Raw genomic sequence first — 115,343 nt, 5'->3', positions numbered from 1 at the left:
GTGGGCAGCAGCACGATCCCGGCGGCGGAGTCGGCGAGCCGGCGGGCCTGTTCGGCGACGACGGAGAGCGCGTCGTCCGCGTCGCCGCCGGAGAGCAGGGCGGTTGTCACAGCCACCGATCCGTCGATCCACCGCTCACGCTGACGTGCCGCCTCGTACAGCCGGGCGTTACCGATGGCGATCCCGGCCTCCGTGGCGAGCACGCGCACCATGTGCAGGTCGTAGTCGTTGAACTCGCCGCCGTCGTTCTTCTCGGCCAGATAGAGGTTTCCGAAGATCTCGCCCTGTACGCGGATCGGGACGCCGAGGAAGGTCCGCATCGGGGGGTGGCCGGGCGGGAATCCGGCGAACCTCGGATCGGCCGTCAGATCGGCGAGCCTCACCGGTGCCGGATCGCGGATCAGCGCGCCCAGCAGCCCCCGGTGCCCATCGGGGCGGTGGCCGATCTCGTCCGCCACCTCGTCCGGCACCCCGTGCGTGACGAAGTCGGAGAGCCCCTCGCCCTCCTCGTCGACGACGCCGATGGCGGCGTAGCGGGCGTGGGCGAGTTCGGCGGCCGTCTCGCAGATCCGGTCGAGGGTGGAGTGCAGTTCCAGGCCCGCGCCGACGGAGCGCATGGCTTCCAGCAGCTGTGGGATGCGGGCGGTGATTTCGGTGGACAGGCCCTGCAGGCTGCGGGTCGCCTGGGTAGCCGCTTCGAGTGAGTCCTTCGGGTCCTGCTCCGGCATACCCCGAGAGTAGTTAGTCCCGATTGGGGAGGAAAGTCGGCTGTCGTGCCGCCCGGCTCACGCACGTACACCGACGGCTTCCTCGGCCGCCCGCGCTTCCTCCCGCCCGGGCACCCGTACGGTCTCCCGCTCGCGCTCCAGCATCCGGCGCAGGGGGCCTTCCTCTGCGGCGAGACCGGCGTACGGGCCGCGCTGCACGACCCGGCCCTCGTCGAGCACCAGCACCTCGTCGACGGCTTCGAGTCCCTGCAGACGATGGGTGATCAGGACGGTCGTGCGCCCCTCGGTGACGGCCAGCAGGTCCGCGGTCAGGGCGTCCGCGGTCGCCAGGTCGAGATGCTCGGCCGGCTCGTCCAGGACGAGGACGGGGAAGTCGGCGAGGACCGCCCTGGCCAGGGCGAGGCGCTGGCGCTGGCCGCCGGAGAGGCGTGCGCCGTGTTCGCCGACGAGGGTGTCGAGCCCGTCGGGCAGCGCCTCGGCCCAGTCGAGCAGCCGTGCCCGGCCGAGGGCGGCCCGCAGTTCCTCGTCCGTCGCACCGGTTCGGGCCAGCCGCAGATTCTCCCGGATGGTGCTGTCGAAGACATGGGCGTCCTGGGCGCACAGCCCGACGAACCGCCGGACCGTGGCCCCCTCCAGCGCACCGGCCTCGACGCCGCCGATCCGGTACGTCCCCGCCCGTGCGTCCAGGAAGCGGACCAGGACCTGCGCGAGGGTCGTCTTCCCGGAGCCGGAGGACCCGACGACGGCGATCCGCCTGCCGGGCGTCAACGTCAGGTCGACGGCGTCGAGGGCGTCCCGTGCCGCCCCGGCGTACCGCGCCGACAGCCCCCGTACCTCCAGCGGGAAGGGCGATGCGGGCGCCTCGGCCGGGCTCTCGGGTTCGTGTACGGGCAGCGGGGCGTCCAGCACCTCGTACACCCGCTCCGCGCTCTTCTCGACCCTCCGGCGGTACTGCACGGCGAGCGGCAGGCCGGTCACGGCCTCGAAGGCGGCGAGCGGGGTGAGTACCACCACCGCGAGTTCCACGCCCGCGAGCCGGCCGTCGTGCACGGCGGGAAGGGCGACGAGTGCGGTGGCGACGACAGTGAGGCCGGCGACCAGGGCGATGAGGCCGGTGCCGAGCGCGGTGGCGGTCGCCGCGCGGGCGGCGATGCGGGTCAGCACGCCGTCGGCGTCCCGGGTCCGCTCCGCGCGGGCGGGCAGGGCACCCGCGACGGTCAGTTCGGCGGTCCCGCCGAGCAGGTCCGTGATCCGGGTGGCCAGATCGGCGCGTGCCGGGGCGAGCCGGCGTTCCGCGTGACGGGAGCAGGCGCTGCTGACCAGCGGCACTCCCACTCCGGCCAGCAGCAGTCCGGCGGCCAGCACGGCGCCTGCCTCCGGCAGCAGCCAGCCGGTGAATCCGACGGCCGCCGTTCCGACGACCACGGCGGTCCCGGCGGGCAGCAACCAGCGCAGCCAGTAGTCCTGCAGGGCGTCGACGTCGGCGACGAGCCGGGAGAGCAGGTCCCCGCGCCTGGTCCGGCGGAGTCCGGCGGGCGCGACGCGCTCCAGCCCTCGGTAGACGGCGACGCGCAGTTCGGCGAGCATCTTGAGCACCGCGTCGTGCGACACCAGACGCTCGGCGTAGCGGAAGACGGCCCGGCCGATTCCGAAGGCGCGGGTCGCGGTCACGGCGACCATCAGATAGAGCACCGGCGGCTGTTCGGAGGCGCGGGAGATCAGCCAGCCGGAGACGGCCATGAGCCCGACGGCCGAGCCCAGGGCGAGGCTTCCCAGCAGCAGCGCGAGTGCCAGCCGGCCGCGCTGTGCCCCTGCGGCCTCCCTGACCCGGGCCAGGACCCGCCCGGAGCGGGCCGCGGTGTCCCGCAGCACCTCGTGCTCCGGCGCCACTGCGTCGTGGGCGGAGGGCGCGCTCGTCGGCCGCGGCACGACCGCGGCCGTCCCGGTCCTCACCGGCCGCGCGGTCGCACCCGGGGCCAGGGTCACCACCCGGTCGGCGACCGCGAGCAGCGCCGGGCGGTGCACGACCAGCAGCACGGTCCGGCCCACCGCCAGCCGCCGTACCGCCTCGACGATCCCCGCTTCCGTCTCGCCGTCCAGGCTCGCGGTCGGCTCGTCGAGCAGCAGCAGCGGGCGGTCGGCGAGGAAGGCCCGCGCGAGCGCGAGCCGCTGCCGCTGTCCGGCGGAGAGGCCCGCGCCGTCCTCGCCGATGAGCGTCCGCACCCCGTCCGGCAGTTCCGCCACGAAGTCGTGCGCCCCGGCGTCCCGCAGTGCGGCCGTCACCGCGCTGTCGTCGGCGTCCGGCCGGGCCAGTCGTACGTTCTCCGCGATGGTGCCCGCGAAGAGATACGGGCGCTGCGGCACCCAGGCGATCCGTTCCCGCCATTGCTCGGGCGCGAGCGTCGCCAGATCGACGCCGCCGATCCGTACCCGCCCCCCGTCGGGTGCCGTGAAGCCGAGGACCACATCGAGCAGGGTGGACTTCCCGACGCCGCTGGGGCCGACCAGGGCCACGGTCTCCCCCTCGTCCACCACCAGCGAGGCCTCGTCGAGCGAGGGTTCGGTACGGCCCTCGTGCCGTACGGTCACCCCTTCCAGCTCCAGCCGCAGCGAACCGGGTACGTCCGCCGTGCCGCCCTGCCGGAGCTCGGTCTCCAGGACCGCGAAGATCTCCTCCGCGGCCGAGAGCCCCTCGGCGGCCGCGTGGTACTGCGCTCCGACCTGGCGGATCGGCAGATAGGCCTCGGGCGCCAGGATCAGCACCACCAGGCCGGTGTAGAGGTCGAGTTCGCCGTGCACCAGCCGCATGCCGATAGTGACGGCCACGAGGGCCACCGACAGCGTCGCCAACAGCTCCAGGGCGAAGGACGACAGGAACGCGATCCGCAGGGTCCGCAGCGTGGCCCGGCGGTACTGCGAGGTGATCGTGCGGATGGACTCGGCCTGCGCCTTGGCGCGGCCGAAGACCTTCAGGGTTGGCAGTCCGGCGACCACGTCGAGGAAGTGTCCGGAGAGCCGGGACAGCAGCCGCCACTGGCGGTCCATCTGTGACTGGGTGGCCCAGCCGATCAGGATCATGAAGAGCGGAATGAGCGGCAGCGTGACCACGATGATCGCTGCCGAGACCCAGTCCTCGGTGACGATCCGGGCAAGGACCGCCACCGGCACGACCACTGCGAGTCCGAGCTGCGGCAGATAGCGCGCGAAGTAGTCGTCGAGCGCGTCGACCCCACGGGTCGCGAGCGCCACCAGGGAGCCGGTGCGCTGTCCGTTCAGCCAGCCGGGGCCGAGCGCCGCGGCCCGCGCGAGCAGTCGGCCGCGGAGTTCGGACTTGACCGCCGCGCTGGCCCGGTACGCGGCCAGTTCGGTCAGCCAGGAGACCAGGCCCCGGCCGAGAGCGACCGCGGCGAGCAGGATCAGCGGGGTCCGCAGCCCGGAGACCGTGAGTCCGTCCTCGAACCCGCCCACCACCACTTCGGCGATGAGCATGGCCTGGGCGATGACCAGCGCCGCCCCGACAACTCCGAGCGCCACCACGGCTGCCAGGAAGAGGCGGGTGGCACGGGCATAGCGGAGCAGACGCGGGTCGATCGGTTTCACGTGAAACAGCCCCTAGCGAGCTCGGTCGATGGACCAGGGTCTGCCCGGCGGATCAGGGTGGGCGTCGCGCCCCCGGCCATGATCCGCCGGCCAGGCCCCGGCTGCGTTCAGTGCGCTTCGGCGATGTGCTGCGTACCGATGCGCTTGCGGAACACCCAGTACGTCCAGCCCTGGTACAGCAGGACGATGGGGGTGGCGATCCCCGCACACCAGGTCATGATTTTCAGCGTGTACGGGGTGGACGAGGCGTTGGTGACCGTGAGGCTCCAGGCGTCGTCCAGCGAGGACGGCATGACGTTCGGGAAGAGCGTCAGGAAGAGCATGGCGACCACGGCAGCGACGGTCACGCCGGAGAACGCGAACGACCAGCCCTCGCGTCCCGCGGCGATCATGGCGACCGCACCGACCAGCGCCACCACGGCGATGATCATCGCCAGCAGGCTCCAGCCGTCCCCGTTGTCGAGCTGGGTCCAGATCAGGAAGCCCAGCGCGAGCACCGCGGTGACGATCCCCAGCTTCAGCGCCAGCCTGCCCGCTCGCTCCCGGATGTCCCCCGCCGTCTTGAGCCCCGCGAACACGGCGCCGTGGAAGGTGAAGAGGGAGAGCGTGACCAGTCCGCCGAGAATGGCGTACGGGTTGAGCAGGTCCCAGAAGTTGCCCACGTACTCCATGTCGGCGTCGATCTTCACGCCGCGCACGATGTTCCCGAAGGCCACGCCCCAGAGCAGGGCCGGGAGCAGCGAGGTCCAGAAGATCGCGTGTTCCCAATTGGTCTGCCACTTCTCGCCGGACCGCTTCGCCCGGTACTCGAAGGCGACCCCGCGCACGATCAGGCAGACGAGGATGAGCAGCAGCGGCAGATAGAAGCCGGAGAACAGGGTGGCGTACCACTCGGGGAAGGCGGCGAAGGTCGCACCGCCCGCGGAGAGCAGCCACACCTCGTTGCCGTCCCAGACGGGCCCGATCGTATTGATCAGGACCCGTCGTTCCTTGCGGTTGCGGGCCAGCAGCTTGGTGAGGACGCCGATCCCGAAGTCGAATCCCTCCAGGAAGAAGTAGCCGGTCCAGAGGACGGCGATGAGTACGAACCAGACGTCGTGGAGTTCCATCTCTCAGCTCCTCTGCTCTCAGTAGGAGAAGGCCATCGGCCGGTCGGCGTCTTCGTGATCGCCGCCGATCTTGGTGGGCGGGTTGAGGTCGGCCTCCGTGAGTTCCGGCGGACCTGCCTTGATGTACTTCACAAGCAGTTTCACCTCGACGACCGCGAGCACGGCGTAGAGCAGGGTGAAGCCGATCATCGAGGTGAGCACCTCGCCCTGCGAGACGCCGGGGGAGACCGCGTCGCGGGTCTGGAGCACGCCGTAGACGACCCAGGGCTGGCGGCCCATCTCGGTGAAGATCCAGCCCCAGGAGTTGGCGATCAGCGGGAAGAGCAGCGTCCAGAGCGCGACGATCCAGTAGCACTTGGCGAGCTTCGGGCTGAGGGCCTTGTTCTTGAAGAGGACCAGGTGGGGCACTTCGTCCTCACCGGTCCGCAGTCCCGGTGGCAGCATGAACTTCTTCCGGGTCAGCCACAGTCCGAGGATGCCGAGGCCGAAGGACGCCATCCCGAAGCCGATCATCCAGCGGAAGCTCCAGAACGCGACCGGGATGTTGGGGCGGTAGTCGCCGGGGCCGAACTTCTCCTGCTCGGCCTTGTTGATGTCGTTGATGCCGGGGACGTACGAAGTGAAGTTGTCGTCCGCGAGGAAGGACAGTATCCCCGGGATGGAGATCTCCACGGTGTTGTGGCCCTTGGCCACGTCGCCGACCGCGAAGATCGAGAAGGGCGCCGAGTTCTGCCCCTCCCAGAGCGCCTCGGCGGCGGCCATCTTCATCGGCTGCTGCTTGAACATGACCTTGCCGAGCTGGTCACCGCTGACGGCGGTGAGCAGTCCGGAGATGACCACGGTGACCAGGCCGAGCCGCAACGAGGTCCGCATCACCGGGATGTGCTTCTTGCGCGCCAGGTGGAAGGCGGCGATGCCGACCATGAACGCGCCGCCGACCAGGAAGGCCGCGGTGATGGTGTGGAAGAACTGGGCGAGCGCGGTGTTCTGGGTGAGCACGTGCCAGAAGTCGGTGAGCTCGGCCCGGCCGCGTTCCTTGTTGATCCGGTAGCCGACCGGGTGCTGCATCCAGGAGTTGGCCGCCAGGATGAAGTACGCGGACAGGATCGTCCCGATGGAGACCATCCAGATGCAGGCGAGATGGATCTTCTTCGGCAGCTTGTCCCAGCCGAAGATCCACAGACCGATGAAGGTGGACTCGAAGAAGAACGCGATCAGCGCCTCGAACGCGAGCGGAGCACCAAAGATGTCGCCGACGAACCGCGAGTAGTCGGACCAGTTCATACCGAACTGGAACTCCTGGACGATGCCGGTGACGACGCCCATGGCGATGTTGATCAGGAAGAGTTTGCCCCAGAACTTCGTCGCCCTGAGGTACTTCTCGTTGTTCGTCCGGACCCAGGCGGTCTGCAGGCCGGCGGTGAGCGCGGCGAGAGAGATCGTCAGGGGGACGAACAGGAAGTGATAGACGGTGGTGATACCGAACTGCCATCGCGCCAAAGTTTCCGGCGCCAGAGCTAGCTCCACGTCGTCTTCTCCTTACGTCGCCGTAGTCACACCGGCAGTTTGCCCTTTAAATCCGACTAATCATGGGAGGAAATAGACACGCTTGTGAACGCGTTCACATTCACAAGCATTATGGCGCACGGACTTTCGGGACGTTCGGGCGGGGTACCCCTCTTGGGGCGTTCCGATCAATCCACCCGAACCAGACGCCCGGGGGCGCCGCGGACCCCGACAGCGAGAAGGGCCCCGCACCTCGTCGAACGAGGTACGGGGCCCGGGCCCTGAGCCGCGCAGGCAGCCTGCGCGACCGCCCTACAGCTCCTTGCGGTACGACTCCGCCACCTTCAGGAAGAGGTCGTTCGCCTCGTCCTCCCCGATCGAGACCCGCACGCCCTCGCCCGCGAACGGCCTGACCACCACTCCGGCCCGCTCGCATGCCGCGGCGAAGTCGGCGGTACGGTCCCCGAGCCGCATCCAGACGAAATTCGCCTGGGAATCCGGCACGGTCCACCCCTGGCCGGCCAGTGCCCGCTGCACCCGCTGGCGCTCGCACACCAGCGAGCCCACCCGCCCCAGGAGTTCGTCCTCGGCCCGCAGCGAGGCGACCGCCGCGTCCTGCGCGAGCTGGCTGACCCCGAAGGGCACCGCGGTCTTGCGCAGCGCGGCCGCCACCGGCTCGTGGGCCACGGCGAAACCGACCCGCAGACCCGCCAGGCCGTACGCCTTGGAGAAGGTCCGCAGCACTGCCACATTGGGCCGGTCCCGGTAGATCTCGATACCGTCCGGCACCTCGACGTCACGGATGAACTCCCGGTACGCCTCGTCGAGCACCACGAGGACATCGCCCGGCACCCGGTCCAGGAACCGCTCCAGCGCGGCCCGGCGCACCACGGTGCCGGTCGGGTTGTTCGGGTTGCAGACGAAGATCATCCGGGTGCGGTCCGTGATCGCGTCCGCCATCGCGTCGAGGTCGTGCACGTCACCCTCGGTCAGCGGAACCTTCACCGAGGTCGCACCGCTGACCTGCGTGATGATCGGGTACGCCTCGAAGGAGCGCCAGGCGTAGATGACCTCGTCGCCCGGGCCCGACGTGGCCTGGAGCAGCTGCTGCGCCACACCGACCGAGCCGGTTCCCGTGGCGAGGTGCGAGAGGGGCACACCGAAACGGTCGGCCAGCTCGTTCATCAGGCCGGTGCAGGCCATGTCCGGGTAGCGGTTGAAGTTCACGGCCGCCGCCAGGGCGGACTCCATCACCCCGGGCAGCGGCGGATACGGGTTCTCGTTGGAGGACAGCTTGAACGCGACCGGTCCGCCGGCCGCGGCCGGCTTTCCCGGTACATAGGCGGGGACGCCGTCCAGCTCGGCGCGCAGCTTGGGGCTCGTCTCGCTCACCGCAGGTCCTCCTCGACCGTCTGTACACATCAATACTGCTCACCTTATGAGGATTGGGCGCCGCTGCGAATGGCCGGAGCACCCAATCGTCCGGTGCGACCGGGAATGGGGGGAGCGCCCTTGGCCCTGACGCGCGCCGGTGGCTCACTCCGTGGCGCGCGTCCCTCGAAGAGGTGAGATGAGACCGCTTCGAGACATCGACCATTTAGTAGGCCCATCGGGTTCGACGCATGACACACTACGGCCAACCCCTTCAACGCCCTTGGTTTGCAAGGTATTTGCCCTTGAATGATCATGCAAAAACGTGCCTGTCAACGAGTGAATATGCGACCAGGCCAACCGTCCTTCCGAGCCCTACTATCGGCTCGCCATGACAGCAGCAGGGAAGCACCAGGTGAGCCGGACGGACACACCCCGGCGCGGCGGCCGGCAGGGACGAGCGGGAATCCGGGACGTGGCCGCCGCCGCCGGGGTCTCCATCACGACCGTCTCCGACGCGCTCAACGGCAAGGGCAGGCTCCCGGACGCCACCCGCCGCCATGTCCGCGAGGTCGCAGAGCGCCTGGGCTACCGCCCTTCCGCCGCGGCCCGAACCCTCCGTACCGGCAAGTCCGGCCTCATCGGCCTGACCGTGACGACCTACGGGGACGAACCTTTCACCTTCACCGAATTCGCGTACTTCGCGGAGATGGCCAGAGCCGCCACCTCCGCCGCGCTCGCCCGCGGTTACGCCCTCGTCATCCTGCCCGCCACTTCACGCCACGACGTCTGGTCGAACGTCGCCCTCGACGGCACCGTCGTGATCGACCCCTCCGACCAGGACCCGGTCGTCACGGAACTCGTACGCCAGGGGCTGCCCGTCGTCTCGGACGGACGCCCGGCCGGAACGCTCCCGGTCACCGCCTGGGTCGACAACGACCACCGGGCCGCCGTGCTCGATCTGCTCGACCATCTCGCCGCCGCCGGAGCCCGCCGCATCGGCCTGCTCACCGGCACCACCACCGACACGTACACCCGCCTCTCCACCACCGCGTACCTCCACTGGTGCGAGCGCGTGGGGCAGGATCCGGTGTACGAGTCGTACCCCGCCCACGACCCGTGCGCGGGTGCGGTCGCCGCCGATCGCCTGCTCGCCCGCCCCGACCGGCCCGACGCGGTCTACGGACTCTTCGACCCCAATGGCACCGATCTGCTGGCGGCGGCCCGCCGGTACGGACTGCGCGTCCCCGAGGACCTGCTACTGGTCTGCTGCAGCGAGTCCACCGTGTACGCGACGACCGAGCCCCCCATCACCACCCTCTCGCTCAAGCCGCGCAGGATCGGCACGGCGGTCATCCAGCTCCTCATCGACGCCATCGAGGGCGTGGATCAGGACGGACCGGTGGAGCAGGTGATACCGACCGAACTCATCGTGCGGGCCTCCTCGCAACGCCGTCCACCCCGCACCACGGTCAGCGCACCCCGCTCTCCGGCAGGGGACTGATCAGGCAATTTCGGACCAATCGGCCGGTGAACCCGACGTGCGTCCGGATTCACCACCCCTGGTGCGTCACACAGCACGATCCGCATTCCTATGATGGGCGCACGACACCGCGGACCGCCCCGACCAGCAGGGCCCGTCAGGTGTACGGCGGCGCGACGGTGGTGGAGGGGTCGATGACACAGGGGGCCGGTCAGGAACCCGTGGTGCGGACTGCGACGTTGCGCGACTTCCGCGTACCGCCCTATGCCCAGAACCCGGTGCCGCCATCATCACCGCACCCGGGCAACGCCGTCCCCGGTGGCGAGCCGCCGGAGGGGTACACCCCCACCGCGCGCGATCTTCCCGTGATCAACCGCGGTGACACCCTGCAGGTGGCGGCCGTCCCCGACCCGCGGCCCGCCCCGGATCAGGCCCTCGGACCGCTGTACGTCGTCGGCGACGTCCACGGCTATCTGGACGAGCTCCACGCCGCCCTCGCCGAGCAGGGCCTCATCGACGCCGACGGCAAATGGTCGGCGGGCAATGCCCGGCTCTGGTTCCTCGGCGACTTCACCGACCGGGGCCCCGACGGCATCGGGGTCATCGACCTCGTCATGCGCCTGTCCGCCGAGGCCGCGGCCGCCGGCGGCTACTGCAAGGCCCTGATGGGCAATCACGAACTGCTGCTCCTCGGCGCCAAGCGGTTCAACGACACCCCGGTCAACTCCGGCGCGGGCACCGCCACCTTCCAAGCGGCCTGGCTGCTCAACGGCGGTCAGAAGAACGACATGGAGCGGCTTCAGGACGTCCACCTCCAGTGGATGTCCCGGCTCGACGCGATCGTCGAGGAGGACGGGCATCTGCTGATGCACTCCGACACGACGGCCTACCTCGAATACGGCACCACCATCGAGGACGTCAACGACACCGTGCACGCCATCCTCACGCGTAACGACGCCGATGAGTGCTGGGACCTCTTCCGGAAGCTCACCAAGCGGTTCGCCTTCCGCGACGAGTCGGGCCCGCAGGCGGTCCGGGAGCTGATGTCGGCCTACGGCGGACAGCGCATCGTCCATGGTCACAGCCCCATTCCGTACCTCCTCGGAGAGGTCGGTTCGGAGGACGGCGAGGACGGCTCCGGCCCCGTGGTCGAAGGTCCGCACGTGTACGCGGACGGGCTCGCCATCGCCATGGACGGCGGAGTGACCATGGCCGGAAAGCTACTGGTCGTCCAACTGCCTCTGCATGACTGACGTTCTTCTGGGAAGACGCTCCCAGGAACTGACCACGCCGAACACCGGGCCTATTTACGGAAACCCCCTGTCACCCCGTGCCGTGGGCGCTCTACCATCGGCGTATCAGTAGCAGGCTCTCCTCCGTTTCCGCCCAACTGCCCGTCTCCAACGGGCACTCAGGCCCGACGGAGCATCGGGGGATGCACATGAACAGCGCTCCGCACCTGCTGGCCGAGGACCGACCCGAGTACGAGCGGATCCTCGACGACGCACTGCGTCATGCCCATGAACGACCGGATCTGGCCGCGGTCGGCGAGCGGCTCAATGCCGTGCAGCTGCGCACCATGGCGCTGGACGCCACGGAGCTGATCACCGCGACGGCCGCCACCGAGTACAAGCACTATGTGCAGGCCCGCGAGGAACTGCGCGGCCCTGCCGACGGAACGGACGAGGATGCGGGCCCCGGTTCCGGCACGGGCCGTCCGCACCAATCGGGCGCCGGCCTGGGAGCCGTCGTCACGGTCCTGGCGCCCGTGCTCGCCGGTACCGCCGCGTTCATATTCCTGTTGGCCGGCTATCTGCTGAGGCTGCTCGACCCGCCACCGTCCTTCGCCTCCACCATGGTCTCCGCGGGCTGGTTCTTCGCGGCGGTCACGGCCGCCGCCATCCTGGCCGCCGCGGTCGGGCTGCTCATCACCGCACTGCGCAACGGATCGACGTCGCAGCCCGTCGAGGACGAAGAGGACGAGTTGCCGGAGGACGTGGCCCGGGCCAGGGAGGCGTGGCGCCACGCCCTGCTGGAACGCGGCATCCTGCCGTTCCTGCGGGACGCGCTCGCCGATCCCGAGGCCGGTCGCGCGTCACGCACACCGCTCCGCTCGGCGAACCGCATCCCGAAGATCGGCTACAGCAGGCCGGACTTCTCCAGCCCGGACGACGGCCCGGCGGGCCCCCGCCCGACGTTCACCTCGCCGGACTTCACCAGCCCCGACTTCGGCGGCCCCGAGCACGAACTGGACTGACCGGCCCCGGCCGAACGGCAGGAACGGTCGCCCCGGAAGCAAGCGCCTCCGGGGCGATGTCTTGTCCCGGGTCAGTCGGCGATCGGCAGATAGACCCGGTTGCCGGCCGCCGCGAACTCCTTGGACTTCTCCGCCATGCCCGCCTCGATCTCCGTCTGCGAACCGCCGTGCTCACGCCGGATGTCCTGGGAGATCTTCATCGAACAGAATTTCGGACCGCACATCGAGCAAAAGTGCGCCGTCTTCGCAGGCTCGGCCGGCAGCGTCTCGTCGTGGAACTCCCGTGCGGTGTCCGGGTCGAGAGCCAGATTGAACTGGTCCTCCCAGCGGAACTCGAAACGGGCGTCGGAGAGCGCGTCGTCCCAGTCCTGCGCCCCCGGGTGCCCCTTGGCGAGGTCCGCCGCGTGCGCCGCGATCTTGTAGGTGATGACGCCGGTCTTCACATCGTCCCGGTTGGGCAGGCCGAGGTGCTCCTTCGGCGTGACGTAACAGAGCATCGCCGTCCCCCACCACGCGATCATCGCCGCGCCGATGCCCGAGGTGATGTGGTCGTACGCCGGCGCGACATCGGTGGTCAGCGGGCCGAGCGTGTAGAACGGCGCCTCCTCGCAGATCTCCTGCTGGAGGTCGATGTTCTCCTTGATCTTGTGCATCGGGACATGGCCCGGACCCTCGATCATGGTCTGGACGCCGAACCGCTTGGCGACCGTGTTCAGCTCACCGAGCGTGCGCAGTTCGGCGAACTGGGCCTCGTCATTGGCGTCGGCGATCGAGCCGGGACGCAGCCCGTCGCCCAGCGAGTACGTCACGTCGTAGCTCGCGAGGATCTCGCAGAGCTCCTCGAAGTGCTCGTACAGGAACGACTCCTTGTGGTGCGCGAGGCACCACGCCGCCATGATCGAGCCGCCGCGGGAGACGATGCCGGTCTTGCGGCGGGCGGTCAGCGGCACGTACGGCAGGCGTACGCCGGCGTGGACCGTCATGTAGTCGACGCCCTGCTCGGCCTGCTCGATGACGGTGTCCTTGTAGATCTCCCAGGTCAGCTCCTCCGCCCGGCCGTCGACCTTCTCAAGGGCCTGGTAGAGCGGAACGGTGCCGATCGGCACGGGGGAGTTGCGCAGAACCCACTCACGGGTGGTGTGAATGTTGCGGCCGGTGGACAGATCCATGACGGTGTCGGCGCCCCAACGCGTCGCCCAAGTCATCTTCTCCACCTCCTCCTCGATGGAGGACGTCACCGCGGAGTTGCCGATGTTGGCATTGACCTTCACCAGGAACCGCTTGCCGATGATCATCGGCTCGATCTCGGGGTGGTTGACGTTGGCCGGCAGCACGGCCCGGCCCGCCGCGATCTCCTCGCGCACCACCTCGGGCTCGACGTTCTCCCGGATCGCCACGTACTCCATCTCCGGGGTGATCTCGCCCCGGCGGGCGTACGCGAGCTGGGTCACCGGCTGCCCGTCCCGGCTGCGGCGCGGCAGCCGCGGGCGGCCGGGGAAGACCGCGTCGAGGTTGCGCAGTCCGCCACGCGGCGAGGTGTGCTTGAGCCCGTCGTCCTCGGGGCGGGCGGGGCGGCCCGGGTACTCCTCGGTGTCGCCGCGGGCCACGATCCAGTTCTCCCGCAGCGGTGCGAGTCCGCGGCGGACATCGGTCTCGACGGTGGGATCGGTGTACGGCCCCGACGTGTCGTACAGCGTCACGTCCTTGCCGTTGGTGAGGTGCACCTGACGGACCGGCACCCGGAGGTCCGGGCGCGAGCCCTGGACGTACCCCTTGTGCCAGCCGATGGACTTCCCGGCCTCGTCGCTCTGGTTCGAGGCAGGCGTGCGTGCGTCCGCTGTGGTCATGAGACCTACTCCCTACGCCGGCATTACCCGGTAACAGGTTCGGCGGTCGGCGCAGCCTGTCCCGTACGGATGTACGGATATCAGCGCCCTCTCAGCCCGGTGCTCCGAGCTCCCGCGTGTGCAAAGGTCCCTCCACGCTAGCGCCCCGTCCGGCGTAATGAACAGTGGGCCCGTCTCTTCTTGCGATGATCGGCCGGTGACGTCCCTCCATATCGACCCCGAACCGCAGAGCCATCAGCACGGCCACTCGCACAGCCATGGCCCTGCCGCGCCCGTCTCCAAACATCTGCGCAAGGTCATCGCGGCCGTACTGATCCCGTTCGCCACCGCCGTCCTCGTCGGTCTGGTGGCGCTCTGGCCGGGTGGTGCGCCGGCGCACGAGCGGACCGGTGTCGGATTCGACCGGCAGACCCAGCAGGGAAAGGTGGTGAATGTCGACAAGGTGGACTGCAAGGACGTGAACGCGGTACAGACACCCATGAGCGGGGACACCACATCGCCGTCGGGGAGCGAACGGGGCCTGTGCAAGAAGGCCACGATCGAGGTGACGACCGGCCACGACAAGGGCCGGACCTTCGTCGAGGTCGTCCAGCCCGACGCACCGCGTCAGTTGCGCAACGGTCAGGGCGTGGTCGTGGCGTACGCCCCCGACGCGCCCCGTGATCTGCAGTACTCGGTGACGGATGTGAACCGGAAGTTCCCGATGATCCTGCTGGCCGGGATCTTCGCCCTGGCCGTGGTCGCGGTGGGCCGCATGCGCGGGGTGATGGCGCTGGTCGCGCTCGCCGTGTCGTTCGCCGTGCTGACCCTCTTCATCCTCCCGGCCATTCTCCAAGGCTCGAATCCGCTGCTCGTCGCGGTGGTCGGGGCCGGTGCGATCATGCTGATCGCGCTCTACATGTGCCACGGCCTGACCGCCCGCACCTCGGTCGCGGTGATCGGCACGCTGATCTCGCTGCTGCTGATCGGGCTGCTCGGATCGCTCTTCATCGGCTGGGCGAGCCTGACCGGCAACACCGATGACAACACCGGCCTCATCCACGGCCTGTACCCGCAGATCGACATGAGCGGTCTGCTGCTGGCCGGTGTCATCATCGGTTCGCTCGGGGTCCTCGACGATGTGACCGTGACCCAGACCTCGGCGGTCTGGGAACTGCACCAGGCGAACCCGACGATGGGTGCGCGGGGTCTCTACCGGGCAGGTATCAGGATCGGGCGCGACCACATCGCCTCGGTCGTCAATACGCTGGTGCTCGCCTATGCGGGCGCCGCACTGCCGTTGCTGCTGCTGTTCTCCATCGCGCAGAGCAGCATGGGGACGGTGGCCAACAGCGAGCTGGTGGCGGAGGAGATCGTACGAACGCTGGTCGGCTCGATCGGACTGGTCGCCTCGGTGCCGGTGACGACGGTGCTCGCTGCGCTGGTCGTCTCCGCGGACCGCACAGGGCTCGGCGCGGAAGCCGGAGCTTCGGCACCCGTACGGGCCGGGAAAGGCCGTCGTCGTAGGACGAAGCCTTGAACGTCTCAGCCAGGTGAGCAATTCACCCATTTGGCAGGTGCCGTGTTCGACCGGTGAGCCGGTCGGCGGCGCCGTTCTTCTCAGCCGGCGTTCTGTTCCTCGGCGAGGATCCGGCCCAGGGCATCCTCCAGGTTGCCCTCGAAGTCACCCAGCGTGCACTCCTGCCCGAGCGGCACAAGCTTGTCGGTCCGGTCGAGAAATGCCACAAGTGGTGCCGTACCGGCCCTGAAGAGGGCCCGGTCCTCGCCGACCTGGAGCCGGATATGTACGTCGGACAGCCCCTCGGGCTCAGTGGGACCGATGTGCACATCGCCGTCACCACTGGGACTGTTGAGGCCGTCGAGCAACAGCTCACGGCCGAATGCCCAGGTAACGGGGGCGTCACCGGGCAAATGGAAGGTCATCCGGATCGCATACGGATCGCAGACCTCGTACCGGAGCTCCACCGGGATCCGGAAAGAGAGCTCCTCGGATACGAGAAAGCTCATCATGACCTCAGCTTGAACCGACTCGCGCATCGTTCAACCCCGCAGTAGATGAATCTGGCCAGGAATGATCCCCCATGGCCCTATTGACGCCATCGTGGTGCACGCGATAGCAGATCACAAGGAGTGATTTTTCAGATACTGATAGAGAACATGAACGAACGCAAGAGGTTGGCCACTTCGCCACGTAGTTGTTCGACTGCGGGGAGCAACCGGCTTTCCTGCTCCAGGGGTACGGAAATGGCCATCGCGGCAGCGGTGAGACCGGCCGTGATCGGGATGGCCGCGCAGATCGTGCCGAGGGCGTACTCCTGTCGCTCGATGACAGGTTCCATCCGCTTCAGCGACCGCAGTCGCTCGAGCAGCGCCGCACGGTCCTTCACCGAGTAGCGAGTCAACGGACGCACAGGGTGACGGTCCAGGTGGTCCTCGCGGGCCTTCTCGTCGAGCTGGCTCAGCAGGCACTGGCCGATCGCGTGGGCATGCCCGGTCTCCCGGAAGGATGCCCACTCGTCGACGGCGGGGTTGGCGGGGGTGTCGGCGACCGCGATGAGTTCGATCTCGCCCTCGCGGTAGACGGCGCAGTACACCGGTGCGCCGATGATGTCGCGCCAGCGGCCCAGCGACTCGGCCATTCTGCCGCGACGATTCTGCATCGCCCCTTCGCCGACCAGGCGTTCGGCCGCGGTGCCGATCAGGAAAACGCCGTTCTCCCGGCGCAGATAGCCCTCGTGCGTCAGGGTGCGCAGCAGGTGGTAGGTCGTGGGAAGGGGCAGGCCCGCTTCCCTGGCGAGTTGTTTCGCGGGCGCCCCGTCGCAATGGGCCACCACGGCTTCCAGCAGCCTCAGCGCTCGCTGCACCGAACCGATCAGCGTCGGGGCAGCAGTGCTCGATGCCGTGGTCAACAGTCACCCCCAGGCATGGTGACGGGTGGTCAGCCCGCCTGTGGGGGCCGCCCCCACGGACTGCCGCATGGCTGGGGTCCGAATGCCGAACGCCGCACGAACCACTGGTCAGTGTGGTGACGGACTGTTAATTCCCAGGTGGCGGCAGCGAACTGCCACTCTAACGGCCGGGTCCGCGAGGGGCGCCGTTTCTTCTTTCGCTTAGCTCAGCTGGGCTAACGCCCCGGCCGGCTTCCGATCGTCCTACCAGTCGCTGCGCGAGGAGGACGACGACATGAACTTGCGTACGACGAAGACGAGCCCGCCGACCAGAATCACGAAGATCAGAACCTTGAAGAGCAGTCCGATCACGAACCCGATCACGCTGGCGATCAGACCGCCGAACACGACGATCGCGATGACCGGCACCGCGATCCACTTCACCCACCAGGGCATCCCAGCGAATATCTCCCGCACGGCCATCGTCCCTACCTCGTCTCCATGAGTTCCTGCTTCGATGCTAGAGGCGCGGAAGGGGCCGACGGGGGTTCCGCAGCCCTTGGAGTCCCCTGATCGACCCCTGAGGGATCCCTGAGACCGGACCCCCGCCCTCCGGCGGATCGGCGCTCAGCTCTCCGGCGGGGAGAAGACCACCATCACCCGCAGGTCCTCGGTGATGTGGTGGAACTTGTGGGCGACACCGGCCGGTACATACACCACGCTTCCTCTGCCCACCTGCGTGGTTTCCATGCCGACCGTGATGGCGGCACGGCCGCTGACGACGAGATAGACCTCGTCCTGGTTGTGCGGCTGCTGCGGGTCGAGTTCACCGGCGTCCAGTGCGTACAGGCCGACGGACATGTTCCGTTCCTTCACGAACTGCAGGTACGCGCCGTCGTTGGCGGCCCGCTCCGCCTCCAGCTCGTCCAGTCTGAATGCCTTCATGGCCTGTCCGCCCCTTGCCTCTGCACTGCCGGTGTCCGCCACCGATCAGGTCTGCCACGATCAGACACATGAAGAATTTCGTAGTCAAGACGATCGCCAACGCAGGTGCGCTGGCCGTGGCCATCTGGCTGATCCAGGACATCACGCTGACCGGTGGCAGCACCGGACGCAAGGCGCTCACGCTGATCGTGGTGGCCCTGCTCTTCGGCCTGGTGAACTTCGTGGTCAAGCCGATCGTGAAGCTGCTGACCCTGCCGCTCTTCATCCTCACGCTCGGGCTGATCACGCTGGTGGTCAACGCGCTCATGCTGCTGCTGACCTCGTGGCTGGCTGGTCTGTTCGATCTGAGCTTCCATGTCGAGGGCTTCTGGACCGCCGTGCTCGGCGGCCTCATCATCTCGATCGTGTCGTGGGCACTGAACGTGATCCTGCCCGACGAGGACTGACCCGACACCTACAGAGACAGCGCAGGTCAGGACCGGTGGCACACCGGAGAGATGAAGTGAGGAAGCGGTATGAGCACCATGGGTGACGGAACCCGGGCGGTACGGGCCGGGCTGCCCGAACCGGAGCAGTTCGAGCCCACCCTGCCCGGGCCGGTCTTCGCCGCACACTTCCATCTCTCCGGTGAACCGACCGGTCCGTACACCTACGGCCGGGACACCAATCCGACCTGGACGCATCTGGAACGCGCCATCAGTGAGCTGGAGGCACCGGGGGAGCCCGTCGAGACCACGGTCTTCGCCTCCGGGATGGCGGCGGTCTCGGCCGTGCTGCTCTCCCAGACACGCACCGGCGATGTGGTCGTGCTGCCCGACGACGGCTATCAGGCCCTGCCGCTGGTGCGCGAGCAGTTGGAGGCGTACGGCGTCGAGGTGCGGACCGCGCCGACCGGTGGCGATGCCCAGCTGGCGGTCCTCGAAGGCGCCAAGCTGCTGTGGATCGAGACCCCGTCCAATCCCGGGCTCGATGTCTGCGACGTGCGCCGGCTCGTCGAGGCGGCGCACTCGGCCGGCGCTCTGGTGGCCGTCGACAACACCCTCGCCACACCGCTCGGCCAGCGCCCGCTGGAGCTGGGGGCCGACTTCTCGGTCGCCAGTGACACCAAGGGCATGACCGGGCACGGGGACATCCTGCTCGGCCATGTGACCTGCCGCGATCCGGAGACGGCAGCGGGAGTACGGCGCTGGCGCAAGGTGGTCGGCGCCATCCCGGGCCCCATGGAGGCCTGGCTCGCGCACCGGTCGCTGGCCACGCTGGAGCTGCGGATCGACCGGCAGTGCGCCACCGCCCTGGCGCTGGCGCAGGCGCTGGGCAAGCGGCCGGAGGTGACCGGGCTGCGGTATCCCGGGCTGCCCTCCGACCCTTCGTATCCCAACGCCGTACGGCAGATGCGGCGCTTCGGCGCCGTGGTGTCGTTCGTACTGCCCGACCGCGAGCGGGCCGAGCGCTTTCTGACCGAGCTGCGGCTGGTCGACGACGCGACGAGCTTCGGTGGTGTGCGCTCCACCGCCGAGCGCCGGGCGCGCTGGGGCGGTGACGCCGTGCCCGAGGGCTTCATCCGCTTCTCGGTCGGCGCGGAGAACCCCGCGGACCTGGTGGCGGACGTGGAACGGGCGCTCGACGCGGCGATGGGCGAGCACTGACCGACCGGTGGTACGGGCGGTCCGAGCCTCCCCCCTCGTGGCTCGGACCGCCCCGGTTCCTCCTGTGAAGAACCGCCTGAACAAGGCTAGTTGACTCTCCGTCAGTGTCCAATCACCGTAGCGACAGCGACCTATCGACATATTTATAGTTGTACGGGTCCGAAGCGTCGCGAGGGTGGAAGGGGCAGGACATGGACCTGACCCTGCTGCGCACGTTCGTCACGGTGCACCGGGCCGGTTCCTTCACCAGGGCCGCCGCCCTGCTCGGCCTCTCCCAGCCCGCGGTCACCTCGCAGATCCGGACCCTGGAGCGACAGCTGGGCCGTCCGCTCTTCCTGCGCAGGGCCCGCGGCGTGACCCCGACGACCATCGGCGACGAACTCGCGCACCGGGCGGCGCCCCATCTGGACGCGCTGATCGAGATCGCCGAGACGGAGCTCGACGAGGAGTCGGGCGTACGGACACTGCATCTGGCCGGACCGCCCGAGTTCACATCGATGCGCGCCCTGCCCGCGCTCACCACTCTCGTCGCCCAGGGCCTGGCCCTGCGCAGTTCCTTCTTCGCCGGTGCCGAGGAGGCACTGGAGGGGCTGGCCGCCGGACACCATGATCTGGCCATCGCGACGACCCGTCCGCGCGGCGGTCTGCTCACCGCGACCGCGCTCTGCGACGAAGAACATGTCCTGGTCGCCGCGCCGCGCTGGGCCGGGCGCCTCGGCCCCGGGACCCTGCGGCACAAGGGGCCCGTGGTGCTGGACCAGCTGCCGGTCGTGGAGGTCCACGAGAGCCTGCCGCTCGTCTCCCGCTACTGGGCCGCCGTCTTCGAGAGTCGGCCCGCCCTCGCGGGAACCGTCATCGTGCCGGATCTCCGGGCGGTCCTGGAGTGCACCGCGGCGGGCGCCGGACTCGCCGTGCTGCCGCGCTATCTGTGCGAGAGGGCGCTGGAGCGGGGCGAGGTCGTGGCCCTCCTGGACCCTCCCGTGCCTCCCCTGCGCACCTACTTCCTGGCCGTGCGGACCGGCACACTCGCGCTGCCCCACATCGCGCGGGCGCACGAGTGGCTGCTGCGTGCTGCCGCCGACTGGTGAGCGCAGGACCGCCCGGCACCGGTCCGGTGTTTCAGAACCGGTTCTGCGGGCCACTCTCTTGCCATGACCGAACGTCCTGTGGTCAAGCGCACCGCACGCGCCATCCTGCTCGACGGCAACGACCTCATCCTCATCAAGCGCACCAAGCCCGGGGTGGATCCCTACTGGCTCACGCCCGGTGGCGGGGTCGAGCCCGAGGACGCGACCGTCGTCGACGCCCTGCACCGTGAGGTGGACGAGGAGCTCGGCGCCAAGATCACCGATGTGGTCCCCTGCTTCGTCGACACCGTGGAGCACATCGAGGGCGGCGGGGTGAAGGGCGTAAAAGTCCAGCACTTCTTCGTCTGCCGACTGGAGTCGATGGACCTGTCCCGGCGGCACGGCCCCGAGATCGACGATCCCTGCGGGGAGTACGACGTCGTACGGGTGCCGTTCAGCCGGATGGGGATCGCCGCCGTCCACCTCGTGCCGCTGTCGCTGCGGCACTACCTGGACGGCAACATCGAGGGCGTACGCGCGATGCACGCGCCCGATCTGGGCTGACCGCCGCCGCGCCGGGGGCGATGGCAGCCGCCGTTCCGGGGGCGATGGCAGCCGTCCTGGTCAGGCGGGGCCGGTCGGGGCCAGTTCCTCGAAGGCGTCGTGCCGGATGCGCTCGGCCGGCATGCCGATGCCCCTGAGCGCGTCCACACCACTGCGGATCATGCCGGGCGGGCCCGAGAGATAGGCGTCGTACTCGTGCCACGGGCCGCACTCCCGCACCGCCTCGGGCAGCAGCCCCCGCATCAGACCGCTTCCCGTTCCCGCGCCGGTGGAGACCACCGGCCGCACCGCCAGCCAGGGGTAGGTCCTCTGGAGCCGCATCATCGTGTCGATGTCGTACAGGTCGTGATCGCTGCGTGCCCCGTAGAAGACCTCCACGGGACGCCGGTCGCCGTGCTCCGCGACCTCCTCGACGAGCGCCTTGATGGGTGCGATGCCCGTGCCTCCGCCGAGGCAGAGCAGGCCGTTGTGGGTGGAGTGGTCGACCGTCATCGAGCCCGTGGGCGGGCCGAGGCGCACGATGTCCCCGGGCCGGGCCCGGTGCACCAGGGCGTTGGAGACCCAGCCGGCCGGGACCGCCTTGATGTGGAAGGTGAGCAGACCGTCGGGGCGGGGTGCCGAGGCGAAGGAATAGTGCCGCCAGATCCGGGGCCACCACGGGGTCTCCATGGCCGCGTACTGGCCTGCGAGGAAGGGGTAGGCCTGGTCCGGGCGGAGCGTGAGCACCGCTATGTCACGGGTCCTGAGGTCGTGGGAGACGACCTCCGCGTGCCACCGGGCGGGGGCCCACTGCTCGTCCTCGGCGGCCGCGTCGATCATGATCTGCGATATCGCGGTGTAGGCGCGCACCCATGCCGCTTCGGTCTCCCCGTCCCACGTGGTGGTCGCGTAGCGGCTCAGGGCGCCCATGAGCGCCTCCCCCACCGCGGGATAGTGGACGGGCAGCGTGCCGTACTTGCGGTGTCCCCGCCCCAGTCCGCCGAGGTACTCGGTCAGCGCACCCGGATCGTCCAGCCGATCGGCTGCGGTGAGGATCGCGCGGAGGAGACGGTCGCGCTGGACATCCATCGCGACCGGGAACAGGTCCCGCAGCTCGGGGTGGCGTACGAAGAGCAGGGCGTAGAAGTACGAGGTCGTCTGATCCGCGACGGGCGAGATCTCGGTCAGGGTGCGGTGGATCAGGGTCGCGTCGGCGGATCTGTCCGTTCCGTCTTCGGTCCACCCGGTGGCCGGAGCATCCATACTGTGCCTCGCCTCGTACGTCTCGTGGTCGCCTTACGCACCAGCACGGCCCGCAGCACCTTGCCTGCGGACGTAATCGGCACCCGCTGACGGTCGCCATTCGGCCACTGTCCGGGGTCCTTCGGCCCAGCATGCCTTGCGACTGACACGGGCGGGTCATGAACCCGTGACAGCCGCCCATGAACGCATCAGCACCCGACGGGGCGGTAACTCTCCTGGCAGAGAAGCCCGCAGAGGAACGCGTGCTGTACGCCGAGGCTAGTACGCGCGGTTACTCCCGTTGTCAGACGCCCGATCGCCCCGCTCCCGGCACCGTGTTTCACGTGAAACCACTCAAACGCTCCGCCCGCCGCAGCCTCCTGGTGGCACACGTCGCGGTATCCGTGAGCTGGCTGGGACTGACCGTCGGGCTGCTGACGCTCGGAATCGCGGCCTTCTCCACCGCAGATCCCGCCACCGCACAGGCCGCCACCCGCGCCATGAAGATCTTCGGGGACTGGCTGGTCCTGCCGGTCGCCCTGTTCTCGCTGTTCAGCGGCCTTGTCCTGGCACTCGGCACTCCATGGGGGCTGGCCAGGCACCGGTGGGTCTGGACGAAATTCTGGCTCACCCTGATCACCGTGGCACTGTCCGTCTTCTCCCTGCGGCCCGGCATCGACGAGGCTGCGACACGTGGCGCCGTCGATATCGACCTGGTGGTCGCGCCGTCAGTGGCAACGGCGACCTACCTCTTCATCACCGCGATATCGGTGCTGAAGCCCTGGGGACCGACGCGGCGCGGCCGCCGGCTACGCCGCTCGGACGGATCCGGTAAAGGGGTGGACGGGCGAACGCCGCGTCGGACAGCCTGACCTCCATGCCCAGCTCACTGCCCCGTCCGATCGCCGAATTGCCCCTGCGGCACCTCACCCAGGATGACCTGGTCGCCTGCGCCGATCTCTGCGAAGACCGTGGCTGGCCACGCGATGAGCACAGATGGGGTCTGCTCCTCGCCGCCGGAACCGGCTACGGCGTGGACGACCCCGAGGGCAAGGGCCTGATGGCCAGTTGCGTGGTGACCTCCTACGGCCCCCGACTGGCCGCCATAGGCATGCTGCTCGTCGCGGAGCGATATGAGCGGCAGGGGGTCGCGCGGCATCTGATGCACCGTGTGATCGCCGAGTCCGGAGACGCACCGCTCAGCCTCTACGCGACAGCCGCAGGGCAACCGCTCTACGAGCGGCTCGGCTTCGCGGTCGTGGGCCGCGCCCAGCGGGTCACCGGCTTCTTCCGGCCGACCGGCGGCAGGTCCTCCGCCGTGACCGTCCGCCCGGCCACGGCGGAGGACCTGCGCGCCATGGTCAGGCTGGACTCGGACGTCTTCGGTGCCGACCGGACCCATGTCCTCGTCCGGCTGCCCGCGTACGCCGACCACATCCGGGTCGCACAGGACGGGGGACATCTCATCGGTTACGCGGCGACCTGGCCGAGCGACGGGACGCATGTGGTCGGCCCGCTGGTCGCGCGCGACACCGCCACGGCTCAGGCGCTCGTCGCCTCTCTCGCGAAGGCTACAAATCTGCCGCTGCGCGCGGACATCGACGCTCGCCATACCGAGCTGCTCGACTGGTTCGAGGAGTGCGGTCTGCGGCCCGGCTCCGCAACCACGGTGATGACCCATGGAGTCTCGGACCTGCCGGGCGACTGGACCCGTCGCTACGCGCCGCTGACCGTGGCGACGGGCTGACCGCCGCCGCCCGCACGGCCCGGAGCCGTCACCGGCCGCGGGCCCGGCGCATGTGTCAGGCGAGAGCCTTCACGGCGGCCGTCGCGAAGCCGTGGTCCTGGTCGGGAGCACCTCCGCCGACGCCGATGGCGCCGATGAGCCGGCCGTCGCGGTGCACCGGAACGCCACCGGCGATGAAGAGCAACGGCCGGTCGAGGGCGGTGGGCAGGGTGTGGAAGAGTCCGCCGGGCTGGACCGCGTCGACGAGGTCGGCCGTGGGGGCATTGAGCTGGAGGGCCGTGTAGGCCTTGCGGGTGCTGGTCTCGCCGGCGATGAGGACGGCCCGGTCGTCCCGCCGGAAGGCCAGCAGGTGGCCGCCCGCGTCGAGGACGGTGACGGCAACCGCGACGCCGGCGGCTTCGGCGGCGGTACGGGCCGCGTCGATCAGTGCTTCGGCATCCGGGGTCGTCAGCGGGGCGACGGCGACAGCGGTGGTGCTCATGGGGGGTGACTCCTTGGTGCGATGTGGTGCGGTGAGGTTCGGTTCGGTGAGGTGCGGTGCGGTGCTGGGCTCTGTGGGAGCAGATGGGTGCGTGGCGGGGACGGCGTGAGCGGGGTCAGCTCCGGGACGCGGGGGCCAGGGCCGGCTCAGGGCTGTGCCGGGCGACACGCCGGCTGGGCGTGACCGTGCGGCGTTCCAGCACGCCGGAGACGACCGCGAGGGCCAGGGCGGAGGCCGCCAGAGCCGCGCCGACCCAGTTGGGAGCGGTGTAGCCGAGGCCCGCCGCGATGGCGAGGCCACCGAGCCACGCCGAGAGCGCGTTGCCGAGGTTGAAGGCACCGATGTTGGCCGCGGAGGCGAGGGTCGGAGCATCGGCCGCCTGGTCGAGTACCCGCTTCTGCAGCGGCGGCACGGTCGCGAAGCCCAGGCCGCCGATCAGGACGATGGTGACCGCTGCGGCGATCTTGTTGTGAGCGGTCAGGGTGAACAGGGCAAGAACCACGGAGAGGGCGCCCAGCGACACGTACAGCAGGGGCATCAGCCGGCGGTCGGCGAACTTGCCGCCGATCAGATTGCCGCCCACCATGCCCAGTCCGAGAAGAACCAGCAGCCAGGTGACGGACGACGTGGAGTATCCGGCGATCTCGGTCATCATCGGAGTGATGTAGGTGATCGCGGCGAAGACTCCGCCGAAGCCCAGCACGGTCATCGCCATGGCGAGCAGGACCTGCACATTGCGGAACGCGGCCAGTTCGTTGCGGAGCCGTACACCCTCGCGCCGCGGCTGTTCGGGGACGAGCCTGGCGACGCCGAGAAGACCGATGACGCCGATCGCGGCGACGACGAAGAACGTGGTACGCCAGCCGAAGCTCTGCCCGATGTAGGTGCCCAGCGGTACACCGACGACATTGGCCACGGTGAGGCCGGTGAACATCATGGCGATCGCGCCGGCCTTCTTCTGGGGAGCGACCAGGTCGGCCGCGACGACCGTTCCGATGCCGAAGAAGGCACCGTGGGCGAGTGAGGCGATCACCCGGCCGACGGCCATCACACCGAAGACCGGGGCGACCGCGGAGACGACGTTGCCCACGACGAACAGTCCCATGAGCAGCACCAGCATGCGTTTGCGGGTGACCCGGGTACCGAGGGCCGTCATCAGCGGGGCGCCGAGGACGACACCGAGGGCGTACGCCGTGACGAGGAATCCCGCAGTCGGGATCGAGACCTGGAAGTCCGCAGCAACCTCGGGGAGCAACCCCATGATCACGAACTCGGTGGTCCCGATACCGAAAGCCCCGATGGCGAGGGCTAGGAGCGCGAGCGGCATGGGTTTCACCTTCCCTGAAGATTGCATGTGCGCCTTACGAGCGTACACAATAATTGCAGACGCTGATTAACTGCAAGCGCGGTCTATTGCGGCAGTCGCCTATCCTGGAGGCAAGCCGCTCCGACACGGAGGAGAGACCCCCATGACAGCGACAGACCCCGCACTCACCGCCCTCTCCCAGGGCTGGTGCGCTCTCTCCTTGCTCCACGGAAAGATCGAGGCCCGTATCGAGCGGGCGCTGCAGTCCGGGCACGGGCTCAGCGTGCGGGAGTTCTCCCTGCTCCGCGTCCTGAGCAGGCAGCACAACGGCCCCGGTGGGCACCTCCAGATGAAGCAGGTCGCGGACGCCGTCGTACTCAGCCAGAGCGCCACCACCCGGCTGGTCACCCGCCTTGAAGACCGCGGACTGCTGACGCGGTATCTCTGCGACACCGATCGCCGCGGCATCTACACCGATGTCACCGAGGCCGGCCTCGCCCTGCTCGCCGAGGCCCGGCCGACCAACGACAGCGCGCTGCGTGCCGCGTTGGACGAAGCCGCGAAGAGCCCCGAACTGGCCCCGCTGGTCAGGGCGGTCGAGGAACTGAAGGCCCCCATGCAGATCGCATGAGCCGCCACGTGGTCGCGACGAGCCCGCGAGACCTGGTGAATCCCCGCGCCACCCGCATGATCTGCGTACCCTGCCGATCATGAGCGATCTGGAAATACGGCCGGCCGCCCTCGAAGACATCCCCGCGATCGTGGCCATGCTCGCCGACGATCCGCTGGGTGCACAGCGTGAGTCGCCGGATGATCCGGCCCCGTACCACGCCGCATTCCGGCGGCTGGCGGACGACCCGAACCAGCACCTGGTTGTCGCCGTACGGGAGGGCCGCGTCGTCGGAACCCTGCAGTTGACCGTGATTCCCGGGCTTTCCCGGCGCGGCTCGACCCGCTCGGTCATCGAGGGCGTACGCATCCACGCCGACGAGCGCGGCAGCGGGCTCGGCACGCTGCTGATCGAATGGGCCGTGGACGAATCCCGGCGCCAGGACTGCCAGTTGGTCCAGCTGACATCCGATGCGACCCGGACCGATGCCCATCGTTTCTACGAGCGGCTCGGTTTCACCGCCAGCCATGTGGGCTTCAAGCTCGCGCTCTGATCGCAGTCCGGAATCCGGAGGCCGTCCGTGCACCGCATCAGTGACGAACAGCGCAGGATCAGGCTCGGCCGGCGTCATCTGCTGGCCCCGTCCGTACGGACCGCTTCCCCGGTGTCCGTGGCCGACGCGGTCGTCGCACTGCACGCCACCGACGCCGCCACCGTCTTTCTCTCCACGTGTGCCCGCTTGTCCGAAGCGGGCGTGGTCCCGGTGGAGCAGGCGCTCTACGAGGACGTCTCGCTGGTCCGGCAGCTCTCCATGCGGAACACCCTCTTCGTCGTATCGCGGGAGCTCGCCCCCAGTGTCGACGCGTCGAACGCCCGGGCCGTGGCCGCCAAGGAACGCCGGACCTTCCTCAAGCACCTGGCGGACGACGGCAACGGCCTGGACGAGCGCTGGCTCGCCGACGCCGAACAGCGGACCCTTGCTGCTCTCGCCGACCGCGGCACTGCCACCGGCACCGAACTCTCCGCCGCCGTGGCTGCCCTGCGTACGCAGATCACCCTCTTCCCCGGCAAGAAGGCCGAGGGCGTGCAGGGCGTCGCGTCCCGTGTCATCCGGATCCTGGCGGCCGAAGGCCGCATCCGCCGGGGCCGGCCACGCGGTTCCTGGACCTCCAGCCAGTTCCGCTGGACAGCGTCCGAACCCTGGCCGTTCGAGGAACCCGCGCAGGCACAGGCCGAGCTGGCCCGGCGGTGGCTCCACTCCTACGGACCGGCGACCGAGGCCGATCTCAAGTGGTGGACGGGCTGGGGACTGGGCACGGCCCGTAAGGCACTGGCGGCCGTCGCGGCCGAGGAGGTCCGGCTCGACGACGGAGCCGTGGGATGGGTGTTGCCGGAGGACTTGGAGCCGGAACCGGCTCCGGAACCCTGGGCCGCGCTGCTTCCGGCGCTCGACCCCAGTGCCATGGGATGGGCCGATCGCGGATTCCACCTCCCGGCCGGGCATCGGGAGGCTCTCTTCGACCGGTCCGGCAATATCGGCCCGACCGTGTGGTGGAACGGCGGGATCGTGGGCGGCTGGGCCCAGCGAGCCGATGGTGAGCCGGTCTGGCGGCTGCTGTCCGACGTCGGCCGGGATGCTTCCGCCGCGATCGAGGCGGAAGCATCCCGGTTTTCGCAATGGGTGGGTCAGGCTCGGGTCACTCCACGCTTCCGCACCCCGCTGGAACGGGAGTTGACGGCCTGAGCCGGCCGGCCCCCTGCCGTTTCACGTGAAACGTGGTCCTCAGGTCGGCAGGCCCCTCCATCCGCCCTCGTCCACACCGCCGGGAACGGCTGCTGTCGGGTCGTACGGCTCCCGCGTGAAGACGAACGACCCCAGATCGAGATGGTTCACGCTGCCGTCGCCGTTCCGGACCACACGCAGCGTCTCCCCCGCGTAGTAGCCGTCGAGACCGATCCAGGTGCCATCGGGCTGTGCGGTGAACCGAGCGCCGCGGCCGACCCCCTGCAGGGGCGCCAGCTCCAGCCCACCGTCCGAGGTCATCCGCAGGACGTTCGAGCGCGTGCCCCAGTACCAGGGACCGGTCAGCGCGAGCAGCTCGGCATCCACCTCGGCCAACGGGCGCCAGGGCTCCGGAATGCGGGGCTCGGCCTCGGCCACGATGTCCACGAGGTCGGCTGCAACGCCGCCGATCATCAGCCCCGACGTCGTGTTGGTGAGCGCGACGGCCACCACATCGTCCTCGATACTGATCCACAGGGCGGCCAGGAATCCGGGCAGCGAGCCCGTATGGCCCAAGAGCGTCCGGCTGCCGCTCCGCACCACCTGAAGGCCCAGACCGTAATTGAACTGCCAGTCACCGGACTCGGTCGGTGCGGACGGTTCACGCATCTGCTCCACGGAAGCGGCACAGAGCACCCGGTCGTCCCCCTCGGCCAGGAAGGCCGCGAAGCGCAGAAGGTCATCGGTGGTGGACCAGAGCTGACCGGCCGGGGCCATCAGCCCGAGATCCTCGGCCGGTTCGGGCAGCATGGCATCGGCCCAGGGATGCACGGCCCAGCCACCCGCGTGCGGCGACTGCGGTTGGGGGCTGGTGCGGTGCATGCCGAGCGGTTCCAGGATCTCGCCTCGCAGCGCCTCCGCCCAGCTCGCCCCGCGCACCTTCTCGACCAGTGCGCCCAGCAGCGTGTAGCCGGGGTTCGAGTAGTGGTGACGGTGGCCCGGGCTGTGCATCCGCGTCTGCTCGCCGAGCACATCGGCCAACTCGGGCCGCAGCGTGCCCGAGGTCCGCTCCCACCAGGGTCCGGGCGACTCGGCACCGAGTCCCGCGCTGTGTCCCAGCAGTTGGTGGATCGTCACGTCACCGACGCCGGTGCCGGGCAGATGCTTCTCCAGCGGATCATCCAGGTCCAGAAGGCCCTCGTCACGCAGGCGCAGGACCAGCACCGCGGTGAAGGTCTTGGTGAGGGAGCCGATCCTGAACTGTGTTTCGCCGTCGGGGGCATGGCCGTCCACGCAGCTGCGGGCGCCGCTCCAGACGGTCTGGCCCTGCCTCTGTACCGCGGCGACGAGCGAGGGCGCACGGCCTTCCGACTGCGCGGTGGCGATGCGGTGCAGCAGAGCACGCTGCGTCCCTGGGAGCAACTGTTCGGGTGAGAAGGTCATGCTCAAACAACTACCCGCAGAACCAAGCGGTGGCGAGTCCATTTCCCGCGGGCCCACACCCGCGCTGTTCTGCCGACGGTGAAGACCGGCCCGACCGGGCGCGACAATCACTACAGTCCACTCTCATGACGACGGTCACCACGCGCACAGTCGAATACCCGACCGACGGCCTGACGATGATCGGGCACCTCGCGCTCCCCGCCGGTGTCGACCGCCGGCCCGCAGTCCTGATCGGGCCCGAGGGGCCGGGCCTGAACGACTTCCAGCGCCGCCGGGCCGACGCCCTCGCCGAACTGGGGTACGTTGCGCTGGCCTTCGACCTCCACGGCGGACGCTGGTTCACCGACCCGCAGGAGATGCTGGCGCGCGTGACCCCGCTGCTCGCCGACCCCGACCGGATGCGGGGTATCGGCCACGCGGCACTCGATGTGCTGCGTGCCGAACCGCGGACCGACCCCGGTCGGATCGCCGCTGTCGGTTACGGCACCGGGGGCGCAATCGCGCTGGAACTCGGGCGCGACGGCGTCAACCTACGGGTCATCGGGACGGTCAACGCACTGACCACGGGCCGACCGGGCGAGGCGGCGCGCACCGTTGCCCCGTGTGGGCCGGGGTCGGATCGGAGGACCCGATCAGGCCCGCTGAGCAACGGGACGCCTTCGCCGCCGAGATGCAGGCCGCGGGCGTCGACTGGCGCCTCGTGGTCTACGGCGGAGCCCTGCACGCCTTCCACCACCCGCCGGTCGACCAGACCGTGGTCCCCGGCGTCGGCTACCACCCGCGGCACGCGCAGCGAGCCTGGCGCGACGTCGTCGGCCTGCTCGCCGAGTGCCTGCCCGTAACGGAGTGAGCCAGAGCGTCAGGACTGCCGTCGCCATGACGCGACAGCGGAGAGAACGACACACAATCTGAGGCCCTGCAAGTGCCGGTCAGGTCTGCGCCATGTCCACGAAGCGCGAGTAGTGGCCCTGGAAGGCCACCGTGATCGTTGCCGTCGGACCGTTACGGTGCTTGGCCACGATCAGGTCGGCCTCACCGGCACGGGGGGACTCCTTCTCGTACGCGTCCTCGCGGTGCAGCAGGATCACCATGTCGGCGTCCTGCTCGATGGATCCGGATTCACGCAGGTCGGAGACCATCGGCTTCTTGTCCGTGCGCTGCTCGGGACCACGGTTCAGCTGGGAGAGCGCGATGACCGGAAGCTGAAGCTCCTTCGCCAGCAGCTTGAGGTTTCGGGACATGTCCGAGACTTCCTGCTGACGGCTCTCGGCACGCTTCGAGCCGCCGGACTGCATCAGCTGCAGATAGTCGATGACCACGAGCTTGAGGTCGTTGCGCTGCTTGAGACGACGGCACTTCGCCCGGATCTCCATCATGGAGAGGTTCGGGGAGTCGTCGATGTAGAGCGGGGCGGCCGAGACATCCGGCATCCGGCGAGCCAGCCGCGTCCAGTCCTCATCGGTCATGGTGCCGGAGCGCATGTGGTGCAGCGCCACCCGTGCCTCGGCGGAAAGCAGACGCATCGCGATCTCGTTGCGCCCCATTTCGAGGGAGAAGATCACGCTGGGCAAGTTGCTCTTGATCGAACAGGCCCGTGCGAAGTCGAGGGCCAGCGTGGACTTACCCATGGCGGGACGGGCCGCGATGACGACCATCTGGCCCGGGTGCAGGCCATTCGTCAGAGCATCGAGGTCGGTGAAGCCGGTCGGCACGCCGGTCATTTCGCCGCTGCGCGAACCGATCGCCTCGATCTCGTCGAGCGCGCCCTCCATGATGTCGCCGAGCGGCAGATAGTCCTCGCTGGTGCGCTGCTCGGTGACGGCGTAGATCTCGGCCTGCGCAGAGTTCACGATGTCGTCGACATCGCCGTCGGCCGCGTATCCCATCTGCGTGATCTTCGTCCCGGCTTCGACGAGCCGCCGCAGGACCGCCCGCTCATGGACGATCTCCGCGTAGTACGAAGCGTTGGCCGCGGTCGGCACGGACTGGACGAGGGTGTGCAGATACGGCGCTCCACCCACCTTGGTGATCTCGCCGCGCTTGACCAGCTCGGCCGCGACCGTGATCGGGTCGGCAGGCTCGCCCTTGGCGTAGAGGTCGAGGATCGCCTGGTAGACGGTCTCGTGCGCGGGGCGGTAGAAGTCGTGGCCCTTGATGATCTCCACGACATCCGCGATGGCGTCCTTGGACAGGAGCATGCCACCGAGGACCGACTGCTCGGCATCGAGGTCCTGGGGCGGCACCCGCTCGAAACCGGGCGAACCGTCCTCCCAGCCGCCGCTCTCCCTGCCGCGTTCGTGCTGCTCGCCGCGGTCCCGGCCTTCACCTCGGCGCTGCCGGGAAACAGGCAGACGGTCGCTGGGACCGGTCTCGGCCCAGGGGTCGTCCAAAGGCTCGGGAATGCTCACCGGGCCACCTCCTCCCGTCCGCTCCGCGGACCTCGCCATGCCACTCTTTCTTACGGCACAGCACCGACAAACAAGACGCCCGACTCCGGTTCCGGCGCGTCGAGTTCTGCGTGGTTCCGAGTCCGGAACGGGGTGCGGGCGCCGGTCCACGGTAGGCCGCTCGGCACCGTCAGCCAATCTGGTTATCCACAGGGCATGTGGACGACCGACCAGATGCTGTGGAGAACTCTGCAGAACCTGTGCACGGAGCGGGGGACAGCACTGTGGACAAACTCATAACACCCACGCCACCAGCGCGCTGACCTGGCCTTTCCCCATCCACGGGCTGTGGGGGAGAAAAACTTTCTGAGTCAGCACAAGATCACGACAAACGGCACACGGGAGAACGCCGAGCCTCAGCGAATGTAAGGACTCCTTAGCCATTGCATCTATTACCTGTGGAAGATTAGATTGGCCCCCATGATCGAGGCCCCGGCACCCCCGCCGCCCAGTCGTCGACGGCATGACCGCGAGATCATCTCGCTCGCCGTCCCTGCCTTCGGCGCGCTCGTCGCCGAGCCGCTCTTCGTGATGGTCGACAGTGCCATCGTCGGACATCTCGGCACCCCGCAGCTGGCCGGCCTGGCCGTCGCCGCCGCCCTGCTGACCACCGCCGTCAGCGTCTTCGTCTTCCTCGCCTACGCCACCACCGCGGCAGTGGCACGACGGGTCGGGGCGGGCGATCTGGCCTCCGCGATCCGGCAGGGCATGGACGGCATCTGGCTGGCGCTCCTGCTGGGCATCGCCGTCATCGCCATCGCTCTCCCCACAGCCCCCTGGCTGGTGGACATCTTCGGTGCCTCCGACACGGCAGCTCCCTATGCGACCACGTATCTGAGGATCTCCAGCCTCGGTATCCCGGCCATGCTCGTGGTGATGGCCGCGACCGGTGTTCTGCGCGGCCTGCAGGACACCAGGACCCCGCTCTATGTCGCCATCGGAGGCTTCGCGGCCAACGGGGCCCTCAACGCGGGACTGGTCTACGGTGCCGGTCTCGGTATCGCCGGATCGGCCTGGGGCACCGTTATCGCACAGGTCTCGATGGCCGTCGCCTATCTGATCGTGGTGGTACGGGGAGCTCGCCGGCACGGCGCCTCGCTGCGTCCTGATGCCGCAGGTATCCGGGCCAGCGCCCAGGCAGGCGTTCCGCTGCTGGTCCGTACGCTGTCGCTCCGTGCCGTCCTGATGATCGCCACGGCCGTCGCCGCCCGCCTCGGGGACACCGAGATCGCCGCGCACCAGATCATCCTCTCGCTCTGGAGCCTGATGGCCTTCGCCCTCGACGCCATCGCCATCGCCGGTCAGGCGATCATCGGCCGCTACCTGGGAGCCGATGACGCCAAGGGCGCACGCGAGGCATGCCGCCGCATGGTGCAGTGGGGCATCGTTTCCGGGGTGGTGTTCGGGGCACTGATCGTCCTTGCCCGCCCGCTGTTCGTGCCCTTGTTCACCAGCGACCAGGCGGTGCAGGACACCCTGCTCCCGGCGCTGCTGGTGGTGGCGCTGTCCCAGCCGATCGCCGGCGTGGTCTTCATCCTGGACGGAGTGCTGATGGGTGCCGGTGACGGGCGATACCTGGCCTGGGCCATGCTCGTCACTCTCGCGGTCTTCGCTCCGGTCGCCCTGCTGGTGCCGGTGATCGGCGGCGGCCTGACGATGCTGTGGTGGGCGATGGCCCTGATGATGACCGTCCGCATGGTGACGCTCTGGCTGCGCACCCGCTCCGGCAAGTGGATCGTCACCGGGGCCACCCGCTGAACCACCGGCCGCGGTCCCGTTTCACGTGAAACGGTGAAGGGCCGCACCCCGTGGGGTGCGGCCCTTCAGCTGCTCAGGTGAGCTGTGCCCTTAGGCAGCAACGACCTCGATGCCGAGGTTCGCAGCGACCTCGGGGTGCAGACGCACGGACACCTGGTGTCCGCCGAGCGTCTTGATCGGCGAGCCGAGCTCGACGCGACGCTTGTCGACGTCGGGGCCACCGGCAGCCTTGATCGCCGAGGCGATGTCGGCCGGGGTCACGGAGCCGAAGAGACGGCCGGCGTCGCCGGAGCGAACAGCCAGACGGACCTTCACGGCCTCGAGCTTGGTCTTGATCTCGTTGGCCTGCTCGATCGTGGCGATCTCGTGGATCTTGCGGGCGCGGCGGATCTGCGCCACGTCCTTCTCGCCACCCTTGGTCCAGCGGATGGCAAAGCCACGCGGAACCAGGTAGTTACGGGCGTACCCGTCCTTGACGTCGACGACGTCGCCCGCAGCACCGAGGCCGGAGACCTCGTGGGTGAGGATGATCTTCATGATTCGGTCACCCTTCCCTTATCGCGCGGTGGACGTGTAGGGCAGCAGCGCCATCTCACGGCTGTTCTTGACTGCCGTGGCGACGTCACGCTGGTGCTGCGTGCAGTTGCCGGTCACGCGGCGGGCACGGATCTTGCCGCGGTCGGAAATGAACTTCCGCAGCATGTTCGTGTCCTTGTAGTCCACGTACTGGGTCTTGTCCTTGCAGAACGCGCAGACCTTCTTCTTAGGCTTGCGCACAGGCGGCTTCGCCATGGTGTTTCTCCTGTGTGATCAAGAAGTGGGGGTACGAGCTGCCCTAGAAGGGAGGCTCGTCCGAGTAGCCGCCGCCAGAGCCGCCGGAACCGCCGGAACCGCCGGAGCTTCCGCCCCAGCCGCCTCCGCCGCCCTGCTGGCCCCCGCCCTGCTGACCGCCGGACGGCGCGCTCGTGGCCCACGGGTCGTCGGCGGGAGCGCCGCCACCACCCTGCTGGCCACCACCGGGACCGCCGCCCCAGTTGCCGCCGCCCTGCTGGCCACCGCCGTATCCACCCTGGCCGCCCTGGCCACCGCGACCGGTGGTCTTGGTGACCTTGGCCGTGGCGTTCTTCAGGCTGGGGCCGACTTCCTCGACATCCAGCTCGTAGACCGTGCGCTTGACGCCCTCGCGGTCTTCGTACGACCGCTGCTTCAGTCGGCCCTGCACGACAACGCGCATGCCTCGCTGGAGCGACTCGGCGACGTTCTCCGCCGCCTGCCGCCAGACCGAGCAGGTGAGGAACAGGCCTTCGCCGTCCTTCCACTCATTGGTCTGCCGGTCGAAGATGCGGGGAGTGGACGCGACACGGAACTTCGCGACCGCCGCACCGGACGGGGTGAAGCGCAGCTCGGGGTCGTCGACGAGATTGCCGACGACCGTGATGACGGTCTCGCCTGCCATGGATGAACCTCTCGGCGGGGATTGCTTCTGGCTGCTTGCTGCTACTCGAACCCGATGACCACTGAGCTAGATGCTCAGTGGGACTCGGGACGGAGGACCTTGGTCCGGAGGACCGACTCGTTCAGGTTCATCTGGCGGTCGAGCTCCTTGACGACCGCAGGCTCGGCCTGCAGGTCGATGACCGAGTAGATGCCCTCGGGCTTCTTCTTGATCTCGTAAGCGAGACGACGACGGCCCCAGGTGTCGACCTTCTCAACCTTTCCGTTGCCCTCACGGACGACGGAGAGGAAGTTCTCGATCAGCGGGGAGACAGCGCGCTCCTCGAGATCGGGGTCGAGGATGACCATCACCTCGTAGTGACGCATGTGGAACCCACCTCCTTTGGACTCAGCGGCCACGGTCGTTCCGTGGCAGGAGGGTCGTGATGCGTAAGCAACAGTGTCTCCAAGTAAAACAGCCGCCACTGACAACACCCTCCATCGAGAGGGGTTGCTGTGCTGGCCTGGGCAGACACCGGTGCAGACCGTACAGAGTACCCGCACACCGGCTTCCGGTTGAAATCCGGTGGTCAGGAGACGCAATCTGGACACATCGGGTGTGAGCGGCGCCACTACGCGCCCCTTTCGGCCAGGAGGTACTCCATGGCACAGGCAATACGACCCCGTCCCCCCGTTTCCCTTCTCGCCACGGACGGCAAGCCCCATCCGCTCCAGGAAACCCTGGTGGCGGTGACGCTGATCCTCGGTGCGCTCGCCTTCGTGACGGCGATGTTCCACAGCCTGCATCTGATCAGTTCGTGGGCCGGACTCATCGGGATCCTCACGGCCGCGTACGGGCAGTACATCTCGGTGACCACACGCGAGCGGTTCCCGCTGATCATCGGCATGGGCGCATCCGCCATCGGCTTCTTCCTGGGCATGGCCCACGGCGGCCTCTTCGGCGGCGTGGTGGGCTGACGCACAACAGCCACAACCGGACGAACGGAACGGCGCGAGGAACCCGCAGGGGCCTCGCGCCGTTCCCCGTACAAGGAGCCGACAGCCCGGGTCGCGGCGGCGGCGGAGCGGCAAGGTCCCATAGGGCCAGACGGCGTGCTCGTCGGTCACAGTAGGCTTCGGCGCGAGAGCCGGAGCCCCTGACCGATGGGGACACACCTGCCGAGGAGCGCCCCGCATGAGCCTGACCCTGAGGACCATCAGCCGAGAGCAGCATCTGGCGTACATCCAGAGTCTGCCTGCGGCGAGTCACATGCAGGTCCCGGCATGGGCGGACGTGAAGGCGGAGTGGCGCTCGGAGAGTCTTGGCTGGTTCGACAAGAGCGGACAGCTCGTCGGCGCCGGCCTGGTGCTCTACCGGCAGTTGCCCAAGATCAAGCGGTATCTCGCCTATCTGCCCGAGGGCCCGGTCATCAACTGGTACGCCCCGAATCTGGACGACTGGCTGCGGCCGATGCTGGCGCATCTCAAGCAACAGGGCGCCTTCTCCGTGAAGATGGGCCCGCCGGTCATCATCCGGCGTTGGGACGCGGCCGCCATCAAGTCGGGCATCCAGGACCCCGAAGTGAAGCGTCTGCGCGACGTCGAGGCCACCCACATCGAGCCGCGCGCCTTCGAAGTGGCGGACCGGCTGCGGAAGATGGGCTGGCAGCAGGGCGAGGACGGCGGCGCCGGATTCGGTGACGTACAGCCCCGCTACGTCTTCCAGGTGCCGCTGGCGAACCGTTCACTCGAAGACGTCCACAAGGGCTTCAACCAGCTGTGGCGGCGCAACATCAAGAAGGCCGAGAAGGCCGGCGTCGAGGTCGTCCAGGGCAGCTACGCCGAGCTCGCCGAGTGGCAGCGGCTGTACGAGATCACGGCGGAGCGCGACCACTTCCGGCCTCGTCCCCTGGGCTACTTCCAGCGCATGTGGACGGCCCTCAACAATGAGGACCCCAACCGGATGCGGCTGTACTTCGCCCGGCACGAGGGCGAGAACGTCGCTGCCGCGACCATGCTGATCGTCGGCGGGCACGTCTGGTACTCCTACGGCGCCTCCGCCAACCACAAGCGCGAGGTCCGGCCCTCGAACGCGATGCAGTGGCGGATGCTGCGCGACGCGTACGCCATGGGGGCCACCGTCTACGACCTGCGCGGCATCTCCGACTCGCTGGACGAGACCGACCACCTCTTCGGCCTGATCCAGTTCAAGGTAGGCACCGGCGGGCAGGCTGCCGAGTACCTCGGCGAGTGGGACTTCCCGCTCAACAAGCTGCTGCACAAGGCGCTCGACATCTACATGTCGCGCCGCTGACCCGCGTCGCACCGTACGCGTCGCACCGCTGATACGCGTCGCCCCGCTGACGAAACCGGCTTCATTGGTTTCAATGGGGACTTCGGCTCCACACACCTCCCACACAGCAGCCACCAGAAGGGTTCCGGACCGGCCATGGCGCTCTCCCTCTACGTCGACACCGCGCGCTGGCGGGCGCACCAGAAATCCGTCCTCGACCAGTTCCCCGGCCTCGTCCCGGTCTGCAAGGGCAACGGATACGGCTTCGGCCACGAGCGGCTGGCCGACGAGGCCATCCGCTTCGGCTCCGACATGCTCGCCGTCGGAACCACCTACGAGGCGGCCCGCATCAAGGACTGGTTCAGCGGCGACCTTCTGGTCCTCACCCCGTTCCGCCGGGGCGAGGAGCCCGTGCCACTGCCCGACCGCGTCATCCGTTCCGTGTCCTCCGTGGACGGCGTGCACGCCCTGGTGGGCGCACGGGTCGTCATCGAGTGCATGAGCTCGATGAAGCGCCACGGCGTCAAGGAGGAGGAGCTCGGGCAGCTGCACGCCGCCATCGAGGACGTACGGCTCGAAGGCTTCGCCCTGCACCTGCCGCTGGACCGCACGGACGGCTCGGACGCGGTCGAGGAGGTCATCGGCTGGATGGACCGGCTGCGCGCGGCCCGGCTGCCGCTGCACACCATGTTCGTCAGCCATCTGCGCGCCGAGGAGCTGGGCCGGCTCCAGCAGCAGTTCCCGCAGACCCGTTTCCGCGCCCGCATCGGTACCCGGCTGTGGCTCGGCGACCACGAGGCGACGGAGTACCGGGGTGCCGTCCTGGACGTCACGCGCGTGGCCAAGGGCGACCGCTTCGGCTACCGCCAGCAGAAGGCCGCCTCGGACGGCTGGCTGGTGGTCGTCGCCGGTGGTACGTCGCACGGCGTGGGCCTGGAGGCCCCGAAGGCCCTGCACGGTGTGATGCCGCGCGCCAAGGGGGTCGCCCGCGCGGGCCTGGCTACCGTAAACCGCAACCTGTCGCCGTTCGTCTGGGCGGGCAAGCAGCGCTGGTTCGCCGAGCCGCCGCACATGCAGGTGTCGATCCTGTTCGTTCCGTCGGACGCCCAGGAGCCGAAGGTCGGCGACGAGCTGGTGGCCCATCTGCGCCACACGACCACCCAGTTCGACCGCCTCGTCGACCGATAGGACGGCGCCGGGTCTCTCTGGTGGGAGACCCGGCCCTCAGTCGCGGGAGCGACCCGGCCCTCAGTCGGCGACGGGTCCGCGCGGCGCGCCCCAATCCACCCGCGGCCCTTCCACCGCAGGGTGGGCATGGCGCGCCGGATGCGCCGCCCGCCCCAGCACGAACACGTCCGGGGCCCCGTCGAGCACCCCGCCGGACGGATCGTCCGACCCGTCGCGCCGCACGACGTCCTTCTCCGGCATGAGGATGTCCCGTACGACCACGGCGCAGAAGTACAACGTGCCCAGCAGATGCAGGGCGATCGCCAGCTGGTACCCCTCCGTGGGCAGCCCCTGGTGCTTGTCGCCGCTCGTCGTGTACGCGAGGTACATCCAGATCCCCAGGAAGTACATGACCTCGCACGCCTGCCAGATCAGGAAGTCGCGCCAGCGCGGTCTGGCCAGGGCGGCCAGGGGGATCAGCCACAGCACGTACTGCGGCGAGTAGACCTTGTTGACGAGGATGAACGCCGCGACGACGAGAAAGGCGAGCTGCGCGAGGCGCGGCCTGCGCGGCGCCATCAGGGTGAGCGCGCCGATGGCCGCGCACAGCAGGACCGTCGTCAGGGTCGAGACGGTGTTGACGGTCGAGACCTCGATGCTCTCGCCGGTGCGCTGGGTGATGATCAGCCAGAAAGAGCCGAAGTCGATGCCCCGTTCCTGGCTGAATGTGTAGAACTTCTTCCATCCCTCGGGTGCGAAGACCATCACCGGCAGATTCACCACCAGCCAGGACACCACCGCCCCGAGCGTCGCCATGCCGAACTCCCGCCATCTGCCCGCCCGCCAGCACAGGACGAACACCGGCCCCAGCAGGAACACGGGGTAGAGCTTGGCGGCCGTGGCGAGCCCGATGAGGATGCCGAACGCCAGCACCCGCCCACGGGACCACATGAGCATCGCCGCGGCCGTCAGCGCGACGGCCAGCAGGTCCCAGTTGATCGTCGCGGTGAGCGCGAAGGCCGGCGCGAGGGCGACCAGCAGTCCGTCCCAGGGGCGGCGCCGGTGCGTACGGGCGACGCAGACGGCGATGATCACGGCGCAGATCATCAGCATGCCCGCGTTGACCATCCAGTACATCTGCTCGCGGTGCTGAATGGATCCGCCCGGCGTCAGCCAGGAGGCGACCTGCATGAACACGCCCGTCAGGACGGGGTACTCCAGGTACTGCATGTCGCCGGGCAGCCGGTCGAAGTACGGCACGAGGCCGTCGGAGAATCCGCGTGCGGCAAAGAGATGCGGAATGTCCGAGTAACAGGCGTGCGTGTACTGCGAACCCGCGCCCCTGAACCACGCCCAGTTGTAGCAGGGCAGCTTCTGTACCATGCCCAGCGCGAACATCCCGAGGGCCGTCAGCGCGATGGCGCCCACGGGCGTGAGCGCTGTACTGCCGAGCCGTGACCAGCGCCCCGACCGCCCGCCGATCAGCTCGCTGCCGGCCGCTGCGACCTCGTCCTGGTGCGTGGGCCGTACGACCGCCCGTTCCTGGTGCTGGTGCACACTCGTGTCTTCTGCGCTTGGCATGCCGCTCATCCTGCCGTACGGGTCTGTGGAAACGACGAGGACCGCCACACCGTGTGGTGCGGCGGTCCTCATGACCGGGGCGGCCCATCGGCCGCGCGGACGTTATCCGGTCGGCCCGCCGAAGATTCCGCCGCCGTTCCCGCCGTTCCCGTTTCCGCCGTTCCCGTTCCCCCCGGTCGGTGGCGAAGGGGACGTGGACGGACTGGTGCTGGGACCACCGGTGTCTCCGCCGTTCGCGCCGCTGCTGGTCCCGCCGTTGTTGTGCTGGCAGTCCCAGTCCCACGTACCGCAGGTCCCGGTGGGGTCGGGCGCCGACGGGGAGATGCTCATAGAGGGTGACTCGGTCACCGACATGGACGGCGACGGCGTCACCGGTGCGGTGGGCGTCGGCTTGGGGCTCTGCGCACCGCCACCGTAGACCTTGTCACCGATCGGCCCCGGCTCCGGGAACGTCACGACCGGCTTCCCCTTCAGAGCGCCCACCATGTAGTCGTGCCAGATCTGGGCCGGGAACGACGCACCGTGGATCGTCTGCTCGCCACCCGTGCCATACATCTTTTCGAACTTGCGGTTCTTGTTCGTCGCGTCGTCGTCGAGCCGGTACATGCTGATGGCCGTGGAGAGCTGCGGCGTGTAGCCGACGAACCAGGCCGACTTGTTGTCGTCCGTCGTACCCGTCTTGCCCGCCACGTCCCGGCCGGGGATCTGCGCGGGAGTACCGGTCCCCTTGTCGACGACGTTCTTCAGGACGTCGGTGACGTTGTCGGCGATCGCGGCGTCGAAGGCACGCTTGCGGGCTTCCTTGTGCTGGTAGACCACCTTGCCCTCGTGCTTCACCTCGGAGACCGAGTAGGGCTCGCGCTGCTGGCCGCTGGCGGCGAAGGTCGCATACGCGCCGGCCATGCGGATCGCACTGGGCGAGGACGTACCGATGGAGAACGACGGCACGTGCGAATCCGCCATCTGTTCGTCGTCCTTGAGTCCCGCGGCTATGGCGATGTCCTTCACCTTGTCGGTGCCGACGTCCATGCCGAGTTGTACGTACGGGGAGTTGGCGGACCACTGCATCGCCTCGCGGAGGGTGATGTTGCCCCTCGACTCATGGCCGTCGTTGGCCTGCAGCCACTCCTTGCCGTTCTCGTCGGTCCAGATCTCGCCGTTGTACTTCTTGATCTTCAGCTTGTCGTCGGCGTTGTAGATGCTGAGCGGCGAGACCTTGGTGCGCTCCGACGCATCCTGGTCCTCCGGGAGCGCGGGGTTCCGCTTGCCGTACTCCATCGCCGCCGCCAGTACGAACGGCTTGAAGGTCGAACCGACCTGCGCACCAGTGGGGTTGGCGTTGTTGGTGAAGTGCTTGGTCGCGTCCTGACCGCCGTAGATCGCCACGATGGCCCCGGTCTTGGGATCTACCGACCCGCCGCCGAACTGGACGTGGGTGTCCGTCTTCGGGCGCTGCTTCGGCTTGATCTTGCTGTCGTAGACCTTCTTGACCGCGGCGTTGAGCTCCTGGACCTTCTTCTTGTTGAAGGTGGTCTTGATCTGGTAACCGCCCTGGGCCAGCATGTCCGCCGTCACGCCCTCGGTGTTGTTGCTGAGGAAGTACGTCTTGGCCAGGTCGACCAGGTAACCGGTCTGACCGCCCAGCTGGGCGTCCTTCTTCGGCGGGAGAGGCATCGGGAACTTGGTGTACTTGGCGCGCTCCGCCTGCGAGAGGCGCCCGTCCTTCACCTCTTCGTCGAGGATCCACTTCCAGCGCTTCTCGGCCCGCTCGGTGTTCAGCTTCTTCGTCGCCTGCTTGGCATCGACCTCGGGAGCGCCCGCCGGGTCGTAATAGGACGCGCCCTTGAGCAGCGTGGCCAGGAACGCGCACTGGCTCGGGTCCAGATCGACGGCGTCCTTTCCGTAGTACGTACGGGCAGCAGCCTGGATCCCCGAAGCACCTCGCCCGTAGTACGAGACGTTGAGGTAGTCGGTGATGATCTTGTTCTTGTCCATCTCGTTGGTGACTTTGAGCGTGATGAAAAGTTCCTGGAACTTCCGGCTCAGAGTCTGTTCCTGAGAGAGACGCGAGTTCTTCACGTACTGCTGGGTGATCGTCGAACCGCCCTGGGTCTCACCACCGGTGGCCATGTTGAACACGGCCCGGGCGATGCCCATGGGGTCGATGCCCCTGTCGTGCTCGAAGGTCTTGTTCTCGGCGGAGATGACGGCGTTCCGCATGGCGTCGGGGATCTCCGCATAGGGGATGAGCTGACGGTTGACCTCACCGCCGGTGGCGACCATCTGCGAGCCGTCGTCCCACAAGTAGACGTTGTTCTGCGCCTTTGCGGCTTTCTGAACATCGGGCAGACCAACCCACGCGTACGCGATGCCGCCGATGCCCATCAGCAGGCCGAGGAAGCCGATGCAGAGGCCGGAGACCAGCTTCCACGACGGCACCCAGCGCCGCGCGCCGTACTTCCCGGCGCGCGGGTAGTCGATGAAGCGCTTCTTGGCAGGGCGCTGACCTGCGCGGCCACGCCCCCTGCCGGGACCCTCGTGACCGCCGTCGCCGCCCCCACCGCGGCGACGCCCACCACCGCCACCGCCACCGCGGCCTGCGCCGCCCCGCTGGGCGGCGCGCCTGGCCTCGGCACGTCCGCCGTACGGGCTGTCCCCCCCATGCGAATCGGAAGGTGACTCGGAAGTTACTCCACGTGACGGAGCAGCGCGGCGTCCTGAGGACTGCTGGGCGGCTCGTCTGGCCGCTGCGCGCCCGCCACCTTGCGGTTGCGGCGTTTTGCGACGGTGCTCGCTCATCGAACGACTACTCCTCGGGCAGGCGAGAGCGCCTGGAAGCGGCAGTTGAGATCCGGTCCCCCCGAATTACGGACAAGCCTTGCGACAGGCTCGTCCGCCATGCGTCCGGCTGGTCCGCGAAGACTGACGCGCGGGCGCGTCACGCGGTTCCCGGTGGTTTGCATGCCGCACAGACTACGCACGGTCAAAACCCTCCTAGGGCCGAACTTCACCCCAAACAACGCAAGTCGGTGCCTACGAATTCACGATGTGACGCCGTTCACGATGACCCCTCTTGTCGCATCGCGGCGACCGATCTATCGTCGTGATGTATCGAGTCGATACATCAGCCCGGTACATCAGCCCGGCACAGGGCTCCGCAGGAGCACTGGGACGCACTCGGAGTAAGGAGGAGGCGAAGTTGAGCAGACGCTCCGGCATCCTCGAATTCGCCGTTCTCGGCCTGCTCCGCGAGTCCCCGATGCACGGCTACGAGCTGCGTAAACGCCTCAACACCTCGTTGGGGATCTTCCGCGCCTTCAGCTACGGCACCCTCTATCCCTGCCTCAAGACGCTGGTCGCCAGCGGCTGGTTGATCGAGGAGCCGGGCTCCGCCCCTGCCGACCATCCGCCCGCCACCGGCCGTGCGGTCGCCCCCGCCTCCTCACTGGCCGGGCGTCGCGCCAAGATCGTCTACCGGCTGACGGCGGAAGGTAAGGAGCATTTCGAGGAGCTGCTCTCGCACACCGGCCCCGACTCCTGGGAGGACGAGCACTTCGCAGCCCGCTTCGCCTTCTTCGGGCAGACGGAGCACGAGGTGCGGATGAGAGTGCTGGAAGGCCGGCGCAGCCGGCTGGAGGAGCGGCTGGAGAAGATGCGGGCCTCTCTGGCCCGCACCCGCGAGCGCCTCGACGACTACACACTTGAGCTGCAGCGACATGGCATGGAGTCCGTGGAGCGCGAAGTGCGCTGGCTGAACGAGCTCATCGAGAGCGAGCGGTCGGGACGGGATCAGCGACGGTCCTCGCCCGGGAGCGAAGCTCAGCAGAACACCGCAGGAGAGACGGACGGCCTGCCCCGGCGCCGGGGTGACACCCCGCCGGATCCGTCCGACGACACCGCAAAGTGAGGCCCCCGCAGATCCGCGGGGCCTTCATCGGGAACATCCAAAACACACAGGGAGCAACCGGAATGGGTTCGGTTCGCGTAGCCATCGTCGGCGTGGGCAACTGCGCCGCCTCGCTGGTCCAGGGCGTCGAGTACTACAAGGACGCCGATCCGGCCGGCAAGGTGCCCGGTCTGATGCACGTCCAGTTCGGCGACTACCACGTGCGGGACGTCGAGTTCGTCGCCGCCTTCGACGTCGACGCGAAGAAGGTCGGTCTCGACCTCGCGGACGCCATCGGTGCCAGCGAGAACAACACCATCAAGCTCTGCGACGTGCCGAACGCCGGCGTCACCGTCCAGCGCGGCCACACCCACGACGGTCTCGGCAAGTACTACCGCCAGACCATCGAGGAGTCGGCCGAGGCCCCGGTCGACATCGTCCAGGTCCTCAAGGACCGCAAGGTCGACGTCCTCGTCTGCTACCTGCCCGTAGGCTCCGAGGTCGCTGCGAAGTTCTACGCGCAGTGCGCCATCGACGCCAAGGTCGCGTTCGTCAACGCTCTCCCGGTCTTCATCGCCGGTACCAAGGAGTGGGCGGACAAGTTCACCGAGGCCGGCGTCCCGATCGTCGGCGACGACATCAAGTCGCAGGTCGGCGCCACCATCACGCACCGCGTGATGGCGAAGCTCTTCGAGGACCGGGGCGTCGTCCTGGACCGCACGATGCAGCTGAACGTCGGCGGCAACATGGACTTCAAGAACATGCTCGAGCGTGAGCGCCTGGAGTCCAAGAAGATCTCCAAGACGCAGGCCGTCACCTCCCAGATCCGTGACCGCGAACTCGGTGCGGACAACGTCCACATCGGTCCGTCGGACTACGTGGCCTGGCTGGACGACCGCAAGTGGGCGTACGTGCGCCTTGAGGGCCGCGCCTTCGGTGATGTTCCGCTGAACCTGGAGTACAAGCTCGAGGTCTGGGACTCCCCGAACTCCGCCGGTGTCATCATCGACGCCGTCCGCGCCGCGAAGATCGCCAAGGACCGTGGCATCGGGGGCCCGATCCTCTCCGCTTCCTCGTACTTCATGAAGTCCCCGCCGGTCCAGTACTTCGACGACGAGGCCCGCGAGAACGTCGAGAAGTTCATCCGCGGCGACGTCGCCAACTGACGCTGCCGGACAGGTACGTCCACGCGGCCGGGTGCTGAGCGGCAACGCTCATTCCTTTCCGCGCTGTTGAGGGTCCCCGGGCAATCAGCCCGGGGACCCTCAACGTATGTGACTCTTGATTACATGGCCGTCGTCGGTGATCTGCGCGTTCTGCTGCGCCTTCGGAACTTCCGTCGCCTGCTGGCCGTACGACTCCTCTCCCAGTCGGCCGACGGTGTCTTCCAGGTGGCGCTTGCGGCTCACGTCGTCTTCTCGCCGGAGAAGCAGGCTTCGGCAGGTGCCATCGCCTCCGCGATGGCAGTGCTGCTGCTGCCGTACTCGCTCGTCGGCCCTTTTGCCGGCGTCCTGCTGGACCGCTGGCCGCGCCGCCAGGTCTTTCTGTACGGGAATCTGCTGCGCGCCGCGCTCGCCTGCTGCACAGCGCTCCTCATCCTCGGCACCGCACCCGACTGGCTCTTCTACGCCTCGGCGCTGTGTGTCACCGCAGTCAACCGCTTCGTCCTGGCCGGGCTCTCGGCCGCGCTGCCGCGTGTCGTCGACAGCGACCGTCTGGTGCTGGCCAACTCGCTCTCACCGACCGCCGGGACGCTCGCAGCCACTGCGGGCGGCGGCCTCGCCTTCGCCGTACGGCTGCTGCTCGCGGACTCCGATGCCGTGGTGGTGCTGCTGGGCGCGGTGCTCTACCTCACGTCGGCGCTGGCATCCCTGACCCTTGCCACCGGACTCCTCGGACCGGATCAGGACGGACACCGGACTGGACTGGGGGAGGCCCTGGCCGCCACCGTGCGGGGGCTGGCCGACGGGTTGCGCCATCTGGTACAGCGGAAGCAGGCCGGCCGGGCGCTGGCCGCCATGACCGTGATGCGCTTCTGCTACGGAGCACTGACCGTCACGGTGCTGATGCTGTGCCGGTACGCCTGGAGCGACAGCGAATCCGAGGGCCTGGCCCTTCTCGGACTGGCTGTGGGGGTCTCCGGTGCGGGCTTCTTCGCGGCGGCCGTACTCACACCTTGGGCCGTGGGACGGCTCGGCCGGTTCCGCTGGATGACGGTGTGCGCGGCGGGGGCCGCCGTCCTCGAACCCGCGCTGGGGCTGTGGTTCGTCCCCGTACCGATATTGGTCGCGGCGTTCATCCTCGGGCTGGTCACCCAGGGAGCGAAGATCGCGACCGACACGGTGGTGCAGACCGCGGTGGAGGACTCCTTCCGCGGCCGGGCCTTCTCGTTCTACGACGTGCTGTTCAACGCTGCTTTCGTAGGGGCCGCCGCAGTCTCCGCACTGATGCTGCCTCCCGACGGGCGATCGACCGCGGTGGTGATCGCAGTGGCCGTTCTCTACGCGGTCGTCGCAGTGCTGATGTTCCGGTGGAGCCGCACCGGAGAGGCTCTCTAGCGTCCGGGGCGAAGCAGAGCGAGGGGTGCTGTTTCACGTGAAACAGCACCCCTCACCAGATCGTGGTGCGACACCGGAAGGCGGGCCATGTTTCACGTGAAACATGGCCACCGCACCCGCACGCCGGCAGACCGAGCCTCCAGCAGCCTCAGCCCTGCGCGGCCCACCACTCCTTGAGCTTCTTGACCGCCATGCCACGCTCCATCGGGCCGTGCTCCAGGCGCAGCTCCAGCAGGAACGCGTACGCCTTGCCGATCACCGGCCCGGGACCGACACCCAGGGTCTTCATGATCTCGTTGCCGTCCAGGTCGGGGCGGATGGCATCCAGCTCCTCCTGCTCCTGCAACTGCTCGATGCGCTCCTCCAGCCCGTCATAGGTCCGAGAGAGTGCGGCGGCCTTGCGCTTGTTCCGCGTGGTGCAGTCCGAGCGGGTCAGCTTGTGCAGCCGCTCCAGCAGGGGGCCGGCATCCCGCACATACCGACGGACCGCGGAGTCCGTCCACTCGCCGTCGCCGTAGCCGTGGAAGCGCAGGTGAAGCTCCACCAGCTTCGAGACGTCCTTGACCATGTCGTTGGAGTACTTGAGCTCGGTCATCCGCTTCTTGACCATCTTGGCGCCCACCACCTCGTGGTGATGGAACGAGACTCGCCCGTCCTTCTCGAAGCGTCGCGTCCTCGGCTTCCCGATGTCATGGAGGAGAGCGGCAAGGCGCAGAACCAGATCAGGGCCGTCCTCTTCCAGATCGATCGCCTGTTCCAGGACGGTCAGCGAGTGCTCGTAGACATCCTTGTGACGGTGATGCTCGTCACTTTCCAGGCGCAGTGCCGGGAGCTCCGGCAGCACCTGCTGCGCCAGGCCCGTGTCGACGAGCTGCGCCAGACCCTTGCGGGGGTGGGCGGAGAGCAGCAGCTTGTTGAGCTCCTCCCTGACCCGCTCTGCGGAGACGATTTCGATGCGCCCGGCCATCTCCGTCATCGCGGTGACCACATCGGGAGCGACATCGAAGTCCAGCTGAGCCGCGAAACGGGCAGCGCGCAGCATGCGCAGCGGATCGTCGGAGAACGAGTCCTCGGGTGTTCCGGGGGTACGCAGAACGCGCTCCGCCAGGTCCTCGAGACCACCGTGAGGATCGATGAAGACCTTCTGCGGAAGTGCGACGGCCATCGCGTTGACCGTGAAGTCACGCCGGACGAGGTCATCCTCGATGGAGTCGCCGTAGGACACCTCGGGCTTGCGCGAGGTCCTGTCGTACGCCTCCGACCTGTATGTGGTGACCTCGATCTGGTAGCCGTCCTTCTGGGCACCCACTGTGCCGAAGGCGATCCCGACCTCCCACACCGAGTCGGCCCACGGCCGGACGATCTTCAGTACCGCTTCGGGGCGAGCATCGGTCGTGAAGTCCAGGTCGTTCCCGAGCCTGCCGAGAAGCGCGTCCCGGACCGAGCCTCCGACCAGGGCGAGACTGAACCCGGCGTCCTGGAAACGGCGAGCGAGGTCGTCGGCGACCGGGGACACCCGCAGCAGTTCGCTGACTGCGCGGTGCTGCACCTGGGTCAGGGCACGGGAGCTGTCTTCATTGGCGTTCGACACAACAGAAAAGGGTACGTGCCCGGACCGGCCCGGTCGCCCTGGTTTCGTCCCGCCCTGCAAGACTCTTCCGATCATGTAGCGAACTCCCCAGCACTTGGCACCCGCGCACATCGTTACCATGCGTGGACGCAAGAACCGACAACCATCGACACCAGCTGACGACGACGAGGGACGGGTAGGCGCGTGGCCGAGGCGGCAGACATTCAGGGGAACGGTCCCTCTCCTGCCCGCCGGTGGCTGCGGCACACAGCCGCCCTGATCATCGGGGCGCCGCTCGTCGCGGCTCTGCTGGCCGGTCCGACCGCACCCGCAGCGCAGGCCGACGGGACCGGCAAGGCCCACACCAAGTCCGAAACGGTCGACGTGTCCCTGAACACCTTGGCACCGAGCGCGCCGGCCAAGGGAGACACCCTGACCGTCTCCGGCACCGTGACCAACAGGGGCAAGGACACGATCACGGATGCCACGGTCGACCTGCGGGTGGGCCCGAAGCTCGCCAGCAGGACGGAGATCGACACCGCCGCCAAGCGCACCGGGTACGTGCTCGGCAGCGACCCAGCCGCGCTCGGCGGCAAGTACACCGTGAAGTTCGCGAAAATCCCCTCCGGGATCAGCCAGGACTTCACGCTGTCCGTTCCGGTCGGCAAATTGGGGCTCGGCGACGACGGCGTCTACCAGCTCGGCGTCTCACTGTCGGGGCAGACCTCACAGGTCCGGTACGACCAGGTGCTGGGGATCGAGCGCACCTTCCTGCCCTGGCAGGAAGAGGAGCGCGACTCCAGGACGAAGGTCACCTATCTCTGGCCACTCATCGCATCGGCCCATGTCACCGCCGAGACGGGCACCGACGATCAGCAGACGCCCGTGTTCACGGACGACGACCTGGCCGCCGAGCTGGCTCCGGGCGGACGGCTCGAACAGCTGGTCTCACTGGGCAGCCAGCTGCCCGTGACCTGGGTGATCGACCCGGATCTGCTGGCCAGTGTCGACGCGATGGCGGGGAACTACCGCGTCAAGTCCGGGGACACCACCGTCGCCGGGAAGAACCAGGCCGTTGCCAAGCAATGGCTCACTTCGCTCGAGGCCGCGGTGTCGGACGGGAAGGTCGTCGCGCTGCCGTTCGCCGACCCCGACCTGGCGTCCATCGCGCACCGCGGCAAGAACGTCTCCGGCACCCTCAGCCACCTTCAGACCGCCACCGAAGTGGCCGGGAAGACGGTCCAGACCATCCTCCACGTGAAGCCGTCGACCGACTTCGCGTGGCCCGTCGACGGGGCGATCGACCCGTCGGTCGTCGATGTCGCCACCTCGGCCGGGGCCCACAAGGTGATCGCCCGCAGCGACAGCCTCCAGGAGACCGGCGGTCTGCAGTACACGCCGACCGCTGCCCGGCCGATCGGCGGCGGCACCACCGCGGTCGTCGCCGACGCCCGGCTCTCCACGGCCTTCCAGGGCGACATGTCGAAGGCGGGGAACTCCACCCTCGCCGTGCAGAAGTTCCTCGCTCTGACCCTCGCTCTGACCGAACAGGACACGGACACCGAGCGGAGCATCGTCGTCGCACCTCAGCGGATGCCCACCGTGGCCCAGGCCCAGTCGATGGCCCGCGCCCTGCACGGACTCGACGACGGACGCTGGACACAGCCCCTCGGCCTGGTGGAAGCGGCCGGGGCGAAGCCCGACGCGGACGCGACGACCAGCGTCCCCGGGGCCTCCCAGTACCCGAGGAAGCTCCGCAGCCAGGAGCTGCCCACCCAGGCCTTCCAGGACATCAAGTCCACCCAGGTCTCACTGAACAACTTCCAGGTCATCCTCACCCAGCCCGAGCGGGTAGTGACCCCCTTCGGCAATGCGCTCAACCGGTCCATGTCGACGTCATGGCGCGGCAGGCCGCTGGAGGCCCAGCAGTACCGGGACTCGGTCCGCAGCTATCTGCAGGACCTCGTCGGCGAGGTCCAGCTCATCTCGAAGTCCGACGTCACCCTGTCCGGCCGTAGCGCCACGATCCCGGTGACCGTGCAGAACAGGCTGTTGCAGGGCGTGGACCATCTCGTCCTCCGGCTGAAGTCGGAGAACGCGACACGCCTGAAGCTGAACGACGGCGGGGCCGTGGCGGAACAGCCGATCCGGATCGGCGCCGGCCACAGCCAGTCCGTGAAGTTCGACGCGGCGGCCAACGTCAACGGCCAGGTCCAGATGACGGCGCAGCTCTACACGGAGGACGGCACACCGTACGGCGGAGAGATGACCTTCACCGTGAAGGTCTCCGAGCTCACCCCGACCGTGCTGCTGGTCATCGCCGGCGGGCTGCTGCTCCTGGTCCTCGCGGGCATCAGGATGTACACCCATCGCAAGCGCGCCAACGCGGGCGGCGCGGCCGGGGACGACGGCGGTGAACCCGAGCAGCCGAGTGACCCGACTCCGGACACCGGTCCGGAAAGCGGGGAGCCGTCGGGCTCGGGTGAGAAAGTGGAACGTTGAGCGATGTCTGTCGTGGCCGGTCGGCCGGGGACGATGAGGTGGGGTTTCGATGAACGCGCCGTACGACGGTGACCGCGGTCAGGGTGCGGGCGGAGCCGGGTCTTCCGGCGGGCCTCCGATGCCCCCAGGGCCTGGCCAGGTCCCGCCGACGCCCGATCCGTACCTGCAGGACGCCTACGACCGCGATCCCTACCGCGCCCAGGATCTGTCCGTTCAGGACCCGGTGACCGAGGCGCTGTACGACCGTGCCGCGCACCCGCCGCCGCCCCCGGGCACCTACCAGCAGCCCCAGCCGCTCTATCAGCAGCCGCCCGCGGCCCAGTACCCGCCCGACCCGCGCATCTGGGCACAGACCCCGCCTCCCGAGCCCGACGGCCCGTCGCGGCACCTGCCGTACGGCGACGATCCGGCGACCACCCAGTTCGTCGGGGTGGACGACCTCGTCAGTCAGGCTTCCCGGGACGACGAGCAGCCGGATGCCTTCGCGCATCTCTTCCGGGACCAGGAGGGTCCGGCAGGGGCCGCACCCGTCCCTCCGGAGCCCGAGCCGGCCCCGGCACCCGCCCCGCCCAAGTCCGGCGGCCGGGCCGCCGGAATACTGAAGTCCAGCGCACTGATGGCGGCCGGCACGCTCGTGTCCCGCCTCACCGGATTCGTGCGCACCCTCGTCATGACCGCCGCGCTCGGTGCGGCACTGCTAGGCGACAGCTTCACCATCGCCTACACCCTGCCCACGATGATCTACATCCTCACCGTGGGCGGCGGCCTGAACTCGGTCTTCGTCCCTCAGCTCGTCCGTTCCATGAAGGATGACGAGGACGGCGGCGAGGCCTACGCCAACCGGCTTCTGACTCTCGTCATGGTCGCGCTCGGCGTGATCGTCGCGCTCGCGGTCTTCGCCGCTCCGTGGCTGATCCACATGATGTCGCCGACGATCGCCAACGACGTGGCGGCCAACAGCGTCGCCGTGACCTTCGCCCGGTACTGCCTGCCGACCATCTTCTTCATGGGCGTGCACGTCGTGATGGGCCAGATCCTCAACGCCCGCGGCAAGTTCGGCGCGATGATGTGGACCCCGGTCCTCAACAACATCGTCATGATCTTCACGTTCGGCATGTTCATCTGGGTCTACGGAACGTCCGCCGAGTCCCAGATGGGTGTCGAGACCATTCCGCCGGAGGGCGTCCGGCTCCTGGGCATCGGCACGCTGCTCGGTCTGGTCGTACAGGCCCTGGCCATGGTCCCGTATCTGCGCGAGGCCGGTTTCCGTTTCCGCCCGCGCTTCGACTGGAAGGGACACGGGCTCGGCAAGACGGTCAAGCTGGCCAAGTGGACCGTCCTGTTCGTGCTGGCCAACCAGGCAGGCGTGATTGTCGTCACCCAGCTCGCGACGTCGGCGGGCAAACTGTCCGGCAAGGACGGCACCGGCTTCCTCGCCTACTCCAATGCCCAGCTCATCTGGGGCATGCCGCAGGCGATCATCACCGTCTCCGTCATGGCGGCCCTGCTGCCCCGCATCTCCCGCGCCGCCCACGACGACGACCCGGGCGCCGTCCGCGACGACATCTCCCAGGGGCTGCGGAACTCGGCCGTCGCGATCGTGCCGGTGGCCTTCGCCTTCCTCGCACTCGGCCTGCCGATGTGCACCCTTCTGTACGCCTCCGCAGGCACCGAGGCCGCCCGCTCCATGGGCTTCATCCTCATGGCATTCGGTCTCGGCCTGATCCCGTACTCCGTGCAGTACGTCGTGCTGCGTGGCTTCTACGCCTACGAGGACACCCGCACGCCCTTCTACAACACGGTCATCGTCGCCGCGGTCAACGCAGCCGCCTCGGCCCTTTGCTACGTCGTTCTGCCCGCCCGGTGGGCAGTGATCGGCATGGCCGCCTCGTACGGGCTCGCCTACGCCGTCGGGGTGGGTATCGCCTGGCGACGGCTGCGCAACCGCCTGGGCGGGGATCTGGACGGTGCCCATGTCGTGCGTACCTACGCCCGGCTGTGCCTGGCAGCGACCCCGGCAGCGGTGCTGGGCGGCGGCGTGGGCTTCGCCGTTCTCCTGGGCCTCGGCGAAGGCGCCTTCGGTTCACTCGCCGCTCTGATCTGCGGTGGAGCCGTACTGCTGGGCGTCTTCTTCGTCGCCGCCAAACGGATGCGGATCGAGGAGATCAACGGCATGGTCGGTATGGTCCGAGGGCGACTCGGTCGCTGAGGTTCATCCGCCGCACAACCATCACCGCCCCTTGCGTGTCGTGCATAGCGCTGGAGTGTGGGCACAATTGGCGTGACTGTGCAGAGCTGGCTGGCATCGCGCAACGGATGGGGAGGCAGGAACGACGGTGGCGGAACGTAGCACGGCTGCCGTCGACGTGGCCGACAACAGCGGTGATGAACCGCTGGCCGCCAAGGCGGACGAGGCCACGACCGACGGGACGGCAGAAGCTCAGGACACCACGGGCACGAAGCCGCAGGACACGGATGGTGAACGCATCGGTTCCGAGGCCACCCTGCCGACCCCGGATCTGCACAGCGGGCACAAACTCGCCAGACGCTACCGGCTCGAGGAGTGCGTCACCCGTCTGGACGGCTTCAGCAGCTGGCGCGCTGTCGACGAGAAGCTGCGCCGAGCGGTGGGCGTCCATCTGCTTCCGGCCGACCACCCGCGTGCCCGGTCCGTGCTGGCCGCGGCCCGGTCCTCCGCACTGCTCGGTGACCCACGCTTCGTGCAGGTGCTCGACGCGGTGGAGGAGGACGACCTCGTCTACGTCGTCCACGAATGGCTCCCCGACGCCACCGAGCTCACCTCCCTGCTGGCCTCGGGGCCGATGGACGCGCACGACGCGTACCAGCTCGTCAGCCAGGTCTCCCAGGCCATGGCGGCAGCACACCGAGAAGGTCTCGCACATCTGAGGCTCACCCCGGGGGCGGTGCTGCGAAGCTCGACCGGGCAGTACAGGATCCGCGGACTCGCGGTGAACGCCGCCCTGCGGGGTATCAGCGCCGACAGTCCCCAGCGTGCGGACACCGAGGCGATCGGCGCCCTGCTCTACGCCGCGCTGACCCAGCGCTGGCCGTACGAGAGCGACGCGTACGGTCTGACCGGGCTGCCCAAGGGAGTGGGGCTGATCGCCCCCGCCCAGGTGCGGGCCGGCGTCCACCGCGGCCTTTCCGAGCTCGCCATGCGCGCACTCGCCAACGACGGCGCCACTGCTTCCCGGCAGGAACAACCGTGCACCACGCCGGACGAGCTGGCCAAGGCCGTTGCCGCGATGCCCCGCATCCGTCCCCCGGAGCCCGTCTTCACGCCACCTCCCGAGTACCAGCGCACGACCTACCAGCAGGGTTCCTACGGGCGTCCGCAGACCCGGCCCGTCGCCACACAGCCCACGATCGCCGTGCCCCCGGCGCCGCTCCAGAGCCGCACCGGCAAGGCCCTCAAGTGGGCCGTGTCCGCGTTGCTCATCGCCGCGCTGGGCCTCGGCAGCTGGCAGCTCGCCGAGACGCTCCTCGACCACAGCAAGGGCTCCGGCCCCGAGGACAGCACACAGACCAACCCGGAGAACAACGACAACAAGCCTCGCCCCCCGGCAAAGCCGCTGCGCATCGACGGCGCGAAAGAGTTCATGCCCAGCGGCTCGGGGATCCAGCCGGATGAGGTACCGAACTCCGTCGACGGCGATGCGAGCACGGCCTGGGTCACCCCTCGCTATGTGGGCTACGCGAATTTCGGCAACTACTCGAACCGCAGGGACGGCAGCGGCATAGTCGTCGACCTGGGCAGCGTTCAGGACGTCGCGGGCATCGAAGCGAAGATGTACCGCAGCGGACAGAAGGCCGAGGTGCTGGCAGCCGATCCGAGCGCTTCCGCCCCGTCGTCCCTCTCGGACTTCCCCCAGCGCCTCACCGAGCTGGGAACGGTGGGAAGCGATCTGAAGGAGACCTTCTCCAAGCCGGTACGGACCCGCTACGTCCTGATCCATCTCACCGAGCTGCCGTCGGACGGGACGGGTGGCTACCGGGGCGGGATCTCGGAGATCTCCGTACTCAGCTGACAGCGAGGCCGGTGGGGGCGCCCCCACCGGCCTCCGCGCATCCGGTGCCCCGTGCCGGATGTTCTCGTTCCCGCATCGGGCAGCACCTCTTTTGCCCCCTGCCCCCGCCCGCTCGAATCGTGATAGACAGACGCACCTTGACGCAGCGAAACGGAGGGAGGGGGAGGTGGCCGCCGAGCCGTCAGAACCACTGAGCGACTCAGACCTCCTCGCTCGCCATGTGGCCGGCGAACCGGACGCCTTCGGCGAGCTCGTACGGCGTCACCGCGACCGGCTGTGGGCCGTGGCGATACGGACCCTGGGTGACCGCGAGGAAGCCGCAGACGCCGTCCAGGACGCCCTTGTCTCGGCCTTCCGGGCCGCCCATACCTTCCGCGGTCAGTCCGCCGTCACCACCTGGCTGCACCGCATCACCGTCAATGCCTGCCTCGACCGGGTCCGCAAGGCAGCCACCCGCAGAACCGCACCGGTCGACGACACCGTGCGGTTCGAGCAGCTTCTCGAACCGCACGAATCCGCGGAGGCACCGGCGGAGCGCCAGGACCTCCACCGCGAGCTCCTGGCCGCACTCGCCACTCTCCCCGCCGAGCAACGCGCCGCGCTCGTCCTCGTGGACATGCAGGGCTACCCCGTGGCCGAGGCGGCACGCATCCTCGACGTACCGACAGGCACCGTGAAAAGCCGCTGTGCGCGGGGGCGGGCCCGACTGGCCCCTCTGCTCACCCACCTTCGCAGCGAGGTCGCAGGAGCCGACGAGACGGCCACGAGAAGGAACCGGACGCCGCGCGCATCCGTCCCACCGGCATCGGGGCCGAGAGATGCGGGCACAAGCGATCCTGCTGCAGTGAAGGGCGGAGGTGGGCGCACATGACATCAACGACCGACACGACCCAGCATCCGGATGTCACGGAGATCTCCGACCTGGTGGAGGGGCTGCTCCCACCGTCGCGTGAGGCAGAGGTACGCGACCATGTGGATGGCTGCGAACTCTGCGGTGAGGTCCATCTCTCTCTCACGGAGATCCGCGAGCTGCTCGGCTCCGTACCCACACCACAGCGCATGCCGGACGATGTCGCAGTCCGCATCGACGCCGCACTCGCCGCCGAAGCGGCTCTCGGCGCCACACCACCACACGGCTCAGCGCATGTTTCACGTGAAACCGAACCGACGGCATCACAGAAGCCGAACGCGGAGCCCAGCCCCTCGCACCGTCCCGCAGGGCGCCCCCGGGCGACCACCGGCCCCGGCCGCCGACCGGCCCGGCGCCGCCGTCGCACAGCCGTCCTCGGAGCCGCTCTCGGTGCAGCCGTGGTCGGCGTGAGCATCTTCATGCTGCAGAGCGTCCAGCCGTCCCAGGACTCCGGGAGCCTCAAGGCGGCAGACCAAAGGTCCAGCTCCGAGGAGAACGGCGGAGGAGCCTTCTCGGAGTCCACGCTCGAGGACCAGGTGCAGTCGCTTCTTCTGAGTACGGGCACGAAGCCGTCGAGGTCAGTCGATGGTGTCGAGGCTGAGGAACAGTCACCGTCCGGCAAGGCGCAATCGCCCAAGAGCGCCTCGGACGAGCCCGAGTCGCCTCGAACGCCATTGCGCGCACCCACCGTGTCCGTCCCGCCCTGTGTGGAGCAGGGCACCGGACGCAACGCCGCCGCCCTCGCGGTGGAAGAAGGCACCTACGAAGGCGCGGCTGCCTTCCTGGTCGTCCTTCCGCACCCGTCCGACGCGACCCGTGTACAGGCGTACGTCGTCGACGCGGCCTGCGTCCAGGAAAAGCCCGCGGGCAAGGGCGAACTCCTGCTGACCCGTACCTACGCGCGCCCCTGAGAATCCCGCCGGGCGCCGCCCCGGCACGGCGGGGAATGCATCCCCCGTAGGATCCGTTGGGTGGGGTGAGTGTCGTTGAACCGACCCCAGTAGGCGTGGACAGTAGGCAGTCTGCAGAGACGAGGAAGAAACCCGTGAGCGACGTCCGTAATGTGATCATCATCGGCTCCGGCCCCGCGGGCTACACGGCCGCCCTTTACACCGCACGCGCCTCGCTGATGCCGCTGGTGTTCGAGGGCGCCGTCACCGCCGGCGGCGCGCTGATGAACACCACCGACGTGGAGAACTTCCCGGGCTTCCAGGACGGGATCATGGGCCCCGAGCTCATGGACAACATGCGCGCCCAGGCCGAACGCTTCGGCGCCGAGCTCGTCCCCGACGACGTCGTCTCCGTGGACCTCAACGGAGACATCAAGACGGTCACCGACACGGCCGGCACGGTGCACCGCGCCAAGGCCGTCATCGTGACGACCGGCTCCCAGCACCGCAAGCTCGGCCTTCCCAACGAGGACGCCCTCTCCGGACGCGGTGTCTCCTGGTGCGCCACCTGTGACGGCTTCTTCTTCAAGGACCAGGACATCGCCGTGGTCGGCGGCGGCGACACCGCGATGGAGGAGGCGACCTTCCTCTCGCGGTTCGCCAAGTCGGTCACCATCGTCCACCGTCGCGACACGCTGCGTGCCTCCAAGGCGATGCAGGACCGCGCCTTCGCCGACCCGAAGATCAAGTTCGCCTGGGACAGCGAGGTTGCCGGAGTGCACGGCGATCAGAAGCTGTCCGGTCTGACCCTGCGGAACACCAAGACCGGCGAGACGTCCGAGCTCGCGGTGACCGGCCTGTTCATCGCAGTGGGCCACGACCCGCGCACCGAGCTCTTCAAGGGCCAGCTCGACCTCGACGACGAGGGCTACCTCAAGGTCGATGCTCCCTCGACGCGTACCAACCTGACCGGTGTCTTCGGCGCCGGTGACGTCGTCGACCACACCTACCGGCAGGCCATCACCGCTGCCGGCACGGGCTGCTCGGCCGCTCTCGACGCCGAGCGCTTCCTCGCTGCGCTCGCCGACGACGAGAAGGCCACTACGGCCACCGTCTGACTCACGCCTCTCACCCCACACCCCAAGAAGTTAAGGAGGTCGCCGTGGCCGGCGCCCTGAAGAACGTGACCGACGACACCTTCGACGAGGTCGTCCTGAAGAGCGAGAAGCCTGTGCTGGTGGACTTCTGGGCCGCCTGGTGCGGGCCGTGCCGCCAGATCGCCCCGTCCCTGGAAGCCATTGCCGCCGAACACGGCGACCAGATCGAGGTCGTCAAGCTCAACATCGACGAGAACCCGGCCACAGCCGCCAAGTACGGCGTCATGTCCATCCCGACCCTGAACGTCTACCAGGGCGGCGAGGTCGCCAAGACCATCGTCGGCGCCAAGCCGAAGGCCGCGATCGTCCGCGACCTCGAAGGCTTCCTCGGCGAGTAGTGCCGCAAACCGCTGTTTCACGTGAAACGGGTCCGTCCCTCGGGGGCGGACCCGTTTCACGTTGTCATGGGCTCTCGGATCACAGCGGCCTCAGCGCCGGCTCCTTCTTCACCGCGCCCAGCAGCCGGTCCAGCGCCAGCTCGACGTCTTCCTTCCAGGACAGCGTCGTACGCAGTTCCAGTCTCAGCCGCGGATGAGCGGGATGCGGTCGTACGGTCTTGAAGCCAACCGCCAGCAGATGATCCGCGGGAAGCACACAGGCCGGTTCCTTCCACCGAGCGTCGCCGAACGCCTCGATCGCCTTGAATCCCCGACGCAACAGGTCCTTGGCGACGGTCTGCACCATGACCCGGCCCAGCCCCTGCCCCTGGTAGCCCGGCATGATCCAGGCAGTCATCAACTGCACGGCGTCGGAAGAGACCGGGCTGGTGGGAAACGCGGTCGAGCGCGGTACATAGGCCGGTGGCGCATAGAGCACGTAGCCCACCGGCACATCGTCGACGTAGACAACGCGGCCGCACGAGCCCCACTCCAGGAGAACGGCCGAGATCCAGGCCTCTTTCTCCAGCTCGGGCGTTCCCGCCTTTACCGCAGCTTCCCCGCTGACCGGATCAAGTTCCCAGAAGACACACGAGCGGCAGCGTCTGGGGAGATCGGAAAGGTTGTCCAGTGTGAGGGGTACGAGCCGACGCCCCATGAAGGCTGTTCCTCGCTTTCTTCGCCCGCCGCATCACGTGCGACAGTCAGTGCACTCCGTTCGAGGAGCAGGCTGCCGACGAACCCTCCGACAGCCCCCAGGCCCAGCCCCACTGTCATCAGTCGGCTGCGGCTCACTGATCGCATGGCCCTCCCTACCGAGGTGACTCAAGCCGGATGTGCCATACCAGAACGCATCGTATCCACCCAGGGATGAAGCCGACACCGAGAGAAAGCAAAGGGCGGGCTGTGTTCCGGTAACCACCGGAACACAGCCCGCCCGACAACCCCATCGGCAGGGTCAGCCCTCGTCGTCCTCAGCGGATTCCTCGGAGGGTGCGCGATCCAGCACGCGCCCCTCACCCGGTGCCAGGCTGCCGAGAATGCGGTCCAGATCCTCCATCGATGCGAACTCGACGACGATCTTCCCCTTCTTCTGGCCGAGGTCGACCTTCACCCTGGTCTCGAAGCGGTCCGAGAGCCGGGTAGCAAGATCGGACAGCGCAGGCGACACCCGGCCGCCGGCCCGCGGCCCCTTGGCCTTGGAGGGGCTCGTGGGACTGGAGCCCATGAGGGTCACGATCTCCTCGACCGCACGCACCGACAGCCCCTCGGCCACAATGCGATGGGCCAGCCTGTCCTGCTCCTCCGAGTCGTCCACGGACAGCAGCGCCCTCGCATGACCCGCCGACAGCACGCCGGCGGCCACTCTCCGCTGCACCGGAGCCGACAGCCTCAGCAGACGCAGCGTGTTGGACACCTGCGGACGGGAACGCCCGATCCGGTCAGCCAGCTGGTCATGCGTGCACTTGAAGTCCTTGAGCAGCTGGTCGTACGCAGCTGCTTCCTCCAGCGGGTTCAGCTGAGCCCGGTGGAGGTTCTCCAGGAGCGCGTCCAGGAGAAGCTTCTCGTCATCCGTGGCCCGGACGATAGCCGGAATCCGCTCCAGACCCGCCTCACGGCAGGCCCTCCAGCGCCGCTCGCCCATGATGAGCTCATAGCGCTCCGGCCCCACCTTCCGCACGACAACGGGCTGGAGAAGACCCACCTCCTTGATGGAGGTCACCAACTCCGCGAGCGCGTCCTCGTCGAACACCTCACGGGGCTGGCGGGGGTTCGGGGTGATGGTGCCGAGAGGAACCTCGGCAAAATACGCCCCGGCAGGTCCCGCCGGTTCGGCGACCGCTCCGGCCTCCGAAACCGGCGCACTCGGCTCCGGCACGACCGGAGCACCCGAGCGAGCGGCCAACTTTGCCGCGGCCACCCCCCGCTCCGCCGTCATCACAGGACTCGCCCCGGCAGAGGTCGATCCCATCCCCGTGGACGGCACCTGCTTCTCCTGCGGAGCGGCGGGGATCAGGGCACCCAGCCCACGCCCCAACCCTCTTCGACGCTCGCTCACTGAATCCCCTCCGAAATGCTCTGCTGGCTGTTCCCGCTGCCCGTCTGGGCATGCTGGGACTCGTAGTGGACCCCGACACCCCGCAGGGCGATCTCACGCGCCGCTTCGAGGTACGACAGCGATCCACTGGAACCCGGGTCGTAGGTCAGCACGGTCTGTCCGTAGCTGGGTGCCTCCGAAATCCGCACCGATCGCGGAATGCTCGTCCGCAGCACCTCCTTGCCGAAGTGGCTGCGCACCTCCTCCGCGACCTGCGAAGCGAGCCTGGTCCTGCCGTCGTACATGGTGAGCAGGATCGTCGACACATGGAGATCGGGGTTGAGATGCCCCCGCACCAGGTCCACATTGCGCAGCAGCTGGCCCAGCCCTTCCAGCGCGTAATACTCGCACTGGATAGGGATCAGCACCTCGGCGCCGGCGACCAGGGCATTGACCGTCAACAGACCGAGCGAAGGCGGGCAGTCGATGAGGATGTAGTCCAACGGCTGCTCATACGCCTGGATCGCTCGCTGCAGTCGACTCTCCCGCGCCACCAGCGACACCAGTTCGATCTCCGCACCGGCGAGATCGATGGTGGCGGGGGCGCAGAAGAGACCTTCGACGTCCGGTACTGGCTGAACCACCTCGGAGAGCGGCCTGCTCTCCACCAGGACGTCATAGATCGAGGGGACTTCGGCATGGTGATCGATGCCCAGAGCCGTAGAGGCGTTCCCCTGCGGGTCGAGGTCGACCACCAGAACACGTGCGCCGTGAAGCGCGAGCGAGGCAGCAAGATTGACCGTCGTGGTCGTCTTGCCCACTCCACCCTTCTGATTGGCCACCACCATGACGCGCGTCCGGTCAGGACGGGGCAGGCCCTCGCCGGCGCGGCCAAGGGCCTCAACCGCCAGCTGGGCCGCGCGACCGATGGGTGTGTCGTCCATCGGCGGCGGTGTTTCACGTGAAACACCCTCCCCCGCCGATTCGGTTCGGGGACCGGGGACCGGATCGGTCATCGGTCCCGCGATGTTGGCGTCGGACCGCAAGGATTCACTCTCCTCGACTTCAGGCTCGCAATGAACAGAGCCTGCCATGCTTTCGGGGTCGTGAACCAGCGAGGCCCGCTCTTCTGTGGATGAATCCACTTCTGTGGACAACTCCGTAGCCCTAACGGGCCTGCGATGCCGCGGCGCGGCAGCCGCACGACCGCGGCTGATGATTCCATGCAGCAGAGAGCGACGTTTCACGTGAAACACGATGCCCCTGCAGCCAGGCTGCAGGGGCACGACACTCCGCATGGGTACGTACGGCTACGTATCGGAAGCGCAACCAGCAGACGGTACATACCGCACGTAGCGCTCAATCCCGCGACGCGCCAGAGACGTCAGCGACGCCGCCTCGTACGGCTCGTCCTGGCAGCCTTGGCCCTCTTTGCGGCGAACCTCACACCGCCCGGACTCTCACCGACCACCACACGCACCACCGTGGACATCGGGTCGACAACGCCCTCCCCGACGTGCAGCACCTCGGTCTCGACCACGCCGAGCTTACTCAGGGCCGCACGAGCCCCGACGATCTCCTCCTCGGCCGTGTCCCCCTTGAGCGCCAGCATCTCGCCGTACGGACGCAGCAGCGGAACACCCCAGCCGGCCAGCCGGTCCAGCGGTGCCACAGCGCGAGCCGTCACCACATGCACCGGCTGCAGCGAGCCCAGAACCTCCTCGGCCCGACCACGCACCACCGTCACATGATCCAGACCCAGCAGCTCCACGACTTCCTGGAGGAAGTTCGTACGCCGGAGCAAGGGCTCCAGCAAAGTGATCTTGAGATCTGGGCGGACCAGCGCCAGCGGGATACCAGGAAGGCCGGCACCCGAACCCACATCGCAGACCGTGACACCCTCGGGCACGACCTCGGAAAGCACCGCGCAGTTCAGCAGATGCCGCTCCCACAGCCGCGGCACCTCACGCGGGCCGATCAGCCCCCGCTTCACCCCGGCATCCGCCAGCAGTTCCGCGTACCGGACGGCCTCCGGGAAGAACTCGCCGAAAACCGCCCGCGCCCCTTCGGGCGCCTGGGGAAGCTCTACTTCCTCCGTCACGGGAACCGTCCTTCCATACCGCACTACCGCACTGTGGGTGGCTGATCTATCAGGCTGACAAAGATCGGCCCCGCCTGCGAACAGACGGGGCCGACAGAACTAGGGTCCGGTCAGGCCGGGAGGACGACGACGAAGCGCTCCGGCTCCTCGCCCTCGGACTCGCTGCGCAGGCCGGCGGCCGCCACCGCGTCGTGAACGACCTTGCGCTCGAACGGTGTCATCGGGTCCAGCTTCACCGGCTCGCCGGTGCTCTTGACCTCATCCGCGGCCTTGGCACCCAGCTCGGCGAGCTCCGCCCGCTTCTTGGCCCGGAAGCCCGCGATGTCCAGCATCAGCCGGCTGCGGTCTCCGGTCTCCCGGTGGACAGCAAGCCGCGTCAGCTCCTGGAGCGCCTCCAGCACCTCACCGTCGCGGCCCACGAGCTTCTGCAGATCACGTGCCGAGTCGCTGATGATCGAGACCGCGGCCCGGTCCGCCTCGACATCCATGTCGATGTCGCCGTCGAGGTCAGCGATGTCGAGCAGACCCTCAAGGTAGTCCGCTGCGATCTCGCCCTCCTGCTCAAGACGGGTCAAGGTGTCGCTGCCCTCAGCGGCCGTGGAGGTGGTGCCTTCCGTCACGGATGGACTCCTTCTTACTTCTTGGACGGGTGCTTGGGCCGCTGCGGGCCCTTGCGCTGCCCGGACTTGGCTTGGCGTGAGGAGCCGGACGCGGGCTTACCCGCCGGCTTGGGCTTGTCGTCCTGCGATGCGCTCTTCTGCAGGGAAGTCTTGGACTCCGACTCACTGGAATCGGTGTCCTTGGCCCCGCCCTGCTGGGCCGCACCGGTCTGGCGCTTCGCCTTGGTCTGGCGCTTGGGCTGCTGACGCCGCTGCGCGGCTCCGCCCTCGGCCTCGGCGACAGCGGTCTCGCTCTTGATCACGGTGCCGTCCTCCTGGGCGGCGAGGCCCAGCTTGGCCAGCCCCGTGATGAACTTCCGCTCGATGTCATTGCGGTCCGGGCCCTTGGACACGATCCGCTTGACGGTGTTGCGCCGGGCCCTGCCGCGGACCTCACCGTGAGCGGTGACGCTCTTCAGCAGACGTCCCAGGTACTGGTCCTGCGCCTTGCTGCCCGGGGTCGGGTTCTGGTTGATCACGTACATCTGCTGACCCATGGTCCAGACGTTGGTGGTCAGCCAGTAGACGAGGACACCGACGGGGAAGTTGATACCCATGACGGCGAAGATCACCGGGAAGATGTACATCAGCATCTTCTGCTGCTGCATGTACGGCGTCTTGACCGTCAGGTCGACGTTCTTGGTCATCAGCTGGCGCTGAGTGAAGAACTGCGACGCCGACATCATCACGATCATGACCGCGGTGACGACCCGGACATCGGTCAGCGAGGCACCAAGAGCCTGGACCTTCTCCTCGCTGTCCATGAACTTGGCAGCGAGCGGAGCACCGAAGATGTGTGCCTGACGGGCGCTGTCGAGCAGCGACTGGTCGATGACACCGATCTTCTTGTTCGAGGCGATGGCCGACAGCACGTGGTACAGGGCGAAGAAGAACGGCGACTGCGCCAGGATGGGAAGGCACGAGGAGAGCGGGTTGGTACCCGTCTCCTTGTACAGCTTCATCATCTCTTCGGACTGACGCTGCTTGTCGCTCTTGTAGCGCTCCTGGATCGCCTTCATCTTCGGCTGGAGCACCTGCATGTTGCGGGTCGACTTGATCTGCTTCACGAAAAGCGGGATCAGGCAGATCCGGATCAGCACCACCAGGGACACGATGGACAGGCCCCAGGCCCAGCCCGTGTCGGGTCCGAAGATCGCCCCGTACATCTTGTGGAACTGGACGATGACCCATGAGACAGGCCAGGTGATAAAGCTGAACAGACTGGCAATCGTGTCCACTAATCAGGCTCCTTGAGCATTGGGCGAAGTCTCTGCGGCCTGACCAGGGGGTTCGGAAACCGATCCCCGGACAGGCGCATCAGCGGCGGAGTCCCCGCCCTTGCCACCGCGCATGGCATTACGCAGGAGTTCATGCCAACGCGGACGTTTGCGTGGTGGAACGTGGTCCACGCCACCGGGTGACCACGGATTGCACCGCAGGATGCGCCAAGCCGTCAGCGCGGTTCCCTTGATCGCTCCGTGCCGGTCGATCGCCGTATATCCATAGTGGGAACACGACGGGTAGTAACGGCAGACGGGCCCGAGGAGTGGGCTGATCGTCCACTGATACAGCTTGATAAGAGCCAGCAGCGGGTACTTCATCGCGCGCCCCCTCCCAGCAGCCGCTGGAGAGCGGCGTCCAGGTCTCGGGCCAGCTGTTCATGGTCGGCGTCGCCCGCTCCGGGCAGCGCTCGTACGACAACCAGGCTACCGGGGGGCAGCAGGGCAAGCCGTTCGCGGACCAGGTGGCGAAGCTTCCGCTTCACCGCTGTGCGCACAACCGCTCCACCCACGGCTTTGCTGACAACGAAACCCGCACGCGGCGGGGGAGCATTCTCCCCAGTCACGTGCGGGTCCGTTGCACCGCTGCGTAGATGAACGACGAGTAGCGGGCGGCCGGCCCGGCGTCCTCGACGTACTGCGGTCGCGAAGTCCTCGCGCCGCCTCAGCCGATTCTCGGTAGGCAGCACGTCATGACCTGTAAGCGATCAGGCGGACAGGTTGGCGCGACCCTTGCCACGGCGGGACGCGAGGATCGCGCGGCCGGCACGGGTGCGCATACGCAGCCGGAAGCCGTGGGTCTTCGCGCGACGACGGTTGTTCGGCTGGAAGGTGCGCTTGCTCACTAGGGGGCTCCAGAAATGACTCGTGTGTTGGCGGGACATCGCCTGGCTGTCACCGTGCGCCCACGAGAGACTCGCGTAAACGCTCTAGTGCACCGCTTCACAATCACAGATCGTGATCTTTGCCCATCGGAGGCAGGCGGCAGCAGCCATCGACAACTCGACCTGGTCACGGTACGCGCGGCTGCGCCATCCGGTCAAACCGGCTCCACAGCACCCCCCACTGTGCACAGGCTGTGGACAACGACTTGAACCACGCGGGTCGCCCTGACTACCGTGGCTGAGTTCCGGTCTTTTCTTCCTGCCTGCCGGTCCCCACCCATCCCGTCCCGAGAACCACACATTCGTGGGACCAGCGAGAGAGCGTGCCTTGTGGCTGACGTACCTGCCGATCTTGCCGCAGTGTGGCCACGAGTTCTGGAGCAACTCCTCGGGGAGGGCCAACAGGGCATCGAGCCGAAGGACAAACAGTGGATCGAGCGCTGCCAGCCGCTCGCCCTGGTCGCCGACACGGCACTGCTCGCCGTCCCCAATGAATGGGGCAAGCGCGTCCTGGAAGGCCGGCTCGCGCCGCTCATCAGCGAGACGCTGAGCCGCGAATGCGGCCGCCCGATCCGCATCGCGATCACCGTCGACGACTCCGCGGGCGAGCCGCCGAGCCCGCCCGCGCCTCCGATGCACCAGTCCCAGCAGCACCGCTACCAGGGACCGCAGCACGACGAGCGGCAGCACAACGACGCGTACGACGGCTACGGGCACCGGCCCTCCGACGACGGCATGCCGACCGCCCGGCCCGCCTACCCCGACTACCAGCAGCAGCGTCCCGACCCCGGCGCGTGGCCGCGCACCCAGGAGGACCTCTCCTGGCAGCAGCCCAGGCTCGGCGGATTCCAGGACCGCGAGGCTCCCGCGGAGCAGTGGCGCGAGCCGTACGCCGGCGGCCGCCCCCAGCAGCCGCAGCACGACTACCGTCCGCAGCCGCCCGAGCGCCAGGGTTACGAGCAGCAGCGCCCGGACCACCACGACATGCAGGAACACCAGCCCCAGCACCGGCAGGGCGGCGCCGGCACGGGACGGCCCGGCGGCGGCACCGGACCGATGGGCTCGCAGCCCGCTCCCACGCCCGGCCCCGGCGAACCGGCGGCCCGGCTGAATCCGAAGTACCTCTTCGACACCTTCGTCATCGGCGCGTCCAACCGATTCGCGCACGCCGCGGCGGTCGCGGTCGCCGAAGCCCCCGCCAAGGCGTACAACCCGCTCTTCATCTACGGGGAGTCCGGGCTCGGCAAGACCCACCTGCTGCACGCGATCGGTCACTACGCCCGCAGCCTCTACCCGGGCACCCGGGTTCGGTACGTGAGCTCCGAGGAGTTCACCAACGAGTTCATCAACTCGATCCGCGACGGCAAGGGCGACACCTTCCGCAAGCGCTACCGGGATGTGGACATCCTGCTCGTCGACGACATCCAGTTCCTGGCGAGCAAGGAGTCGACGCAGGAGGAGTTCTTCCACACCTTCAATACGCTCCACAACGCCAACAAGCAGATCGTGCTGTCCTCCGACCGGCCGCCCAAGCAGCTGGTGACCCTGGAGGACCGGTTGCGGAACCGTTTCGAGTGGGGTCTGACCACCGATGTGCAGCCGCCGGAACTGGAGACGCGGATCGCGATCCTCCGCAAGAAGGCGGTGCAGGAGCAGCTCAACGCCCCGCCGGAGGTGCTGGAGTTCATCGCCTCCCGTATCTCCCGGAACATCAGGGAGCTGGAGGGGGCGCTGATCCGGGTCACGGCCTTCGCCAGTCTCAACCGTCAGCCGGTGGACCTCGGACTGACCGAGCACGTACTGAAGGACCTGATCCCGGGCGGCGAGGACTCGGCTCCGGAGATCACGGCGACGGCCATCATGGCCTCGACCGCGGACTACTTCGGCCTCACGGTGGACGACCTCTGCGGAACCTCGCGCAGCCGCGTGCTGGTGACGGCCCGCCAGATCGCCATGTACCTGTGCCGGGAGCTCACCGACCTCTCACTGCCCAAGATCGGTGCGCAGTTCGGCGGCCGCGACCATACGACGGTGATGCACGCGGACCGGAAGATCCGCGCGCTGATGGCGGAGCGCCGCTCCATCTACAACCAGGTCACCGAGCTCACCAACCGCATCAAGAACAGCTGACGGACCGCCGCCGCACGCGCCGCAAGGGCGCCCGGAGGGCCCTCACAGGGCTCCTCGGGCGCCCTTTTCGTTGTCTGGAAGCCATCTGGAGGCCGCCTGGAGGCCGCCCGCAGACCGTCCGCCGCCCGCTCCGACCCCGCCCCGAAGCCCGCTGCCAACGCTCCGACGACGCCGCGGTGTTCGAATACCTGTCGCTGACCAGCAGTTCTCCACAGATCTGGGGAGCTTTTCTCCTCCACAGCCTGGGGATCCGGAAGTTGTCCATATTGCTTCCACAGGGGCGACTGCCGATACTCCATCAGGCCAGGTCAAGGGCCTGGGGATTTGTGGCCAACAACAATCCACAGCCTGTGGACAAAATATTCGTCCACAGGGCGCGGATGATGTTGTCCACCGGCGGCCCACAGGTCGAGCCGTGTTGTCCCCAGCTTCCTGTTGCTTCTCCACACCTCTGTCCACTGTTCGGCAACGCGGCACCGCCTTTCACCGCACCGAGTGAAAGGCGTCACACCGAGAGGGTCGGTTGGGCTGTGGGCAACCTGGGTAAAGCTGGGGACAGCCCTGGGGAGAAACCCACCTGTCCTGTGCATCGGGTGTGCAGAACTTTCGCGTGTCCACAGAAGCGCCGTGTTGTCCACCGGTGCCACCCACAGGGGCAGTGGACAAAAAACAGGACTTGACCTGCGGAAACGACGTTATCCACGGTTTCCACAGGCCCTACTACTACTGCCACATAGAGTTAGCCCGGAATCCGCTTCGAAGTGGGGCCTGTGCACAACTCGGCGCCGGAGCTCTCCGAACCTCTTGTCGCGACTTGACCCCGAGCAGCACCGAGTGTCGGTGCCGTACGTCAGACTGGTCCCCGGCGTCCTCGCTGCCTCATCGGCGGGAGACGCGATCAGACGACGAAGGCCAGCAGGGCGAGCGAGCAACAGCAGGAGGCGGTTCCGGTGAAGATCCGGGTGGAGCGCGATGTACTCGCGGAGGCTGTGGCCTGGGTGGCCCGTAGCCTCCCGGCCCGTCCGCCGGCGCCCGTTCTTGCGGGCCTTCTGCTGAAGGCTGAGGACGGGGCCCTCAGCTTCTCCAGCTTCGACTACGAGGTCTCGGCCCGGGTCTCGGTGGACGCCGAGGTCGAGGAGGACGGCACGGTGCTGGTCTCCGGCCGGCTGCTCGCCGACATCTGCCGCGCCCTCCCCAACCGCCCGGTGGAGATTTCCACAGACGGTGTACGGGCGACCGTGATCTGCGGCTCCTCACGATTCACACTCCACACCCTTCCTGTGGAGGAGTACCCGGCACTTCCCGAGATGCCGACCGCGACGGGCACGGTCCCCGGCGAGGTCTTCGCCTCGGCCGCCGCCCAGGTCGCCATCGCCGCGGGCCGGGACGACACGCTGCCGGTGCTGACCGGTGTGCGGATCGAGATTGAGGGCGACACCGTCACCCTGGCCTCGACCGACCGCTACCGCTTCGCGGTCCGCGAGTTCCTCTGGAAGCCGGAGAATCCGGACGCCTCCGCTGTCGCCCTGGTGCCTGCCAAGACGCTGCTGGACACCGCCAAGGCCCTGACCAGCGGTGACACGGTGACCCTGGCGCTTTCCGGCTCGGGTGCCGGTGAGGGGCTGATCGGTTTCGAGGGCGCGGGCCGACGTACGACCACGCGGCTGCTCGAAGGCGATCTGCCGAAGTACCGCACGCTCTTCCCCACGGAGTTCAACTCGGTCGCGGTCATCGAGACGGCGCCGTTCGTCGAGGCCGTCAAGCGTGTGGCTCTCGTCGCCGAGCGGAACACCCCGGTGCGGCTCAGCTTCGAGCAGGGCGTGCTGATCCTGGAAGCGGGCTCCAGCGACGACGCACAGGCTGTGGAGCGGGTCGACGCGGTGCTGGAGGGCGACGACATCTCGATCGCCTTCAACCCGACCTTCCTGCTGGACGGGCTGAGCGCGATCGATTCCCCGGTCGCCCAGCTCTCCTTCACGACGTCCACCAAGCCCGCGCTGCTCAGCGGCCGTCCGGCTGTGGATGCCGAAGCGGATGACGCGTACAAGTACCTGATCATGCCGGTCCGCCTCTCCGGCTGATCCGGTCATCGGTCCTGTCATGGCAGATCCCGACGGGCACGCTCGACGCCGAGCATGCCCGTCGGCCCGTCCCCGGCCGGGCGTAGGCTCGTCCTTGGGTACGAATCGGCACAACGCTTAAGGAATCTCTGATGGAGCTCGGTCTCGTCGGCCTCGGCAAGATGGGCGGCAACATGCGCGAGCGCATCCGCCGCGCAGGCCACACCGTCATCGGTTACGACCGCAACCCGGACGTCTCCGATGTCCACAGCCTCGAAGAGCTTGTGGGCAAGCTGAAGGGTCCCCGGGTCGTCTGGGTGATGGTTCCGGCCGGCGCCCCGACCCAGGCCACGATCGACGAGCTCGCCGGTCTCCTCTCGCCCGGCGACATCGTCGTGGACGGCGGGAACTCCCGCTGGACCGACGACGAGAAGCACGCGGTCGAGCTGGGCATCAAGGGCATCGGCTTCGTGGACTGCGGCGTCTCCGGCGGCGTCTGGGGCCTGGAGAACGGCTACGCGCTGATGTACGGCGGCGACGCCGAGAACGTGGCGAAGGTCCAGCCGATCTTCGACGCGCTGAAGCCCGAGGGCGACTTCGGTTCCGTCCACGCGGGCAAGGTCGGCGCCGGCCACTTCGCGAAGATGGTCCACAACGGCATCGAGTACGCCATGATGCAGGCCTACGCCGAGGGCTGGGAGCTCCTGGAGAAGGTCGACTCAGTCACCGATGTGCGCGAGGTCTTCCGGTCCTGGCAGGAGGGCACGGTCATCCGTTCCTGGCTGCTCGACCTGGCGGTCAACGCGCTGGACGACGACGAGCACCTCGACAAGCTCCGTGGCTTCGCCGCCGACTCCGGTGAGGGCCGGTGGACGGTGGAGGCCGCGATCGACAACGCGGTGCCGCTGCCCGCGATCACCGCGTCGCTCTTCGCGCGTTTCGCCTCGCGCCAGGACGACTCCCCGCAGATGAAGATGATTGCCGCGCTGCGCAACCAGTTCGGTGGCCACGCGGTCGAGAACAAGAAGTAACCGCAACGGGTGGCGGGCCGGACCAAGGCGTCCGGTCCGCTCCACGAAGCACGGAGCAGGAAGCCGGGAAGGTCGGCGTACACCCATGCATGTCACGCATCTCTCGCTGGCCGACTTCCGCTCGTACGCCCGGGTCGAGGTACCTCTCGAGCCGGGCGTCACCGCTTTTGTGGGGGCCAATGGCCAGGGCAAGACGAATCTGGTGGAGGCGGTCGGCTATCTCGCGACGCTCGGCAGCCATCGGGTCTCCTCCGATGCGCCGTTGGTGCGGATGGGCGCGGACCGGGCTGTCATCCGCGCCGCTGTGACGCAGGGAGAGCGTTCGCAGCTGATCGAGCTGGAGCTCAATCCCGGCAAGGCCAATCGGGCTCGTATCAATAGATCGTCGCAGGTCAGACCGCGTGATGTGCTGGGGATAGTACGTACGGTGCTGTTCGCGCCGGAGGATCTGGCGCTGGTCAAGGGGGACCCTGGGGAGCGTCGGCGCTTTCTCGACGAGTTGATCACGGCTCGTTCGCCGCGGATGGCGGGTGTGCGCTCGGACTACGAGCGGGTGCTGAAGCAGCGCAACACCCTGCTGAAGTCGGCGGCGATGGCGCGTCGGCACGGCGGCAGGTCGATGGACCTCTCCACGCTCGACGTGTGGGACCAGCATCTGGGCCGGGTGGGTGCGGAGCTGCTGGCGCAGCGGCTGGATCTGATCGCGACCCTGCAACCGCTGGCGGACAAGGCGTATGGGGATGTCGCGCCGGGCGGCGGCCCGGTGGCGTTGGAGTACCGCAGCTCGGTCGGGGCGGACGTGGGGTCCGCGCGTACCCGTGAGGAGCTGTACGAGCAGCTGATTGCCGCCCTGGCGGATGTCCGCAAGCAGGAGATCGAGCGGGGTGTGACGCTGGTCGGTCCGCACCGTGACGATGTGCTGCTGGGGCTGCGGGGGATGTCGGCCAAGGGGTACGCGAGCCATGGCGAGTCCTGGTCGTATGCGTTGGCGCTGCGGCTGGCTTCGTACGATCTGCTGCGCAGCGAGGGCAACGAGCCGGTGCTGGTGCTCGACGACGTTTTTGCGGAACTGGACGCGCGGCGTCGTGAGCGGCTGGCGGAGCTGGTGGCTCCGGGTGAGCAGGTGCTGGTGACGGCCGCGGTGGACGACGATGTTCCGGGTGTGCTGGCGGGGACGCGGTACGCGGTGTCCGCGGGCGAGGTGGAGCGGCTGTGAGCGGCCGCGGCAAGGGGGCCGGGGAGCCGTCGCAGGAGCGTTCCGGCGGGGCCGGGGCTCCGGAGCCTTCGGGTGTCGATCTGGCGCGGGTGGCGTTGCGCGCGGCCAAGGAGCAGGCGCGGGCGCGTGGTGCTGCCGCGCAGCAGAAGAAGCAGGCCAGGCGGGGCGGCGGGCTGCGTTCGGGCGCGCGGGCCGATGGGCGTGATCCGTTGCCGCTGGGTTCCGCGATCAACCGTCTGATCACCGAGCGAGGCTGGGAGACTCCGGCGGCGGTGGGTGGGGTGATGGGGCGCTGGCCGCAGATCGTCGGTGAAGATCTGGCCAATCATTGTGTGCCGTTGCGGTACGACGAAGATCCGGCCGAGCGGGTGCTGACGGTGCAGTGCGACTCGACGGCGTGGGCGACGCAGCTGCGGTTGCTGGCGCCTCAGCTGGTGGCCCGGCTGAATGCGGATCTCGGGCAGGGCACGGTGCGGTTGATCAAGGTGCTGGGTCCTGGTGGTCCGCAGCGCAGGTTCGGTCCGCTGCGGGCGCCTGGGAGCACCGGTCCGGGCGATACATACGGCTGACCTGGCGTTTTCCTCGTTGTCGGGCTGTTGTCGGGCTTCTGCCCTTACTGATTCCATGCCGATTCCGGGCTCTGTGCGGGCCCGCTCCCGGCTCGGATGCGGCTCTGCCGCGGGGCAGTGCTGTCTGCGTGGGGCGCTGTCCGCTGGTTCCGTTTTGTACGGGTATCTGGCGATTGAGGCCACGCGCCGAGAATGGGGCGTCCCTCACGGTAGCGGGAGGTTGACAGGCCGAAGCGCTCAAGGCCCGCGTGAGCCTCCTGAGGGCCCTTCCTGAATATGGGGAGTCGTCAGCCGCTCATTCAGGGCGGCACATGCGTACTCAGGTACCGGCAAACCCCCATTCATGTCAGCGCTACCGGTAGACTGGCGGACAATCCCGCATCCTTGCGGGAGTCGTCGATACAAGCCGAATGACGCAGCCGCTCCCGTTTGCCCGGAGAACGGCCTGTGCTGTGCCAGAAAGGGCGCTTCGTGGCCGATTCCGGCAACCCCAACGAGAACATTCCGTCCACACCCGGTGAGAGCGCCGAGGTCACCGCCTCCGGCGAGGCGGTCGGCTCGGGCGAGGTCACGGCCTCGTACGACGCCAGCGCGATCACCGTCCTCGAGGGCTTGGACGCGGTCCGTAAGCGACCTGGCATGTACATCGGTTCGACCGGTGAGCGCGGCCTCCACCACCTCGTGTACGAGGTTGTCGACAACTCGGTCGACGAGGCTCTGGCCGGGCACGCGGACACGATCGACGTCACGATCCTCCCCGACGGCGGGGTCCGTGTGATCGACAACGGCCGAGGCATCCCGGTCGACATCGTGCCGTCGGAGAAGAAGCCCGCGGTCGAGGTCGTGCTGACGGTGCTGCACGCCGGCGGCAAGTTCGGCGGCGGCGGCTACGCCGTCTCCGGCGGTCTGCACGGTGTCGGTGTCTCCGTGGTGAACGCGCTGTCGTCGCGGGTCTCGGTCGAGGTCAGGCGGGACGGTTACCGCTGGACCCAGGACTACAAGCTCGGTGTGCCCACCGCTCCGCTGGCCCGCAACGAGGCCACCGACGAGTCGGGGACGGCCGTCACCTTCTGGGCCGACGGGGACATCTTCGAGACGACCGAGTACTCCTTCGAGACCCTGTCGCGCCGCTTCCAGGAGATGGCGTTCCTCAACAAGGGTCTGACGATCAAGCTCACCGACGAGCGCGAGTCGGCGAAGGCGACGCTGGGTGCCGAAGTCGCTGAGGTGGCCGAGGTCGCCGAGGCGGAGCAGGCCCGCACGGTCACGTACCACTACGAGGGCGGCATCGTCGACTTCGTGAAGTACCTGAACTCCCGCAAGGGCGACGTCATTCACCAGTCGGTGATCGACATCGACGCCGAGGACAAGGAGCGCCTCCTCTCGGCCGAGATCGCCATGCAGTGGAACACGCAGTACAGCGAGGGCGTCTACTCCTTCGCGAACACGATCCACACGCATGAGGGCGGTACGCACGAGGAAGGCTTCCGCGCCGCGCTGACCACGCTGGTCAACAAGTACGCGCGCGAGAAGAAGCTGCTGCGCGAGAAGGACGACAACCTCACGGGTGACGACATCCGCGAGGGCCTCACCGCGATCATCTCGGTGAAGCTGGGCGAGCCGCAGTTCGAGGGCCAGACGAAGACCAAGCTGGGCAACACGGAGGCGAAGACCTTCGTCCAGAAGGTCGTCCACGAGCAGCTCACGGACTGGTTCGACCGCAATCCGAACGAGGCCGCCGACATCATCCGCAAGGGCATCGCGGCGGCCACGGCCCGTGTCGCGGCCCGCAAGGCGCGTGATCTGACCCGTCGCAAGGGGCTCCTGGAGAGCGCCTCGCTGCCGGGCAAGCTGAGCGACTGCCAGTCCAACGACCCGACGAAGTGCGAGATCTTCATCGTCGAGGGTGACTCCGCCGGTGGTTCGGCGAAGTCCGGCCGTAACCCGATGTACCAGGCGATCCTGCCGATCCGCGGCAAGATTCTGAACGTCGAGAAGGCCCGGGTCGACAAGATCCTGCAGAACACCGAGGTCCAGGCGCTGATCTCGGCCTTCGGTACCGGGGTCCACGAGGACTTCGACATCGAGAAGCTGCGCTATCACAAGATCATCCTGATGGCGGACGCCGATGTCGACGGTCAGCACATCAACACCCTGCTGCTGACGTTCCTCTTCCGTTTCATGCGTCCGCTGGTCGAGGCCGGGCACGTGTATCTCTCCCGCCCGCCGCTCTACAAGATCAAGTGGGGCCGGGACGACTTCGAGTACGCGTACTCGGACCGGGAGCGCGACGCCCTGGTCGAGCTGGGCAAGCAGAACGGCAAGCGGATCAAGGAAGACTCGATCCAGCGCTTCAAGGGTCTCGGCGAGATGAACGCCGAGGAGCTGCGCGTCACCACGATGGACATCGACCACCGGGTCCTCGGCCAGGTCACGCTGGACGACGCGGCGCAGGCCGACGACCTCTTCTCGGTGCTGATGGGCGAGGACGTCGAGGCGCGGCGCTCGTTCATCCAGCGCAACGCCAAGGACGTCCGCTTCCTCGACATCTGAGTCGGCCGTACCAGCAAGCCGCCGCTCGAAAGGACTTTGACCAGCAATGGCCGACGAGAACACCCCTGTGACACCTGAAGAGGAACCCGCCGCCGGCGTGAGCATGCGTGTCGAGCCCGTGGGGCTCGAGACGGAGATGCAGCGCTCCTACCTCGATTACGCGATGTCCGTCATCGTCTCGCGTGCGCTGCCGGACGTACGGGACGGTCTCAAGCCCGTGCACCGCCGGGTGCTGTACGCGATGTACGACGGCGGCTACCGGCCCGAGAAGGGCTTCTACAAGTGCGCCCGTGTCGTCGGTGACGTCATGGGTACGTACCACCCGCACGGTGACTCGTCGATCTACGACGCACTGGTGCGTCTGGCGCAGCCGTGGTCGATGCGCATGCCGCTGGTGGACTCCAACGGCAACTTCGGTTCTCCGGGCAACGACCCGGCCGCCGCCATGCGGTACACCGAGTGCAAGATGATGCCGCTGTCCATGGAGATGGTCCGGGACATCGACGAGGAGACCGTCGACTTCCAGGACAACTACGACGGCCGCAACCAGGAGCCGACGGTTCTGCCGGCGCGGTTCCCGAACCTGCTGGTCAACGGTTCGGCGGGCATCGCGGTCGGTATGGCGACCAACATCCCGCCGCACAACCTGCGTGAGGTCGCGGCCGGTGCGCAGTGGTATCTGGAGCACCCGGAGGCCTCTCAGGAGGAGCTCCTGGAAGCGCTGATCGAGCGGATCAAGGGCCCGGACTTCCCGACGGGCGCGCTCGTCGTGGGCCGCAAGGGCATCGAGGAGGCGTACCGCACCGGCCGTGGCTCGATCACGATGCGTGCGGTCGTCGCGGTCGAGGAGATCCAGAACCGGCAGTGCCTGGTCGTCACGGAGCTTCCGTACCAGACCAACCCCGACAACCTGGCGCAGAAGATCGCCGACCTGGTGAAGGACGGCAAGGTCGGCGGGATCGCGGACGTCCGTGACGAGACCTCGTCGCGTACCGGTCAGCGTCTGGTCGTCGTGCTGAAGCGGGACGCGGTCGCCAAGGTCGTGCTGAACAACCTGTACAAGCACACCGATCTGCAGAGCAACTTCGGCGCCAACATGCTGGCGCTGGTCGACGGTGTGCCGCGCACCCTGTCGATCGACGCGTTCATCCGGCACTGGGTCACGCACCAGATCGAGGTCATCGTCCGGCGTACGAAGTTCCGTCTGCGCAAGGCGGAGGAGCGGGCGCACATTCTGCGCGGTCTGCTCAAGGCGCTGGACGCGATCGACGAGGTCATCGCGCTCATCCGGCGGAGCCAGACGGTCGAGGTGGCGCGCGAGGGCCTGATGGGCCTGCTGGAGATCGACGAGATCCAGGCGAACGCGATCCTGGAGATGCAGCTGCGTCGCCTGGCCGCGCTGGAGCACCAGAAGATCACGGCCGAGCACGACGAGCTCCAGGCGAAGATCAATGAGTACAACGCGATCCTGGTGTCGCCGGAGCGGCAGCGGAAGATCGTCAGCGAGGAGCTGGCGGCGATCGTCGAGAAGTTCGGCGACGACCGGCGTTCCAAGCTGGTGCCCTTCGACGGTGACATGTCCATCGAGGACCTGATCGCCGAGGAGGACATCGTCGTCACGATCTCGCGCGGCGGCTATGTGAAGCGCACGAAGACGGACGACTACCGCTCGCAGAAGCGCGGCGGCAAGGGCGTGCGCGGTACGAAGCTCAAGGAAGACGACATCGTCGACCACTTCTTCGTGTCGACGACGCACCACTGGCTGCTGTTCTTCACGAACAAGGGCCGGGTGTACCGGGCGAAGGCGTACGAGCTCCCGGACGCCGGCCGTGACGCCCGTGGTCAGCATGTCGCCAATCTGCTGGCCTTCCAGCCGGACGAGCAGATCGCCCAGATCCTGGCGATCCGTGACTACGAGGCCGCGCCCTATCTGATCCTGGCCACGAAGGGCGGTCTGGTGAAGAAGACCGCGCTGAAGGACTACGACTCGCCGCGCTCCGGTGGTGTCATCGCCATCAACCTCCGGGAGACGGCAGATGGCGCCGAAGGCACCGCCGACGAGCTGATCGGTGCGGAGCTGGTCTCGGCCGAGGACGATCTGCTGCTCATCAGCAAGAAGGCCCAGTCGATCAGGTTCACCGCGACGGACGATGCGCTGCGCCCGATGGGCCGTGCGACCTCGGGCGTCAAGGGGATGAGTTTCCGCGAGGGCGACGAACTGCTCTCGATGAATGTTGTCCGGCCGGGTACGTTCGTGTTCACTGCCACCGACGGTGGGTACGCGAAGCGGACCCCTGTCGACGAGTACCGGGTTCAGGGCCGTGGCGGTCTGGGCATCAAGGCTGCCAAGATCGTGGAGGACCGGGGCTCGCTGGTCGGCGCGCTGGTGGTCGAGGAGACGGATGAGATCCTCGCCATCACGCTCGGCGGTGGTGTGATTCGTACGCGAGTCAATGAAGTCAGGGAGACGGGCCGTGACACCATGGGCGTCCAACTGATCAATCTGGGCAAGCGCGATGCCGTCGTCGGTATTGCCCGTAACGCCGAAGCCGGTCGTGAGGCCGAAGAGGTCGAGGGGTCCGAGGACACCGAGGCTGCGACGGCGGAGGGTGCCGAGAGCACGGTCGAGGGCAATGTCGAAGGCACATCGCCTTCGGCCGGGGAGCACGAGGAGTAGAGCGTGAGTGGAGCCACGGGCGCCGGTTCGGCCGCTTCCGGAGCAGGAGCGAACGGTGCCCGTGGCCCTGCCACGGACTCCCAAGGGGGCATTGTGACGGACACCCGGGGGCCTCAGCCCCAGTACGAGGGCTACGCGACCGGGCCGTTGCCGGGTGAGCGCGAGCCCGCGCCGGGGCAGGCGAGCGGGCCGTACCACCCGCCGCAGGCGTATCCCTCGCCCGCCGGCGGGACCCAGGGCGGTCGGCCGCACGGCACGCAGGGCGGTGTGCAGGGCGTCGGCGCCGCGCAGGCGGCCCGGCGGCCGCGGACGGGGGCGCGGACGACTCCGCGTACCCGCAAGGCGCGGCTGCGGGTGGCCAAGGCCGATCCGTGGTCGGTGATGAAGGTCAGCTTCCTGCTCTCCATCGCGCTCGGTATCTGCACGGTGGTGGCGTCCGCGGTGCTGTGGATGGTGATGGACGCGATGGGCGTCTTCTCCACCGTGGGCGGAACGATCAGCGAGGCCACCGGTTCGAACGACAGCAACGGCTTCGATCTCCAGTCGTTCCTGTCGCTGCCGAGGGTTCTCATCTTCACCTCGGTCATCGCGGTGATCGACGTGGTTCTGGCGACCGCGCTGGCGACGCTGGGCTCCTTCATCTACAACTTGTCGGCGGGTTTCGTGGGCGGTATCGAGCTCACGCTGGCCGAGGACGAGTAGGGCGCCGGGTATCGATTTTGGGACTGGCCCCGACGTGCGCTAATCTTCAGAAGTCAGCGCACAGCGCGGCGGGGCTATAGCTCAGTTGGTTAGAGCGCATCCCTGATAAGGATGAGGCCACAGGTTCAAATCCTGTTAGCCCCACCAGTACGAAGGCCCCCAGCCGAATCCGGTTGGGGGCCTTCGGCATTACGGCTGACGTCCACGGTCGGCGTCATTGGGTTGGCCGTATGTCTTCCGTACTTGTTGTCGGTTACGACCCACAGGCACTGCCCGACGTCGACGCGGAGGCCGTTCGCGCGGCTCTCGCCGGGGAGCTGGGGCGGTTCGGCGAGCTCGGCATCGAAGCGGCCATGACGCTGGTCGTGTTCGACGAGTCGGCCGAGCCCGCGATCGTCGCGTCGCTGGCCGAGCGTCCGTGGGACGTGGTGGTCGTCGGGGGCGGGATCTGCAAGACCGAGCAGTTGCTTCCGCTCTTCGAGCAGATCGTGAATCTGATCCGCCGCCATGCGCCAGGGGCCGCCATCGCGTTCAACACCAGTGGAGGGGACACCGTCGAGGCGGCGCAGCGCTGGCTCCGGTGGGCGAGAAGGCCGCTGGAGGGCACGGAGAAGCCCCCGTCCGGTGTGAACCGGCCCGGGGGCTCAGTACGTCAGCGCGGCGGCTCTCAGGGTGGCAGCAGGGACGCGTCCCCCGCCGGGGCGCCGTGGGCGGCGCGGGCGGCGTTCCTGGTGTCCGTGGCGTCCGTGCTGTCGACGGACAGATGGCGGGTGGCGGGCGAGGAGCCGTGCGCCTCGGCGCGGATGCGCTGCTTCATCGTGGGTGGCAGCGCCCGGTCACGCGGAAGGGTCCATCGCACCGACGGGGTGGTCGCGGTTGCCGCGGTCGCACCCATGTGTTCCTGGGTCGTGGTGGCCGGCTCCGTGGCGCTCTGCTCCGTTGCCGTCGCCGGGGTGCTCATGAGCCCCAGTGCGGCGAGCAGGGCGAAGAGGGCGGTGACGAAGGCGGTCCAGATGCTCTTGGGCTTGAAGGTGCTCATGGCCCCTCGCTTTCGGGTGGTCCGGTTTGCTTACCTTTCTGATGATGTGGATGTGGCTCGCGATTTCATGGACCGACGCCACCGATTCGCCGATCTTCGGATGAACACCACTCGTATGGTTCAACCGGTCCTGACGGGCTTGTGCCGGGCCGCGGGCTGCGAACCGGATCCTCAGGGCGGAGCGCCCCTCGGGCGATCGCTTTTCCCTGGGCGCCAGTTGGGTCGCAGGCAGGTCACCGGTCGATATCGGTCGGTGTGTATAGTCGGGCGGCAGAAGTCCCCTACGTCAAGGAAAGACGAGGTCGCGCGGTGAAGAAGCTTCTCCTGGTCGCACTGGCCGCCATCGGCGGGCTCCTCGTGTACCGCCAGATCCAGGCGGATCGCGCCGAGCAGGATCTGTGGACGGAGGCGACTGACTCCGTGCCCGCAGGTTCGGGTGTGTGAGACAGAACAGCCTGATTGCGGGCCCCGGTCGCTGAGCGGCCGGGGCTTCGTGCTGTTGCGGGACCGTGACACCCGTGCTCTTGAGTTCACCCGAGCAAATCAATAAGTTGCGTGAGCAAAATAGCCGGGTTTTGGTCGAGGGGGCACGGGTGAAGGCACGGGACCACCGCCGTACCGCAGTCGCGGGGGCATGGATCGGCGGGGCGCTGCTCGCCCTGGTGGCGGGCGCGATGCCGGCCGTGGCGGCGCCCGCGGGCGGTGCGCCCGCCAGGGCGGAGGCGTCCGGGACCGGCCCGAGCGGCAGCTTGGTCATGGTTCTCGACTCGTCCGGCTCCATGGCGGACGACGACGGCACGGGGCACACCCGGATGGAGAGTGCCCGTACGGCCGTCGGGACCGTCGTCGACGGCCTTCCCGACGGGTATCCGACCGGACTGCGGGTGTACGGCGCCGACCGCGCCCGGGGCTGCACGGACACCAGGCTCGTGAGGCCGGTGCGCGGACTGGACCGGGCGGCCGTGAAGCGGGCCGTGGCGGCCGTACAGCCCAGGGGGGACACTCCCATCGGCCTGTCGCTGCGGAAGGCCGCCGAGGACCTTCCGCAGTCGTCGGGCGGCTCCATCGGTACGCGCACGATCCTGCTGATCTCCGACGGCGAGGACAACTGCGGTACGCCACGGCCCTGCGAGGTCGCCGAGCAGCTCGGCAAGGAGGGCATCGGGCTGCGCATCGACACCGTGGGCTTCCAGGTGAAGGGCGCGGCCCGCGAGCAGCTCGAATGCATCGCGGCGGCGGGCAACGGCCGCTACTACGACGCACCGGACGCCGAGTCGCTGGCCAGGCAGTTGCAGCGGGCGTCGCAACTCTCCGCGGACGGCTACCGGTTCCGGGGCGAGCGGATCGAGGGCACGGCGACGAGCGCGGGGGCGCCCGCGCTCGGACCCGGGCAGTATCTCGACACCATCGGTCCGGGAGAGAAGCGGTACTACGCCGTCGACCTGGACGCCGTCTCGACGGTGGACTTCTCGGCGACGGCGGTGCCGCAGCCCGGGGCGGCCGTCGACACCTTCGACGCGCTGCGCACCAGCATCGCGTACGGCACCGACAGCTCCTGCGGTTCGGAGACCGCGCACTTCTCCCAGGAGGAGGGCGCGACCCCGCTGACCGCGGCGATCGCCCGTATCCCCACCGCGCAGGGCACCGGCCTCTGCGACCGGGCGGGACGGTACTGGCTGGTGGTCGAGCGGGAGAGCAAGAAGGGCTCCGACGCCGCGCGTTGGCCGCTCGAACTCGTCCACGCGGTGGAGGCACCGCTGAAGAAGGGCATCACGCCCGCCCAGTCGCAGCCGGAGTACGGCAAGGGCGGCGAGGACGCCGTGCTGCCGTCCGGTGACCCCCGCGACGTACGGGGCGGTACCGGCTTCAACGATGCCGAGGAGATCGGCCGGGGCGTGTGGCGAGACCGGATCCTTCCGGCGCAGACCCTCTGGTACAAGGTCCCGGCCGGCTGGGGCCAGCAGGTGCGCTACGACGTGGAGTTCGCGAACGAGCCCACGGTGGAGCGGGGCGGCTCCACGTACTCGTACGGGGCGACGCAGCTGTTCACGCCCGCTCGGTTCCCGCTCACCGGAGGCGGCGAGTTCAGCCCGACGACCCTGTACAGCGGCCGACCGTCGGCCATCAGGATGGGCGGCGTGCCGGTCGCCTGGACCAATCGCTACGAGAGCGGCTCCCAGGTCCGGCCCGTGCACGCCGGGGGCGACTTCTACATCTCGGTGACGCTGGGGGCGCGGGCCGCGGACATCGCGGAGAACCCGCAGATCGGTGTGGTGCTGCGGGTGTCGGTCCTCGGCGACGAGCTGGCCGGCCCCCAGCACAACGCTCCCGTCGCAGCCAAGAAGGCGGACAAGAAGGGCAATTCGATCAGCGTCGGAGACAGCGGCGGTACCGGCGGGGCAGGATGGACCGGCATTGCGGCCGCTGCCGGGGCGGGCGCCGTGGTGGTGGTGATCGCAGGGCTCGTTTTCGTACGCGGGCGTCGCGGACGGGCCGCACAGACGACGAGGGGAAGCGCGTGATGAGGCAGCGCAACAGGGGCCGGGTGGCGCTCGCCGCGGTCGCGGCGATGTGCGCGGCGGCGGCGCTGCCGGGGCAGGCGTACGCGGCCGGGGAGCCCGCCGCGTACACCTTCGACCCCGGGGCGAAGAAGGTCGACGGTGCGGAGGCCAGCACCGATGCGTCGGCGCTGACGCCCGGATCGGTTTACCGGAGCTCGATCAAGCCCGGCCAGAAGCTCTACTACCGCCTGAACCTCGACGCGAAGACGAACGGGTACGTCTCGGCGGTGGCCGTGCCCAAGGGCGGCGGCCAGGTCGCCTACGGGGACGGCATCACGGTCAGCATCCGCGACAGCACGGACCTGCAGTGCAGCTCGGAGGACGCGCGGTTCGAGTCGGCGGAGTTCGCGCGCCCGATCGCGGCGTACGCCTACCGGATCATGGAGAAGGACAGCAGCACCTGCCAGGAAGCCGGCGCGTACAACGTCCTGATCGAGCGGGAGAGCAAGGAGACCTCGGCTCCCGACGAGTGGGACCTGGAGCTGCGCTACGAGTCGGAACCGCAGCTGAAGTCGGCCGGTTCGATGCCGACCGACGCGCCGGAGAACTGGCCGTCGGCCTCGCCCGTGCCGCCCACCACCGCCCCGCAGAAGCGGTCGGGCGGCACCAGCTACTACGACGCGACGGGCCTGGAGACCGGCGAGTGGAAGGAGGAGGGCGGCATCAAGCCGGGGCAGACCCTCTTCTACCGGGTGCCGGTGGACTGGGGCCAGCAGATCTTCGCCACCGCCACCCTGAGCAACAGCAACGCCTCGGACGAGTACATCGGCAGCGCGCTCGCGATGTCCCTGGACAATCCGGCGCACGGCCACGTCGACTCCGCGTCGCCGCTGGCGTACTCCGGTAAGCCCGCGTCCGTGTCGCTGGATCCGCTGCCCCCGGTGACGTACGAGAACCGCTACGACTCCACCAGCGGCGTCAGCGCCATGCGGTTCGCCGGCTGGTACTACCTGTCGGTGACGCTCAGCCCGGACGTCGCGAAGTCGTACGGCGACAAAGCGATTCCGCTGACCCTGAGGATCAAGGTCGAGGGGGCGGCCGGGAAGTCGCCGTACACGGGGGACGCCGGGGTCTTCTCGGTCACGCAGGACGACAGGGACATGGCGAGGAACGGCAAGAGCGGCCCGCAGGCCGTCAGGAGCGACCGGATGAAGATGGTCGGCGCGGCCGGGATCGGCGTGGGTTCGGTGCTGGTGCTCGGGCTCGGGGTGTGGACGCTGCTGGCCCGGCGCCGCGCGACCACCGCCCCGGCAGCCCCGTCCGGTGGCGACCAGCCGTACGGAGGCCCGCCGCAGGGCTGGTAGCCGGGCCGGAACCGGGCCCCGTACGGCAGGGGCCCGGGTCACCGGGCTCACGTCACCGGGCTCAGCCCTGGGTCAGCGCCCAGATGCCCACCGCGAAACAGATCAACGCCACCAGCAACACCGGGACCGCCACCTTCGGGGACGGTCCCGGACGCCTCTGGGGGGCGTGCGCGGGAGCGGGCGCCGGTGGGTGCGCCTGCGCCGGTGCTTGCGGCTGAGGCTGCGCCTGCGCCTGCGGCTGCGGCTGCCCGACGGTGTACGCGCGGGTGAGCGCCGATTCGTGCTGCACGGCGGCCGTGGGCGCCTGCGAGGGATCCGGCGCGGGAGCGGCGTAGGGAGACGCCGTGTGCGCCGTGTGCGCCGGGAGCGGGGTGTGCGGCGTGGCCTGCTGCGGAGGCGGCGGGAGGTGGAAGCTGCCCGTCTCCGACATCGGGACCGGCGGCTGGGTGTAGGGCTGCTGGGCCGCTGCCTGGCCCGGCTGGGCGTCCTGCGCGTTCTGGACGGGGGCCGTGATCGGTCCCGCGGGGCCGAAGCCGACGGGCAGCGGCCCGAGTTGGTCGAAGACCTCGACCGGCTCGTCCTCGGCCCCGGGCTCCGGCAGCATCTCGACCGCGGCCGTCAGCGCCTTGCGCGCACCCGTGGCCGTACGGAACCGGGTCTGGGGATCCGGCTGCAGCAGCCCCGCGAGGACCTGCCACAACGGCTCGGGGATCCCCTCCGGGGCAGCGGGCGTGCCGTACGAGGCGAAGTGCTCGACGATCGCCTGCGAGTCGGGCTTCTTGCCCTGCAGCAGATACAGCGCGACCAGCCCCACCGCGAACAGGTCCGCGGGGAAGTCGGGTTCCGCGCCCATCATTTGCTCGGGCGCGAAGTAACCGGGCGTCCCCACCACATAGTTGGTCTCGGTGAGGCGCGGCTCGCCCTTGCGCATGGAGATACCGAAGTCGGACAGCCGCAGATGCGGCCGCCCGGTACCGGTCGCCTCCATCAGGATGTTGGCCGGTTTGATGTCCCGGTGCACGACGCCCTCCGCGTGCACCGTGGACAGCCCGGACAGCAGCTGGTCGAGGAGCGTGCAGACGAAACGCGGAGGCAGCGGCCCGTAGTCGCCGATGACATGCGCCAGCGAACCGCCGCTCACCAGGTCCATGGTGAACAGGACCTTGTCGTCGTCCGCGGCCCAACTGGCTGGTGCGAGCACATGCGGATGCTCGATCCGCAGCGCCTGCTCGCGGACGAAGCGCAGCAGCGTGTGTGCGTCGCTCTGCTGGAGGACCTTGGCCGCCACATAGCGGCGGCGCCGGTGGTCCCAGGCCCTCCACACGGCGCCGACCCCACCACGTCCGATCGGATCGATCAGTTCGTACCGACCGGCGAAGACCTCACCCATTGCGCTGCGCCCGCTCCCAGTTCCTGTTTCGGCCCACGGCGTTCCTGTTTCGGCCCACGGCCGGCTTTCGGGGGTAGTGCCCGGCCTGATCCGAACGAAAGACCCTAGCTCTGGTGTCCCTCGTAGTGCGCCACCGCGTCCGCGGTGCGCCCCGCGCCGTACACCTTGAGGAACTCTGCCAGTTCCGGGTGGGTCGGGGCGAGGGAGTCGGCGGCATCGATGATGTCACCGGCGGCCGCGACCGACCGCAGCAGCGACTGGATCTCGCGGACCACGCGCCGGACGGTGGGGGCGCCGCCGGTGGTGGAGGTCTGGCCGGTGCCGGTGAGGACGGAGCCGCCCTGGGACTTCTTGATCTCTTCCATGCGGTCGGTGGCCTCGCCCGCGCTGACGCTGCCGTCCGCGACCTGACTGGCCAGCTCCTGGAGCGCCTGGACGCGCTGGACGACCGCGGGGTTGCCGATCTTCGCCCGCTGGCCGCTCATCAACTGGGAGAGCATGGGGGCGGACAGCCCGAGGACTGCGGCGAGCCGGGCCTGGTTCAGGCCGAGATCATCGATCAGCCGACGGAAGAGCGCACCGAGGGGCTCTCCGTACCAACTGCGCTGAAGCTCCCTGGCTCTTGCCGTTGCCTCTTGCTGCGCTGCGTCCATGGCGTCTCCCCTTCGCTGCGGCTTCGCTGCTGCGAACCTCGACGAGCATCTTACGGAGAGTGGTCGCCGACCGGGAGCCCCCATCTTTTTGCAGGATTCCGGGGAGTACCCGGTACTCTGGTCTGCGGCGGTGGCCGAGACGCTGAAGCGTCTGGGGCTGTCCGTTTTTCGGGGCCTTAGCTCAGTTGGTAGAGCGCTGCCTTTGCAAGGCAGATGTCAGGAGTTCGAATCTCCTAGGCTCCACACATCAACCCCCTCTGACCGGCAAAAACGCGGTCGGAGGGGGTTTTGCGTGCTGTCGTTGTCTGTCGCGTTGTCGGCCGTGCGCTCGCGGCTGAGCGGCAGGGAAAACGGAACCCGCGCCGGAAGACCACGATGTCTTCCGGCGCGGGTTCGTCGTTCGGGAGCCGGTCCAGGAACAGGTTCGGGAGCCGGCTCAGCGGCGGTCGTCCGGGCCGGTGCCGTTCGTGTCCTCCGGGCCGTCCGTCCCGTCGGCCTCCGCCTCGGCCTGCTGGGCCCGGGCCTCGGGGTCGAGCGGGGCCGGGCCGCTGCCGTCGACCGAGGTCAGCGGTGGACGGTCGGAGACCTCCGTGGCAGCGGGCGGTTCGACCAGCCAGTCGGGGTTGGCCTGCTTGTCCCACCACCTCCAGGCGGCATAGGCGGCGCCTGCCACGACGCCGGCCACGACGAGCCCCTTGAACAGCCGCCCGCACTTCGCCCGCCGCTCGTGCTTTCTGGCCAGCTGCCGGATCTCCTTCGCCGTGACCTGCCCGCGCAGCGCGGCCAGCGCGGCGGCGCTGCGGGCCTGGGCCTCCTCGGCCACGGGCTGGGCGACGGCCATGGCGTGCTCGACGCGCGGCACCGTGTAGTCCGCGGCGGTACGGGCCGCCCGGCGGGTGCGGAGCGCGGCGCGCCGGCCGGCCTCGTCGACCTTGGGCGGCACATGGGCGAGGGCAAGTTCGATACGTGGTGCGAGATGCGCGTCGTATTGGACGCGGGCCTGTTGGGCCGCCTTGGACACCTTCGGTGCGAGCCGCGTGCGGGCCTCGTACGCAAGATGTGCGGCCTGGTCCTTGGCCGTGTCGGCGTAGGGCGTCACCACTTCCGCGGCGTGCTGCACGCTGTCCTTCGCCGAGTCGGTTGCGGCGCGCACGCTGTCGATGCGGGTCACGGGATCCTCCTCCTTGGTGGCGGGTAGACACTCCGCCTTTCCGCCCATTTCGAGATCATGCCTGCCGAAGCCCTGCATGGCATGCGGGACGGGCATCCGGGTCATTCAGGTCATGAGTTATGTTTTCTGGCAATACGGTGCAAGGGGAGCTTGTCGACGACAATGCCACGGTTCGCTTCAGCCCGCGCCGCTTCGTCACGCACTTGGCCGCATTTGTTCCTGCGGGAAGCGGCATGGGAGCGGCAGCGGCATGCGAGGCGCGGAATGGGGCAGGGAGGTGAGCGCCACGCGATCGCCGGCGGCGGCCGGGCGGCCGGGGCGCACGGTCCGTGCGAGGATCGGTGAACGTCACTGAAGACTCGGTGAACGTCACTGAAGACTTGGTGAACGTCGCTGAGGACTCAACGTCACCGAAGACTTACGGAAGGCAGATCGTGGCTGAGCAGCTTTACGCCACCTTGAAGACCAACCAGGGCGACATCGAGATCCGGCTTCTGCCGAACCACGCGCCCAAGACGGTCAAGAACTTCGTCGAGCTCGCCAAGGGCGAGCGTGAGTGGACGCATCCCGAGACCGGTAAGAAGTCGACGGACAAGCTGTACGACGGCACCGTCTTCCACCGTGTCATCAGCGGCTTCATGATCCAGGGCGGCGACCCGCTCGGCAACGGCACCGGTGGCCCGGGGTACGAGTTCGCGGACGAGTTCCACCCCGACCTCAGCTTCAACAAGCCGTACCTGCTGGCCATGGCCAACGCCGGCCCGGGCACCAACGGCTCGCAGTTCTTCGTGACCGTTTCGCCGACCGCCTGGCTGACCGGCAAGCACACCATCTTCGGTGAGGTCACCGACTCCGCCAGCCAGAAGGTCGTGGACGCCATCGCCGCCACCCGGACCAACGCCCGCACCGACCGCCCGGTGCAGGACGTCGTGATCGAGTCGGTCGTCATCGAGACCCGATGATCACTTGTGGTCATCGATTGATCACACACTGATTTCCCTTTCGGGAACCAACCGCCCTGCCCGTCCGTACTGATACATAGCGGACGAGCAGGGCGGCGTCGTGCGTGCCGTGCCCGCCATGACGAGGACCGAAGGGACCGGGAAGCGATGGGACCGATGGACCAGCAGCCGCCGGGAGGCAGGGACCAGTCCGCCGCCGCGGACGGCTCGCTCAGCTGCTACCGCCACCCCGGTCGCGAGGCGAACATCTGCTGCACCCGCTGCGAGCGCCCGATCTGCCCCGAGTGCATGATCGACGCCTCGGTCGGCTTCCAGTGCCCGGACTGCGTCCGCCAGGGATCGGGTACGGGACACGGGCCGGCCGCCAACCAGCCGCGCACCGTCGCGGGTGGCGCCCTCACGGCCGATCCCCGCCTCGTCACCAAGATCCTTCTCGGCATCAATGTCGCCGTGTTCCTCGCTGTGCTGGCGAGGGGCACCGCGTTGGTCGACGAGCTGATGCTGCTCGGCCGCGCCACGACCCACTACGGCGGTCCGCTCGAAGGTGTCGCGGAGGGCCAGTGGTACCGACTGGTGACGTCGATGTTCCTGCACCAGGAGGTGTGGCACATCGCGTTCAACATGCTGGGGCTGTGGTGGCTGGGAGGGCCGCTGGAAGCGGCGCTCGGCCGTGCCCGGTACCTCACGCTCTACATGATCTCCGGCCTGGCCGGCAGTGCCCTCACCTACTGGCTCTCCGCGCCCGTGCAGGGCTCGCTCGGAGCCTCCGGGGCGATCTTCGGACTGCTGGGCGCCACCGCCGTGCTCATGCGCCGGCTCAACTACGACATGCGCCCGGTCTTCGCGCTCCTCGCGGTGAACCTGGTCATCACCTTCAACCCCTGGGGCGGAATCGCCTGGCAGGCACATGTCGGCGGTCTGGTCGCGGGCACGCTGATCGCGATCGGCATGGTGCACGCACCGCGCGAGCGGCGCTCACTGGTGCAGTACGGCACCTGCGCTCTGGTCCTGGCGGCCGTGGTCCTCGTCGTCGTCGCCAGAACGGCCGCACTGACCTGAGCGGACATCGCCCCCGGGTCCTCGGGTCCTCGGGCCCTCGGGTCCTCGGGTCCCGGGCCTTTGGGGCGGCTGTCCACAATCGAAGTTGTCCACAGCAGGTACCGGATCTTGTGCATTCTGTGGGTACAACTGTGCCCCTTGTCGCTGAGCTGGGTTTTTCCAGCCGGGACAAGGGGCGTGCCGTCCCCCGATGGGGGAGACTGCAGTCACATCGGCGTCAACCGTCGGTGAGTTATCCACAGATCGTCTGACCTTTTCCCCCGCCTGTGGATAACGCTGTGGGTAACTCGGGGCAAGGGTTGCGGGACGGAGCCCCGCTGTGCACCTAGGAGCGCTGCGGTACTACTTCCACTGCGTGGAGACACCGAAGCCGCCGGCGATGAAGCCGAAGCCGACGACGATGTTCCAGTTCCCCAGATCCTTGATCGGCAGGTCGCCGTCGGTCACATAGAAAACGACGATCCAGGCCAGACCGATCAGGAAGAGCGCCAGCATCACCGGCGCCACCCAGCTGCGGCTGGTCAGCTTTAGGTTGGTTGCCTGCTTCGCCGGAGGGGGCGTGAAGCCGGCCTTCTTGCGGATACGTGACTTCGGCACGAGGGACTCTCCTGTCGATGCGCTGCGTGACCGCGCAGGGAACTGTGGCTGGCGCCGGGGCGGGCTCGAGGGGGAATACTGCCTCCCCCGGGCGTCAGTTAGCGTAGTGCTTCCCTGGCGCCGAAGGAGATAAGGGTACGTTGAGCAATTCTGCCGACTCCCCCCAAGGCCCGGTCCGGCGCACCTTCCGGCACCCGGCCCGCGTGCTCACCGCTGCCGTCTTCGCCCTCGCCGGACTGATCTTCGTCACCAGCGCCAACACGGCCAAGGGCACCAACATCCGCACCGATTCCTCGCTGCTGAAGCTCTCCGATCTCATTCAGCAGCGCAGCAACAAGAACGCCCAGCTGGACGAGACCACCGCGGCCGTGCGCGAGGACATCGACGCCCTCGTCCGGCAGGACGACGGCAGCACCGAGGCGGAGGACGCCCGGCTCAAGGAGCTGGAGCGGGCCGGGGGCACCACGAAGCTCACCGGCCGCTCGGTGTCCGTCACGCTCAATGACGCCCCGCCCAACGCCACCGCCAACCCCGGCTACCCCGACCCGCAACCCAATGACCTGGTCATCCACCAGCAGGACCTGCAGGCGGTCGTCAATGCCCTCTGGCAGGGCGGTGCCCGGGGCATCCAGGTCATGGACCAGCGGCTGATCTCCACCAGCGCGGTGCGCTGCGTCGGCAACACCCTGATCCTCCAGGGCCGGGTCTACTCCCCGCCGTACAAGATCACCGCGGTCGGCGACCCGGGCAAGCTCAAGCAGGCGCTGAACGACTCCCCGGCGATCAGCAACTACCTGCTGTACGTGAAGGCGTACGGGCTCGGCTGGAAAGTCGACGAGCACGAGGCGGTGACTCTTCCCGGCTACTCGGGCACAGTGGACCTCCACTATGCGGAGCCCGTGAAGTAGCTAGCGGCTGTGGGGAGGCCGACCAGGTGTCGGTGCGACTGATCGTCAGGACGTTCAGCGAACTCTGCATCACCGTCGGGGCCCTGATCGTGCTCTTTGTGGTGTACGTGCTGTTCTGGACCGGGGTGAAGGCGGCCGACGCGACCGAGGGGCAGCTCGACACCCTGCGCAGCCGGTGGGCGCAGGGGCCGGTGTCCGCACCCGCGCCGCAGACCTCCCCGACGTCGAAGACGCCGAGGGCACCGAAGACGCCGACATCGAAGGAGCCGCCCGCCCCCGCCGCGTACCGGGACGGCAAGCCGTTCGCGATGCTGTACATACCCCGCTTCGGCAAGGGCTGGGAGTGGCCCGTCCTGGAGAACACCGAGGTCAGGACCTTGCAGAAGGGCCTCGGTCATTACGCGGGGACGGCCCGCCTCGGCGCGAGGGGCAATTTCGCGGTGGCCGGACACCGCCGTACGTACGGGGATCCGTTCAAGGACTTCCCGAAGCTGCGTCCGGGCGACGCGGTGGTGCTGACGGACGGGACGACGTGGTTCACGTACCGCATCGACAAGAAGCCGTACCGGACCGTGCCGAGCGACATCGGGGTCATCGATCCCGTCCCCCGGAAGTCGGGCTTCGACGGGCCGGGCCGCTATCTGACGCTGACCACCTGCGAGCCCGAGTGGGGCAGCAGTCACCGGCTGATCGCCTGGGCGCACCTTGACGCCACCCAGCCTGTGACCGAAGGCAAGCCGGCAGCTTTCCACAGCTGACCCACGCTCCTGCCCCGGCCCTTTAGTCTGGTTCCCGTACCGAATGGAGGGGACAGCATGTACGGCTGGATCTGGCGGCATCTGCCGGGCAACGCATGGGTGCGTGCGCTCATCTCGCTCGTGTTGGCACTGGCCGTCGTCTATGCGCTTTTCCAGTACGTCTTCCCCTGGGCGGAACCGCTGCTTCCGTTCGGTGATGTGACGGTCGACGGCTCGACCGGGACGGAGACCGGCCAGTGAGTGCCCGCATTCTTGTCGTGGACAACTACGACAGCTTTGTCTTCAATCTCGTCCAGTACCTCTACCAGCTCGGCGCCGAATGCGAAGTGCTGCGCAACGACGAGGTGACCACGGCGCACGCCCAGGACGGCTTCGACGGCGTCCTGCTGTCGCCCGGTCCCGGCACCCCGGAGCAGGCGGGCGTGTGCGTCGAGATGGTGCGCCACTGCGCGGCGACGGGCGTCCCGGTCTTCGGGGTCTGCCTGGGGATGCAGTCGATGGCGGTGGCGTACGGCGGCGTGGTGGACCGCGCCCCGGAGCTGCTGCACGGCAAGACCTCGCCGGTGACCCATGAAGGAGCGGGGGTCTTCGCGGGCCTGCCGTCCCCCTTCACCGCGACCCGCTACCACTCGCTCGCCGCCGAACCGGACACCGTCCCGGCGGAGTTGGAGGTGACGGCGCGGACCGCCGACGGCATCATCATGGGGCTGCGCCACCGTGAACTGCCGGTGGAGGGCGTGCAGTTCCATCCGGAGTCGGTGCTGACCGAGCACGGGCACCTGATGTTGGCCAACTGGCTGGCACAGTGCGGCGACACGGGAGCCGTCGCGAGGTCGGCGGGGCTCGCGCCGGTGGTGGGCAAGGCCGTCGCGTGACCGCACTCCGCCCCGAACACGACGCCGGACAGGACGGCCCGTACGAGCAAGGAGCGTACGAGGCCTCAGGCGCGTTCGAGGCGGCGGTCGACCAGCTGGCAGACCCGTTGAACGATCCGCTGCCGGGGCGGCATGCCTCGCCGTGGTTCAGGGCGGGCAACATCCCGGCCGAGGCGGCCGGGACGCCGAGGACGGGGCGGGGACAGCACCGTGCCCCCGACGGACGGGCACAGACGGAACCAGAGGCGCAGACGCAGGCGCAGGCGCCGCGTGGGGTGCAGAGCCCGGAGGGGGCTCCGCGGGAGTGGTACGACCCCGAGGGGTTCGAACGGGACTGGTACGGGCAGCAGGCGCCCGCGCCGACGCCCGCGCCGACGCCCGCGCCGACGCCCGTGGCGTCGCCTGTTGCGGGGCCCCGGGAGCAGCCCGTCCCTCTTCCCTTCCCGCTCGACGACGAGACGGTCGGCCTGCGGACGGCGGACACGCGTCGCCTGGTCGATCAGGCGGCTACGACCCGGCGGCCGGATCCGGCGCCCGTACCGGACAGGGCTGCGGGTCTTGAGCCGGGCCCTGAGCCGGATCTGGATTCAGCTCCGGAATCGGCGAGCGACGCGGAGAGCTCCGCGGAGTCCGCACCGGACCCCGAAGGCACCGATCCGGAACCACGCACCGGAGGCCGCGCCGAACGCCGCCGCGCCGCCAAGGGGCGAGGCCGCCGCCGCGCCGAACAGCGGCCGGAGACGGTGGCGTCGGCCGCCACGCAGGCCGACAAGCCGATGTCACGCATCGAGGCACGGCGTGCGGCGCGCGCGGCCAAGGACAGCCCGGCCGTGGTGGCCAGCCGGGTCACCGGTGAGCTGTTCATCACGCTCGGTGTGCTGATGCTGCTCTTCGTCACCTATCAGCTGTGGTGGACGAACGTGCGCGCCGACCAGTACGCCGGCAAGGAGGCGCACAAGATCCAGGACGACTGGGCGAAGGGCGACCGCAACCCCGGCGTGTTCGAAGCGGGGCAGGGATTCGCCATCATCCACATCCCCAAGCTGGATGTGGTCGCTCCGATCGCCGAGGGCATCAGCAAGGAGAAGGTCCTCGACCGGGGCATGGTCGGCCACTACGGCGAGGGCGCGCTCCGCACCGCGATGCCGTCGGCCAAGCAGGGCAACTTCTCCCTGGCCGGCCATCGCAACACCCACGGCGAGCCGTTCCGCTACATCAACCGGCTGAGCCCCGGCGACCTGATCGTGGTCGAGACGCAGGGCGCGTACTACACGTACGAGACAGCGAGGACCCTGCCGCAGACATCGCCGTCCAACGTCTCGGTGATCGATCCGGTGCCACGCGGTTCCGGGTTCACCGGGCCGGGCCGGTACATCACTCTGACGACCTGTACGCCGGAATTCACGAGTACGTACCGTTTGATCGTCTGGGGCAAGATGGTCGACGAACGACCGCGCAGCAAGGGGAAGCCCGACGCGCTCGTGGGCTGAATCATCATCACGACAGGGGCGGGTGCGGTGACAGCGAGGACCGAGGACGAAGAGCGAATCGGCGAGTCCGCGCCCCCGCCTCGGCGCCGGGGCCGCCATTCCGTCGCGACCGTGATCAGTGTCTTCGGCGAACTGCTGATCACCGCGGGCCTGGTGCTGGGACTCTTCGTCGTCTACTCCCTCTGGTGGACGAATGTGCTCGCCGACCGTGAGGCCACCAAGCAGGGCCACACCATCCGCGACCGCTGGGCGGGCGGACCGGGCGCGCTGGACACGAAGGACGGCATCGGCTTCCTGCACGTCCCGTCGATGAAGAACGGCGAGGTGCTGGTCAAGAAGGGCACCGACACCGAGAGCCTCAACAACGGCATCGCGGGCTACTACACGGACCCGGTGAAGTCGGCCCTCCCGTGGGACAAGAAGGGCAACTTCACCCTGGCCGCCCACCGCGACGGGCACGGTGCCAAGTTCCACAACATCGACAAGGTGAAGACCGGGGACGCGGTCGTCTTCGAGACCAAGGACACCTGGTACGTCTACAAGGTCTTCAAGGAGCTTCCCGAGACGTCGAAGTACAACGTCGACGTTCTGCAGGCGGTGCCGAAGGGATCGGGCGCGAAGAAACCCGGCCGCTACATCACGCTGACGACCTGCACGCCGGTCTACACGTCGAAGTACCGCTACATCGTGTGGGGCGAGCTGGTGCGTACGGAGAAGGTGGACAAGGACCGCACGAAGCCGGCGGAGCTGCGCTAGCCGATACGTTGAGCCGGGCCCGAAGTCGCAACCAGCCTTTGCGACTTCGGGCCCTTCTCTCTGCCTGGCGACTGCTGCTTCAGGACCGGGAGCGGTACTCCGGCGCTCCACTTTTCGAGGTGAGCGCGGTCGACGAGGGTGATGCCGTAGGTCTCGGCGATGGCACGTGCCTCAGGTGCGAAGGAGGCAGTGGCTACGAAGAGAGCCACATCGGCCCTGTGCTGGATGGAAGAGGCGCCGAGGAACTTCTGCAACTCGCCGCTCCACACCGGACGGTAGGGCGCGAAGCTCTTGCACTGCACGACGATGCTGCAGCCGTCCGCGGTCACTTCTGTGACGTCCACGCCTCGGTCGCCGGGGCCGTTGTGCACCACGACGTCCGTGCACCCGTCGTGGCGGAGCAGTTGAGCACCTCGGTCCGGCTGGGTGCCTGAACCCCCCAAGTCGCCCCACCGGTCCAACGATTCGGTGCATATGAAGACAGGATCGCTTTACGGTCGCATGTGCGGTTTGCGAGGAACGGTTTGCAAGGAACAAGGAATCTGTCGTGGCGGGCACAGCAAAGGGCCCCGGTCGCCGTGTGGCGCCGGGGCCCGATGGGGCGGTGTGTCCGGGTCAGCGTCGTGAGCCGGACGGGCCGCCGAAGATGTTGCCGTCTCCACCGCCCGGCATGGTCTGGACGTTGACCGCGCTGTTCTTGTCGACCGGCTGTCCCGAGCCGGGCTGGAAGGCGACGATCTTCGCCTTGTCGTCATTCGGCCCCTGCACCTGGCCGAGCTGCAGACCCGCCCCGGCAAGCAGGGCCTTTGCCTCCGCGAGGGTCTTGCCCTGCAGATCGGGAACCGTGGTCTTCTCCGGCTGCTGCGGGCCCTTCGAGACCGTCAGCACGATCTGGGCGGTCAGCGGCTGCATCGAGTCGGCGAGCGGCGTCTGGCTGATGACCTGGTTCGCGGGCTTCTCCGAATCGACGTCGGTCCTGGAGACGTTCTTGAAGCCCAGGCCATTGAGCTGTGCCACGGCGGCGTCGTAGTCCCGGTCGGCGACGTTCGGCACCTTCTGGGTGGCCTGCTTGGCGACCGTGATCGTGACTTCGGAGTTCCGCTCGGCCTTCGAGTTGCCCGCGGGGTCCTGCTCGATGACCGTACCCGCGCTCTTCTCGGACTCGACCGCGGTGACGTTCACCGTGAAGCCCTTGTCCTCAAGATCCTTGCGGGCGGTCGCCTCCGTCTTCTCCACGACGTCCGGGACCTCGACCTTGTGTGCCCCGGTGGAGACGACGACCGTGACGACGTCCTTCTTCTCCATCTTGCCGTCGGCGGTCGGGCTCTGGCTGCAGATCTTGCCCTTGGGCTGCTCCTCGCACGGTTCGCGCGAGCCGATCTTCAGGACGATGTCGGAACTCTCCGCGAGTTTCTGTGCTTTCTCCACGGTCGAGCCGACCAAGTTCGGCACATCGACCCCGCTGTCGGTGTCCTTGCTGCTGAACACCGACTGGCCGATCAGGATCGCGCCGATCAGCACCAGGACACCCGCGACGATCAGCAGGATCGTCGAGGTGTTGCTCTTCTTCTGGCGGCGGCGGTCCGGGCGGTCGTCGTAGCCGTAGCCGCCGTCGTCCGGGTTGACCGGGGGAAGCATGGACGTGGGCGCGCCGTTCTGGTCGGCGGCGCGCAGCGCGGTGGTCGGCTGGTCGTTGCCGTATCCGTCGTAGCCGCCGTAACCGGCCGCACCCATCGCCGCGGTGGCGGCGACCGGCTGACCGTCGAGGCAGGCCTCGATGTCGGCGCGCATCTCGTCGGCCGACTGGTAGCGGTAGTCGGGGTCCTTGACCAGAGCCTTCAACACGATCGCGTCCATTTCGGGCGTGATCTCGGCGTCGAAGTTGCTGGGCTTCTGCGGCTCTTCCCGTACGTGCTGGTAGGCGACCGCGACCGGTGAGTCCCCGATGAAGGGCGGCCGGACCGTCAGCAGCTCGTAGAGCAGACAGCCGGTCGAGTAGAGGTCGGAGCGCGCGTCGACCTGCTCGCCCTTGGCCTGCTCCGGAGAGAGGTACTGGGCGGTGCCGATGACGGCGGCGGTCTGGGTCATCGTCATTCCGGAGTCGCCCATGGCGCGGGCGATGCCGAAGTCCATGACCTTGACCTGACCGGTGCGCGTCAGCATGACGTTCGCCGGCTTGATGTCGCGGTGGACGATACCGGCGCGGTGCGAGTACTCCAGCGCCTGGAGGATGCCGACGGTCATCTCAAGGGTGCGCTCGGGCAGCAACTTGCGGCCGGAGTGCAGGAGTTCCCTGAGCGTCGACCCGTCGACGTACTCCATCACGATGTACGGGATGGAGACCCCGTCGACGTAGTCCTCGCCGGTGTCGTAGACGGCGACGATCGCCGGGTGGTTGAGCGAGGCGGCGGACTGGGCCTCACGGCGGAACCGGGCCTGGAAGGACGGATCGCGGGCCAGATCGGCCCGGAGCGTCTTCACGGCCACGGTGCGGCCGAGCCGGGTGTCGTGTGCGAGGTAGACCTCGGCCATGCCACCACGGCCGAGCACCGAGCCCAGCTCGTACCGGCCGCCGAGGCGACGCGGCTCTTCCATAACTGTTCCAGCCCTCTCCGTCAGTCCCGACCGCACCGGTGTGTGGTCCGGCGGTGTGCTGCTCGCGCATACGCTACCGGCCGCGCACTACCTGATCGGTCCGGAGTCCGGACCTGATATCTGACCGGTATCCCAATGTGCAGGTATGGCACCCGATGTGACGGGCATCACTTCTTGCTGTCGATGACCGCCTTCATGACATCCCGCGCGATCGGGGCGGCCAGGCCACCACCGGAGATGTCGTCGCGGTTGGCCTGGCTGTCCTCGACGACCACGGCGACGGCGACCGGTGAGCCGCTGTCGGTCTTGGCGTACGAGATGAACCAGGCGTACGGATTCTCGCTGTTGTTCAGACCGTGCTGGGCCGTACCGGTCTTGCCACCCACAGTGACGCCGTCGATGAGGGCGTTGGTTCCCGTGCCGTTCTTGACGACGGTCTCCATCATCTGCTGGAGCTTCTGCGCGTTCTCACCCGAGAGGGGCTGGCTGAACTGCTCCTTCTCGTGGGTGTAGATCACGTCGAGGTTGGGGGCCTGGCGCTGAGCGACCATGTAGGGCTGCATCAGCTTGCCGTCGTTGGCGACGGCCGCGGCGACCATCGCCATCTGGAGCGGGGTGGCGCGGTTGGACGCCTGGCCGATGCCGGCCATGGCGTTCTGCGGCCGGTTGTCCTTGGGGTAGATGCTGGCGTCGGCGCGTACCGGGGTGAAGATCTCCTCGTTGAAGCCGAACTTGTTGGCCTCGTCGATCATCTTCTGGTTGCCGAGATCGTCACTGATCTTGCCGAAGACGGTGTTGCAGGACCACCGCAGCGCTTCCCGGAGCGAGGCGTTCTCGCACGGGATGTTGCCCTCGTTCTCGAGGTTTCCGGTGGTCAGCGGGAGCCGCCAGGGCAGCGGAGAGTCCGTTTTGTCGTCGATCCCCTTGTACAGCCCGTTCTCCAGAGCCGCGGCGGCGGTGACGACCTTGAAGGTCGAGCCGGGCGGGTAGGTCTCGCGCAATGCCCGGTTGAGCATCGGCTTGTCCTTGTCCTTCAGGAGCTGCTGCCGGGCCTCTGCGTCCTTGAGGGAATTGCCCGCGAAGGCCGAGGGATCGTACGAAGGAGTGCTGACCAGGGCAAGGATGGCGCCGGTCTGCGGGTCGATCGCGGCTACGGCACCCTTCTTGTTGCCGAGTCCCTTGAAGGCGGCCTTCTGAGCGGCGCCGTTGAGGGTGGTGACGATGTTGCCGCCGGTCTTCTTCTCGCCGGTGAAGAGAGACAGCGTGCGGTCGAAGAACAGCTGGTCGCTGTTGCCGGTGAGGATTCCGTCCTCGAGGCTCTCCAGCTGCGAGGCGTCGAACGCCTGCGAGGAGTAGCCCGTGACGGGGGCCCACATGGGGCCGTTCTTCCAGACCCGCTTGTATTTGAAGTCGCTGCCCGTGGTTTCGACGGACCCGGTGACGGGTTTCCCGTCGACGATGATGTTGCCGCGCTCGTGTGCGTACCGCTCGATCTGGACGCGGCGGTTGTGCTCGTTCCCGTTCAGCTCGTCGGCGCGAACGTACTGGAGCCAGTTGACACGGACCAGGAGAGCGAGGACGAGCAGCCCGCAGAAGATCGCAATCCTGCGAAGGGGCTTGTTCACGGTCGGACCACCTGGGTCATCTCTGCGTCGGGTGACGGGGCTGGGGCCGGTGCGGGGCGGCGCGCGGTATCGCTGATACGGAGCAGAATGCCGATCAGGGCCCAGTTGGCGATCACCGACGACCCACCCGCCGCGAGGAACGGCATGGTCATACCGGTCAGCGGAATGAGTCCCATGACACCGCCGGCGACGACGAAGACCTGGATGGCGAAGGATCCGGAGAGCCCGATCGCGAGGAGCTTGCCGAAGGGGTCGCGGGCGGCGAGGGCAGTACGGACACCGCGCTCGACGATCAGACCGTAGACAAGCAGGATGGCCATCATTCCGGCGAGGCCCAGCTCCTCGCCGACGGTGGCGAGGATGAAGTCGGAGTTGGCTGCGAAGCCGATCAGGTCGGAGTTGCCCTGGCCGAGCCCGGTGCCGAGGGTGCCGCCGGAGCCGAAGGCCATCAGGGACTTGGCCATCTGCTCGCTCGCGTCTTCCTTGCCCCAGCCCGCGAAGGGGTCGAGCCAGGCAGTGACGCGCTGCTGGACGTGCGGTTCGAACGCGGCGACACCGACGGCGCCGGCTGCGGACATCAGCAGACCGAAGACGATCCAGCTGGTGCGCTCGGTGGCCACGTACAGCATCACGACGAACATGCCGAAGAACAGCAGGGACGAGCCCAGGTCGGTCTCGAAGACCAGGATCAGGATCGAGAAGGCCCAGACCATGAGGATGGGGCCGAGGTCACGGCCCCGAGGGAGATAGAGGCCCATGAAACGGCGGCTGGCCAGGGCCAGCGCGTCGCGCTTGACCATGAGATAGCCGGCGAAGAACACCGCAATGATGATCTTGGCGAACTCCCCTGGCTGGATCGTGCCGACGCCCGGGATCTTGATCCAGATCTTGGCGCCGTTCACCGCGGGGAAGAACATCGGAAGGATCAGGAGGAACAGCGCCACCAGCATGGAGATGTAGGTGTAGCGCTGCAGGATGCGGTGGTCCTTGAGGGCCACCAGTACGACGACGAGCAGCCCGACGCCGACAGCGGAGAACATCAACTGCTTGGACGCGGCGGGTGCGAACGTCGTCAGTGCCTGGAATCTCTCCGACTGGTCCAGACGCCAGATGATGGCCAGTCCCAGTCCGTTCAGCAGCGTCGCCAGTGGCAGCAGCAGCGGGTCCGCGTACGGGGCGAACCTACGGACGGCGAGGTGGCCGATGCCGCCGAGCAGGGCGAGTCCGAGCCCGTATCCGAGCATGCCGGAGGGCAGTTCGCCGTTGAGGGCGAGCCCGACATTGGCGTAGGCGAACACCGAGATGGCGACGGCGAAGACCATCAACATCAGTTCGGTGTTGCGCCGGCTCGGTGCGTCGATCGCGCCGATCGTGGTCGTATTGGTGACAACGCTCATGGTGCTGAAGGCCCCCTACGGCTTTACTGCTTACCGCACTGCGGGACCAGCTTTTTCTCTTCCTCCGAGAGGCTGGGACCAGGAGTGGGAGTCGCTGCGGTCGGCTTGGTCTTGGCGGCCTTGGACGCGGCGGACGTCTTGGTGGCGTCCGTGTCCGTGCCGCCGGCTTGGTTCTCGTCAGGGCGGGCGTTGTTCTCGGCCGCGCGGCGCTGGGCGTCCTTCTTGCAGGCGCTTGCCTGGAGAGCGAGTTCGCTGATCTTCTCGCGGGCTGCGGTGAGGTTGCCCTCGGCGATGGTCGCCTCGACCTTTTTGCGCTGGTAGGGCGGGAGGTACTTGAGTTCGATCTCGGGGTGGTCCTTCTCGACCTTCGAGAGCGAGACCCAGGCCAGGTCCTGGCTGATGCCGCGGAAGAGCGCGATGTGTTCGTTCTTCGCGCCGACGTAGAACTGGTTCTGGGTCCAGCGGTAGCCGCCGTAGAGACCGCCGCCGATGACGGCGAGCGCCAGCACGGTGTAGAGGGATCTCTTCAGCCACTTGCGGCCGCCGCCGGGCTTGACGAAGTCGTCGTCGGTGTACGCGTCGAACGAGCCGTCGGGCATTCCGCCGTAGCCGCCGACGCCGTCGCCGCTTCCGGGCGGGCCGAAGCCTCCCGAGGGCGGCGGTACGGGGCGGCCCAGGCCGGCTGCCCGTCCGGCGGGGGTCTGCATGGCGGCCGTGCTCTCAGCGGCGCTCATCTGCGCAGCCTGGTTCTCGGCGACCGCGCCGACGACGACCGGGGTGTCGTTGAACTGTGCGGCCAGGGTGTCGTTGCTGTCGACGTCGAGGACATCGGCGACGATGCAGGTGATGTTGTCGGGGCCGCCGCCGCGCAGAGCGAGCTGGATCAGCTCCTGGATGGTCTCCTGAGGACCCTGGTAGCTGGCGAGCGTCTCTTCCATCGTCTGATGGGAGACGACGCCGGACAGTCCGTCGGAGCAGATCAGGTAACGGTCGCCGACCCGGACCTCACGGATGGAGAGATCGGGTTCGACATGTTCGCCACTGCCCAGTGCACGCATCAGAAGGGCGCGCTGCGGGTGGGTGGTGGCCTCTTCCTCGGTGATCCGGCCTTCGTCGACGAGCCGCTGCACCCAGGTGTGGTCCTGGGTGATCTGGGTGAGTACGCCGTCGCGCAGCAGGTACGCGCGGGAGTCGCCGACGTGGACGAGGCCGAGGCGCTGGCCGGTCCAGAGCAGGGCGGTGAGCGTGGTGCCCATGCCCTCCAGCTGGGGGTCCTCCTCGACCATCATGCGCAGTTGGTCGTTGGCCCGCTGGACCGCGGTACCGAGCGAGGTGAGGATGTCCGAGCCCGGGACGTCGTCGTCGAGCTGGACGATTGAGGAGATCACCTCGGAGCTGGCGACCTCGCCGGCTGCCTGACCGCCCATGCCGTCGGCGATGGCGAGAAGGCGCGGTCCGGCGTAGCCGGAGTCCTCGTTGCCGTCCCGGATCATGCCCTTGTGCGATCCGGCGGCGAAGCGCAGGGAAAGACTCATGCGCACCTCGCCCGTCGGCTCGGGGTACAGCCGGTCTCGAGCCACACTGCCCACCCTCCGGTCGGGAGCCGGGCGGGGTCCGTTGCCCGGACCGCCGCGGCTCGCTCGCTCCGCTCGCTCATTGTCGTACTACTTCCGCAGCTCGATGACGGTCTTGCCGATCCGGATCGGCGCGCCCAGCGGAACAGGTGTCGGGGTGGTGAGTCGGGTCCGGTCGAGATACGTGCCGTTGGTGGACCCGAGATCCTCGACGATCCACTGGCCGTCACGGTCGGGGTAGATCCTGGCATGCCTGCTGGACGCGTAGTCGTCGTCCAGCACGATCGTTGAATCGTGCGCCCGGCCCAGCGTGATGGTCTGCCCCTGGAGGGCCACCGTGGTGCCGGTGAGGCTGCCCTCGGAGACGACCAGCTTTGTGGGTGCTCCCCGGCGCTGGCGGCCTGGCTGCTGGCGTTGCTGCGGCGGTGCCGCGGCATTCTGGCGTGCCTGTGGAGGCCGTGCGTCGTTCGCGTTGCGGCGTGAGCCGCGCTGCGTGACGCGCGTTCCGAACAGGTCGCTGCGGATGACCTGGACGGCCACGATCACGAACAGCCACAGAACAGCCAGGAAACCTAGCCGCATGACCGTCAGGGTCAGCTCTGACATTGCCCCCGCTTCACCCTTCGGCTTGCCGGTAAACGATGGTGGTGCTGCCCACGACGATCCGCGAGCCGTCGCGGAGCGTAGCGCGGGTGGTGTGCTGCCCGTCTACCACGATGCCGTTGGTAGATCCGAGATCCTGGATCGTCGAGGGCGTTCCGGTCCGGATCTCACAGTGCCGACGCGATACGCCGGGGTCGTCGATCCGCACGTCGGCGTCGGTGCTGCGTCCCAGCACCAGCGTCGGGCGGGAGATCTGATGGCGGGTGCCGTTGATCTCGATCCAGCGTCGCACCTGCGCGTTCGGCAGGGGGCTGGGCCCGGCCGGCGGGTGCCGGTCGGTGCTGGGGGCTCCGGACCTGCCGGCGCCCGGCGGCGGGGCCGCGGGCATGGGAGGGGCGGAGCTGGGCGGGTATCCGTAGCCGCCGGTGGGTTGCGGGGACCGGCCCGGGCCCGGGTGGGGGGGCTGGCCCTGCAGTCCTTGGCGGCCCTGGGGGTCCTGCTGTGACGAACTCGACGCCAGGGTGCGGCTGCGTACCCGGTAGAGCCCGGTGTCGAGGTCGTCGGCCTTCTCCAGGTGGACCTTGATGGGGCCCATGAAGGTGTACCGCTGCTGCTTGGCGTAGTCGCGGACCAGCCCGGAGAGTTCGTCGCCCAACTGGCCGGAGTACGGGCTGAGACGCTCGTAGTCCGGGGTGCTGAGCTCCACGATGAAGTCGTTGGGGACGACGGTCCGCTCGCGGTTCCAGATCGTTGCGTTGTTGTCGCACTCGCGCTGGAGGGCTCCTGCGATCTCGACCGGCTGGACCTCGGACTTGAAGACCTTGGCGAAGGTGCCGTTGACCAGACCTTCGAGACGCTGCTCGAAACGCTTCATGACTCCCATGGGGCACCTCCTCCGTCGTAGTCGTCCCTGTACTGCTTACTGATCGTATCCACGCGTCGGGAAATCGGCTGGTTCCCCTTGTCTGCCCTGTGGATGAGTGTCACCTCTCACACGGATCGTAGAGGCGGCCCCCTCACAGTGTCCCGCACCCGGGGTGCACACAGGAGGAGTGGGGGCGGCCGCTCGGCGTTCCCGGTTCCCGTCGGTCGGCCGGTGAAACAACGGATGTGAATCCACCCTGTCCAGCGTGCTAATCTTCCGGATGTCGCCAGGGAATCGCACCAAGCGGTGCGAGAGTCTGGAAACACCACTCTTGCGCGAGTGGCGGAACGGCAGACGCGCTGGCTTCAGGTGCCAGTGTCCTTAGGGACGTGGGGGTTCAAATCCCCCCTCGCGCACAAGAGAGAAGCCCCACAGGCCAACGGTCTGTGGGGCTTCTTCGTTCCCGGGTTCCGGTTTCACGTGAAACGTCGGATTCGAGGCGTTCTGCGGGTTGATAGGGCTTACGAGTCGTACGAGCCGTACGAGCTCTACGGGGTGTATATGGGGAGACGGGGCTGGATCAGGCCCCAGGGCTCTGCGGGGTGGCCGTGGTGATGTTGCCCGCTGAGTTGTAGCGCAGCAGGTACTCCGCGAACCGGGCGAGATCTTCCTCCGTCCAGTACGCGAGGCGCTCCTGGTAGGCCGTGCGGCGGCTGGCCTGCGTGGAGGCGAGGGCCTGGGTTCCGGCCGCGGTGGGGTGCAGTACCTGGATCCGGTGGTCGTCGGGGTCCGGGTGGCGCTCGACCAGTCCCAGTTTCTCCAGGGCGCCGATCTGCCGGCTGACCGTCGATTTGTCCAGCATGTAGTGCGCGGCCAGATCTGTGGCGCGGCAGCCGTGCCGGTCGTCGATGTGCGCCAGCAGCGTGTACGAGACCAGAGAGAGCTCCGGATGGAGGCGGGCCGCCGCGGCCCGCGCGCGGCGCGCAAAGACGGTCAGTTCTCGCTGGATGACGTCCAGTGACTCTTCACGTTCCTCGGGGCTGCCTGGCACTGTTCCGCCTTCCGTCTCGCGGTTCCCGAATTTCAGTTGTGTAATACAACTAGTTAGGAGTTGTAAAAGCCAACTATTGCAGTGTTCTGCATGTCCACAGGCCCGAGTGCCGCCGACCGCCGGCTCCACCGCCGCCGCTCTCCGTCATGTACTGGGCCATTTCGTCACGCGACTGCTGATGTGCATCGGTATGGGGCTCGCCTGTCTCGGGGCCTTCCATGCCCCGGAGCCGCACGATCTTCGGGTGGACGTGGTCGGTTCGGGGCCGAGCGCGCAGGTGCTCGCGCAGACGCTGCAGGACAAGAGTGACGGGGCGCTGAGCGTACGTACCGTTCCCGACCGCGCCGCGGCGGTGAACCACTTCAAGACGCAGGCGAGTTATGGCGCCTACCTGCCGGGGAAGAACCCCGAGCTGCTCGTGGCCGGCGCGTCCTCCGACACCAGTGCCACGGTGGTCGAGAGGTGTTCACCAAGGTCGCCGCCGGACAGGGTGACCCGCTGAAGGTGACGGACACGGTGCCGACCGCGGACGGCGATCCGACCGGCCAGGGAATCTTCTTCCTGCTGGTCGCGGTGAGCATCGGCTCGGAGTCGAAGCGGCGGAAGGCCGGGGTGGAGGCGGCAGCGGCCGGCACCGACGTCGTCGCCGGTTCTGCCGAGGCCGGCGGAGCACACGGGCCGAAGTACGCCGCCAGGACCGGGGCCGGGGCCCGGACCGAGGCGGGCGACGAGGAGGAGATCGAGGAGGAGATGGAAGAGGCCGTCGGCGTCTGACCAGGGCGGATCGTTGTCCACAGGCCGCAGGGTGTGTTTTCCACAGGGGCAGACGGCTTTCGGTCGTCGGCGGTACCTTCGTCGCAATTGATCTGCGACGAGGCGTCGGGCCGGGAGCGCAGGGCGAGAGCGGGGGAGGCTGCGCGCCATGGGTGAGATCGAAGCGACAGTGCCGGTTCAGCGGGCCGTGACAGGTGATCCGCGTATTCCGGTCGTGCCCGGATTCGCGCGGCGGGCGGCTGTGGCGGGCGGGGGCGCGGCGCAGTCGCCGAGGGAGGAGGGCAAGGCGCTGCGCGAGCGGGTGCCCAGGGCCTCGCACGCGTTCCTGGACCTTCCGGCCGGGCGGCCCGACGCGGTGCAGGCGGTCGAGGAGTCGAGCCGGGGCAGAGTGCCCTCCCTCGCCCCGATCCGGGTGGGGCGGATGGCGGCCACACCCTTTGCCTTTCTGCGCGGCTCGGCCGGGCTGATGGCCCATGACCTGGTGGGCGCACCGGTCAGCGGGGTGGGTGCCCAGCTCTGCGGCGATGCGCACGCGGCCAATTTCGGGCTGTACGGCGATGCGAGGGGCAGCCTGGTCATCGATCTGAACGACTTCGACGAGACCGTGTTCGGCCCATGGGAATGGGACCTCAAGCGGCTGGCCACCTCGCTGGTGCTCGCGGGGCGCGAGGCCGGGGCGGACGAGGACGCCTGCCGGCAGGGCGCGTACGACACGGTGGGCGCGTACCGGCGGACGATGCGACTGCTGGCCAAGTTGCCCGCGCTCGACGCCTGGAACGCCATCGCGGACGAGGAGTTGGTCTCGCACACGGATGCGCGGGATCTCCTCGGCACTCTGGAGCGGGTCTCGGAGAAGGCCCGCAACAACACCAGCGCCCGCTTCGCGGCCAAGTCCACCGAGGATTCCGGGGACGGCGGACGCCGCTTCATCGACGCGCCGCCGGTGCTGCGGCGGGTGCCGGACGAGGAGGTCGCGGCGGTCGCGGCGGGACTCGGCGACTATCTGGGCACGATCTCGGAGGACCGGGTTCCGCTCCTCGCCCGGTACGCGATCCACGACGTGGCGTTCCGGGTGGTCGGTACCGGGAGCGTCGGCACCCGGTCGTACGTGGTGCTCCTGCTCGATCACCGTGGTGAGCCCCTGGTGCTGCAGGTGAAGGAGGCGCGGCGCTCCGTGCTGGCGCCGTACTTGCCGGCTGTCGGCTTCGATGTGCCGGAGGTGGCGCACGAGGGGCACCGGGTGGTGCTCGGGCAGAAGCGGATGCAGGTCGTCAGCGACATCCTGCTGGGCTGGACGACGGTGGACGGGCGCCCGTTCCAGGTACGGCAGTTCAGGAACCGCAAGGGCAGTGTGGATCCGGCGGCACTGGCAGCCGATCAGGTCGACGACTACGGCCGGATGACCGGTGCGCTGTTGGCGCGGGCCCATGCGCACAGCGCGGATCCGCGGCTGATCGCGGGCTACTGCGGCAAGAACGAGGAACTGGACGAGGCGGTGGCGGCGTTCGCGGTGACCTACGCGGACCGTACGGAGGCGGACCACGCGGAGTTGGTGCGGGCCATCGGTTCGGGGCGGATAGCCGCCGAACTGGGCGTCTGAGGGGCATCGGGCCGACCGTGCGTCCTCGGGACGTGGGCCGTGGCCATACGCTGGACGGGTGACCCACGAAGCCGCCGGGGTGCCGACCACCCGGAACGACGATGACCGGCAGGACAACGACCGGCAGCGCGAGCAGCATGCCCAGAACGAGCAGTGCGGGCAGGGCGAGCCGCTTGAGCAGCACGGTCGGCAGGCCGGTGCCGGTTCGGAGAACAGCGCCGGAGACGGGGCTGCCGATGGGGCGGCGGGCGGGGACGCCGGCGGGGGGACGGGTGGTCGTGCTGAGGGGGAGCGGCCAGAGGCTCGGCTCGCGAGGGCGGTTCGGGTGGCGGAGCAGGCGCTGATCGAGTTCGAGATCGCGGTGGAGACCTTCCGGGTCGAGGTGGAGAACTTCTCCCGGCTGCATCACCAGAAGCTCGGGCCCATGTACACCCGCCTCGATGAGCTCGATGCGCAGATCGCGGAGGCCCGGGCCGCCAGGACGGGCGACCCGGAAGACATCCGTAAAGCGCAGGAGGCCCGGGCGATCGTGATGCCGATGCCGGGCGTCGACGAGTTGTTCCACGACTGGATCGACTCCGACGGGCTGTCCCCCGAGGCCGCGGCGATGCTGACCGAACAGCCGGTCCGGCCGCCCAAGCGGGTCCGGCCGACCGAGGAGGCGCGCAAGCTCTACCGCGACCTGGCACGCCGGGCCCACCCGGACCTGGCGCAGGACGAGACGGAGCGGGCCCGCCGGGACGAGTTCATCGCCCGCGTGAACGCCGCATACGGGCGGGGGGACGAGGCGCTCCTGATGGAGCTGGCGCAGGAGTGGGCGGCGGGCCCGGTGACCCCGGAGACGGAGCTCAGCGAGAGTGAGGAGCTCTACGCCCGGCTGAACTGGCTGACCCAGCGCAAGGAGCTTCTGACGGTGCTCGCCCAGGAGCTGGAGGAGAGCGCGATCGGGGCCATGCTGCGGATGGCGCCGGACGATCCCGACCGGCTGCTCGACGAGATCGCCGAGCAGTTGCTGGGCGAGGTCGCGCAGCGCGAGGCGGAGCTGGCGGGCATGGTGCAGTAGCGTTCCAGGTGACTCTGGAGCGTACGTACGAGAGAAGGCATGACCCATGAATTTCGCCCCGCTGCCCTCGGTGGATGTCGCGGCGGTTCCGTCGGACGGCTTCGTGCTGGACGTCCGGGAGGACAACGAATGGGCGGCCGGGCATGTCGAGGGCGCCCTGCACATTCCGATGAGCGACTTCGTGGCCCGCTTCGGCGAGCTGACCGAGGCCGCTGACGACGGCCAGCGCGTGCACGTCATGTGCCGGGTCGGTGGCCGGTCGGCCCAGGTCACCCAGTACCTGGTGCAGCAGGGCATCGACGCCGTGAACATCGACGGCGGGATGCTCGCCTGGGACGGTGCCGGACGCCCGATGGTCACGGAGAGCGGCAACCCGGCCTTCGTGCTCTGAGCCGGGGAGCCGTTCTGTCAGGAGCTGCTCTGCCGGGGAGCTGTTTCGCGGGTGGTGGCGTGGTGGTCCGGCGGATCGGCCGGCCGGGCCTGTTTGCCGTTCGACCGGTGTCAGCCGAGGAGATGGGCGGCCAGAAGGTCGCCCAGTGCCTCCTCGTGTGCCGCTGCCGGGCCGAGGGACAGCTCGATCTGCTTCGCCCAGGCGTGAAAGCGGTGCAGCGGGTAGTCCGTGTCCGCGCCGAACCCGCCGTGAAGGTGCTGTGCCGTCTGCACGACCCGGCGGACACCGTCCGACGCCCAGATCTTCGCCACGGCAATGTCGCCCTCGGCAGGCAGCGTCCCGTCGGCCCCGGTGGAGATCCGCCAGGCCGCCTGCCAGAGCGTCACTTCCATGGCCCGTAGGTCGATGTACCGGTCCGCGGCCTGTACCGCGACGGACTGGAAGGTCGCCACCGGGAAGCCGAACTGCTCGCGCTTGCCGGTGTATTCGCTCGTCATGGCGAGCACGGCCTCACCCAGGCCCAGTGCGAGCGCGCATGTCCCGGTGGTGAGGAGGGCGCGCAGCCACTCCCAGGCCCCGGCGCTGTCGATCAGTGCGTGGCCGTCGATCCGTACTGATTCGAGCCGGACCTCGGCGGACCGTTCACCGCTGGTGGAGACCTGCTCGGCCAGGGCGACGCCGTCCTGGGTGGGCCGGATCAGGGCGACGACCGCCCGGCCCTCGTCCGTGTGGGCCGGAATCGCGATCCAGTCCGCTGCCTGCGCCCACGGCACTGCTGACTGCATTCCGTCGAGCACCCAGCCGGCAGTCTCGTCGACGGCGTCACCGGCGGCATCATCGGGCACTTCGTCCGTCCGGACGGTTCGTGTTGTCGTCTCCTGGCGGGCGGTGACGGCGAGTTCGGCCGGATCGTGGCCGGAGCGGCCGTTGGACCCGACCGTGAGGACCAGTTCGCCCCGGCCGATCCGGGGCAGCAACTCGGCGGCCAGCCGCGGGTCTCCGTACCGCTGGAGTGCCATTGCGACCGCGCACGTCTCCAGCAACGGCACTCTCGCGAGCACCTTGGCGGACTCGCGCAACACCAGGCAGAGCGCGACGAGATCGAGCCCGGCCCCGCCGTGCTCCGGCGACAGCGTCAGACTCAGCAGATCGCTGGAGGCAAGCCTGGCCCACAGCGGGCGGTCGATGTCCTCGGCCACCGCGCCCGGCACGAGAGCGGGGCTGGGGACCCCGTCCGGTGCGACTCCTGAGAAGACCGCTCGCGCTGCCTCCGCGGCCGCCTGCTGTTCCTCGGTGAAGGTGAAGTCCACTGCCCTGGCCTCCCGTTGACCGATGCCCCTGCCCGAATTTGACGGGTCGTCAAGATAGAGCAGGTTCTATGAGAAGGGAACAGCAGGAGGGGAGGCGACGGGGAACGGGGAACGGGGAACGGGGAACGGGGAGTGGTCAGCCGTCAGCGGTCAGCGGTCGAAGTCGAGCTCCACCTCCGGTGTGACCGGATGTGACTGGCACGCCAGCACATAGCCCGCGCCCGTCTCCTCGGGCTCCAACGCGAAGTTGCGGTCCATCCGCACCTCGCCCGAGACCAGGAACGCCCGGCAGGTCCCGCATACCCCGCCCTTGCAGGCGTACGGTGCGTCGGCGCGGCTGTGCAGCACGGTCTCCAGCAGCGATTCGCCATCCTGGACCGGCCAGGTGCCGGAACGGCCGTCCAGAGTCGCGGTGAGCCTGCTGTGAGCGGGCGATTCGACCCGGGGACGGGCGGATGTGCTCGGGCCGTCGTCCACATGGAAGATCTCCTGGTGGATGCGGGTCCGGTCGATGCCCAGGCCGCGCAGCGCCCGGTCAGCGGCCCGGACCAGTCCGAACGGCCCGCAGAGATACCAGCCGTCCACCTCGGTGAGTGGAAGCAGTGCGGGCAGTAGCTCGGTGAGACGGTCCTGGTCCAGCCGGCCGGAGGGAAGACCTGCCTGCTGCTCCTCCCGGGAGAGCACCGTGACCAGCTGGAACCGGTCCGGATAGCGGTCCTTGAGGTCGGCGACCTCGTCCAGGAACATTGTCGAGAGCGCTGTCCGGTCGCTGCGGATCAGACAGAAATGGGCGTCGGGCTCCCGCCCCAGCAGGGTGGCCGCGATCGACAGCACCGGCGTGATTCCGCTGCCCCCGACGATCGCCGCGAAGTGTCCGGCGCGGGGCGTCAGCACGAAGCGGCCCATCGGAGACATCGCCTCGACCACGTCACCGACGGCGAGTTCCTTCAGGGCGTACGTGGAGAACGCGCCGCCGTCGACGAGCCGGATGCCCACCCGCAGCACCGGATCGTCCGGATCCGCGGTGGCCGGGGAGCAGATCGAGTACGAGCGGCGGATCTCCTCGCCGTCGACCGTGTACCGCACATTGAGGTGCTGGCCGGGCTTGTGGCGGAAGGTCTCGCGCAACTCGGGCGGCACGGCGAGGGTGACGGCCACCGAATCGTCCGTGAGCCGTTCGATCGTGCGGACCCGGAGCGGATGGAACATCTACAACTCCTTGAAGTGGTCGAACGGTTCGCGGCACGTCACGCAGCGGCGCAGTGCCTTGCACGCGGTGGAGGAGAACCGGCTCAGCAGCTCCGTATCGGTCGAGCCGCAGTGCGGGCAGCGCACCGAGAGCGTGAGCGGCACCGGGCCGCCCGCGGGGGCCGCGACATCGTGCGGGCGCGGGGGCGCTATGCCGAACTCGGCCAGCTTGCGCCGCCCTTCCGCACTGATGTCGTCCGTGGACCAGGCCGGTGAGAGCACGGTGACCACGGAGACCTCCGGTATGCCGTGGTCGTGCAGCACCTGCTCGATGTCGGCGGACATGGCCTCGATCGCAGGGCAGCCCGTGTAGGTCGGGGTGAGACGCACGGTGACCTTGCCGGGGGCGAGAACATCCACGCCCCGGAGCACCCCCAGCTCGTCCAGGGTCAGCACAGGCAGTTCGGGATCGGGTACGGAGCCTGCGAGGCGGTGCAGTTCCTTCTCCAGGAGTGTCTCGGTCACCATGACGCCCCCGGGTGGCTGCGATGCAGATGCTGCATCTCGGCGATCATGCGGCCGAAGGGTTCGGTGTGGATGCCCTGGCGTCCCGCGCCAGCCGTCCAGGCCCCGGACTGAGGACCGGCCGGCAGCGTCAGCGTGGCCCGCTCCAGCACCGCGGAGACGGACTCCAGCCAGCCGCCACGCAGCGGCTGCCAGTCGATCTCCAGGCCCTCGACGGGTTCGAACAGCTCGCCGGTGAACCGCCACAGGGCGTCGACGGCGCGCTGCATCCGGTCATGACTCTCGTCCGTGCCGTCGCCGAGCCGCAGCGTCCACTGCTCCGCGTGGTCCTGGTGGTACGCGACCTCCTTGACGGCCTTCGCCGCGAGGCCGGCGAAGGCGTTCTCGCCCGATGCCAGCTGCTCGTACAGCAGTCGCTGGTAGGCGGAGAAGTAGAGCTGGCGGGCGATGGTGTGGGCGAAGTCGCCGTTCGGCTGCTCGACCAACTGGACGTTGCGGAAGGCGCGTTCCTCGCGCAGATACGCCAGCTCGTCCTCGTCCCCGACCAGGGAGAGGAGCACCCGGGCCTGCCCCAGCAGGTCCAGGGCGATGTTGGCCAGGGCCACTTCTTCTTCCAGCACGGGGGCATGGCCCGCCCACTCCCCCAGTCGGTGCGAGAGCACCAGCGCGTCGTCGCCCAGGGCGAGGGCCGCGGTCACAGGTGCTTCACCCCTTCCGGGATCTCGTAGAACGTCGGATGCCGGTACGGCTTGTCACCGGCAGGCTCGAAGAAGGAGTCCTTCTCGTCCGGCGAGGAGGCCGTGACCTGTGCGGACGGGACCACCCAGATGGAGACGCCCTCGGAACGGCGCGTGTACAGATCGCGCGCGTTGCGCAGGGCCATTTCCGCGTCCGGGGCGTGCAGGCTGCCCGCGTGGGTGTGGGAAAGACCGCGGCGTGAACGCACGAACACCTCCCACAGTGGCCATTCGGTCGAGCTGCTCATGCTGTCGCCTCCCCGTTCCTCACTGCTGTGTGCGCTGCTGTGTGCTTCTCGGCGTAGGCAACCGCCGCGTCCCGGACCCAGGCTCCCTCCTCGTGCGCCCGGCGGCGCTGGGTGAGGCGCTGCTCGTTGCACGGGCCGTTGCCCTTGAGGACCTCCTGGAACTCCTTCCAGTCGATCGCCCCGAAGTCGTGGTGTCCGCGTTCCTCGTTCCACCGGAGGTCCGGGTCCGGGAGGGCGAGCCCCAGCGCCTCGGCCTGCGGGACACAGATGTCCACGAAGCGCTGCCGCAGCTCGTCGTTGGAGTGGCGCTTGATCTTCCAGGTCATCGACTGCGCCGAGTGGGCCGATGCGTCGTCCGGCGGGCCGAACATCATCAGGGACGGCCACCACCAGCGGTTCACCGCGTCCTGCGCCATCTCGTGCTGCGCCGGGGTGCCGCTGCTGAGGGTGAGCAGCAGTTCGTATCCCTGCCGCTGGTGGAAGGACTCCTCCTTGCAGATACGGACCATCGCCCGGGCGTACGGGCCGTAGGAGCAGCGGCACAGCGGCACCTGGTTGGTGATCGCGGCGCCGTCCACGAGCCAGCCGATCGCGCCGACGTCCGCCCAGGTCAGCGTCGGGTAGTTGAAGATCGATGAATACCTCTGGCGGCCCGCGTGAAGTTTGTCGAGCAGCTCCTCGCGGCCGGTGCCGAGGGTCTCCGCCGCGCTGTACAGGTAGAGCCCATGGCCTGCCTCGTCCTGCACCTTGGCCATCAGGATCGCCTTGCGGCGCAGCGAGGGCGCGCGCGAGATCCAGTTGGCCTCCGGCTGCATGCCGATGATTTCGGAGTGGGCATGCTGGGCCATTTGCCTGACCAGCGAGGCACGGTACGCATCGGGCATCCAGTCGCGTGGCTCGATGCGCTCGTCCGCTGCCACCGCGGCGTCGAATGCCGCCTCCAGGGCCTCGTCCGCCCCTTCGGGCCTGTCTGCTCCCGCCTGCGCTGTCTGGTCCGCAGTCACTGCCGCCATCCCGGGCTCCCTACCGACCGATCGTTCGGTTCAATGTCTTCAATGGTGAGTCGGCGGCCCGTAGGGTGTCAACCCTGTGGATAACTGACCGGGGATCGACGGGGATCGGGGCGGGATGGATTCGTACGACGACAGGGGCGCCGAAAGCGGGAACGGGGTCGCCGAACCGGGGCCGGATCAGCGTGAAGAAATATCTTCCGGCGCTGGTCAGGCACTGGAATCAGGCCCTCATGGCGGGATGGCCGCCCTGTCGCTTCCGTACCAGATCGTTGCCGCGATCGCGCTGTCGGTCATCGGGCTGGTCGCCTGTGGACAGCTGATCATGGTGTTTCTGCACGTCGCGCCCTCCAACACCCTGACCAAGCAGCACGGCGAAGCGGTCGACGAGTGGGTCTATCCCGAGTTCGAGCAGAACTGGAAGCTCTTCGCCCCGAACCCGCTTCAGCAGAACATCGCCGTTCATGTCCGAGCCGAGATAGCCGGCGCCGACGGGCGTCGCACCACTCCCTGGATGAGCCTTTCCGGCGAGGACGGCAAGGCGATACGCGGCAGTCTTCTCCCCAGCCACGTCCATCAGAACGAACTCCGCCGCGGCTGGGACTTCTACCTCAGTTCCCATGACAACGAGAACCGGGCCAACGGCCTTCGCGGTCAGCTCTCCGAGCGCTACATCCGCCGCATCGTGATGCTGCGCCTCAGCGAACACGACTACGGCGGCACCGTCGAGCGCATCCAGGTCCGTTCCGAGGTGCGGTCCGTCGCGGCGCCCGCGTGGAGCGAGGAGAAGATCAGTACGCGACCGTCCTACCGGGTACTGCCGTGGTGGACAGTGACCCCCGCGGATCTTCCCGAGAGCGCCGAGGGGGCGGACAAGTGAGTACGTTCGCATCCGACCGCAAGATCGACCACAAGGTCGCCCGCGGTATCCAGCGCGTCACCTCCACGGCCTTCGGCCAGTACCAGAGTGCCGTCATCCGGATCGGATTCTCGGCCACCTATCTGTTCTTCCTGCTGCGCGAACTGCCGCACCGCCACGAGATGTACGGTCCCGACGCCCCATGGCGCTGGGACATGGCGCAGCAGCTCATATCCGGCAATCAGGCATTCACCGCGCTCATGTGGTCGGACAACGCGGTCTGGTTCGAGATCGTGTACGCGGTCGCGCTGATCTCCGCGGCGCTGCTGATGGTCGGCTGGCACACCCGAGCCATGTCGGTCCTCTTCATGGCCGGGGTGCTCTCCCTGCAGAACCGCAGCATCTTCATGGGCGACGGCGGCGACAACGTCATCCATCTCATGGCGATCTATCTGGTACTCACGCGCTGCGGGCAGGTCTGGTCGTTGGACGCCCGGCGGACGGCGCGACAGGTGCGCGCGGAGGCGGACGACCCTCGGCGTCCGGTGCGCGGGAACGTGGCCGGTCCGGTCCTCTGGGTGGTGCTCGGTCTCGTTCTGATCGTGGCCGGCGTGACCGACGGGCTCGGCGGCACCTGGTGGCTGCCGACTCTTCTCTGGTTCCTGTGGGTCGGCGAAGGTGCCTGGTGGGCTCTGAACCGTTACGCACCGCACAGCGAATCGCGCACCCTGCTCGATGTCGTCGCCAACCTCGCCCACAACGCGACTCTCGTTGTGATCATGGCCGAGGTCTGTCTGATCTACGCCACTGCGGGGTGGTACAAGATCCAGGGTTCGCGGTGGCAGGACGGCACGGCGCTCTATTACCCGCTCAAGCTCGACTACTTCACGCCCTGGCCCGGGCTGTCGGACATCCTCGCGTCCAGCGGTGTGATGGTGATGCTGATTACGTACGGCACGGTCATCGTCCAGGTTGCGTTTCCCTTCACCCTGTTCAACCGGCGGGTCAAGAACGTTCTGCTCGTCGCCATGATCTGTGAGCACGCCGGCATCGCCGTGCTGCTCGGGCTGCCCTTCTTCTCCATGGCGATGATCGCCGCCGACTCCGTCTTCCTGCCGACCGTCTTCCTGGTGTGGCTCGGCGGCCGGGTGACCCTCGCGCGGGAGCTGCTGTTCCCGGGCCGGGGCAAGGTGCCGAGGCAGCGGCGTGGTGCCGATGACGAGGAGGTCCCGCAGCACAGTGGCGACGGGGGCCATACGCTCGTCGGGTGAGTAGTAGTGAGAGTGGCAGCACGGGCAGCGCAGGCAGCAGCGGCGGGGAATCGTTGATCGAGGAGGTTGTCGGGATCGAGGCGCCCGCCGTGCCCGTGGCGGCGGAGCCCGGTCCGTCGGAGGAGCCCGGTCCGTCGGAGGAACCCGGTCCGTCCGCGGAACCGATGCAGTACGACGACGGGTTCGGTACGGAGATCGGCGTCGGACCACACCCGCTGCCCTGGCCCGTGGACGAGCGGTACGAACCCGAGCTGCTCGCCGGCGGCGACCGGCGCAATGTGGGTGATGCCTACCGGTACTGGACCCGGGAGGCGATCGTCGCCGATCTGGATCTGCGGCGGCACGACTTCCACGTGGCCGTCGAGAACTGGGGCCATGACTTCAATATCGGTTCCGTGGTGCGCACGGCGAACGCCTTCCTCGCCAAGGAGATCCATATCGTGGGGCGGCGGCGCTGGAACCGGCGTGGTGCGATGGTCACCGACCGGTACCAGCATGTGCAGCACCACCCCGACACGGAGTCGCTGACCGCGTGGGCGGAGGCCGAGGGCCTGCCGATCATCGGGATCGACAATCTGCCGGGGGCGGTGCCGCTGGAGCGGACCGAGCTACCGCGGCGCTGCGTACTGCTCTTCGGGCAGGAAGGGCCCGGGCTCACCGAGGAAGCCCGTAAGCACGCGGCGATGGTGTGCTCCATCGCGCAGTTCGGGTCGACGCGGTCGATCAACGCGGGGGCCGCGGCCGCCATTGCCATGCATGCGTGGGTGCAGCGGTATGCGGAGATTCCTGAGGCGGGCAGCTAGACGGTGCGGGCCCTCGGGCCCGGACCCCCGCTCCTCGGACGCCGGAGGGGCCGAGGAGCGGGCGAGGGGCTGAGGTTATGCCTGGCGGCGGACTTCCACCACGCGGAAGCGGTTGGACACGAAGGCTCCGTCGCACAGCGCCGCGTTCGCGGCCGGGTTGCCGCCCGAGCCGTGGAAGTCGGAGAAGGCGGCGGTCTGGTTGACGTACACCCCGCCGGTCAGATTCAGCGACAGCTGGGCCGATTCGTCCAGGCAGACGTCTTCCACCGCGCGTTCCACCTCCTGTGAGGTGGTGTACGCGCCGACCGTC

General features: G+C 68.4%; 103 protein-coding genes, 3 tRNA genes and 3 pseudogenes (2 of these 109 only partly in view). 58 read left to right on the top strand and 51 right to left on the bottom strand.

Annotation, left to right across the window (positions count from 1 at the left end; translation table 11 throughout):
* The 5 genes from OG978_RS20800 to hisC all read right to left on the bottom strand — a co-directional run.
* On the bottom strand, positions 1–728 hold the 5' end (the start) of the coding sequence (locus OG978_RS20800; protein WP_326766672.1) for a sensor histidine kinase. 979 nt of this gene lie to the left of the window's left edge; 728 of the gene's 1,707 nt are visible here — the first part of the coding sequence; it begins with the start codon at positions 726–728; its stop codon lies beyond the left edge, outside the window.
* A gap of 57 nt (positions 729–785) precedes the next feature.
* Positions 786–4,328, bottom strand: a complete 3,543-nt coding sequence (gene cydD / locus OG978_RS20795; protein ID WP_326766671.1) for a thiol reductant ABC exporter subunit CydD — start codon at positions 4,326–4,328, stop codon at positions 786–788.
* Positions 4,329–4,435: 107 nt separating this feature from the next.
* Positions 4,436–5,437 (bottom strand): cytochrome d ubiquinol oxidase subunit II, encoded by a 1,002-nt coding sequence (gene cydB, locus OG978_RS20790; RefSeq protein WP_326766670.1) that lies wholly within the window; start codon positions 5,435–5,437, stop codon positions 4,436–4,438.
* 18 nt (positions 5,438–5,455) lie between these two features.
* Positions 5,456–6,964: a cytochrome ubiquinol oxidase subunit I gene (locus OG978_RS20785; protein ID WP_326766669.1), complete on the bottom strand. Its 1,509-nt coding sequence runs from the start codon at positions 6,962–6,964 to the stop codon at positions 5,456–5,458.
* Positions 6,965–7,255: 291 nt separating this feature from the next.
* A complete protein-coding gene (gene hisC / locus OG978_RS20780) occupies positions 7,256–8,335 on the bottom strand; it encodes a histidinol-phosphate transaminase (protein WP_326766668.1) in 1,080 nt (359 codons plus the stop codon).
* 370 nt (positions 8,336–8,705) lie between these two features.
* Between hisC and OG978_RS20775 the strand changes: the two genes are divergently transcribed.
* The 3 genes from OG978_RS20775 (at position 8,706) to OG978_RS20765 (ending at position 12,054) form a co-directional block, all read left to right on the top strand.
* Complete coding sequence (locus OG978_RS20775; RefSeq protein ID WP_326766667.1) at positions 8,706–9,818, top strand: LacI family DNA-binding transcriptional regulator; 1,113 nt, start codon at positions 8,706–8,708, stop codon at positions 9,816–9,818.
* 173 nt (positions 9,819–9,991) lie between these two features.
* Positions 9,992–11,050 carry a metallophosphoesterase gene (locus OG978_RS20770; protein ID WP_326766666.1) on the top strand — a complete coding sequence of 353 codons (1,059 nt, stop codon included), beginning with the start codon at positions 9,992–9,994 and terminating at the stop codon, positions 11,048–11,050.
* Positions 11,051–11,232: 182 nt separating this feature from the next.
* Entirely contained in the window at positions 11,233–12,054 is an 822-nt protein-coding gene (locus tag OG978_RS20765) for a hypothetical protein (RefSeq protein WP_326766665.1), read from the top strand.
* Positions 12,055–12,125: 71 nt separating this feature from the next.
* Here OG978_RS20765 and thiC read toward each other — a convergent pair whose 3' ends face one another.
* Positions 12,126–13,901 (bottom strand): phosphomethylpyrimidine synthase ThiC, encoded by a 1,776-nt coding sequence (gene thiC, locus OG978_RS20760; protein ID WP_326766664.1) that lies wholly within the window; start codon positions 13,899–13,901, stop codon positions 12,126–12,128.
* A 157-nt stretch (positions 13,902–14,058) separates the two neighbouring features.
* Here thiC and OG978_RS20755 point away from each other — a divergent pair, with 157 nt between their 5' ends.
* Complete coding sequence (locus OG978_RS20755) at positions 14,059–15,420, top strand: YibE/F family protein (RefSeq protein ID WP_442817721.1); 1,362 nt, start codon at positions 14,059–14,061, stop codon at positions 15,418–15,420.
* 80 nt (positions 15,421–15,500) lie between these two features.
* On the opposite strand, the gene OG978_RS20750 is transcribed toward OG978_RS20755, so the two are convergent.
* From OG978_RS20750 to OG978_RS20735, 4 genes are all read right to left on the bottom strand, one after another.
* Positions 15,501–15,938, bottom strand: a complete 438-nt coding sequence (locus OG978_RS20750) for an SsgA family sporulation/cell division regulator (RefSeq protein WP_072488197.1) — start codon at positions 15,936–15,938, stop codon at positions 15,501–15,503.
* Positions 15,939–16,039: 101 nt separating this feature from the next.
* Entirely contained in the window at positions 16,040–16,810 is a 771-nt protein-coding gene (locus tag OG978_RS20745) for an IclR family transcriptional regulator (protein WP_326766662.1), read from the bottom strand.
* A gap of 243 nt (positions 16,811–17,053) precedes the next feature.
* Positions 17,054–17,266, bottom strand: coding sequence for a DUF5326 family protein (locus tag OG978_RS20740; RefSeq protein WP_326766661.1), 213 nt, complete (start codon positions 17,264–17,266; stop codon positions 17,054–17,056).
* A 150-nt stretch (positions 17,267–17,416) separates the two neighbouring features.
* Positions 17,417–17,734, bottom strand: coding sequence for a cupin domain-containing protein (locus OG978_RS20735; protein WP_326766660.1), 318 nt, complete (start codon positions 17,732–17,734; stop codon positions 17,417–17,419).
* 68 nt (positions 17,735–17,802) lie between these two features.
* On the opposite strand from OG978_RS20735, the gene OG978_RS20730 reads away from it, so the two are divergent.
* From OG978_RS20730 to OG978_RS20715, 4 genes are all read left to right on the top strand, one after another.
* Positions 17,803–18,180: a phage holin family protein gene (locus tag OG978_RS20730; protein ID WP_326766659.1), complete on the top strand. Its 378-nt coding sequence runs from the start codon at positions 17,803–17,805 to the stop codon at positions 18,178–18,180.
* Between the two features lie 69 nt (positions 18,181–18,249).
* Positions 18,250–19,380 (top strand): cystathionine gamma-lyase, encoded by a 1,131-nt coding sequence (locus OG978_RS20725; protein WP_326766658.1) that lies wholly within the window; start codon positions 18,250–18,252, stop codon positions 19,378–19,380.
* Positions 19,381–19,571: 191 nt separating this feature from the next.
* Positions 19,572–20,468, top strand: coding sequence for a LysR family transcriptional regulator (locus tag OG978_RS20720; RefSeq protein WP_326766657.1), 897 nt, complete (start codon positions 19,572–19,574; stop codon positions 20,466–20,468).
* 63 nt (positions 20,469–20,531) lie between these two features.
* Positions 20,532–21,011, top strand: a complete 480-nt coding sequence (locus OG978_RS20715; RefSeq protein ID WP_283852813.1) for an NUDIX domain-containing protein — start codon at positions 20,532–20,534, stop codon at positions 21,009–21,011.
* A 60-nt stretch (positions 21,012–21,071) separates the two neighbouring features.
* Here OG978_RS20715 and OG978_RS20710 read toward each other — a convergent pair whose 3' ends face one another.
* Positions 21,072–22,253: a globin domain-containing protein gene (locus OG978_RS20710; RefSeq protein ID WP_326766656.1), complete on the bottom strand. Its 1,182-nt coding sequence runs from the start codon at positions 22,251–22,253 to the stop codon at positions 21,072–21,074.
* Between the two features lie 323 nt (positions 22,254–22,576).
* Here OG978_RS20710 and OG978_RS20705 point away from each other — a divergent pair, with 323 nt between their 5' ends.
* Both OG978_RS20705 and OG978_RS20700 read left to right on the top strand, forming a co-directional pair.
* The gene (locus OG978_RS20705; RefSeq protein ID WP_326766655.1) at positions 22,577–23,104 is read left to right on the top strand and encodes a DUF2269 domain-containing protein; all 528 of its coding nucleotides are present in this window, start codon (positions 22,577–22,579) and stop codon (positions 23,102–23,104) included.
* 5 nt (positions 23,105–23,109) lie between these two features.
* Positions 23,110–23,979, top strand: coding sequence for a GNAT family N-acetyltransferase (locus OG978_RS20700; protein ID WP_326766654.1), 870 nt, complete (start codon positions 23,110–23,112; stop codon positions 23,977–23,979).
* A gap of 55 nt (positions 23,980–24,034) precedes the next feature.
* Here OG978_RS20700 and OG978_RS20695 read toward each other — a convergent pair whose 3' ends face one another.
* A complete protein-coding gene (locus OG978_RS20695; RefSeq protein WP_326766653.1) occupies positions 24,035–24,460 on the bottom strand; it encodes a GlcG/HbpS family heme-binding protein in 426 nt (141 codons plus the stop codon).
* 115 nt (positions 24,461–24,575) lie between these two features.
* Positions 24,576–25,787: an MFS transporter gene (locus OG978_RS20690; RefSeq protein ID WP_326766652.1), complete on the bottom strand. Its 1,212-nt coding sequence runs from the start codon at positions 25,785–25,787 to the stop codon at positions 24,576–24,578.
* A 142-nt stretch (positions 25,788–25,929) separates the two neighbouring features.
* On the opposite strand from OG978_RS20690, the gene OG978_RS20685 reads away from it, so the two are divergent.
* The 3 genes from OG978_RS20685 to OG978_RS20675 all read left to right on the top strand — a co-directional run bounded on the left by OG978_RS20685 (position 25,930) and on the right by OG978_RS20675 (position 28,120).
* On the top strand, positions 25,930–26,397 hold the full coding sequence (locus OG978_RS20685) for a MarR family winged helix-turn-helix transcriptional regulator (RefSeq protein WP_326766651.1): 468 nt from the start codon (positions 25,930–25,932) through the stop codon (positions 26,395–26,397).
* Between the two features lie 79 nt (positions 26,398–26,476).
* Complete coding sequence (locus OG978_RS20680) at positions 26,477–26,929, top strand: GNAT family N-acetyltransferase (protein WP_326766650.1); 453 nt, start codon at positions 26,477–26,479, stop codon at positions 26,927–26,929.
* Positions 26,930–26,956: 27 nt separating this feature from the next.
* The gene (locus OG978_RS20675) at positions 26,957–28,120 is read left to right on the top strand and encodes a winged helix DNA-binding domain-containing protein (protein WP_326766649.1); all 1,164 of its coding nucleotides are present in this window, start codon (positions 26,957–26,959) and stop codon (positions 28,118–28,120) included.
* 39 nt (positions 28,121–28,159) lie between these two features.
* On the opposite strand, the gene OG978_RS20670 is transcribed toward OG978_RS20675, so the two are convergent.
* A complete protein-coding gene (locus OG978_RS20670) occupies positions 28,160–29,542 on the bottom strand; it encodes a serine hydrolase domain-containing protein (protein WP_326766648.1) in 1,383 nt (460 codons plus the stop codon).
* A gap of 125 nt (positions 29,543–29,667) precedes the next feature.
* Here OG978_RS20670 and OG978_RS20665 point away from each other — a divergent pair.
* Positions 29,668–30,392 (top strand): annotated as a pseudogene (locus OG978_RS20665) (dienelactone hydrolase family protein).
* Positions 30,393–30,471: 79 nt separating this feature from the next.
* Here the strand turns inward: OG978_RS20665 and dnaB are convergent.
* Entirely contained in the window at positions 30,472–31,932 is a 1,461-nt protein-coding gene (dnaB, locus tag OG978_RS20660) for a replicative DNA helicase (protein WP_326770103.1), read from the bottom strand.
* A gap of 477 nt (positions 31,933–32,409) precedes the next feature.
* Between dnaB and OG978_RS20655 the strand changes: the two genes are divergently transcribed.
* Positions 32,410–33,747 (top strand): MATE family efflux transporter, encoded by a 1,338-nt coding sequence (locus OG978_RS20655; protein ID WP_326766647.1) that lies wholly within the window; start codon positions 32,410–32,412, stop codon positions 33,745–33,747.
* A gap of 90 nt (positions 33,748–33,837) precedes the next feature.
* On the opposite strand, the gene rplI is transcribed toward OG978_RS20655, so the two are convergent.
* The 4 genes from rplI to rpsF form a co-directional block, all read right to left on the bottom strand.
* Positions 33,838–34,284, bottom strand: coding sequence for a 50S ribosomal protein L9 (gene rplI / locus OG978_RS20650; protein ID WP_072487612.1), 447 nt, complete (start codon positions 34,282–34,284; stop codon positions 33,838–33,840).
* Between the two features lie 18 nt (positions 34,285–34,302).
* Complete coding sequence (gene rpsR / locus OG978_RS20645) at positions 34,303–34,539, bottom strand: 30S ribosomal protein S18 (protein ID WP_003967857.1); 237 nt, start codon at positions 34,537–34,539, stop codon at positions 34,303–34,305.
* A 43-nt stretch (positions 34,540–34,582) separates the two neighbouring features.
* On the bottom strand, positions 34,583–35,203 hold the full coding sequence (locus OG978_RS20640) for a single-stranded DNA-binding protein (protein WP_326766646.1): 621 nt from the start codon (positions 35,201–35,203) through the stop codon (positions 34,583–34,585).
* Positions 35,204–35,277: 74 nt separating this feature from the next.
* Positions 35,278–35,568 (bottom strand): 30S ribosomal protein S6, encoded by a 291-nt coding sequence (rpsF, locus tag OG978_RS20635; RefSeq protein WP_072487610.1) that lies wholly within the window; start codon positions 35,566–35,568, stop codon positions 35,278–35,280.
* Between the two features lie 276 nt (positions 35,569–35,844).
* On the opposite strand from rpsF, the gene OG978_RS20630 reads away from it, so the two are divergent.
* From OG978_RS20630 to OG978_RS20620, 3 genes are all read left to right on the top strand, one after another.
* Entirely contained in the window at positions 35,845–36,159 is a 315-nt protein-coding gene (locus tag OG978_RS20630; RefSeq protein WP_326766645.1) for a hypothetical protein, read from the top strand.
* Positions 36,160–36,376: 217 nt separating this feature from the next.
* Positions 36,377–37,495: a lipid II:glycine glycyltransferase FemX gene (locus OG978_RS20625; protein ID WP_326766644.1), complete on the top strand. Its 1,119-nt coding sequence runs from the start codon at positions 36,377–36,379 to the stop codon at positions 37,493–37,495.
* A 135-nt stretch (positions 37,496–37,630) separates the two neighbouring features.
* Entirely contained in the window at positions 37,631–38,662 is a 1,032-nt protein-coding gene (locus tag OG978_RS20620) for an alanine racemase (RefSeq protein WP_124719891.1), read from the top strand.
* 60 nt (positions 38,663–38,722) lie between these two features.
* Here OG978_RS20620 and OG978_RS20615 read toward each other — a convergent pair whose 3' ends face one another.
* Both OG978_RS20615 and OG978_RS20610 read right to left on the bottom strand, forming a co-directional pair.
* Positions 38,723–40,222: a glycosyltransferase family 87 protein gene (locus tag OG978_RS20615; protein ID WP_326766643.1), complete on the bottom strand. Its 1,500-nt coding sequence runs from the start codon at positions 40,220–40,222 to the stop codon at positions 38,723–38,725.
* A 102-nt stretch (positions 40,223–40,324) separates the two neighbouring features.
* Positions 40,325–43,021, bottom strand: coding sequence for a transglycosylase domain-containing protein (locus tag OG978_RS20610; RefSeq protein ID WP_326766642.1), 2,697 nt, complete (start codon positions 43,019–43,021; stop codon positions 40,325–40,327).
* 400 nt (positions 43,022–43,421) lie between these two features.
* Here OG978_RS20610 and OG978_RS20605 point away from each other — a divergent pair, with 400 nt between their 5' ends.
* The 3 genes from OG978_RS20605 (at position 43,422) to OG978_RS20595 (ending at position 46,666) form a co-directional block, all read left to right on the top strand.
* On the top strand, positions 43,422–44,129 hold the full coding sequence (locus OG978_RS20605) for a PadR family transcriptional regulator (protein ID WP_326766641.1): 708 nt from the start codon (positions 43,422–43,424) through the stop codon (positions 44,127–44,129).
* 62 nt (positions 44,130–44,191) lie between these two features.
* A complete protein-coding gene (locus tag OG978_RS20600; RefSeq protein ID WP_326766640.1) occupies positions 44,192–45,274 on the top strand; it encodes an inositol-3-phosphate synthase in 1,083 nt (360 codons plus the stop codon).
* Positions 45,275–45,397: 123 nt separating this feature from the next.
* The gene (locus OG978_RS20595) at positions 45,398–46,666 is read left to right on the top strand and encodes an MFS transporter (protein ID WP_326770102.1); all 1,269 of its coding nucleotides are present in this window, start codon (positions 45,398–45,400) and stop codon (positions 46,664–46,666) included.
* A 148-nt stretch (positions 46,667–46,814) separates the two neighbouring features.
* Here the strand turns inward: OG978_RS20595 and OG978_RS20590 are convergent, their stop codons facing one another.
* Positions 46,815–48,257 (bottom strand): CCA tRNA nucleotidyltransferase, encoded by a 1,443-nt coding sequence (locus OG978_RS20590; protein ID WP_326766639.1) that lies wholly within the window; start codon positions 48,255–48,257, stop codon positions 46,815–46,817.
* 183 nt (positions 48,258–48,440) lie between these two features.
* Here OG978_RS20590 and OG978_RS20585 point away from each other — a divergent pair, with 183 nt between their 5' ends.
* The 7 genes from OG978_RS20585 (at position 48,441) to trxA (ending at position 58,082) form a co-directional block, all read left to right on the top strand.
* Positions 48,441–50,738: a DUF6049 family protein gene (locus tag OG978_RS20585; protein WP_326766638.1), complete on the top strand. Its 2,298-nt coding sequence runs from the start codon at positions 48,441–48,443 to the stop codon at positions 50,736–50,738.
* Positions 50,739–50,787: 49 nt separating this feature from the next.
* A complete protein-coding gene (gene murJ, locus OG978_RS20580) occupies positions 50,788–52,947 on the top strand; it encodes a murein biosynthesis integral membrane protein MurJ (protein WP_326766637.1) in 2,160 nt (719 codons plus the stop codon).
* Between the two features lie 127 nt (positions 52,948–53,074).
* Positions 53,075–54,787: a protein kinase family protein gene (locus tag OG978_RS20575; RefSeq protein WP_326766636.1), complete on the top strand. Its 1,713-nt coding sequence runs from the start codon at positions 53,075–53,077 to the stop codon at positions 54,785–54,787.
* A gap of 166 nt (positions 54,788–54,953) precedes the next feature.
* A complete protein-coding gene (gene sigM, locus OG978_RS20570; protein ID WP_326766635.1) occupies positions 54,954–55,658 on the top strand; it encodes an RNA polymerase sigma factor SigM in 705 nt (234 codons plus the stop codon).
* Complete coding sequence (locus OG978_RS20565; protein WP_326766634.1) at positions 55,655–56,608, top strand: anti-sigma factor family protein; 954 nt, start codon at positions 55,655–55,657, stop codon at positions 56,606–56,608. The genes sigM and OG978_RS20565 overlap by 4 nt, the downstream gene beginning before the upstream one ends.
* Positions 56,609–56,742: 134 nt before the next feature.
* Positions 56,743–57,705 (top strand): thioredoxin-disulfide reductase, encoded by a 963-nt coding sequence (gene trxB, locus OG978_RS20560; protein ID WP_326766633.1) that lies wholly within the window; start codon positions 56,743–56,745, stop codon positions 57,703–57,705.
* Positions 57,706–57,749: 44 nt separating this feature from the next.
* Positions 57,750–58,082 (top strand): thioredoxin, encoded by a 333-nt coding sequence (trxA, locus tag OG978_RS20555; RefSeq protein WP_326766632.1) that lies wholly within the window; start codon positions 57,750–57,752, stop codon positions 58,080–58,082.
* Between the two features lie 79 nt (positions 58,083–58,161).
* Here the strand turns inward: trxA and OG978_RS20550 are convergent, their stop codons facing one another.
* From OG978_RS20550 to rpmH, 9 genes are all read right to left on the bottom strand, one after another.
* A complete protein-coding gene (locus OG978_RS20550; protein ID WP_326766631.1) occupies positions 58,162–58,779 on the bottom strand; it encodes a GNAT family N-acetyltransferase in 618 nt (205 codons plus the stop codon).
* Positions 58,780–59,079: 300 nt separating this feature from the next.
* Entirely contained in the window at positions 59,080–60,180 is a 1,101-nt protein-coding gene (locus OG978_RS20545; RefSeq protein WP_326766630.1) for a ParB/RepB/Spo0J family partition protein, read from the bottom strand.
* Positions 60,177–61,253, bottom strand: coding sequence for a ParA family protein (locus tag OG978_RS20540; protein WP_326770101.1), 1,077 nt, complete (start codon positions 61,251–61,253; stop codon positions 60,177–60,179). The genes OG978_RS20545 and OG978_RS20540 overlap by 4 nt, the downstream gene beginning before the upstream one ends.
* 290 nt (positions 61,254–61,543) lie before the next feature.
* Positions 61,544–62,260 (bottom strand): 16S rRNA (guanine(527)-N(7))-methyltransferase RsmG, encoded by a 717-nt coding sequence (gene rsmG, locus OG978_RS20535; protein WP_326766629.1) that lies wholly within the window; start codon positions 62,258–62,260, stop codon positions 61,544–61,546.
* Between the two features lie 110 nt (positions 62,261–62,370).
* Positions 62,371–62,880 carry a Jag family protein gene (locus OG978_RS20530; RefSeq protein WP_124719874.1) on the bottom strand — a complete coding sequence of 170 codons (510 nt, stop codon included), beginning with the start codon at positions 62,878–62,880 and terminating at the stop codon, positions 62,371–62,373.
* Positions 62,881–62,894: 14 nt separating this feature from the next.
* Entirely contained in the window at positions 62,895–64,157 is a 1,263-nt protein-coding gene (yidC, locus tag OG978_RS20525) for a membrane protein insertase YidC (protein ID WP_326766628.1), read from the bottom strand.
* 3 nt (positions 64,158–64,160) lie between these two features.
* Positions 64,161–64,520 (bottom strand): membrane protein insertion efficiency factor YidD, encoded by a 360-nt coding sequence (gene yidD, locus OG978_RS20520; protein ID WP_326766627.1) that lies wholly within the window; start codon positions 64,518–64,520, stop codon positions 64,161–64,163.
* On the bottom strand, positions 64,517–64,888 hold the full coding sequence (rnpA, locus tag OG978_RS20515) for a ribonuclease P protein component (protein WP_266416837.1): 372 nt from the start codon (positions 64,886–64,888) through the stop codon (positions 64,517–64,519). The genes yidD and rnpA overlap by 4 nt, the downstream gene beginning before the upstream one ends.
* Positions 64,889–64,906: 18 nt before the next feature.
* Positions 64,907–65,044: a 50S ribosomal protein L34 gene (gene rpmH / locus OG978_RS20510; RefSeq protein WP_030930485.1), complete on the bottom strand. Its 138-nt coding sequence runs from the start codon at positions 65,042–65,044 to the stop codon at positions 64,907–64,909.
* Between the two features lie 369 nt (positions 65,045–65,413).
* Between rpmH and dnaA the strand changes: the two genes are divergently transcribed.
* The 10 genes and pseudogenes from dnaA to OG978_RS20460 all read left to right on the top strand — a co-directional run.
* Positions 65,414–67,213 carry a chromosomal replication initiator protein DnaA gene (dnaA, locus tag OG978_RS20505; RefSeq protein ID WP_326766626.1) on the top strand — a complete coding sequence of 600 codons (1,800 nt, stop codon included), beginning with the start codon at positions 65,414–65,416 and terminating at the stop codon, positions 67,211–67,213.
* A 950-nt stretch (positions 67,214–68,163) separates the two neighbouring features.
* Positions 68,164–69,294: a DNA polymerase III subunit beta gene (gene dnaN, locus OG978_RS20500; RefSeq protein WP_326766625.1), complete on the top strand. Its 1,131-nt coding sequence runs from the start codon at positions 68,164–68,166 to the stop codon at positions 69,292–69,294.
* A 131-nt stretch (positions 69,295–69,425) separates the two neighbouring features.
* Entirely contained in the window at positions 69,426–70,304 is an 879-nt protein-coding gene (gnd, locus tag OG978_RS20495) for a phosphogluconate dehydrogenase (NAD(+)-dependent, decarboxylating) (RefSeq protein ID WP_326766624.1), read from the top strand.
* Between the two features lie 85 nt (positions 70,305–70,389).
* Positions 70,390–71,520 carry a DNA replication/repair protein RecF gene (gene recF / locus OG978_RS20490; protein ID WP_326766623.1) on the top strand — a complete coding sequence of 377 codons (1,131 nt, stop codon included), beginning with the start codon at positions 70,390–70,392 and terminating at the stop codon, positions 71,518–71,520.
* Positions 71,517–72,089, top strand: coding sequence for a DUF721 domain-containing protein (locus OG978_RS20485; RefSeq protein WP_326766622.1), 573 nt, complete (start codon positions 71,517–71,519; stop codon positions 72,087–72,089). Before recF ends, OG978_RS20485 begins: the two co-directional genes overlap by 4 nt.
* 447 nt (positions 72,090–72,536) lie before the next feature.
* On the top strand, positions 72,537–74,642 hold the full coding sequence (gene gyrB, locus OG978_RS20480; protein WP_326766621.1) for a DNA topoisomerase (ATP-hydrolyzing) subunit B: 2,106 nt from the start codon (positions 72,537–72,539) through the stop codon (positions 74,640–74,642).
* Positions 74,643–74,688: 46 nt separating this feature from the next.
* Complete coding sequence (gene gyrA / locus OG978_RS20475) at positions 74,689–77,319, top strand: DNA gyrase subunit A (RefSeq protein WP_326766619.1); 2,631 nt, start codon at positions 74,689–74,691, stop codon at positions 77,317–77,319.
* Between the two features lie 93 nt (positions 77,320–77,412).
* Positions 77,413–78,021 carry a DUF3566 domain-containing protein gene (locus OG978_RS20470; RefSeq protein WP_326766617.1) on the top strand — a complete coding sequence of 203 codons (609 nt, stop codon included), beginning with the start codon at positions 77,413–77,415 and terminating at the stop codon, positions 78,019–78,021.
* A gap of 70 nt (positions 78,022–78,091) precedes the next feature.
* Positions 78,092–78,168 (top strand) — tRNA-Ile (locus OG978_RS20465).
* An 83-nt stretch (positions 78,169–78,251) separates the two neighbouring features.
* Positions 78,252–78,599 (top strand): annotated as a pseudogene (locus tag OG978_RS20460) (hypothetical protein); the annotation flags it as partial.
* Between the two features lie 89 nt (positions 78,600–78,688).
* Here OG978_RS20460 and OG978_RS20455 read toward each other — a convergent pair.
* The gene (locus OG978_RS20455) at positions 78,689–79,060 is read right to left on the bottom strand and encodes a DUF6344 domain-containing protein (protein ID WP_326766616.1); all 372 of its coding nucleotides are present in this window, start codon (positions 79,058–79,060) and stop codon (positions 78,689–78,691) included.
* Between the two features lie 309 nt (positions 79,061–79,369).
* Between OG978_RS20455 and OG978_RS20450 the strand changes: the two genes are divergently transcribed.
* The 3 genes from OG978_RS20450 (at position 79,370) to OG978_RS20440 (ending at position 82,925) form a co-directional block, all read left to right on the top strand.
* The gene (locus tag OG978_RS20450) at positions 79,370–79,504 is read left to right on the top strand and encodes a DLW-39 family protein (RefSeq protein WP_003958712.1); all 135 of its coding nucleotides are present in this window, start codon (positions 79,370–79,372) and stop codon (positions 79,502–79,504) included.
* A gap of 230 nt (positions 79,505–79,734) precedes the next feature.
* Positions 79,735–81,582, top strand: coding sequence for a vWA domain-containing protein (locus OG978_RS20445; RefSeq protein WP_326770100.1), 1,848 nt, complete (start codon positions 79,735–79,737; stop codon positions 81,580–81,582).
* Positions 81,582–82,925 carry a hypothetical protein gene (locus OG978_RS20440; protein ID WP_326766615.1) on the top strand — a complete coding sequence of 448 codons (1,344 nt, stop codon included), beginning with the start codon at positions 81,582–81,584 and terminating at the stop codon, positions 82,923–82,925. The genes OG978_RS20445 and OG978_RS20440 overlap by 1 nt, the downstream gene beginning before the upstream one ends.
* A 61-nt stretch (positions 82,926–82,986) precedes the next feature.
* On the opposite strand, the gene OG978_RS20435 is transcribed toward OG978_RS20440, so the two are convergent.
* Together OG978_RS20435 and OG978_RS20430 are read right to left on the bottom strand one after the other, a co-directional pair.
* The gene (locus OG978_RS20435) at positions 82,987–84,315 is read right to left on the bottom strand and encodes a serine/threonine-protein kinase (protein ID WP_326766614.1); all 1,329 of its coding nucleotides are present in this window, start codon (positions 84,313–84,315) and stop codon (positions 82,987–82,989) included.
* Between the two features lie 104 nt (positions 84,316–84,419).
* The gene (locus OG978_RS20430; RefSeq protein ID WP_326766613.1) at positions 84,420–84,968 is read right to left on the bottom strand and encodes a helix-turn-helix domain-containing protein; all 549 of its coding nucleotides are present in this window, start codon (positions 84,966–84,968) and stop codon (positions 84,420–84,422) included.
* Positions 84,969–85,138: 170 nt separating this feature from the next.
* Between OG978_RS20430 and OG978_RS20425 the strand changes: the two genes are divergently transcribed.
* Positions 85,139–85,211: transfer RNA gene (locus tag OG978_RS20425), tRNA-Ala, on the top strand.
* Between the two features lie 193 nt (positions 85,212–85,404).
* Here OG978_RS20425 and OG978_RS20420 read toward each other — a convergent pair.
* Complete coding sequence (locus tag OG978_RS20420) at positions 85,405–86,139, bottom strand: DUF5324 family protein (protein ID WP_326766612.1); 735 nt, start codon at positions 86,137–86,139, stop codon at positions 85,405–85,407.
* Positions 86,140–86,573: 434 nt separating this feature from the next.
* Between OG978_RS20420 and OG978_RS20415 the strand changes: the two genes are divergently transcribed.
* Both OG978_RS20415 and OG978_RS20410 read left to right on the top strand, forming a co-directional pair.
* Entirely contained in the window at positions 86,574–87,101 is a 528-nt protein-coding gene (locus OG978_RS20415; RefSeq protein WP_326766611.1) for a peptidylprolyl isomerase, read from the top strand.
* 156 nt (positions 87,102–87,257) lie between these two features.
* Positions 87,258–88,160, top strand: a complete 903-nt coding sequence (locus OG978_RS20410) for a rhomboid family intramembrane serine protease (protein WP_326770099.1) — start codon at positions 87,258–87,260, stop codon at positions 88,158–88,160.
* 342 nt (positions 88,161–88,502) lie between these two features.
* Here OG978_RS20410 and crgA read toward each other — a convergent pair whose 3' ends face one another.
* Positions 88,503–88,757 (bottom strand): cell division protein CrgA, encoded by a 255-nt coding sequence (gene crgA / locus OG978_RS20405; RefSeq protein WP_326766610.1) that lies wholly within the window; start codon positions 88,755–88,757, stop codon positions 88,503–88,505.
* Between the two features lie 140 nt (positions 88,758–88,897).
* Here crgA and OG978_RS20400 point away from each other — a divergent pair, with 140 nt between their 5' ends.
* From OG978_RS20400 to OG978_RS20375, 6 genes are read left to right on the top strand one after another with little or no spacing between them, the layout of a single operon-like run.
* Positions 88,898–89,665, top strand: coding sequence for a DUF881 domain-containing protein (locus tag OG978_RS20400; protein WP_326766609.1), 768 nt, complete (start codon positions 88,898–88,900; stop codon positions 89,663–89,665).
* Positions 89,666–89,691: 26 nt separating this feature from the next.
* Entirely contained in the window at positions 89,692–90,423 is a 732-nt protein-coding gene (locus tag OG978_RS20395) for a class E sortase (protein ID WP_326766608.1), read from the top strand.
* 57 nt (positions 90,424–90,480) lie between these two features.
* Positions 90,481–90,663, top strand: a complete 183-nt coding sequence (locus tag OG978_RS20390; protein ID WP_326766607.1) for a hypothetical protein — start codon at positions 90,481–90,483, stop codon at positions 90,661–90,663.
* Positions 90,660–91,298 (top strand): aminodeoxychorismate/anthranilate synthase component II, encoded by a 639-nt coding sequence (locus tag OG978_RS20385; protein ID WP_189543053.1) that lies wholly within the window; start codon positions 90,660–90,662, stop codon positions 91,296–91,298. Before OG978_RS20390 ends, OG978_RS20385 begins: the two co-directional genes overlap by 4 nt.
* Positions 91,295–92,788: a class E sortase gene (locus OG978_RS20380; RefSeq protein ID WP_326766606.1), complete on the top strand. Its 1,494-nt coding sequence runs from the start codon at positions 91,295–91,297 to the stop codon at positions 92,786–92,788. Before OG978_RS20385 ends, OG978_RS20380 begins: the two co-directional genes overlap by 4 nt.
* A gap of 27 nt (positions 92,789–92,815) precedes the next feature.
* Positions 92,816–93,544 carry a class E sortase gene (locus OG978_RS20375; protein WP_326766605.1) on the top strand — a complete coding sequence of 243 codons (729 nt, stop codon included), beginning with the start codon at positions 92,816–92,818 and terminating at the stop codon, positions 93,542–93,544.
* Here the strand turns inward: OG978_RS20375 and OG978_RS20370 are convergent.
* From OG978_RS20370 to OG978_RS20340, 7 genes are all read right to left on the bottom strand, one after another.
* Complete coding sequence (locus tag OG978_RS20370) at positions 93,541–93,987, bottom strand: restriction endonuclease (RefSeq protein WP_326766604.1); 447 nt, start codon at positions 93,985–93,987, stop codon at positions 93,541–93,543. The genes OG978_RS20375 and OG978_RS20370 overlap by 4 nt on opposite strands.
* 172 nt (positions 93,988–94,159) lie before the next feature.
* Positions 94,160–96,139 carry a Stk1 family PASTA domain-containing Ser/Thr kinase gene (gene pknB / locus OG978_RS20365; protein WP_326766603.1) on the bottom strand — a complete coding sequence of 660 codons (1,980 nt, stop codon included), beginning with the start codon at positions 96,137–96,139 and terminating at the stop codon, positions 94,160–94,162.
* A 167-nt stretch (positions 96,140–96,306) separates the two neighbouring features.
* Positions 96,307–97,764 carry a penicillin-binding transpeptidase domain-containing protein gene (locus OG978_RS20360; RefSeq protein WP_326766602.1) on the bottom strand — a complete coding sequence of 486 codons (1,458 nt, stop codon included), beginning with the start codon at positions 97,762–97,764 and terminating at the stop codon, positions 96,307–96,309.
* Complete coding sequence (locus OG978_RS20355; RefSeq protein ID WP_326766601.1) at positions 97,761–99,161, bottom strand: FtsW/RodA/SpoVE family cell cycle protein; 1,401 nt, start codon at positions 99,159–99,161, stop codon at positions 97,761–97,763. The genes OG978_RS20360 and OG978_RS20355 overlap by 4 nt, the downstream gene beginning before the upstream one ends.
* A gap of 23 nt (positions 99,162–99,184) precedes the next feature.
* Positions 99,185–100,696, bottom strand: a complete 1,512-nt coding sequence (locus OG978_RS20350) for a Stp1/IreP family PP2C-type Ser/Thr phosphatase (RefSeq protein ID WP_326766600.1) — start codon at positions 100,694–100,696, stop codon at positions 99,185–99,187.
* A 129-nt stretch (positions 100,697–100,825) separates the two neighbouring features.
* On the bottom strand, positions 100,826–101,341 hold the full coding sequence (locus OG978_RS20345; RefSeq protein WP_326766599.1) for an FHA domain-containing protein FhaB/FipA: 516 nt from the start codon (positions 101,339–101,341) through the stop codon (positions 100,826–100,828).
* A gap of 10 nt (positions 101,342–101,351) precedes the next feature.
* A complete protein-coding gene (locus OG978_RS20340) occupies positions 101,352–102,221 on the bottom strand; it encodes a DUF3662 and FHA domain-containing protein (protein ID WP_326766598.1) in 870 nt (289 codons plus the stop codon).
* Between the two features lie 315 nt (positions 102,222–102,536).
* On the opposite strand from OG978_RS20340, the gene OG978_RS20335 reads away from it, so the two are divergent.
* A tRNA-Leu gene (locus tag OG978_RS20335) sits at positions 102,537–102,619 on the top strand.
* Positions 102,620–102,783: 164 nt separating this feature from the next.
* Here OG978_RS20335 and OG978_RS20330 read toward each other — a convergent pair.
* Positions 102,784–103,254, bottom strand: coding sequence for a MarR family winged helix-turn-helix transcriptional regulator (locus OG978_RS20330; RefSeq protein ID WP_326766597.1), 471 nt, complete (start codon positions 103,252–103,254; stop codon positions 102,784–102,786).
* A 90-nt stretch (positions 103,255–103,344) separates the two neighbouring features.
* Here OG978_RS20330 and OG978_RS20325 point away from each other — a divergent pair.
* The 4 genes and pseudogenes from OG978_RS20325 to OG978_RS20310 form a co-directional block, all read left to right on the top strand.
* Positions 103,345–103,842, top strand: a pseudogene (locus OG978_RS20325) (hypothetical protein); the annotation flags it as partial.
* Between the two features lie 334 nt (positions 103,843–104,176).
* Entirely contained in the window at positions 104,177–105,628 is a 1,452-nt protein-coding gene (locus OG978_RS20320; protein WP_326766596.1) for a DUF2252 domain-containing protein, read from the top strand.
* Positions 105,629–105,686: 58 nt separating this feature from the next.
* Positions 105,687–106,691: a J domain-containing protein gene (locus OG978_RS20315; RefSeq protein ID WP_326766595.1), complete on the top strand. Its 1,005-nt coding sequence runs from the start codon at positions 105,687–105,689 to the stop codon at positions 106,689–106,691.
* A 46-nt stretch (positions 106,692–106,737) separates the two neighbouring features.
* On the top strand, positions 106,738–107,082 hold the full coding sequence (locus OG978_RS20310) for a rhodanese-like domain-containing protein (RefSeq protein ID WP_326766594.1): 345 nt from the start codon (positions 106,738–106,740) through the stop codon (positions 107,080–107,082).
* 110 nt (positions 107,083–107,192) lie between these two features.
* Here the strand turns inward: OG978_RS20310 and OG978_RS20305 are convergent, their stop codons facing one another.
* The 6 genes from OG978_RS20305 to paaA all read right to left on the bottom strand — a co-directional run bounded on the left by OG978_RS20305 (position 107,193) and on the right by paaA (position 112,103).
* Positions 107,193–108,392, bottom strand: a complete 1,200-nt coding sequence (locus OG978_RS20305; RefSeq protein ID WP_326766593.1) for an acyl-CoA dehydrogenase family protein — start codon at positions 108,390–108,392, stop codon at positions 107,193–107,195.
* 150 nt (positions 108,393–108,542) lie between these two features.
* Complete coding sequence (locus tag OG978_RS20300) at positions 108,543–109,601, bottom strand: 2Fe-2S iron-sulfur cluster-binding protein (protein ID WP_326766592.1); 1,059 nt, start codon at positions 109,599–109,601, stop codon at positions 108,543–108,545.
* On the bottom strand, positions 109,602–110,108 hold the full coding sequence (paaD, locus tag OG978_RS20295; RefSeq protein WP_326766591.1) for a 1,2-phenylacetyl-CoA epoxidase subunit PaaD: 507 nt from the start codon (positions 110,106–110,108) through the stop codon (positions 109,602–109,604). It lies immediately after the preceding gene.
* Positions 110,102–110,803 (bottom strand): 1,2-phenylacetyl-CoA epoxidase subunit PaaC, encoded by a 702-nt coding sequence (gene paaC / locus OG978_RS20290; RefSeq protein ID WP_326766590.1) that lies wholly within the window; start codon positions 110,801–110,803, stop codon positions 110,102–110,104. The genes paaD and paaC overlap by 7 nt, the downstream gene beginning before the upstream one ends.
* Complete coding sequence (paaB, locus tag OG978_RS20285; RefSeq protein ID WP_093548044.1) at positions 110,800–111,090, bottom strand: 1,2-phenylacetyl-CoA epoxidase subunit PaaB; 291 nt, start codon at positions 111,088–111,090, stop codon at positions 110,800–110,802. The genes paaC and paaB overlap by 4 nt, the downstream gene beginning before the upstream one ends.
* Positions 111,087–112,103, bottom strand: a complete 1,017-nt coding sequence (paaA, locus tag OG978_RS20280) for a 1,2-phenylacetyl-CoA epoxidase subunit PaaA (RefSeq protein WP_326766589.1) — start codon at positions 112,101–112,103, stop codon at positions 111,087–111,089. The genes paaB and paaA overlap by 4 nt, the downstream gene beginning before the upstream one ends.
* 115 nt (positions 112,104–112,218) lie before the next feature.
* Here paaA and OG978_RS20275 point away from each other — a divergent pair, with 115 nt between their 5' ends.
* The 3 genes from OG978_RS20275 (at position 112,219) to OG978_RS20265 (ending at position 115,033) form a co-directional block, all read left to right on the top strand.
* Positions 112,219–112,980, top strand: coding sequence for a DUF5819 family protein (locus OG978_RS20275; protein WP_326766588.1), 762 nt, complete (start codon positions 112,219–112,221; stop codon positions 112,978–112,980).
* The gene (locus tag OG978_RS20270; protein ID WP_326766587.1) at positions 112,977–114,230 is read left to right on the top strand and encodes an HTTM domain-containing protein; all 1,254 of its coding nucleotides are present in this window, start codon (positions 112,977–112,979) and stop codon (positions 114,228–114,230) included. Before OG978_RS20275 ends, OG978_RS20270 begins: the two co-directional genes overlap by 4 nt.
* A gap of 164 nt (positions 114,231–114,394) precedes the next feature.
* Positions 114,395–115,033, top strand: coding sequence for a TrmH family RNA methyltransferase (locus tag OG978_RS20265; RefSeq protein ID WP_326770098.1), 639 nt, complete (start codon positions 114,395–114,397; stop codon positions 115,031–115,033).
* Between the two features lie 75 nt (positions 115,034–115,108).
* Here the strand turns inward: OG978_RS20265 and paaN are convergent, their stop codons facing one another.
* Positions 115,109–115,343: the end of a phenylacetic acid degradation protein PaaN gene (paaN, locus tag OG978_RS20260; protein ID WP_326766586.1), read on the bottom strand. 1,466 nt of this gene lie beyond the right edge of the window; 235 of the gene's 1,701 nt are visible here — the last part of the coding sequence; its start codon lies beyond the right edge, outside the window; its stop codon occupies positions 115,109–115,111.

This window comes from Streptomyces sp. NBC_01591 (assembly GCF_035918155.1).
In the GTDB taxonomy this organism is placed as follows: domain Bacteria; phylum Actinomycetota; class Actinomycetes; order Streptomycetales; family Streptomycetaceae; genus Streptomyces.
This window is presented reverse-complemented; position numbering and strand designations above follow the sequence as displayed.

Excerpts from the sequence above, each read along its gene's own strand:
- cydB (WP_326766670.1), bottom strand. The coding sequence starts at position 5,437 with ATGGAACTCCACGACGTCTGGTTCGTACTCATCGCCGTCCTCTGGACC.
- OG978_RS20775 (WP_326766667.1), top strand. The coding sequence starts at position 8,706 with ATGACAGCAGCAGGGAAGCACCAGGTGAGCCGGACGGACACACCCCGG.
- OG978_RS20770 (WP_326766666.1), top strand. The coding sequence starts at position 9,992 with ATGACACAGGGGGCCGGTCAGGAACCCGTGGTGCGGACTGCGACGTTG.
- OG978_RS20765 (WP_326766665.1), top strand. The coding sequence starts at position 11,233 with ATGCACATGAACAGCGCTCCGCACCTGCTGGCCGAGGACCGACCCGAG.
- thiC (WP_326766664.1), bottom strand. The coding sequence starts at position 13,901 with ATGACCACAGCGGACGCACGCACGCCTGCCTCGAACCAGAGCGACGAG.
- OG978_RS20755 (WP_442817721.1), top strand. The coding sequence starts at position 14,059 with ATGAACAGTGGGCCCGTCTCTTCTTGCGATGATCGGCCGGTGACGTCC.
- OG978_RS20750 (WP_072488197.1), bottom strand. The coding sequence starts at position 15,938 with ATGCGCGAGTCGGTTCAAGCTGAGGTCATGATGAGCTTTCTCGTATCC.
- OG978_RS20735 (WP_326766660.1), bottom strand. The coding sequence starts at position 17,734 with ATGAAGGCATTCAGACTGGACGAGCTGGAGGCGGAGCGGGCCGCCAAC.
- OG978_RS20730 (WP_326766659.1), top strand. The coding sequence starts at position 17,803 with ATGAAGAATTTCGTAGTCAAGACGATCGCCAACGCAGGTGCGCTGGCC.
- OG978_RS20725 (WP_326766658.1), top strand. The coding sequence starts at position 18,250 with ATGAGCACCATGGGTGACGGAACCCGGGCGGTACGGGCCGGGCTGCCC.
- OG978_RS20720 (WP_326766657.1), top strand. The coding sequence starts at position 19,572 with ATGGACCTGACCCTGCTGCGCACGTTCGTCACGGTGCACCGGGCCGGT.
- OG978_RS20715 (WP_283852813.1), top strand. The coding sequence starts at position 20,532 with ATGACCGAACGTCCTGTGGTCAAGCGCACCGCACGCGCCATCCTGCTC.
- OG978_RS20710 (WP_326766656.1), bottom strand. The coding sequence starts at position 22,253 with ATGGATGCTCCGGCCACCGGGTGGACCGAAGACGGAACGGACAGATCC.
- OG978_RS20700 (WP_326766654.1), top strand. The coding sequence starts at position 23,110 with ATGCCCAGCTCACTGCCCCGTCCGATCGCCGAATTGCCCCTGCGGCAC.
- OG978_RS20695 (WP_326766653.1), bottom strand. The coding sequence starts at position 24,460 with ATGAGCACCACCGCTGTCGCCGTCGCCCCGCTGACGACCCCGGATGCC.
- OG978_RS20690 (WP_326766652.1), bottom strand. The coding sequence starts at position 25,787 with ATGCCGCTCGCGCTCCTAGCCCTCGCCATCGGGGCTTTCGGTATCGGG.
- OG978_RS20685 (WP_326766651.1), top strand. The coding sequence starts at position 25,930 with ATGACAGCGACAGACCCCGCACTCACCGCCCTCTCCCAGGGCTGGTGC.
- OG978_RS20680 (WP_326766650.1), top strand. The coding sequence starts at position 26,477 with ATGAGCGATCTGGAAATACGGCCGGCCGCCCTCGAAGACATCCCCGCG.
- OG978_RS20670 (WP_326766648.1), bottom strand. The coding sequence starts at position 29,542 with ATGACCTTCTCACCCGAACAGTTGCTCCCAGGGACGCAGCGTGCTCTG.
- OG978_RS20655 (WP_326766647.1), top strand. The coding sequence starts at position 32,410 with ATGATCGAGGCCCCGGCACCCCCGCCGCCCAGTCGTCGACGGCATGAC.
- rplI (WP_072487612.1), bottom strand. The coding sequence starts at position 34,284 with ATGAAGATCATCCTCACCCACGAGGTCTCCGGCCTCGGTGCTGCGGGC.
- rpsR (WP_003967857.1), bottom strand. The coding sequence starts at position 34,539 with ATGGCGAAGCCGCCTGTGCGCAAGCCTAAGAAGAAGGTCTGCGCGTTC.
- OG978_RS20640 (WP_326766646.1), bottom strand. The coding sequence starts at position 35,203 with ATGGCAGGCGAGACCGTCATCACGGTCGTCGGCAATCTCGTCGACGAC.
- rpsF (WP_072487610.1), bottom strand. The coding sequence starts at position 35,568 with ATGCGTCACTACGAGGTGATGGTCATCCTCGACCCCGATCTCGAGGAG.
- OG978_RS20630 (WP_326766645.1), top strand. The coding sequence starts at position 35,845 with ATGGCACAGGCAATACGACCCCGTCCCCCCGTTTCCCTTCTCGCCACG.
- OG978_RS20625 (WP_326766644.1), top strand. The coding sequence starts at position 36,377 with ATGAGCCTGACCCTGAGGACCATCAGCCGAGAGCAGCATCTGGCGTAC.
- OG978_RS20620 (WP_124719891.1), top strand. The coding sequence starts at position 37,631 with ATGGCGCTCTCCCTCTACGTCGACACCGCGCGCTGGCGGGCGCACCAG.
- OG978_RS20615 (WP_326766643.1), bottom strand. The coding sequence starts at position 40,222 with ATGCCAAGCGCAGAAGACACGAGTGTGCACCAGCACCAGGAACGGGCG.
- OG978_RS20610 (WP_326766642.1), bottom strand. The coding sequence starts at position 43,021 with ATGAGCGAGCACCGTCGCAAAACGCCGCAACCGCAAGGTGGCGGGCGC.
- OG978_RS20600 (WP_326766640.1), top strand. The coding sequence starts at position 44,192 with ATGGGTTCGGTTCGCGTAGCCATCGTCGGCGTGGGCAACTGCGCCGCC.
- OG978_RS20595 (WP_326770102.1), top strand. The coding sequence starts at position 45,398 with ATGGCCGTCGTCGGTGATCTGCGCGTTCTGCTGCGCCTTCGGAACTTC.
- murJ (WP_326766637.1), top strand. The coding sequence starts at position 50,788 with ATGAACGCGCCGTACGACGGTGACCGCGGTCAGGGTGCGGGCGGAGCC.
- OG978_RS20565 (WP_326766634.1), top strand. The coding sequence starts at position 55,655 with ATGACATCAACGACCGACACGACCCAGCATCCGGATGTCACGGAGATC.
- OG978_RS20550 (WP_326766631.1), bottom strand. The coding sequence starts at position 58,779 with ATGGGGCGTCGGCTCGTACCCCTCACACTGGACAACCTTTCCGATCTC.
- OG978_RS20540 (WP_326770101.1), bottom strand. The coding sequence starts at position 61,253 with ATGGCAGGCTCTGTTCATTGCGAGCCTGAAGTCGAGGAGAGTGAATCC.
- yidD (WP_326766627.1), bottom strand. The coding sequence starts at position 64,520 with ATGAAGTACCCGCTGCTGGCTCTTATCAAGCTGTATCAGTGGACGATC.
- gnd (WP_326766624.1), top strand. The coding sequence starts at position 69,426 with ATGGAGCTCGGTCTCGTCGGCCTCGGCAAGATGGGCGGCAACATGCGC.
- recF (WP_326766623.1), top strand. The coding sequence starts at position 70,390 with ATGCATGTCACGCATCTCTCGCTGGCCGACTTCCGCTCGTACGCCCGG.
- gyrA (WP_326766619.1), top strand. The coding sequence starts at position 74,689 with ATGGCCGACGAGAACACCCCTGTGACACCTGAAGAGGAACCCGCCGCC.
- OG978_RS20455 (WP_326766616.1), bottom strand. The coding sequence starts at position 79,060 with ATGAGCACCTTCAAGCCCAAGAGCATCTGGACCGCCTTCGTCACCGCC.
- OG978_RS20445 (WP_326770100.1), top strand. The coding sequence starts at position 79,735 with ATGCCGGCCGTGGCGGCGCCCGCGGGCGGTGCGCCCGCCAGGGCGGAG.
- OG978_RS20440 (WP_326766615.1), top strand. The coding sequence starts at position 81,582 with ATGAGGCAGCGCAACAGGGGCCGGGTGGCGCTCGCCGCGGTCGCGGCG.
- OG978_RS20435 (WP_326766614.1), bottom strand. The coding sequence starts at position 84,315 with ATGGGTGAGGTCTTCGCCGGTCGGTACGAACTGATCGATCCGATCGGA.
- OG978_RS20430 (WP_326766613.1), bottom strand. The coding sequence starts at position 84,968 with ATGGACGCAGCGCAGCAAGAGGCAACGGCAAGAGCCAGGGAGCTTCAG.
- OG978_RS20410 (WP_326770099.1), top strand. The coding sequence starts at position 87,258 with ATGGACCAGCAGCCGCCGGGAGGCAGGGACCAGTCCGCCGCCGCGGAC.
- OG978_RS20390 (WP_326766607.1), top strand. The coding sequence starts at position 90,481 with ATGTACGGCTGGATCTGGCGGCATCTGCCGGGCAACGCATGGGTGCGT.
- pknB (WP_326766603.1), bottom strand. The coding sequence starts at position 96,139 with ATGGAAGAGCCGCGTCGCCTCGGCGGCCGGTACGAGCTGGGCTCGGTG.
- OG978_RS20355 (WP_326766601.1), bottom strand. The coding sequence starts at position 99,161 with ATGAGCGTTGTCACCAATACGACCACGATCGGCGCGATCGACGCACCG.
- OG978_RS20350 (WP_326766600.1), bottom strand. The coding sequence starts at position 100,696 with ATGAGTCTTTCCCTGCGCTTCGCCGCCGGATCGCACAAGGGCATGATC.
- OG978_RS20345 (WP_326766599.1), bottom strand. The coding sequence starts at position 101,341 with ATGTCAGAGCTGACCCTGACGGTCATGCGGCTAGGTTTCCTGGCTGTT.
- OG978_RS20340 (WP_326766598.1), bottom strand. The coding sequence starts at position 102,221 with ATGGGAGTCATGAAGCGTTTCGAGCAGCGTCTCGAAGGTCTGGTCAAC.
- OG978_RS20320 (WP_326766596.1), top strand. The coding sequence starts at position 104,177 with ATGGGTGAGATCGAAGCGACAGTGCCGGTTCAGCGGGCCGTGACAGGT.
- OG978_RS20310 (WP_326766594.1), top strand. The coding sequence starts at position 106,738 with ATGAATTTCGCCCCGCTGCCCTCGGTGGATGTCGCGGCGGTTCCGTCG.
- OG978_RS20300 (WP_326766592.1), bottom strand. The coding sequence starts at position 109,601 with ATGTTCCATCCGCTCCGGGTCCGCACGATCGAACGGCTCACGGACGAT.
- paaD (WP_326766591.1), bottom strand. The coding sequence starts at position 110,108 with ATGGTGACCGAGACACTCCTGGAGAAGGAACTGCACCGCCTCGCAGGC.
- paaB (WP_093548044.1), bottom strand. The coding sequence starts at position 111,090 with ATGAGCAGCTCGACCGAATGGCCACTGTGGGAGGTGTTCGTGCGTTCA.
- paaA (WP_326766589.1), bottom strand. The coding sequence starts at position 112,103 with ATGGCGGCAGTGACTGCGGACCAGACAGCGCAGGCGGGAGCAGACAGG.
- OG978_RS20275 (WP_326766588.1), top strand. The coding sequence starts at position 112,219 with ATGGATTCGTACGACGACAGGGGCGCCGAAAGCGGGAACGGGGTCGCC.
- OG978_RS20265 (WP_326770098.1), top strand. The coding sequence starts at position 114,395 with ATGCAGTACGACGACGGGTTCGGTACGGAGATCGGCGTCGGACCACAC.